The 115343-nt window shown below is 52.1% G+C and carries 95 protein-coding genes and 1 other annotated feature; of the genes, 73 read left to right on the top strand and 22 right to left on the bottom strand.

Annotated features, from left to right (window positions below; translation table 11 throughout):
* The first annotated feature begins 37 nt into the window (after window positions 1–37).
* From thpR to G477_RS0107800, 4 genes are all read left to right on the top strand, one after another.
* Window positions 38–580, top strand: a complete 543-nt coding sequence (thpR, locus tag G477_RS20500) for an RNA 2',3'-cyclic phosphodiesterase (RefSeq protein WP_026697475.1) — start codon at window positions 38–40, stop codon at window positions 578–580.
* 11 nt (window positions 581–591) lie between these two features.
* Window positions 592–1515, top strand: coding sequence for an NERD domain-containing protein (locus G477_RS0107810; protein ID WP_026697474.1), 924 nt, complete (start codon window positions 592–594; stop codon window positions 1513–1515).
* Between the two features lie 49 nt (window positions 1516–1564).
* Window positions 1565–1825, top strand: coding sequence for a hypothetical protein (locus G477_RS0107805; protein ID WP_026697473.1), 261 nt, complete (start codon window positions 1565–1567; stop codon window positions 1823–1825).
* Between the two features lie 359 nt (window positions 1826–2184).
* The gene (locus G477_RS0107800) at window positions 2185–4092 is read left to right on the top strand and encodes a putative bifunctional diguanylate cyclase/phosphodiesterase (protein WP_026697472.1); all 1908 of its coding nucleotides are present in this window, start codon (window positions 2185–2187) and stop codon (window positions 4090–4092) included.
* 607 nt (window positions 4093–4699) lie between these two features.
* Here the strand turns inward: G477_RS0107800 and G477_RS0107790 are convergent.
* The 5 genes from G477_RS0107790 to glgB form a co-directional block, all read right to left on the bottom strand.
* Window positions 4700–7144, bottom strand: a complete 2445-nt coding sequence (locus G477_RS0107790) for a glycogen/starch/alpha-glucan phosphorylase (protein ID WP_026697470.1) — start codon at window positions 7142–7144, stop codon at window positions 4700–4702.
* Between the two features lie 118 nt (window positions 7145–7262).
* On the bottom strand, window positions 7263–8693 hold the full coding sequence (locus G477_RS0107785) for a glycogen synthase (protein WP_342664181.1): 1431 nt from the start codon (window positions 8691–8693) through the stop codon (window positions 7263–7265).
* A gap of 192 nt (window positions 8694–8885) precedes the next feature.
* On the bottom strand, window positions 8886–9992 hold the full coding sequence (glgD, locus tag G477_RS0107780) for a glucose-1-phosphate adenylyltransferase subunit GlgD (protein WP_026697468.1): 1107 nt from the start codon (window positions 9990–9992) through the stop codon (window positions 8886–8888).
* A gap of 13 nt (window positions 9993–10005) precedes the next feature.
* Complete coding sequence (locus tag G477_RS0107775) at window positions 10006–11142, bottom strand: glucose-1-phosphate adenylyltransferase (RefSeq protein WP_026697467.1); 1137 nt, start codon at window positions 11140–11142, stop codon at window positions 10006–10008.
* A complete protein-coding gene (glgB, locus tag G477_RS0107770) occupies window positions 11139–13058 on the bottom strand; it encodes a 1,4-alpha-glucan branching protein GlgB (RefSeq protein WP_026697466.1) in 1920 nt (639 codons plus the stop codon). Before glgB ends, G477_RS0107775 begins: the two co-directional genes overlap by 4 nt.
* Window positions 13059–13387: 329 nt before the next feature.
* Between glgB and pulA the strand changes: the two genes are divergently transcribed.
* From pulA to G477_RS0107750, 4 genes are all read left to right on the top strand, one after another.
* A complete protein-coding gene (gene pulA, locus G477_RS19045) occupies window positions 13388–15457 on the top strand; it encodes a type I pullulanase (RefSeq protein WP_051287801.1) in 2070 nt (689 codons plus the stop codon).
* An 80-nt stretch (window positions 15458–15537) separates the two neighbouring features.
* A complete protein-coding gene (locus tag G477_RS0107760; protein ID WP_026697465.1) occupies window positions 15538–16326 on the top strand; it encodes a phosphotransferase family protein in 789 nt (262 codons plus the stop codon).
* A 201-nt stretch (window positions 16327–16527) separates the two neighbouring features.
* Complete coding sequence (trmB, locus tag G477_RS0107755; protein WP_026697464.1) at window positions 16528–17169, top strand: tRNA (guanosine(46)-N7)-methyltransferase TrmB; 642 nt, start codon at window positions 16528–16530, stop codon at window positions 17167–17169.
* A gap of 24 nt (window positions 17170–17193) precedes the next feature.
* Complete coding sequence (locus tag G477_RS0107750; RefSeq protein ID WP_026697463.1) at window positions 17194–18060, top strand: YtnP family quorum-quenching lactonase; 867 nt, start codon at window positions 17194–17196, stop codon at window positions 18058–18060.
* Between the two features lie 179 nt (window positions 18061–18239).
* Here G477_RS0107750 and G477_RS0107745 read toward each other — a convergent pair whose 3' ends face one another.
* Complete coding sequence (locus G477_RS0107745; RefSeq protein ID WP_026697462.1) at window positions 18240–18560, bottom strand: PepSY domain-containing protein; 321 nt, start codon at window positions 18558–18560, stop codon at window positions 18240–18242.
* Window positions 18561–18833: 273 nt separating this feature from the next.
* Here G477_RS0107745 and G477_RS0107740 point away from each other — a divergent pair, with 273 nt between their 5' ends.
* Window positions 18834–19901 carry a M42 family metallopeptidase gene (locus G477_RS0107740; RefSeq protein WP_026697461.1) on the top strand — a complete coding sequence of 356 codons (1068 nt, stop codon included), beginning with the start codon at window positions 18834–18836 and terminating at the stop codon, window positions 19899–19901.
* A gap of 124 nt (window positions 19902–20025) precedes the next feature.
* Here the strand turns inward: G477_RS0107740 and G477_RS0107735 are convergent, their stop codons facing one another.
* Window positions 20026–20472, bottom strand: coding sequence for a YtoQ family protein (locus tag G477_RS0107735; RefSeq protein WP_026697460.1), 447 nt, complete (start codon window positions 20470–20472; stop codon window positions 20026–20028).
* A 190-nt stretch (window positions 20473–20662) separates the two neighbouring features.
* Between G477_RS0107735 and G477_RS0107730 the strand changes: the two genes are divergently transcribed.
* The 8 genes from G477_RS0107730 (at window position 20663) to murC (ending at window position 29572) form a co-directional block, all read left to right on the top strand.
* Window positions 20663–21169, top strand: coding sequence for a hypothetical protein (locus G477_RS0107730; RefSeq protein ID WP_026697459.1), 507 nt, complete (start codon window positions 20663–20665; stop codon window positions 21167–21169).
* A gap of 438 nt (window positions 21170–21607) precedes the next feature.
* Window positions 21608–22633: a PTS sugar transporter subunit IIC gene (locus tag G477_RS0107725; RefSeq protein WP_026697458.1), complete on the top strand. Its 1026-nt coding sequence runs from the start codon at window positions 21608–21610 to the stop codon at window positions 22631–22633.
* Window positions 22634–22647: 14 nt separating this feature from the next.
* A complete protein-coding gene (locus tag G477_RS0107720; protein WP_026697457.1) occupies window positions 22648–23448 on the top strand; it encodes a DUF1444 family protein in 801 nt (266 codons plus the stop codon).
* A 213-nt stretch (window positions 23449–23661) separates the two neighbouring features.
* Window positions 23662–25776 carry a DNA translocase FtsK gene (locus tag G477_RS19040; RefSeq protein ID WP_051287799.1) on the top strand — a complete coding sequence of 705 codons (2115 nt, stop codon included), beginning with the start codon at window positions 23662–23664 and terminating at the stop codon, window positions 25774–25776.
* A gap of 134 nt (window positions 25777–25910) precedes the next feature.
* Window positions 25911–26099, top strand: a complete 189-nt coding sequence (locus G477_RS0107705; protein ID WP_026697456.1) for a hypothetical protein — start codon at window positions 25911–25913, stop codon at window positions 26097–26099.
* A 39-nt stretch (window positions 26100–26138) separates the two neighbouring features.
* The gene (locus tag G477_RS0107700; RefSeq protein WP_026697455.1) at window positions 26139–27260 is read left to right on the top strand and encodes a nicotinate phosphoribosyltransferase; all 1122 of its coding nucleotides are present in this window, start codon (window positions 26139–26141) and stop codon (window positions 27258–27260) included.
* 234 nt (window positions 27261–27494) lie between these two features.
* Window positions 27495–28163, top strand: coding sequence for a hypothetical protein (locus G477_RS0107695; RefSeq protein WP_026697454.1), 669 nt, complete (start codon window positions 27495–27497; stop codon window positions 28161–28163).
* Window positions 28164–28255: 92 nt separating this feature from the next.
* Window positions 28256–29572 carry a UDP-N-acetylmuramate--L-alanine ligase gene (murC, locus tag G477_RS0107690; protein ID WP_026697453.1) on the top strand — a complete coding sequence of 439 codons (1317 nt, stop codon included), beginning with the start codon at window positions 28256–28258 and terminating at the stop codon, window positions 29570–29572.
* 187 nt (window positions 29573–29759) lie between these two features.
* Here the strand turns inward: murC and G477_RS0107685 are convergent, their stop codons facing one another.
* The gene (locus tag G477_RS0107685; protein ID WP_026697452.1) at window positions 29760–30875 is read right to left on the bottom strand and encodes an aminopeptidase; all 1116 of its coding nucleotides are present in this window, start codon (window positions 30873–30875) and stop codon (window positions 29760–29762) included.
* A gap of 162 nt (window positions 30876–31037) precedes the next feature.
* On the opposite strand from G477_RS0107685, the gene G477_RS0107675 reads away from it, so the two are divergent.
* Both G477_RS0107675 and G477_RS0107670 read left to right on the top strand, forming a co-directional pair.
* Window positions 31038–31490, top strand: coding sequence for a DUF948 domain-containing protein (locus G477_RS0107675; protein ID WP_026697451.1), 453 nt, complete (start codon window positions 31038–31040; stop codon window positions 31488–31490).
* 15 nt (window positions 31491–31505) lie between these two features.
* Entirely contained in the window at window positions 31506–31877 is a 372-nt protein-coding gene (locus tag G477_RS0107670) for a YtxH domain-containing protein (protein WP_026697450.1), read from the top strand.
* Between the two features lie 111 nt (window positions 31878–31988).
* Here G477_RS0107670 and pilM read toward each other — a convergent pair whose 3' ends face one another.
* Window positions 31989–34133: a pilus assembly protein PilM gene (pilM, locus tag G477_RS0107665; RefSeq protein WP_026697449.1), complete on the bottom strand. Its 2145-nt coding sequence runs from the start codon at window positions 34131–34133 to the stop codon at window positions 31989–31991.
* 229 nt (window positions 34134–34362) lie between these two features.
* Between pilM and G477_RS0107660 the strand changes: the two genes are divergently transcribed.
* The 5 genes from G477_RS0107660 (at window position 34363) to G477_RS0107640 (ending at window position 39389) form a co-directional block, all read left to right on the top strand.
* Window positions 34363–35454: a bifunctional 3-deoxy-7-phosphoheptulonate synthase/chorismate mutase gene (locus tag G477_RS0107660; protein ID WP_026697448.1), complete on the top strand. Its 1092-nt coding sequence runs from the start codon at window positions 34363–34365 to the stop codon at window positions 35452–35454.
* 360 nt (window positions 35455–35814) lie between these two features.
* Window positions 35815–36831, top strand: a complete 1017-nt coding sequence (gene ccpA, locus G477_RS0107655; RefSeq protein WP_026697447.1) for a catabolite control protein A — start codon at window positions 35815–35817, stop codon at window positions 36829–36831.
* A 34-nt stretch (window positions 36832–36865) separates the two neighbouring features.
* On the top strand, window positions 36866–37669 hold the full coding sequence (gene motP / locus G477_RS0107650; RefSeq protein WP_026697446.1) for a flagellar motor protein MotP: 804 nt from the start codon (window positions 36866–36868) through the stop codon (window positions 37667–37669).
* Window positions 37669–38433: a flagellar motor protein MotS gene (gene motS / locus G477_RS0107645; protein ID WP_026697445.1), complete on the top strand. Its 765-nt coding sequence runs from the start codon at window positions 37669–37671 to the stop codon at window positions 38431–38433. Before motP ends, motS begins: the two co-directional genes overlap by 1 nt.
* Before the next feature lie 248 nt (window positions 38434–38681).
* Window positions 38682–39389, top strand: coding sequence for a 5'-methylthioadenosine/adenosylhomocysteine nucleosidase (locus G477_RS0107640; RefSeq protein ID WP_026697444.1), 708 nt, complete (start codon window positions 38682–38684; stop codon window positions 39387–39389).
* 290 nt (window positions 39390–39679) lie between these two features.
* Here the strand turns inward: G477_RS0107640 and G477_RS0107635 are convergent, their stop codons facing one another.
* The 5 genes from G477_RS0107635 to G477_RS19030 all read right to left on the bottom strand — a co-directional run bounded on the left by G477_RS0107635 (window position 39680) and on the right by G477_RS19030 (window position 46651).
* The gene (locus G477_RS0107635; RefSeq protein WP_026697443.1) at window positions 39680–40837 is read right to left on the bottom strand and encodes an acetoin utilization protein AcuC; all 1158 of its coding nucleotides are present in this window, start codon (window positions 40835–40837) and stop codon (window positions 39680–39682) included.
* Window positions 40837–41445 (bottom strand): CBS and ACT domain-containing protein, encoded by a 609-nt coding sequence (locus G477_RS0107630; RefSeq protein ID WP_026697442.1) that lies wholly within the window; start codon window positions 41443–41445, stop codon window positions 40837–40839. Before G477_RS0107630 ends, G477_RS0107635 begins: the two co-directional genes overlap by 1 nt.
* Window positions 41446–41462: 17 nt before the next feature.
* On the bottom strand, window positions 41463–42098 hold the full coding sequence (locus tag G477_RS0107625) for a GNAT family N-acetyltransferase (RefSeq protein ID WP_026697441.1): 636 nt from the start codon (window positions 42096–42098) through the stop codon (window positions 41463–41465).
* Window positions 42099–42325: 227 nt separating this feature from the next.
* Complete coding sequence (locus G477_RS21700) at window positions 42326–42868, bottom strand: IS66 family transposase (RefSeq protein WP_026697440.1); 543 nt, start codon at window positions 42866–42868, stop codon at window positions 42326–42328.
* Window positions 42869–43312: 444 nt separating this feature from the next.
* Window positions 43313–46651, bottom strand: coding sequence for a transglycosylase domain-containing protein (locus tag G477_RS19030; protein WP_245575432.1), 3339 nt, complete (start codon window positions 46649–46651; stop codon window positions 43313–43315).
* A gap of 486 nt (window positions 46652–47137) precedes the next feature.
* On the opposite strand from G477_RS19030, the gene tyrS reads away from it, so the two are divergent.
* Both tyrS and G477_RS0107600 read left to right on the top strand, forming a co-directional pair.
* Complete coding sequence (gene tyrS / locus G477_RS0107605; RefSeq protein WP_026697439.1) at window positions 47138–48418, top strand: tyrosine--tRNA ligase; 1281 nt, start codon at window positions 47138–47140, stop codon at window positions 48416–48418.
* A 25-nt stretch (window positions 48419–48443) separates the two neighbouring features.
* Entirely contained in the window at window positions 48444–49241 is a 798-nt protein-coding gene (locus G477_RS0107600; RefSeq protein ID WP_026697438.1) for an ion transporter, read from the top strand.
* Window positions 49242–49850: 609 nt separating this feature from the next.
* Here G477_RS0107600 and rpsD read toward each other — a convergent pair.
* Window positions 49851–50453: a 30S ribosomal protein S4 gene (rpsD, locus tag G477_RS0107590; protein ID WP_026697436.1), complete on the bottom strand. Its 603-nt coding sequence runs from the start codon at window positions 50451–50453 to the stop codon at window positions 49851–49853.
* A gap of 322 nt (window positions 50454–50775) precedes the next feature.
* On the opposite strand from rpsD, the gene G477_RS0107580 reads away from it, so the two are divergent.
* On the top strand, window positions 50776–52845 hold the full coding sequence (locus tag G477_RS0107580; RefSeq protein WP_026697435.1) for a GGDEF domain-containing protein: 2070 nt from the start codon (window positions 50776–50778) through the stop codon (window positions 52843–52845).
* A 174-nt stretch (window positions 52846–53019) separates the two neighbouring features.
* Here the strand turns inward: G477_RS0107580 and G477_RS0107575 are convergent, their stop codons facing one another.
* Together G477_RS0107575 and hisJ are read right to left on the bottom strand one after the other, a co-directional pair.
* The gene (locus G477_RS0107575) at window positions 53020–53505 is read right to left on the bottom strand and encodes a GAF domain-containing protein (protein WP_026697434.1); all 486 of its coding nucleotides are present in this window, start codon (window positions 53503–53505) and stop codon (window positions 53020–53022) included.
* 102 nt (window positions 53506–53607) lie between these two features.
* Complete coding sequence (hisJ, locus tag G477_RS0107570; RefSeq protein ID WP_026697433.1) at window positions 53608–54411, bottom strand: histidinol-phosphatase HisJ; 804 nt, start codon at window positions 54409–54411, stop codon at window positions 53608–53610.
* A 366-nt stretch (window positions 54412–54777) separates the two neighbouring features.
* Between hisJ and G477_RS0107565 the strand changes: the two genes are divergently transcribed.
* The 4 genes from G477_RS0107565 to G477_RS0107550 all read left to right on the top strand — a co-directional run bounded on the left by G477_RS0107565 (window position 54778) and on the right by G477_RS0107550 (window position 60745).
* Entirely contained in the window at window positions 54778–56460 is a 1683-nt protein-coding gene (locus G477_RS0107565; RefSeq protein ID WP_026697432.1) for a septation ring formation regulator EzrA, read from the top strand.
* A 213-nt stretch (window positions 56461–56673) separates the two neighbouring features.
* A complete protein-coding gene (locus tag G477_RS0107560) occupies window positions 56674–57804 on the top strand; it encodes a cysteine desulfurase family protein (RefSeq protein ID WP_026697431.1) in 1131 nt (376 codons plus the stop codon).
* A complete protein-coding gene (thiI, locus tag G477_RS0107555; RefSeq protein WP_026697430.1) occupies window positions 57801–59003 on the top strand; it encodes a tRNA uracil 4-sulfurtransferase ThiI in 1203 nt (400 codons plus the stop codon). Before G477_RS0107560 ends, thiI begins: the two co-directional genes overlap by 4 nt.
* 158 nt (window positions 59004–59161) lie before the next feature.
* Window positions 59162–60745, top strand: coding sequence for an amidohydrolase (locus tag G477_RS0107550; RefSeq protein WP_026697429.1), 1584 nt, complete (start codon window positions 59162–59164; stop codon window positions 60743–60745).
* 268 nt (window positions 60746–61013) lie between these two features.
* Here the strand turns inward: G477_RS0107550 and G477_RS0107545 are convergent, their stop codons facing one another.
* Window positions 61014–61811 (bottom strand): NAD kinase, encoded by a 798-nt coding sequence (locus G477_RS0107545; protein ID WP_026697428.1) that lies wholly within the window; start codon window positions 61809–61811, stop codon window positions 61014–61016.
* 144 nt (window positions 61812–61955) lie between these two features.
* On the opposite strand from G477_RS0107545, the gene sppA reads away from it, so the two are divergent.
* The 6 genes from sppA to G477_RS0107515 all read left to right on the top strand — a co-directional run bounded on the left by sppA (window position 61956) and on the right by G477_RS0107515 (window position 67555).
* Window positions 61956–62945, top strand: coding sequence for a signal peptide peptidase SppA (gene sppA, locus G477_RS0107540; protein WP_156897310.1), 990 nt, complete (start codon window positions 61956–61958; stop codon window positions 62943–62945).
* Window positions 62946–62956: 11 nt separating this feature from the next.
* Window positions 62957–63511, top strand: a complete 555-nt coding sequence (locus tag G477_RS19025) for an RDD family protein (RefSeq protein WP_051287797.1) — start codon at window positions 62957–62959, stop codon at window positions 63509–63511.
* Window positions 63512–63536: 25 nt separating this feature from the next.
* Window positions 63537–64037 (top strand): thiol peroxidase, encoded by a 501-nt coding sequence (gene tpx, locus G477_RS0107530; RefSeq protein WP_026697426.1) that lies wholly within the window; start codon window positions 63537–63539, stop codon window positions 64035–64037.
* 336 nt (window positions 64038–64373) lie between these two features.
* Window positions 64374–65357 carry a class I SAM-dependent methyltransferase gene (locus G477_RS0107525; protein WP_245575431.1) on the top strand — a complete coding sequence of 328 codons (984 nt, stop codon included), beginning with the start codon at window positions 64374–64376 and terminating at the stop codon, window positions 65355–65357.
* Between the two features lie 196 nt (window positions 65358–65553).
* Complete coding sequence (locus tag G477_RS0107520; RefSeq protein WP_026697424.1) at window positions 65554–66747, top strand: acetate kinase; 1194 nt, start codon at window positions 65554–65556, stop codon at window positions 66745–66747.
* A 562-nt stretch (window positions 66748–67309) separates the two neighbouring features.
* A complete protein-coding gene (locus G477_RS0107515; RefSeq protein ID WP_026697423.1) occupies window positions 67310–67555 on the top strand; it encodes an IS66 family transposase in 246 nt (81 codons plus the stop codon).
* Between the two features lie 348 nt (window positions 67556–67903).
* Here the strand turns inward: G477_RS0107515 and G477_RS0107510 are convergent, their stop codons facing one another.
* Window positions 67904–68362, bottom strand: a complete 459-nt coding sequence (locus G477_RS0107510) for a universal stress protein (protein WP_026697422.1) — start codon at window positions 68360–68362, stop codon at window positions 67904–67906.
* Between the two features lie 164 nt (window positions 68363–68526).
* Between G477_RS0107510 and G477_RS0107505 the strand changes: the two genes are divergently transcribed.
* Complete coding sequence (locus G477_RS0107505) at window positions 68527–69285, top strand: SDR family oxidoreductase (protein ID WP_026697421.1); 759 nt, start codon at window positions 68527–68529, stop codon at window positions 69283–69285.
* Here the strand turns inward: G477_RS0107505 and G477_RS0107500 are convergent, their stop codons facing one another.
* Window positions 69286–70386, bottom strand: coding sequence for a M24 family metallopeptidase (locus G477_RS0107500; protein WP_415783255.1), 1101 nt, complete (start codon window positions 70384–70386; stop codon window positions 69286–69288).
* 123 nt (window positions 70387–70509) lie between these two features.
* Between G477_RS0107500 and G477_RS0107495 the strand changes: the two genes are divergently transcribed.
* Window positions 70510–71193, top strand: coding sequence for a metal-dependent hydrolase (locus tag G477_RS0107495; RefSeq protein WP_026697419.1), 684 nt, complete (start codon window positions 70510–70512; stop codon window positions 71191–71193).
* A gap of 194 nt (window positions 71194–71387) precedes the next feature.
* Here G477_RS0107495 and G477_RS0107490 read toward each other — a convergent pair whose 3' ends face one another.
* Entirely contained in the window at window positions 71388–72065 is a 678-nt protein-coding gene (locus tag G477_RS0107490) for a hypothetical protein (RefSeq protein ID WP_156897309.1), read from the bottom strand.
* A gap of 322 nt (window positions 72066–72387) precedes the next feature.
* Between G477_RS0107490 and G477_RS0107485 the strand changes: the two genes are divergently transcribed.
* A complete protein-coding gene (locus tag G477_RS0107485) occupies window positions 72388–73695 on the top strand; it encodes a DRTGG domain-containing protein (RefSeq protein WP_026697417.1) in 1308 nt (435 codons plus the stop codon).
* A 214-nt stretch (window positions 73696–73909) separates the two neighbouring features.
* Here the strand turns inward: G477_RS0107485 and G477_RS0107480 are convergent, their stop codons facing one another.
* Window positions 73910–74212, bottom strand: a complete 303-nt coding sequence (locus G477_RS0107480) for a YtpI family protein (RefSeq protein WP_026697416.1) — start codon at window positions 74210–74212, stop codon at window positions 73910–73912.
* Between the two features lie 195 nt (window positions 74213–74407).
* Here G477_RS0107480 and G477_RS0107475 point away from each other — a divergent pair, with 195 nt between their 5' ends.
* The 33 genes from G477_RS0107475 to G477_RS0107285 all read left to right on the top strand — a co-directional run bounded on the left by G477_RS0107475 (window position 74408) and on the right by G477_RS0107285 (window position 114909).
* Complete coding sequence (locus G477_RS0107475; protein WP_026697415.1) at window positions 74408–75343, top strand: DHH family phosphoesterase; 936 nt, start codon at window positions 74408–74410, stop codon at window positions 75341–75343.
* A 433-nt stretch (window positions 75344–75776) separates the two neighbouring features.
* A complete protein-coding gene (gene dnaE, locus G477_RS0107470) occupies window positions 75777–79091 on the top strand; it encodes a DNA polymerase III subunit alpha (protein WP_026697414.1) in 3315 nt (1104 codons plus the stop codon).
* Window positions 79092–79216: 125 nt separating this feature from the next.
* Window positions 79217–80428, top strand: a complete 1212-nt coding sequence (gene ystJ, locus G477_RS0107465) for an NADP-dependent malic enzyme (protein WP_170203853.1) — start codon at window positions 79217–79219, stop codon at window positions 80426–80428.
* Between the two features lie 78 nt (window positions 80429–80506).
* Window positions 80507–81169, top strand: a complete 663-nt coding sequence (locus G477_RS0107460; protein WP_026697412.1) for a FadR/GntR family transcriptional regulator — start codon at window positions 80507–80509, stop codon at window positions 81167–81169.
* Between the two features lie 28 nt (window positions 81170–81197).
* Window positions 81198–82058, top strand: coding sequence for an acetyl-CoA carboxylase, carboxyltransferase subunit beta (accD, locus tag G477_RS0107455; protein ID WP_026697411.1), 861 nt, complete (start codon window positions 81198–81200; stop codon window positions 82056–82058).
* Window positions 82055–83032, top strand: a complete 978-nt coding sequence (locus G477_RS0107450; protein WP_026697410.1) for an acetyl-CoA carboxylase carboxyltransferase subunit alpha — start codon at window positions 82055–82057, stop codon at window positions 83030–83032. Before accD ends, G477_RS0107450 begins: the two co-directional genes overlap by 4 nt.
* Before the next feature lie 127 nt (window positions 83033–83159).
* On the top strand, window positions 83160–84119 hold the full coding sequence (gene pfkA, locus G477_RS0107445; RefSeq protein ID WP_026697409.1) for a 6-phosphofructokinase: 960 nt from the start codon (window positions 83160–83162) through the stop codon (window positions 84117–84119).
* Window positions 84120–84329: 210 nt separating this feature from the next.
* Window positions 84330–86084, top strand: coding sequence for a pyruvate kinase (pyk, locus tag G477_RS0107440; RefSeq protein WP_026697408.1), 1755 nt, complete (start codon window positions 84330–84332; stop codon window positions 86082–86084).
* A gap of 1057 nt (window positions 86085–87141) precedes the next feature.
* Window positions 87142–87552 carry an FxsA family protein gene (locus tag G477_RS0107435; protein ID WP_026697407.1) on the top strand — a complete coding sequence of 137 codons (411 nt, stop codon included), beginning with the start codon at window positions 87142–87144 and terminating at the stop codon, window positions 87550–87552.
* Window positions 87553–87782: 230 nt separating this feature from the next.
* Entirely contained in the window at window positions 87783–88253 is a 471-nt protein-coding gene (locus tag G477_RS0107430; RefSeq protein ID WP_026697406.1) for a DUF441 domain-containing protein, read from the top strand.
* 219 nt (window positions 88254–88472) lie between these two features.
* Window positions 88473–89591, top strand: a complete 1119-nt coding sequence (citZ, locus tag G477_RS0107425) for a citrate synthase (protein ID WP_026697405.1) — start codon at window positions 88473–88475, stop codon at window positions 89589–89591.
* A gap of 98 nt (window positions 89592–89689) precedes the next feature.
* Window positions 89690–90958 (top strand): NADP-dependent isocitrate dehydrogenase, encoded by a 1269-nt coding sequence (icd, locus tag G477_RS0107420; protein ID WP_026697404.1) that lies wholly within the window; start codon window positions 89690–89692, stop codon window positions 90956–90958.
* Window positions 90959–91245: 287 nt separating this feature from the next.
* Window positions 91246–92184 (top strand): malate dehydrogenase, encoded by a 939-nt coding sequence (gene mdh, locus G477_RS0107415; protein WP_026697403.1) that lies wholly within the window; start codon window positions 91246–91248, stop codon window positions 92182–92184.
* Between the two features lie 71 nt (window positions 92185–92255).
* On the top strand, window positions 92256–92735 hold the full coding sequence (locus G477_RS0107410) for a MaoC/PaaZ C-terminal domain-containing protein (protein WP_026697402.1): 480 nt from the start codon (window positions 92256–92258) through the stop codon (window positions 92733–92735).
* Between the two features lie 987 nt (window positions 92736–93722).
* Window positions 93723–94439, top strand: a complete 717-nt coding sequence (locus tag G477_RS0107400; protein ID WP_026697400.1) for a response regulator transcription factor — start codon at window positions 93723–93725, stop codon at window positions 94437–94439.
* Window positions 94432–96198: a two-component system histidine kinase PnpS gene (gene pnpS, locus G477_RS0107395; protein ID WP_026697399.1), complete on the top strand. Its 1767-nt coding sequence runs from the start codon at window positions 94432–94434 to the stop codon at window positions 96196–96198. The genes G477_RS0107400 and pnpS overlap by 8 nt, the downstream gene beginning before the upstream one ends.
* A gap of 432 nt (window positions 96199–96630) precedes the next feature.
* Entirely contained in the window at window positions 96631–99255 is a 2625-nt protein-coding gene (gene polA / locus G477_RS0107385; protein WP_026697398.1) for a DNA polymerase I, read from the top strand.
* A gap of 12 nt (window positions 99256–99267) precedes the next feature.
* On the top strand, window positions 99268–100110 hold the full coding sequence (mutM, locus tag G477_RS0107380) for a DNA-formamidopyrimidine glycosylase (RefSeq protein ID WP_026697397.1): 843 nt from the start codon (window positions 99268–99270) through the stop codon (window positions 100108–100110).
* Window positions 100107–100709: a dephospho-CoA kinase gene (gene coaE, locus G477_RS0107375; RefSeq protein ID WP_026697396.1), complete on the top strand. Its 603-nt coding sequence runs from the start codon at window positions 100107–100109 to the stop codon at window positions 100707–100709. The genes mutM and coaE overlap by 4 nt, the downstream gene beginning before the upstream one ends.
* 677 nt (window positions 100710–101386) lie before the next feature.
* The gene (locus G477_RS0107365) at window positions 101387–102415 is read left to right on the top strand and encodes a glyceraldehyde-3-phosphate dehydrogenase (RefSeq protein ID WP_026697394.1); all 1029 of its coding nucleotides are present in this window, start codon (window positions 101387–101389) and stop codon (window positions 102413–102415) included.
* Window positions 102416–103072: 657 nt separating this feature from the next.
* Window positions 103073–103465 carry an adenosylmethionine decarboxylase gene (speD, locus tag G477_RS0107355; RefSeq protein ID WP_026697393.1) on the top strand — a complete coding sequence of 131 codons (393 nt, stop codon included), beginning with the start codon at window positions 103073–103075 and terminating at the stop codon, window positions 103463–103465.
* A gap of 245 nt (window positions 103466–103710) precedes the next feature.
* On the top strand, window positions 103711–104118 hold the full coding sequence (locus G477_RS0107350; protein WP_026697392.1) for a hypothetical protein: 408 nt from the start codon (window positions 103711–103713) through the stop codon (window positions 104116–104118).
* Window positions 104119–104145: 27 nt separating this feature from the next.
* Window positions 104146–104613 carry a transcriptional regulator NrdR gene (gene nrdR, locus G477_RS0107345; protein WP_026697391.1) on the top strand — a complete coding sequence of 156 codons (468 nt, stop codon included), beginning with the start codon at window positions 104146–104148 and terminating at the stop codon, window positions 104611–104613.
* 77 nt (window positions 104614–104690) lie between these two features.
* Entirely contained in the window at window positions 104691–106085 is a 1395-nt protein-coding gene (locus G477_RS0107340; protein WP_026697390.1) for a replication initiation and membrane attachment family protein, read from the top strand.
* A 6-nt stretch (window positions 106086–106091) separates the two neighbouring features.
* On the top strand, window positions 106092–107027 hold the full coding sequence (gene dnaI / locus G477_RS0107335) for a primosomal protein DnaI (RefSeq protein ID WP_026697389.1): 936 nt from the start codon (window positions 106092–106094) through the stop codon (window positions 107025–107027).
* Between the two features lie 76 nt (window positions 107028–107103).
* Window positions 107104–108210 carry a cyclic dehypoxanthinyl futalosine synthase gene (mqnC, locus tag G477_RS0107330; RefSeq protein WP_026697388.1) on the top strand — a complete coding sequence of 369 codons (1107 nt, stop codon included), beginning with the start codon at window positions 107104–107106 and terminating at the stop codon, window positions 108208–108210.
* A gap of 663 nt (window positions 108211–108873) precedes the next feature.
* The gene (gene thrS / locus G477_RS0107320; protein ID WP_026697387.1) at window positions 108874–110811 is read left to right on the top strand and encodes a threonine--tRNA ligase; all 1938 of its coding nucleotides are present in this window, start codon (window positions 108874–108876) and stop codon (window positions 110809–110811) included.
* A gap of 16 nt (window positions 110812–110827) precedes the next feature.
* The gene (locus G477_RS0107315) at window positions 110828–112606 is read left to right on the top strand and encodes a putative bifunctional diguanylate cyclase/phosphodiesterase (protein WP_026697386.1); all 1779 of its coding nucleotides are present in this window, start codon (window positions 110828–110830) and stop codon (window positions 112604–112606) included.
* 50 nt (window positions 112607–112656) lie between these two features.
* Window positions 112657–112777: a sequence feature (ribosomal protein L20 leader region), on the top strand.
* A gap of 73 nt (window positions 112778–112850) precedes the next feature.
* Window positions 112851–113360 (top strand): translation initiation factor IF-3, encoded by a 510-nt coding sequence (gene infC, locus G477_RS0107305; protein WP_026697384.1) that lies wholly within the window; start codon window positions 112851–112853, stop codon window positions 113358–113360.
* Between the two features lie 69 nt (window positions 113361–113429).
* Window positions 113430–113621, top strand: a complete 192-nt coding sequence (gene rpmI, locus G477_RS0107300) for a 50S ribosomal protein L35 (RefSeq protein ID WP_026697383.1) — start codon at window positions 113430–113432, stop codon at window positions 113619–113621.
* Window positions 113622–113661: 40 nt separating this feature from the next.
* Complete coding sequence (gene rplT, locus G477_RS0107295; RefSeq protein ID WP_026697382.1) at window positions 113662–114018, top strand: 50S ribosomal protein L20; 357 nt, start codon at window positions 113662–113664, stop codon at window positions 114016–114018.
* Window positions 114019–114075: 57 nt separating this feature from the next.
* Entirely contained in the window at window positions 114076–114333 is a 258-nt protein-coding gene (locus tag G477_RS0107290) for a DUF1294 domain-containing protein (protein ID WP_035211524.1), read from the top strand.
* Window positions 114334–114348: 15 nt separating this feature from the next.
* Entirely contained in the window at window positions 114349–114909 is a 561-nt protein-coding gene (locus tag G477_RS0107285; protein ID WP_026697380.1) for a TVP38/TMEM64 family protein, read from the top strand.
* Window positions 114910–115343 lie beyond the last annotated feature (434 nt).

The raw sequence follows: 115343 nt of genomic DNA, 5'->3' as shown, positions 1-115343 counted from the left end.
AAGCGCAGGAGGGAAAATAAAAACGAGGAGGGATTCGATGACGCATCATTTTCTGGGCATCAGGGTGACAGAACAACTCCAGAAGAAAGGGAGAGCGCTTCAAGAATCGATGGCACTTGACCGATATTATAAACAGCTGACCTATGAGCAGGATATGCATCTGACCATTTTATTTCTGGGCGGCTGGGACATGGATAAGAAGCGGCTTCTCTGGGACCGGCTCTGCCGGCTGGAGCTGCCGGGCAGTGAGCTGTCTGTAAACGGATGGAATGGATTCGGATCTCCAGATTACCCCAGGGTGCTGTACATGGAGCCACAGGGAGACTTAAAACCCCTGTATCAGGTCGTTTTAAAGGAGGCGGAGTTCCTGGGATTTCCTTCTCCGGGCCGGCCCTTCCGTCCGCATGTTACGATTGCCAAGAAGAAGAAGGCAGCGGCCTTTCCCTATCCTTCTTCGGGCACGTTCAGTGGAGGGGGAATAAACATGAGAGCGTCAGCGCTGGAATGGATGGAAGTCCATCCCGGGAAGCAGCCGTCGTATACAACAGTGGAGGAACCGCTCAAACTCGGGCGGGAGTGAGGAGGAAGCTTGTGGCACAGTTAGTGAAACTATCCGATTACGTGTCCCGGTATGAAATCGATATGTATCGTTATCCAAGCCGGTATGTCCGCCTCAAGCGGGAGCGGTGGACGCGGTTGAAGCAGGACTGGGAAGCCGTGCAGGGTTCCCACCAGCTGCCGTTATATCAATATTATGAAGAGGACGAGGGGATCTGGAGCCGGACGAAAACCTGGATGAAAGGGCTCCGAAAAAAAACAGAAGAAGAAGTCGCCGTGCCGACCAACGAAGGGCTGCGGTCGCGGACGCTCGATGGGTTGAAGCAGCACTTCCGGGATGAGTTGTTTGATTTCCAGATCAACTGGGCGAGTTCGACCGTCTCAGAAAGGTCGCGCGTGGATCCGGCCTACTATGACGATCCACTGCTGCGGATGCTGATGGAAGAACTGCCGGACACCTGCTTCATTTTTTATCGTCCGGTTCTCTATGCCAGAAAAGCACCGGTGGACTGCGATATTATCATCCTCAGTCCGAATAACATGTGGATTCTGCACGCGCTGCCGGGATCGAAAGAGACGATTTATGGAGTGAAGGACAACAGATATTGGGAAAAACGAGAGGGCGAAAACAAGACGCCCCTGCTGAAACCTGCGCTGTCTCTGCAGCGGACGAAATCGGTAGTGCAGACCATCCTCTCGGAGCGGGAGTTGAATATTCCGGTGAAAACGGGCGTAATCTGCCTGGAGGGCTATCTTGATGTTCCTAAAGGAGGGACGTCCACGCAGATGATGGACCGGCGCGATGTGAAGGCATGGAAAGAACAGATGCAGCGGATGCAGGCCCCGATTAAGAACAACCAGCTCAAGGCAGCAGATCTGCTGCTCCGCTTCACACAAACCGTTTCTGAATACAGGGCAGCGTCAGAAAAGCAGGAAGAGGTTGAAGTAGATGAGTAGTTCCGATATGATATAGAAAGCATGCTGACAGAAGGAGCGGAAACTACTCATGACACACCACGAAGCACAAGAAGGACCGCTGCTTGTCCGCCGCTCACCAGACTGGCAGGGCGGATCCGGTATAGAGATCACGTGTCCTTCGATGGATATCGTCGTCTTTGCAGCGGCATTTACCGACGCAAAGAAAGATTTGGAACAGCTCCTGGAGAGAAACCTGGATGAAGCCGACATTCGTGTCCTCCCAGCCTGGACGCTGGAAGAAAAGCAGCAGCTGGATGCCGACGTAGCGGCACTGGCCGAACTTGGATAGCATCGAAATACACGTCAGCCTGTCGAACTCTTTTCGGCGGGCTTTTTGTGTGAAGCGGCTACTCCCGCTCTTACAAGAGGATTGGATCCGGCTGCAGCCCGGAAGGATGATCTTCTCTTCTTAAGACCCGCCGTGATCAAGGAATACGCTTCGATTCATGCTGGTGGGATGAAGGGTCGGTGTAAGCGTTCTCGAAGCCGAAGCAAAGGGAAGGAATGCTTTTTTCAGCACATCATGTAAAAAAAGAGGATTGCAGGAGTCCTTTGACCCATGACTGAATCATGATAGAATAGAAAGAAATCGTTGCACCTGATCATGTTGTCTCCTACGTCACCTAAAGAGGAGCAGGAGGGAAAACCATGCAGTCATCAGCACACGATAAAGTAGAAGCTGTCGTGGATGGGCAGGGGTTGTTTGTTCACGTCGATTATCAGCATAACCTTCCGGCCGCTGCTCCTGGAAGAGACCTGCTGAGCCTGCTGCTCACCTTTTTTTCGGAAAAAGAGGTAGAGCAGGCTGGCGAGGTTCTTTCCGGGACGAGAGAGTTCTGGCAGAGTCGCGGGGAAAGCGGGATGGAGGCGTGTCTCTTCAAAGGAGCGAATTCCCGCCATCCCGAGTTCGCTTTCTCCATGCAGCGCCACTCTCCGGACGTATCCGAAGTCGATATTCAATTCGTGACGGATCCCGTCTGTGCCGTCGACCACCTCGGACGCCTTACCTATACGAACTTCTTTTGGGAGCGGCTGTTCCTGCACCACGGAAGAGAAGCGGAAGGCAGATTCATATGGGAAGTGATGCATGCAAGCTGGGAGAATGTATTGAAAGAACATGTTGATCAGAAGGCGGACAGCCGGCGGACGTGTCTCGATCAGTATGATGGCTATGCAGAAAGCTGGTTTCACGTACGCGTCTACCCTACTCGTCATGGCGGGAGTATGCTGCTGTTTTATTCGAATCAGTCTGCCGTGGAAGCCCCGAGAGGAGAAGATGCGCTGACCTCCCTGGCGCACCGGAAAAAGATTTACAGCACGATGGAAGAATTGATTGCAAAAGGGCGTCCCTTTTCCTGCATGATGCTGGATTTGAAAAACTTCCGTGAAGTCAATAATACGTACACGTATCCTGTAGGAGATCTTTTTTTAATCAAGCTGGCTGAGCGGTTCCAGCAGGATATGCCGGATGTTTGGACTGGAAGAAGCGGGGGAGACGAATTTGTTTTTATCTCCGAGGGAACGGAAGATCAGGCCCGAATGGCGCATCGACTGCAGACGCTGTTGGAGGAGGGCATCGACGTGGAGGGGCACTGGATACGAGCTGCCGCTTCCCTTGCAGGAGCAGCGTATCCTGCCCACGGTCGTTCCCCTCATGCTTTGTTTCATGCGATGGAAGCTGCGATGAAAGAGGCTAAAACGTCCATGGCGGACAATACATATGTAGAGTACCGTCCCCAGTTCACAGAGAACGCGCAGCGGAAAAGAACGATGGAACGGGACCTGGATACAGCCCTGCTCGATGGCAGCTACTATTTGGTATTCCAGCCTCAGGTAGATACCAACCAGGACTGTATTGCGGGAGTAGAAGTCCTCTCACGATGGTGCCATCCTGAGCTGGGTCATATTCCGCCTCCGGAATTCATCGCCGCAGCGGAAAGAAAAGGGCATTTGAAAAAAATCACGGAGTGGATCATGCAGGAAGGGCTCAGCCATTATTTGAACTGGCGGGACGGGTATGATTATGATGGCACGATGTCCTTCAACATACCGCCGAAGCTGCTGGAGGACGACGGATTTCTTCATTTCCTTCTTCAACTCCCCGAACGATGGCATATAAAGCCGGGAAAAATAGAGCTGGAACTGCTGGAGTCCACCGATTTGATGAAACAGCCATCGCTGCATTCTCGTCTGAAACTGCTCCAGCAGCATGGATTCAAGCTATCGGTCGACGATTTCGGATCCGGCTACTCGAAAATCGGCTACTTGATGGAATACCCGTTTGATCAAGTAAAACTCGACAAGCTATTTGTAGACAGGATCGGCAGGGATAACAAAGGCGAAGCGGTACTGCGGGGAGTGGTGAGCATGGTGCAGTCCATCGGGATTCCGATTGTCGTCGAAGGGGTAGAGATGGAAAGGCAGCAGCACTTTTTGGAGGAGATTGGATGCTTTGTCATGCAAGGGTACTTGTTTGCTCCGCCGATGTATGCAGCTGCTGTTAAACAATCAATCCGGACGTACGGACGGCAGAAAAAGTCCGGACAGCGCTTCTGAAACCACTCAAGACGCAGGTGCTCCGCGCTTTTATTCAATGATAGGAATGTATAAGTTTTCATACAGTGTGACGGCGGCTCCATGTGCTGCTCGGGAAGAAACAAAGCACGTTTTCTTCCCTCAAAAAGCTTGCAGCGCTTCCGCACGCCGTTCCTACCAAAAGGCGCTCCGCGCTTTTGTTCTCTTACGAGAAAAGCATCGGTACCAGGGCCGCCGCCTTGTCATCTTCGCGGACGTAGCGGAGGGTGGCTTCCTCCCGTGCGCCCGTTCGTACCGATGCTGATTCTGAAGAGCAGAAAGGGAAAAGCCTCGGCTGAGGAGGCTCTTCCGCAGGGGCTCGACGACTTCTTCCACTGGGTGGAAGAACACGAACTGACTAAAAGGTGCACTTTGCTTTTGCACACGCTCATTAGGAGCAGCTGGCAGCCATTCGTATTCCATGCCGGCAATAAAAAAAGATGCCGTCAGAGGAGGCGGGCCCTGAAACAGCAGGGCCCGCCTCCTCTTACAGGCATCTCTTAATGAAAGACGCACGGATACCGTCTGAGAACAGGCGGCATCCGTGCGTGTAGTTTCATCATTTTCGCAGAGCTTCCATAAGTAAAACTTACAGGCTCGGAGTGGAAAAGCGGACGGGTGCGATATTCCATATGTCCGCAGCGTATTCGTGGATCGTCCGGTCACTGGAGAATTTGCCAGAGTACGCGATGTTGACCAACGCTTTCTGCTGCCACTTCTCTCGAATCCGGAACGTGCTGTCCACGTGTTCCTGGGTGACGATATAATCCTCGAAGTCTTTGAGAACGAAGTACGGATCGTTATGGGAGAGGATATGATAAAAGATATCCTTGAACTCTATTTCCTGCGATCCGAAATCGCCGCCGTTCAACTGATCCATGATCCGACGTACGCGGTCATCGGCATGATAGATCTCTTTGGCATTGTAGCTGCCTTCGTCTCGGTATTGTTGAATTTCACTGCTGGATAACCCGAAGATGAAAATATTATCCCTGCCAACAAGGTCGTGAATCTCCACATTAGCACCATCCATCGTGCCGACCGTCAAGGCCCCGTTCATCATCATCTTCATGTTTCCGGTACCGGATGCTTCTTTGCCGGCGGTAGAGATCTGCTCGCTCAAGTCTGCCGCTGGAATAATGCTTTCAGCCAGACTAACGTTGTAGTTTTCCATGAAGATCAACTTCAGGCGACCTTTGACATCTTTGTCGTGATTCACAACGGATGCAACGTGATGGATCAGTTTGATGATTTCTTTCGCCATATAATAGCCGGGAGCGGCTTTGGCGGCAAAAATGAAGGTTCGTGGTGTGATATCCATAGCCGGATTATCTTTGATCTCATTATATAAATAAATGACGTGAAACACGTTAAGAAGCTGCCTCTTGTATTCGTGCAGACGTTTGATCTGAACATCAAAAATAGAGTCGGGATCGACGCTTATTCCCGTTTGTTTCTGGATGATATCGGTCATTTTTGCTTTGTTATTCCGTTTCACCTGATCGAGCTTCTGAAGAAAGGCGTTGTCGTTCGTGTAGCGCAGCAGACCGGCAAGCTTGGATGGCTGCTGAATCCACTGTGGACCAATGGCATCTGAAATTGTATCAGCCAGTTCTGTGTTCACCTGCAGCAGCCAGCGTCTATGCGTAATGCCGTTGGTTTTGTTATTGAATTTACCAGGATAAAGTTCATGGAAATCTTTCATTTCGGATTTCTTCAAAATATCCGTGTGGAGCTGGGCAACACCATTGACACTGAAACTCCCGACAATCGCGAGCCTGGCCATATGGACTTGATCATCGGCAATGACGGCAAGCTCCGGAATCTTATCACGAAGCTCGGGATGATCAAACCAGAGTCCCTGGCAGAAGCGTTCATTGATTTCATTAATGATCATGAAACTTCTCGGAAGGACGTGTTTAATCATATCCACCGGCCATTTTTCCAATGCTTCGCTCAGCGTCGTATGATTGGTGTAGGCGATCGTATGGCGGGTGACATGCCACGCGTCGTCCCAGTTCAACCCTTCCTGGTCCATCAGCAGCCGCATTAATTCCGGCACCGCAAGCGATGGATGGGTATCGTTGATCTGCACGCAGATTTTTTGATGCATCTGCTTCAATGGAAGATCGTGAACGCGCTTGAAATCGCCGATAATCTGCTGCAGGGTCGCTGAAACGAGAAAATATTGCTGCTTCAGACGAAGTTCTTTTCCTTCATAATTGGAGTCATCCGGGTAAAGAAAGCCGGAAATCTGCTCAATGGAATGCATGTGATCCAGATGATGATAGTACCTGCTTTCAGAATCTCCGAGCAGATGAGAGTCTTCAGGAGGAAGTTCGGCACTCCAGAGCCTTAATGTATTCACCACATTATTGTCATAGCCGGCAACTGGCACGTCGTATGGGACGGCGCGGACTTCATCTGTATTCCTCGGACTGAATTCCAATGTTCCATCCGCTCGAGTATGCATGTCGACTTCCCCTCCGAAATGGATGGTAAGTGCCTCATCTGCTTTCCTCGTTTCCCACGGATACGTTTCTTTCAACCAGTAGTCCGGAAGCTCTACCTGATTTCCGTGAATGATACGCTGCTCAAACAAACCGTAGCGGTAGCGGATCCCGGAACCGTGCCCGGCGTACTGAAGTGATGCCATCGAGTCGAGGAAGCAGGCCGCAAGCCGTCCGAGGCCGCCGTTTCCGAGGCCTGCATCATGTTCTTCTGCATAAATGTCTTCCGGGCTTCTTCCAAGCCGGTGCAGCGCTTCGTGGCAGACGTCACGCAGACCGCAGTTTAAAAGATTACTCTCGAGCAGACGTCCAATAAGAAATTCCATGGACACATAGTACACTTGTCTCTCCTGTTGATCTTCATAGGCTTTTTTCGTTTCATGCCAATTTTCATGCATGTTCTCCTGGACGATCGCGGCTACGGCGTAATATATGTCTTTGTCAGCTGCTCCGGCGATGTCGACGCCCCGTGCCTGTTTCACTTTTTCTTTTAATTTATGCTCGAACGCTTCAATAGTAAGCAAAGCAGGAACCTCCTCTAAGGTGAATGGTCGGCCCCCTTCCTCCAGCTGCCAACGAGCGGCGCTGCTGGATCAGAAGGAGGGCCGGTAAATCATTGGATGATGCCGTCGCTCCTGCGGATTATGTGACTGCCAGCTCACGGTATAAACCATTGTAGAGTTCAGCTGAATCTTTCCAGCTGAATCTGCTGCGGTTGACGTTTTGAATCAGGGGCTTCCAGAGTTCTTCGCGGTGGTAGACCAGCAGGGAGTACCGCATCGTATACAGCAGCTCATGGGCGTTATAATTAGCGAAGCTGAACCCATTTCCTTCACCTGATGTTTCGTCATACGGCTGTACCGTATCCCGGAGGCCGCCTGTTTCACGGACGATCGGAATCGATTTGTACTGCAGCGCGATCAGCTGCGATAAGCCGCACGGTTCAAATTTCGACGGCATGATAAAGAAATCCGAAGCAGCGTATATTCGTCGGGCATCTGCCTCGCTGAATTTCAGGACAGCCGCCATTTTATTCGGGTACCGGTGAGCCAGATAGGCAAATGACTGTTCAAACTGGTAGTCGCCGGTGCCGAGAAGAATAAACTGAACGTTCTCCTGCAGAAATTCCTCCAGTATGCGCTCCAGCAGGTGGAATCCTTTTTGATCCACCAGTCTGGAGATGGCGGCATACACCGGCACTTCTGGATCGACCGGGAGACAGAGGTCTTTCTGCAGAGCCGTTTTATTCTGTTTTTTCTTTGCCCGCGAGGTTTTGAACGGGGAGTATAGATAGGGATCTTTCATCGGATTGTATTCATCTGTGTCGATCCCATTGATGATCCCTGTCAGGTCCATCGCACGTTCGTTGAGCAGCGGATCAAGCCCTTCGCCGTAGTAGGGCTGCTTGATTTCTTCTGCATAGCTCGGACTGACGGTCGTGATTTTATCCGCATGGAACACCGCAGCCTTCATGCAGTTGATCATGTTTTTCCACTCAAATCCCGGGAAATGTTCAGGTCCGAGATTCATCAGGTCCCCGAACGCGTCGTGAGTCATCCAGCCCTGATACTGAATATTATGGATAGTAAAGACTGTTTTGATGTCAGGACGAAGAATTCGGGTGAATGCCACAGCCAGACCTGTCTGCCAGTCGTGGGCGTGCAGAATATCGATGTCCCTTCCTTCTATATGCGGCAGTGCTTCGATCACCGCTCTGCTGAAGAACACGTATCGTTCGCCGTCATCAAAGTAGCCGTAGGCGGACTGCCGTCCGAAGTAAAAGGATTGATCGATAAAGTAATAGGTGACCCCGTTACGCGACATCGTGTGGAGAATAGCTTCCTGGTTCCTCCAGCCTACCGGCACAACGAGATCAGCGCAGTGGGTGAGTTCTTTCCGGTATGTCTCCGGCATTCCGTGGTACAACGGCAGAATGACACTGACCTCTGTTTCCCCTGATTGCTGAAGGGCTTCCGGGAGGGAACCGATCACATCTGCGAGGCCGCCGGTTTTAATAAAAGGAGTACATTCTGATGCAGCAAACAAAATATGTTTCATAAGTTTAGATGGCACAGAAAAGCACCATTTGTGTTTTCTGTGCCTGCCTCCTTTCTTCTGCTTTAAAATCGGGCAGGATCTGCCGGGCTGCCAGGCAGGATGCACCTGGCGATGCCGGGGATGCCGGACTGCCCCGCCATCTGCGGTGCCTTGTCTGGCAGAGGGGATGTGCACGGGAGCGTCCGGCTTCGGGTGCTCTGCTTTCTGCTAGATGGTTTTCCGCTTAGCTACGACAAACGGCTTCTCTGACGAACCGATAAATGTCTGGCCGCCGCTGATGCTGACATCTTTATCAAGCACGACGTTTTCCAGGTGGACGCCGTCTTCAATCGTACAGCGCTGCATGATGATGGAATTTTTTACGACGGCGCCCTTCTTGACTTTCACTCCGCGGAACAGGACGCTGTTTTCTACGCTGCCGTCGATGACGCAGCCGTTGGCGAGCAGGGTATCTTTGACATCGGCAGTCGTCCGGTATTTGACTGGAGGCTCGTTACTGATTTTGGTCCGGACGTATTCATTGTCAAAAAACAGCCGCTGGTATGCGTCCGGATCGAGCAGATTGATGTTATGACGATAGAAAGATTCGACAGAGTTGACGAAGAGAGAGAACCCGTCATAATTCCATGACGTCATATGCAGATCATCCATGTTTTCTTTCACTCCATGAAAGAAAAAGTGATCTTTATGAAACGCGATGCACTGATCGACTAGGCGCAGAAGCACCTCTTTTTTGATGATGTAGACGTTGGTGAACAACGTCCCGTTTGTCTGATCATTCGTCAGTGCCAGTACCTTGCCGTCTTCCCCTTTTTCGACACGGAGCTGGGACATGTGCTCCGGCAGCTGCTCGTCGACTTCGACGGTGATCAGCGTGACATCCGCATCGGTATGAAGGTGGTGGGAAAAAGCTTCATCCAGGCTCGTGTTGGCAATGAATTGGCTTCCGCTGATCAGGACATGGTCCGCTTTAGAGCGGTGGAAGTAGTCCCGGTTGTTATGAAAGTGACGGAGATCGCCACGGGAAATATCAGTCGGGTCATTCCAGTCCGGAGGCAGGATGAACAGTCCCCCGTGCCTGCGGGCCAGCTCCCAGTCTGCTCCTGTGCCGACATGGTCCATCAGCGAACGATACTTATGGTTCGTAAACACCGCTACCTCTTCAATGCCGGATTTCACCATATTGGACAGCGTAAAGTCAATCAGACGATAGCGTCCGGCGAACGGCGCCGCCGCTCCGCACCGGAAATACGTCAGTTCTTCAAGAAAATCGTGTTCGTGTTCCAGGTTGATTAAGCCCATCATAGTATTCATCGCGCTTCCTCCTTTACGTTAGCTGTGCAATATAGGCGCTGTCGATTACGACTGGTTCCGGTTCGGTGGTGCCGTCAATAACAGTCCCATCCGGGATTACCACGTTTTCCATAATAATGGCACGCGTGATCTCACAGCCGCTGCCTACTTTGACATGCGGATGGAGAATCGATTCGTTGACGTGGGAGCTGCGCCCGACGTGGATACATTCAAACAGGATCGAATTCTTCACTGTGCCGGAGATCCAGGACCCGGAGTTGATGAGGGAATTCTCGACTTCCGCCGCACTATCGATGAACTGCGGTGGAAAATTCGTATCCTGCGAGTACGTGCGCCATGATTTGTTGTTCAGTGATACTGAGAGATCCTCTTCCAGGAGGTCCATGTTTGCCTCCCAGTAGCTCTGAATCGTTCCGACATCCTTCCAGTAGCCTTCGTAACGATACGCGTACAAACGCTTTTCATCGTTGAGCATAGCCGGAATGACATCTTTACCGAAATCATGATCCGAATCGGATTTCGCCGCATCCTCCAGCAGGTATTCGCGGAGGGTGCGCCAGTTAAAGACATAGATTCCCATGGAAGCCAGGTTGCTTTTTGGTTCAGCTGGTTTCTCATCGAATTCGTAGATTTCCAGGTTGTCTTTCGTATTCAGAATACCGAACCGCGGAGCCTCTTCCCAAGGAACCTCAATGACGGAAATCGTTGCGTCAGAAGCTTTTTCTTCATGATGACGGATCATGGCGTCATAATCCATCTGATAAATGTGGTCCCCGGAAATGACGAGTACGTACTCCGGATCATACTGATCGATATAATGAATGTTGCGGTAGATGGCATCCGCCGTCCCCTGATACCAGCTTCCTCCTTCTTTCGCGGTGTAGGGGGAGAGGATGGTGACGCCATCGCTCTGACGGTCGAGATCCCACGGTTTACCGATCCCGATGTGTTTGTTTAATTCCAGTGGGGAGTACTGGGTGAGCACTCCGACCGTGTATATACCCGAGTTGGAGCAGTTGGACAAGGTGAAATCGATGATGCGGTATTTCCCCCCAAAAGGCACAGCAGGTTTCGCGAGGTTCTTGGTCAGCAGTCCGAGACGTTTCCCTTCTCCTCCAGCCAGCAGCATTCCGACGCAGCGTTTTTTCATGTTGAGGCCTCCTCTTTCGTCTTTGGCATTTTTTTCTTAAATACAGCAGCAGCATAAGGTGGAACTTTGACTTGTAAATGCTGCGGATGTCCGTGCCGTTCGCCGGGAATAGTGAAGAGTTCGTCATCATTGAGCTGATGGGATCCCCCATAGCGCTCATGATCCGAGTTGAAGGACTCTTCATAGGTTCCCGCCTCCGGTACACCGACCGTGTAGTCGTAGTGGACAGTAGGGGTGAAGTTGCACAAAATGATCAGCATTTCATCCGCCCCGCGGCTTTTTCGAAGAAAGCAGATGACACTCTGTTCGCTGTTGTGCGGATCGATCCATTCAAACCCTCGGCTGTCATGGTCGAGTTCGAACAACGCTCGTTCCTGCCGGTAAAAATGGTTCAGCTCCGCGGTGTACTGCTGCAGGGCATGGTGGAGCGGGTAGTCCAGCAGCAGCCAGTCCAGGTCATCCTGGTCTTTCCATTCTGCATACTGCCCGAATTCACTGCCCATAAAGAGCAGTTTTTTTCCGGGGTGGCTGATCTGATAGGCAAACAGCAGCCGGAGCTGCGCAAATTGCTGCCATTGGTCGCCGGGCATTTTATCGAGCATCGATTTTTTGCCGTGGACGACTTCATCGTGGGAGAACGGCAGGACAAAATTTTCACTGAACGTATACATGAAAGAAAACGTCAGATTCTGGTGATGCCATTTCCTGTGAATCGATTCGTACTCCATGTAATCGAGCATGTCGTTCATCCAGCCCATGTTCCATTTGTAGTTGAAGCCGAGACCGCCGCTGTAGACAGGGGATGTGATGAGCGGGACGTCGGAGCTGTCCTCTGCCATCATCAGCGCTTCCGGCTCATAGGCAAAAACGGTTTCATTCAGCTTCTTCAGGAAGGCGAGTGCCTCCAGGTTTTCTTCGCCGCCGTAATAATTTTTCAATGGTTCTTTACCGGCACGGTCGAAATTGAGGTAGATCATCGATGCGACAGCATCCGCCCGGATCCCGTCGACGCCGCATTCCCGCAGCCAGAACACGGCATTGGAAATAAGGAACGTCTGGATTTCCGGTCTGCCGAAATCAAATGTCAGCGTCCCCCAGGACGGTTTGTCGGCTTTTTCAGGATCCTGATACTCATATAGAGGCTCCCCGTCGAATTCACGAAGGCCGTGATCGTCCCGGCAGAAGTGGCCAGGAACCCAGTCCATGATGACACCGATTCCTTCCTGATGACACCGGTCGACGAAATGTTTGAATTCGTTCGGCGTGCCGTACCTGCTCGTGACAGCAAAATAGCCGGTAATCTGGTAGCCCCACGAGAGGTCAAATGGATGTTCTGCTAATGGCATTAGTTCAATATGGGTGTATCCCATCTCCTTCACGTAGGGAACGAGAAGGTCCGCCATTTCCTTGTAGCTGTAGAGCGTGCCGTCGCTCTTGTTTTTCCACGTACCAAAATGCACTTCGTAAATATTAAGGGGTTCGTTGTAGGAGGGCCGCTGTTTTTTTTGTGCCCGCCAGGATGAATCCGACCATTCGTATTCCTCGGCATCATATGGAGTGACGGAGGCGGTCGCCGGACGGACTTCAGCCTGGCGCGCATACGGATCGGCTTTCAGTCCGTGCCAGCCGTTGGCGTTGCTGATGGCATATTTGTACACAGTACCTGCAGGGATATCGGCAAAGAAATTTCCCCACAGTCCCTGAGTACCGATCCGCTCCAGCGGATGAGACTCCGTACTCCATGTATTAAAGTCTCCTGCAACAGAGACCGAGGATGCATGCGGAGCCCAGACGAGAAAGCGGCAGCCGGGAATTCCATCCATCTCTGTATAATGGCTGCCCATAAACCGGTATGCCTCGTAATGAGTTCCCTGGTGGAACAAGTAGACATCCTCTTCAGTGATACCGAATTTCATATCAGGAAGCCTCCTTTCTATAGTTATCCCTTTCCCGTATACTATTCGATACGAACCGGGAAAATTCCTGTAAGAATTATGAGGAAATTGCGACAAATATTGCATTTGTATCACATTTGTGTGAACACAGTGTTGTGATCTCCTCCTCCGCAGCTTACATCGGAGGGAAAGAGGGTATTTACTTTATAGCATACCGGACCCTGCCACGGCAGTGTCCGGCAGTCTTTACGTACGCTGGAAAGAATGCACGCATCTTTTTACGGAGATTGACACCGGGAGGGGACGACCGGCACCATGACCGGAGAGGGACGCAGAGAAGAGGGTGGACAATGAAACAAGTATGGTTTGATGAAAGACGCACGCTCGTGCTGGTGAACACATGGAGACCGAGAATCATTTATGCCGTCTATGAGGACGGGACAGAGATAGAGCTGCATTACAATCAACAGATAGGAGAGAAGGAAGCGGCGTATCGGGCAGAACATCCGCTCCCGCTGCAGAAACGAATGAGCGCGCGTATTGGGGAGGAGCTGCTGCCTGTTTTCTTCCGCGGCATCGTCCGCGACCCCTTGTTTGATGAAACGTTCGCTGCAGTCGATGCCGAACTCGGAGCAGTCGTGCGCAGCGGGACAACGACGTTCCGTGTCTGGACGCCGTCAGCGGAACGGGTTTCACTCATAGTGGATGGGAAAAAAAAGAAGATGGAGGAACAGCCGCACGGCGTCTGGGAACTGATTGTTCCGACAGACTGTACGGGACTTCCGTATGTTTACGAAGTGGCGATCCACGGACGGCGGGAGGAAGTGCCGGATCCCTACGCCAAGGCAGTCACGGCCAATAGCATGGAGAGTGTCGTGGTCGTGCCGGGCATCCGCGCAGAAAAAGAGCGGCCGGGTCTTGCTAACCTGCAGGACAGCATCATCTATGAACTGCACGTGAGGGACGCTACGATTCACCCGGAATCCGGAGCCTCCGCTCGAGGGAAATACATGGGTCTGACAGAACGAGGGACCACGACCTCCAATGGTTTTTCCACAGGACTTGATTATCTGGAAGAGCTCGGTATCACGCATGTCGAACTGCTTCCCATCAATGATTTTGCAAGGGTAGATGACAACCATCCGGAAAGCAGTTATAACTGGGGGTATGATCCGCTCTTTTTCCAAGTGCCGGAAGGGAGCTACGCTACCCGTCCTGCCGACCCTGAAAATCGGCTGGATGAAGTTGGCAGCATGATCGATGCCTTCCACGGCGCACGCATCGGCGTGATTTTGGACGTTGTCTTTAATCACGTATTCATTATGGAGGAGTCTCCATTTGAAAAACTTGTTCCCGGCTACTATTTCCGAAGGACGGAATCCGGAGATCTCAGTAACGGGACCGGCGTCGGCAATGATACAGCGACGGAACGGCTGATGGTTCGGAAGTTTTTTGTGGAGACCATTGACTACTGGCTCCGTACCTTCCGTGTCGACGGATTCCGATTTGATCTCATGGGCGCACTGGATGTTGAGACGATGCAGCAAATACAGGCGCGGTGCCAGGAGGAAGAAGTGCCTGTGATGCTGCTTGGCGAAGGCTGGGATCTGCCGACGGCTCTTGCACCGGAGCAGAAAACAGTCAATACCCGGGCCGGGGAAGTACCCGGTATCCGCTTTTTTAATGATTTGTTCCGTGATACGATGAAAGGCTCGGTGTTTGATTTTCTGGATCATGGTTTTGTGAACGGGCAGGGACGGTATCGGGAGAGGATGCCTCAACTCGTAAAAGGATCTGCTTCTTTGAACGAAGCAGCGGATCCTCACGTGAACGAAGTGAACCAAACAGTGAATTACGTTGAATGCCACGACAATCATACGCTGTGGGACAGGCTGGAAGAGTCCAACCGTCTGGAGAGTGAATCGGAGCGGCGCTCCCTTCATCAGCTTGCCTCAGCGCTGACGCTCGTCAGTCAGGGGGTTCCGTTTCTCCATGCCGGACAGGAGTTTTACCGGACGAAGGACGGCGAAGGGAACAGCTACATGTCTCCCGACTGGATCAATCAGCTGGACTGGACGCGCCGAGAACAGTTTGATGACGATGTGAAGGTCATTCGGGCGCTGATCCGGATCCGGAAAGAGTATCCCGCGTTTCGCCTTCGCTCAGCTGAAATGGTCGAAGAACGCCTTCATATTCTTGAAACACCGCAGCCGGTGTTCGGATTCAGCCTGCTGGAAGCAGGAGAGGACATTGTGATTTATGCGAATCCGTCGAGTAAAATGATGGAAGTTCAGCTGCCGTCCACCGGCAGCTGGGAGGTGCTTCTTTCCACGGGGGAAAAGACTGAAGCGTCGCTCATCGGCGAATTTCTGACACTGCGGCCGCGCGAATTTACGATCGCAAAAAAATGGCGCCGGTAGTTGAAGTATCCTTGAAACTTCTTTACAATGATATAAGGCTTTTTGTGCGCGATGCAATGACGGAAAATAAGGGTGAATCGATGGAACATTTTATGGGAGAAGGATGGCAGCTCCGGCCCGCCGGAGGAGCCACAGGTGAGGCATACATTGCCGAACAGGGACAACAAAAAATATTTATCAAACGTAATTCTTCTCCATTCCTTGCTGTCTTGTCCGCAGAAGGAATTGTTCCAAAACTTCTCTGGACGAAGCGCCTGGAGAATGGAGATGTGATTACGGCCCAGCAGTGGATTGATGGAAGAGAACTGCACGCTGCGGAAATGAATCAGGACCGGGTGGCAGCGCTGCTTGCCACCATCCATGATTCTGAGGAGCTGCTGGACATGTTCAAGCGGATGGGGAACCGGCCTCTGGACCCGGAGGCTATTCTTCATGCGCATGCAGAAGAACGTGCGGAGCATCACACAGCTGTCGACCGGGCGCTGGAGCTGTTGAAACAGGTTCCGGAGATCCCTTCGGAAGAATTTGTTGTCTGTCATTCGGACGTGCATCATAACAACTGGATTGAAGATGACCAGGCTGGATTGTTTTTAATAGACTGGGATGGAGCGCAGGTAGCAGACCCTGCGCTCGATTTAGCCCCGCTCCTTTACGGCTACGTCCCAAAGGATTACTGGGCCCAGTGGATGGAGGCTTACGGCCGGTCATTGACGACGTCGCTTCGTTATCGATTATGGTGGTACCGGACCGTTCAGTGTCTGGATCATGTCCGGTGGCATGCCCTCTGCGGAAGCAGGGAAGAGGAAGACTTCTGGCTGGCGAGAACAGCAGAATTAGTGGAAGAAGCCGGCAGGTTCTCTTCAGAATAAGGGCTGTTTATCCCGAACCAGGGGAGGCAGCCTTTTTTAGGTGATAGGGATGCACAAGTTTTCATACTAGAAGACGGCGGCTTCATGCGCTGCACGGGAAGAAAGAAGACTGCTTTTTTCCCTCGAAAAGCGTGCGGTACACGCCGTTCCGACCAATAGGCGCTTTGCGCTTTTGGTCTGGAAATAAAGGAGGATGACATCATGAGACTGCGTCACAAACCTTGGGCGGAGGATTATATAAACGAAAACCGGCATATCGTTCCTGAACAGCCGGAGCGTTGGCAGGGGCGGTGGTCGGAGCGCTTTGAGCAGCGCGCGCCGCTGCATGTGGAGATTGGTACGGGGAAAGGACGCTTCGTCAACGAACTTGCTGCCTCGAACCCGGAGATCAACGTGATCGGGATTGAATTAATGGAGAGTGTGCTTGTCACCGGTGTACAGCGGGCAGCAGATGCACCGAAGAAAAACCTGCAGCTGCTGCAGGCCGATGTGAAAGATATCGGCGACTTTTTTGCTCCTGGTGAAATCGACCGCCTGTATATTAATTTTACGGACCCGTGGCCGAAAAAGCGCCATGCTAAAAGAAGGCTGACGCATGAAGGATTTCTGAATCGGTATGTCGAAGTGATGAACCGAGGAGCGGAAATCCATATGAAGACGGACAATCAGGGGCTCTTTGAGTATTCCCTCTCTTCCCTGACTTCCTTCGGTTTTTATCTCCGCGATGTCAGTCTGGACCTTCATCGCAGCGGCTGGCAGGGCAATATCATGACGGAGTATGAAGAGAAATTCTTTGAAAAAGGGATGCCTATTTATCGTCTGGAAGCCGCGCTCCATCAATAACAGGAAGGTGTTGAGAGGATGGCTTTGGAACAATTTCACGTCAGTGAAGATACGGTATTGACCTGGTTGAACGGGGGAGTGACGCACATGGACGGGGGCGCCATGTTCGGTGTTGTACCGAAACCCCTCTGGTCAAAAAAATACCCTGCTAATGAGAACAACCAGATCGAACTCCGCTCCGATCCTATACTGATTCAACTTCCAGGCAGAAATATTCTGCTGGAATCCGGAATGGGAAAAGATCGTCTGTCAGAGAAAGCGAAACGAAATTTTGGCGTCACCGAAGAGAGCAGAGTGCCGGAAGACCTTGCCCGTCTTGGATTATCGGTAGAAGATATTGATACGGTGATCATGACCCACCTGCACTTCGACCACGCGTGCGGGCTTGTAGAAGAGACGAACAGCGGTCCGGTACCGGCGTTTCCGAATGCAGATATCATCGTCAGCAGAACCGAGTGGAACGAAATGAAGCATCCAACCATCCGGTCCCGTAACACGTATTTCGAGGAAAATTGGAAACCGGCAGCGCATCAGGTGAAGCCCTTCGATGAAGAAATAGAAGTCGCCCCGGGAATCCGGATGATTCATACCGGTGGACACAGCGCAGGCCATGCCATCATTCACATTTCCAGAGGCGAGCGGGATATCTGGCACTTCGCGGATATTCTCCCCACTCATGCGCACCAGAACGTGCTCTGGGTGCTTGCCTATGATGACTACCCAATGGACTCCATCGCCAAAAAGCAGCAGTATGCCGTGCCCGCGGTGCAGCGCAGCGACTGGGTGTTGTTCTATCATGATTACAAATACCGCATGATCCGCTGGACGAGTGACGGCAGAGCGGTGGAAGAGGCGTTGTTCCGAGAGGGGGAGACGCCCGGGAAGCCGTAGCGCCGCTGCTGCTCTTATCAGAGGATGACGTGCGTGCCCTGCGGTCCTCCAGCGATCCTCCAGCGATCCCCCCGTGGTTTTCGGCCCCCGGCATGCGGATCCATCGCCTGACAGCGCCTGAACAGCAGGACGATCAAAAAACCCGGGAAACAGCAGCGCTGTCTTCCCGGGTTCTTCTTCTATTCCTGCTTTTGAAAAGACACGATCGTGCCGGTCGGGGCATCAACAAAAAATTCGTATGCTGCGGCACTCCCGTCTTCTTCTGTGATCGTAATCCCGCCTCGGTATACGTCATACTCAAGCTGTTCCTGCTCCAGTTTTTCCGTCGTCATGTGGACCCAGGATCCTTCGATCGTTCCCAGTTCAGAAGCTTTCTTTTTGACCAATTTCAGCGCTTTTTCCGGAGCGACCGGCGCTTCCCGCTGATCCATCGTGGATTTGGCGAGCATCGTTACAGCGACACCGGCTCCTACACCTGCTGCAAAACGTTTCCAACTCATGACTAACAACTCCTCTATCTGACTTTTCTCCAGTATAGCGGAGATTGCAGAAGATGCCAATACAACAGCTTAAAATTGGAAGGGCTTTCGAGGAAAGGACTGTGGGTCGCTTTTCTCAGCTGCATTTGCTGCGCATGCCAGGTGCCGATTCGAGACGATCAGGCTGGCGATATCTTTCGTATGTCGAAAAACACTGGCATTCCGATCCCTATTTCGATAAAATGTAACCAGCTGCAAGGCAGTCTACTGCCTATTACAAGGAGGTAATCAAGGATGAATCAGGATACATACCAGATGTTTGAAACGTTGACCCAGCTCCCGGGCGCGCCGGGATTTGAACACCAAGTACGTCACTATGTACGGGGAGAACTTGAAAAATACAGTGATGAAGTGATCCAGGACCGCCTCGGCGGTGTCTTTGGTGTGAAGCACGGCAGCGGACCGAAAGTGATGGTCGCAGGTCACATGGACGAAGTCGGCTTTATGGTCACATCGATTGACGAGAAGGGGCTGCTCCGTTTTCAGACGCTCGGCGGCTGGTGGAGTCAGGTGCTGCTGGCCCAGCGCCTTCATGTTATGACAGAGAATGGACCGGTCACCGGTGTTGTTGGTTCGATCCCTCCTCACCTTCTGGATGAATCGAAGCGGAAAAAACCGATGGATATAAAAGACATGTATATTGATATTGGCGCCGACGACAAAGCAGACGCTGAACGAATCGGTGTGAAGCCGGGACAGCAGATCGTTCCGGTGTGTCCGATGGAAACGATGGCAAATGAGAAGAAGCTGTTGTCGAAAGCGTGGGACAACCGGTACGGCACAGGTCTGTCTATCGAGCTCTTGAAAGATCTGCAGGGGGAAACACTGTCGAGCACGCTTTATTCCGGAGCGACGGTACAGGAAGAAGTTGGTCTTCGCGGAGCCCAGGCTGCGGCAAATATGATTAAACCGGATCTGTTTTTTGCATTGGATGCAAGCCCGGCGAACGATGCCTCCGGCGAAAAAGATGCATTCGGCCACCTCGGGAAAGGCGCGCTGCTCCGTATTTTCGACAGAACGATGATTACGCATCGAGGAATGAGAGATTTCGTGATGGACACGGCTGAATCCAACAACATCCCTTATCAGTACTTTATTTCGCAGGGAGGAACGGATGCCGGACGGGTTCATCTTTCCAATGAAGGGGTGCCCTCAGCGGTCATCGGCGTCTGCAGCCGTTATATTCACACGGCAGCTTCGATCATGCACGTGGATGATTATGCTGCCGCAAGAGAACTGATCGTCAAGCTCGTGAAGTCTGTCGACGACACGACCCTGGCCTCAATCCGCGACCAGGTATAACGACGCCGGACAGGGCCGCAGGCGGTCCTTCGGATGCGTGGATATAAAACCGGCGCCGGAATCTATATCCGGCGCCGGTTGTCGTGAGAGAGGTCTTCTTCATGCGGAACTGCCGCCGGGAAGTCTACTCCTCAGCGAAGATGTAGGCAAGTGCCTGCAGTGCCTGTTCTGACGACTCCACCGTCACCTGCGCTTTCTGGGATAGTTCCTTTAACGGGTGATGCAGCTGCTCCGGGCGGACAAGGATCAACGGCTTGTCCATCGCAATCGCTGCTCCTGCGTCCATGGCGCTGTTCCACTGTTTATAGGATTCTCCGAAGAGGGCGATAACGACATCTGCTTTATCCATCAGCACCCTGGTGCGGAGGTTGTTCATTTCGGATGCCTTTTCGTCTTTGATGACCTTATTCGGCTGCTCGCCGAGAATCTCTTCGCCGATATCATCCGACCGGCTGTGGTTTTCCATCGGTCCGACAAAATCCACCGGCAGCTGCATGTGAGCAGCCTGTTTCTTTAGTTCACTGCGCCAGTCATCATGAATCTGGCCTGCTAGGTAGACGGTAATCCGCATGCTTGATCAGTCCTCCTGAATAAAAGTAAGGTTCCTCTCTACGTGTACCCGATTAACGGAGATGAAAACCACCAGGCAGCACTGGTGCCACGTCCATGGTTCGGGATGCTGTCATTTTTTTCGACAAAATAAGACAAAGATATGCTATGATAAGAGAAGGAAAAAAGGGAATGTTGTTTGGGGGGATTCCATGTGGTGGATGGAAGGGAAATATCTTTTTCCAATTGTCCTGCTGCTGAGTGCCTGCGCGGCGGGAGGTAATGAGTGGGACGATCGTACTGCCGATCTGCTGGATACGGAAATGGAAGAAGAGCCAGCGGAACCGGATACATATCATAACGGATTCGAGCTGTATCTGCCTGATGGTGCTGATATCGTGGAGTCGAACAGATCGATGTTGACCGTGATGCTCCATGAACAGTTGTATTTGATCCGCGCCGGGGAACAGGTCGAGGAGGGCAGAGAATCAAAGGAAGTGCTCCTTGATAAAACATATCGCACAGAAGCCGGAGAGATCACGGTCCAGGCTGCTCCGTTTCATGATGATACGTACCAGATTACAGCTGAGAAAGATAACATCTCGGTTCAGACCGTCATGACGCTTGAGGCATTGAATCGGGAAGCAGGCGTGCTGGTCCAGCTGCTTCGTACGGCAGACTGGGAAGCGCCTGAGCACAGCAGGCACTATGGAGGTTGACCTCCGTCCTGGCTGCTGCCGGCCACGGACGCAAGGAAGCGCGGTGTCTCAGAGGGAAGATAGAACGTGAGCCGCGCCCTGTGCCCTGTCTGTTCTGCGGCGTTGTCCGCATCATGACGGAAGGGTGTATCGGAGGGAGAAAACCGAAGACCTTCTCACTCGAATATGTTTTCCCTTCGTATCTTATGATAAAATGACTGCTCACAGCCATGACCATCGCTGTGAGCTTTTTTAAAGTATAAAAGGTATAAGTTTTGATACAAGGAGACGGCGGCATCGTACGCTGCGCGGGAAGAACGAATCACCTGTATTTCCCTGGAAAAGCCTGCAGCGACGAGGCACGCCGTTCCGACCAGAAGGCGCTCTGCGCTTTTGTTCTAAGATAAGAGTGGGGAAGAAGGCTACGGCCCACTATTTCCGGAGAAAGAAGGCGAAATTATGCGGGCATGGTTACAAAAAAAAGGGGTCGAACCCAGCCTCAGAGCTTACGGGATCACCGCGCTCAGCTACATGGCACTCGGGCTGTTTTCTACGCTGATCGTCGGTTTGATCATGCAGACGATGGGTGACCTCGGGACAGAAGCAGGCGTGCCTCTGGAGTGGCTGAGTGAGATCGGTACTTCTGCCATGGCACTTGCGGGACCAGCCATTGGTGCCGCTGTGGCCTATGGGCTCAAAGCACCAAGGATGGTCCTGTTCGCTGCTCTTTTTGCAGGGGCGGCAGGGTATGATGCCGCGGGGCCAGCAGGCAGCTTTGCTGCTTCCATCTTTGCTGTCGAGGCGGGGAAACTCGTATCGCAGGAAACGAAAATCGATATCCTCGTTACGCCTGCGGTTACGATTTTTGCGGGAGCCGCTGGAGCCGCAGCGGCAGGACCTCCCCTGGAAGCAGTACTGCTTCAATTCGGTCAGTTTCTCATGTGGGGCGTCGAACAGCAGCCGCTCGTGATGGGCCTCATTACGGCAGTGTTTATGGGACTTGCGCTGACAGCACCTATTTCCAGTGCTGCAGTGGCTATACTGCTTCAGCTGGAAGGCGTTGCAGCCGGTGCTGCCACCGTCGGGTGCACCGCACAGATGGTTGGATTTGCAGTAAGCAGTTATCGTGAAAATAAAGGGTCAGGTCTGGTAGCATTAGGTATTGGTACGTCCATGCTTCAAATTGCCAACATTGTCCGCAATCCAAAGATTCTCATACCGCCGACAGCAGCTGCCGCAATTGCAGGTCCTTTGGCAGTTATGCTGTTTCAAATGGAGAACAATCCGGAAGGAGCAGGCATGGGATCGAGCGGATTTGTCGGCCAGATCATGACCATCAATACGATGGGGGCTTCGGCTGATGTCTGGACCGGCATACTTCTTTTCCACTTCATCCTGCCAGCTGTCATCAGCCTGATGGTCTCCGAATGGATGCGAAGAAAAGAATGGATTCAGTTTGGTGATATGAAAATTGAACAATCCTGAGGAGGTCAGCATAGATGAAACCGATAGAAATCAAACGGGAGCTTGAAAAGCGCCTGGAAAACGACAACTGGGTTACGTCCTTTGACAAAGACCAGAATACGTTCCGAGTCGTCGACAAGCGGGTGGATCAGGGAATTACTGTGCGCCTGGCAAATTTAACAGAGAAATTCGAAACCAGTCCGGATGAGGCAGCGGAAAGTACGGTCTCGCAGATCAAAGAAGGCATGCGCCTGCTCGTCGAACGCGCGTCCATTAAAGGAAACGAGGACCGGATTTATCCGGTACTGCGGACACCGGACTTCGGTGTCGGAAAACAGCTCCTCTCCACCGAGCATACTGCAGAGACAGCAGTCTTTTATGCCGTGGACGAAGGTTCCTCCTATACGATGATTGATGAGCGCATGATCGAGGAAGCAGGAACGACGGAAGAACAGATCAAAGAGACTGCTGCATTCAATCTGCGGTCCCTGCCGGTCGAGTGGAAGAAAGATGAAACGGCCGGGAATATCTTTTACTTCCTTCACACCGGAGACGGTTACGAAGCGAGCCGGCTGCTGGATCAGCAGCTCCTGGACCGCATGGCAGACGAGGTAGAAGGTGATTTTGTCGCAGCGGTGCCCCATCATGATGTGCTGATTCTGGCTGATATTCGAAATGAATCCGGCTACGATGTCATTGCTCAGATGGCTTTCAAATTCTTCTCCGAAGGGCACATCCCTCTCACGGCTCTGCCGCTGCTATATGAGAACGGTGCGCTCGAGCCGCTGTTTATTCTGGCGAGGAAAAAGCCGAAGGATACGAAAAAAGATGGATGAATGAAGATGTCTGATGATGTATGCTGAGAATAAGAGGAGTACGCTGGGTACTCCCGGAGAAGGCGCGGTCCTGACGTTCAGTGTCAAGGCCGCGTTTTTGCGGGACGTTTCTGCTGCTCCTGCTGAAGAAGCAGGTGAAGGGAGGAAGGCGCAGCTGCTTTACAGGCAAGAACGTACCCGGTGACGAAGAGCCGGGCGCTGCGCTGCCGATAGATGACAAGACAAAAACACTGGCCGGACCTCGCTCCGGTAAAAATGCTCCATCGTTATCCGGAAGGAAAACCGAAAGAAGACAGGCCTGCTGCGCGTCAGCATACGCGAAAAGAAGAGACGAAGCAGGGGAAGCGGAAGAGCGCAGAAGGGAAGAAGAATACGTCTGAAAAGAAACATACGTCTGAGAAGAAAAGCCCCAGCGTACATAAGGAAACCCCGTCCTTCCAGAAGCGGCCGTTTCAAGTGCAGGAAATACCCAGTCCGATTCACGGACTGCGGGGCTATCCACGCATGCCTGCAGAGGAAGCAGACCCTGAAGAGCTTAGGAAACGAGAACTTCAACCAGAAGAACCCTCTCCACTGGTATTTTTTGACGAGGGTCCACCTCCGGTAATCGAAAGAGAAGAAGAACCGGTTCAAGAGGAAGAAGAGACGGCGCCGGGTGCGGAAGTAGAATGGCAGGAATCCATCGATGAGCCGATTGCAGCTCACACGGAACCAGAACCGGCGCAGCCCGATGAACAACCGGGGCAGCAGCATCATGAGAGCCGGGCCGAGCGTGCACGCCGGCGGGAGATGGACGAAAGACAGGTGACGGCACCGCGTTTTGCCGCCGGTGAAAAGAAGCAGGGTCGTGAACCGCAGCCGAAAGGGGTCCGTACCTCCTCCGAGCCGTACAACGTGCTGATGAAGCCGCAGGATTATGTGAAGCAGCGGCGGAGATCGGCGGGGCAGGCGAAAAAACCCGGTCTTCACCTCCTCCACGTGCCCAAAGAAGTACCGGAAGGCCAGCAGTCGTGGGTGGACAGGACCTCAGAGGAACTCAACAACACGCTCGCGTATTTCCGGGTGGATGCAGCGGTTGTCTCCACGACGAGCGGCCCGTCCGTCACGCGCTTCGAAGTCCAGCCGGCTCCCGGCATCAAGGTCAGCAGAATCGTCCAGCTCAGTGATGATCTGAAGCGCAGCCTCGCTGCGACGGATATCCGGATGGAAGCGCCGATTCCGGGGAAAACAACGGTCGGAATTGAAGTTCCCAACCCCGTTCCCCGTCCGGTAGGCCTCCGGGAAATACTGCACACCCCTGCGTTTCAGCAAGCCGATTCCAGGCTGACTGCAGCCCTCGGTGTGGATATCGCCGGGAATCCCGTGACAGTGGACATCGCAGGCATGCCGCACGGGCTGATCGCCGGTGCTACCGGATCCGGAAAAAGTGTCTGCATCAATTCGCTTCTGGTAAGTCTCCTTTTCAAAGCATCTCCAGAAGAAGTACGGCTGCTGCTGATTGACCCGAAAGTGGTCGAGCTCGCTCCGTTCCGAAGAATTCCGCACCTGGCAGGTCCGGTAATTACGGAACCGAAAGAAGCGTCGGCCGCCCTGAACTGGGCCGTTGCTGAAATGGAGCGCCGCTATGAACTTCTTGCTGAAGCCGGGGTCCGTGACCTTGCCCGGTACAACCAGAAGCAGGAGGAGAAGCTGCCTCAGCTGGTTATTGTCATTGATGAGCTGGCCGACTTGATGATGGCTGCACCATCCGATGTGGAGAGCGCTGTCTGCCGGCTCGCGCAGAAAGCGAGAGCCTGCGGGATTCATCTGCTTGTCGCCACCCAGCGCCCTTCTGTCGACGTGATTACCGGATTGATGAAAGCGAATATACCAACACGAATCGCCTTTTCCGTTTCCTCTCAGGCGGATTCGAGAACCATTATGGACGGTGGAGGAGCAGAGCGGCTTCTCGGCAGAGGGGACATGCTCTACCATCCGATGGGAGCCTCCAAGGCCGTCCGGCTGCAGGGAACCTTTATTACAGACGAAGAAATTGAAAAGGTAGTCGAAGCAGCTGCGCTGGCCTATCCGGAACCACCGCCCCTTTTTGAACCAATGGATATCAAGCCGGGACAGGTTTCCTCCGATGATGTCCTTTATGAAGAGGCCAAGGCGTTTGTAGAGGAAAAACAGAGCGCATCCGCATCCATGCTGCAGCGCCATTTCCAGATCGGCTATAACCGTGCAGCCAGGCTGATGGACGATATGGAAGCAGATGGTATGATTTCTGCGGCGAAGGGTTCTAAACCGAGAGACGTCTACGGCCGCACCGGTGCTGGTGAGGATTAAATGACCGGGAAAAGGGTAATAGAACAGGAAGACTACACAGTCCGTCAATTTTCGGGTACAATAGGGCTGTGTCCGTCCCGCAGGGAACCGTGATCACGGGAAACAATAGAACAAAAGCCAGGGAGGAGATGTCCATGCATCAAATTTCTTTGGGAGACCTTGTTCAGTATGTTTCACCGGAAAAGTTCCACTTATTAAAATACGTTGAACGGACAAAAGATATTGTTCTCCGCCATGGCCTGGAGACGGTAGGCGAGGATGATATCGTGGAGATCATGGAAGCAGTCATCACAGAACAGTCAGAGGAGATCCTGCTTCATTAGTAATAAAGTATGTAAATGATGACAAGGAGAACTTGATTCATGAAGGAAATAACATTAAAGCTGCAGGGAAAGATCAGCCGGCTTACCAACAAAACGTTCAAATTCGACGAACGAGTCGGAGATGGATGGTTCTCTGCTGTTTATTTTTTAAAAACGAAAAAAATTGCGGAAGAACTCGTGCCATCGAATGAAGTGACAATGCAGTTTTTTCAGAAGAACCACGCTGTGCTGTGCGGTACAGATGAAGTCCTGGCACTGCTGCAGGAATTTGCCGTCAATCCGGATCAGCTCGACGTTCATTCGCTGGAGGATGGAGATAAAATTGAGCCATTTGAAACTGTCCTGACGATCACGGGGCCCTACCAGCATTTTGGATTTCTTGAAGGTGTGATTGACGGCATTCTCGCACGGCGGTCCTCCGTCGCAACGAATGTGTACGAAGTCGTCAGTGCGGCGAAAACATCCGGTGAGGAAAAGCCCGTTATTTTCATGGGAGACCGCGATGATCACTTCACCATGCAGTCCGGAGACGGCTATGCCGCTTTTATCGGTGGATCCAAAGCGCAGGCGACCCATGCCATGAACGAATGGTGGGGGAAGAAAGGGATCGGCACGATGCCTCATGCGCTCATTCAGCTGTTTGAAGGGGATATTGTGGAGGCGACCAAGGCCTATCAGAAGACGTTCCCGGATGATGAGCTGCTTGCACTGGTAGACTATAATAACGATGTCATTGAAGATTCCCTGAAAGCTGCCCGCGCGTTCGGCCGGGAACTCAGCGGAGTCAGGGTGGATACATCCAATCAAATGGTAGACCGCTACTTTACACGGAACCCCGATATTCTCGGGAGCTTTGATCCGCGGGGAGTCAATCCAAAACTGCTGTTTGCTCTTCGTAGAGCGCTTGATGAAGAAGGATTTCATCACGTGAAAATTGTTGCTTCCGGCGGGTTTGATGCAGAGCGGATTGCTTCGTATGAGAAAAGCGGTGTGCCGGTGGATATGTACGGAGTAGGAAGCAGCCTGTTGAAAGTGAACATCGGTTTTACCGGAGACAACGTGCTTCTGAATGGCCGTCCCGAGGCAAAAGAAGGCAGGAAATACAGGGAAAACGAGCGGCTTCATCCGATACAGCTGGAGAAACGTACGTATTCCACATAATCAGGCGCAGATAAAGTGTGCAGCAGATCGTACCGGAGGGTATCTGGTCCATGCTGCACGCTTTTTTGTGAGAAGAGAAAGACAGACCGGGGCCGTCCAGAACGTTGGTCGTGTCGTCTGCAGAAGGGGAGGAACCTGCATAGGGTTGCCCACAGGCGCAGACGGCGGTTCCGTTCATTCTCAGGAACAAGAGGCGCTGCGCGCTTTTGTTCTTAAAAAGGGGAGAGTAGCAGGATGAAAAAGAAAAAGAATATTTACTCCTCGATCGATTTTGAAGCTGCTAAACAGGAGAAAGAGCGGCAGGAGCTGGAAGCAGCCCAGTCGTTCCTTTCCATGATCAGACAGGAAGCCCTCTCCGGAGTGAACCTGCGGGAGAAAGTGAGAGCAAAGCACCTTTTCCAAGACTTGACTGGCATGGATGTGGACCAGGGCACAGATGCTGTATACGAACACTTTTTGTACTGGTTGATGCTGGACTATGTGACCGTTGTAGGTTCCCGCCCGTTGGATTTGTTCGTCCGACGGGAACAGCATGCGATGACGAGTGCAGAACTCGGCGCAGCAGGACTCTTTATGCTGATGAGGCTCGAGCCTTATTTTGTGACCGAATCTCACAACGGCGTCTGCTACGCGCAGTGCTGGGAAGATAGCAGGAAATACAAATTAAGCGGCCTGAAGAAGCCGCTCACAGCATCAGAAAACAGCTGGATTCTCTGCCGTACGACGATTATCGGCACGGAACGCCGGGCAGCGGGACCTATGATACAGCTGGCGGAGGCAGAAGAAAAACGGTTTTTGGAGACGCTTGAAAATCAGTGGAATATGGGAGAAAAGTCTTATCAACGGTACATGAAAGAGGCCGGCGTTGCTTTTTTGACGATGTCTCAGGTTGATCGCCCGTAGCAGGAGCTGCCGCTCTCTGCTATAATGGAAAGCACCGCTGCCGGGAAGAGAGAGGCGGCGATTACTTATTTATGGTTCGGAGGCTCAAAGAAATGACACACTATCATTTCATCGGAATTAAAGGATCGGGCATGAGCGCCCTTGCACAAATATTGAGTGACATGAACGAACAAGTACAGGGATCAGATGTAGACAAACGTTTTTTTACACAGCGGCCTCTTGAAAAACGCGGCATACCACTGCTGCCGTTTCAGGCATCCAACATTCAGCCGGAGCAGACGATCATTGCTTCACCGGCCTATAACAGCACAAATGTCGAAGTGAAGCAGGCGGAAGACAGCGGCATGACCGTTCATTCCTATCCGGACTTTCTTGGAACATTTCTGACGAAGTTCAAAAGCATTGCGGTCACTGGTGCGCACGGCAAAACGTCGACCACTGGTCTGCTTTCTCATGTTCTCAGAGGAGCAGGGCCGATCACGTATTTGATTGGTGACGGGACCGGGGAAGGACATAAAGACAGCCGTTACTTTGCTTTTGAAGCGTGCGAATACCGACGTCACTTCCTGCATTATCATCCCGATTACGCGATCATGACGAACATTGATTTCGACCATCCGGATTATTTTGAAGACGTGTGGGATGTATTCGATGCATTTCAGTCGATGGCTTTACAAGTGAAAAAAGCGGTGTTTGCCTGCGGGGACGATGAGTACCTGCCTCAACTGAAGGCAGATGTCCCTGTGATTTACTACGGCTTTCATGAGAATAATGATATAAGGGCATACGAGGTGACAACCGACAGCAGTGGTACACATTTCAACGCAGCCGCGGGAGACGAGCAGCTCGGGTCGTTTGTGATACCTGGATACGGTTCTCATCAAGTATTGAATGCACTCAGCGTGATTGCCCTCTGCCGGCATGAAGGCATCGACCTTGCTATTGTGCAGCAGCAGTTGAAAACATTTACCGGCGTCAAGCGCCGTTTCTCCGAAAAGCCGTTTTACAATCAGATTCTCGTGGACGACTATGCGCATCACCCAACGGAAATCCGGGCGACGATCGATTCTGCGAGAAATAAATACAGCGACCGGGAAATAGCCGCGGTGTTCCAGCCGCACACGTTTTCTCGTACAGAAGCGTTTCTGCAGGAGTTTGCGGATACGCTGAAGGAAGCCGATCATGTCTATTTGTGCGATATCTTCGCTTCTGCCCGTGAGAAGGAAGCGGCGCTGTCGATTGATGATCTGAAAGAACGCATCCCCGGTGCGTCGTTGATCACCGAAGCGGAGATGAAACGACTTCATCAGCATGACAGTGCCGTCCTGCTGTTCATGGGAGCAGGGGATGTGCAGAAATACCAGGCGGCCTATGAAAAAACGGAACCGGAGCAGGTTCAGGAAAAGTAGAGGATGCCGCTGCTATGCAGCCGTCATTAGAAGATGGTGCGCAGGCGCGCCGTCCTCCAACTGCAGACGAGCGGGAACCTGCGCGCCGAAGTCGTCGGGAGCTGCGGTGTATAGAAACGATTCAGGGGCGTCTCCATGGTGAATAGAGACGCCCCTGTGTTTCGCTCAGCATGCAAGCTTCTGCTGTTTACTTGAGGTTTTCCGGATTCAAGCCTTTGAGGTCCTCCGTGACAAACCGTCCGTTTTCCCGGATGAGTTCGTCGTCGAAATAGATCCGGCCTCCGCCGTATTCGGCCCGCTGGATCTGCACAATATCCCAGTGGACAGCGGAATCATTGCCGTTATAGGCATTGTCGTACGCCTGCCCCGGAGTGAAGTGGAAACTGCCGTCGATTTTCTCATCAAAGAGAATATCCTGCATCGGGTCCTGAATATACGGATTCACGCCGATGGCGAATTCACCGATGTAGCGTGCCCCTTCATCCGTGTCGAGAATCTCATTGATCTTCTTCGTGTCGCTGGAAGAAGCGGACACGATTCTGCCATTCTCAAACGTAAACTGAATCTGCTCGAACGTCGTTCCCTGATATGGGGATGCCGTGTTGTACGTGATGGTGCCGTTGACGGAATCTCTCACCGGCGCGGTATAAACTTCGCCGTCAGGAATATTCAGGCGGCCGGCGCATTTGATCGCGGGAATATCTTGGATGGAGAAGCGGAGGTCGGTGCCTTCACCGGTGATACGTACGTGATCAGCCGCTTCCATACGGCGGACAAGGGCATCCATTTCCCGATCCATATGAGCGTAGTCGAGGTTGCATACATTGAAGTAAAAGTCCTCGAAGGCATCCGTACTCATTCCTGCAAGCTGGGCCATCGATTCGGTTGGATACCGGAGAACCACCCATTTCGTATCCGGTACGCGGATACGCCGGTGGACTTCCGTGAACACTTTTTTCTGATGCAGGCTCATTTTGTCTGAAGGCACGTCTGAAAGTTCGCTGATGTTGCTGCCTGCACGCAGGCCGATATAGGCATCCATGTTTTTCATGACTTCGGCTTCGAAATGTGCAGTCCAGTCCTGCTGTGCTTCCGTGGCACCTTGAAGCAGGCTCCGGTTTATATCATGCTCTTTCAGGGAAACAAAGGGTAGACCCCCTGCTTCATAGGCCTGCTCCACTAACGCTTTGACCAGTTCTTTCTGGACGCCGAAATTCTCAATAAGCAGCTTTTCGCCGGGCTGGAGATCAGTAGAGTATCGAATCAGATTTCGTGCCAGGGTATTCAATCTTGCGTCACGCATGGCTATCCTCTCCTGTGAAAATATTGTCATACGGTTCATATTGTAACCGCATACCGAAAAGAATACCAGCAATGATCATTTTTCAGCAGGATTTTGACAATGAATGGCGAATCCTGTTCAATAGGGGAATAGACTACATACTTTTTGAAGGAGGACATCATCATGGAATGGCTTCTCTATATCAGCATCCTGATTATTGCACTTGCGTTCGCCATGCTCGTTATTTATTTTGTTGCTACGCTGAAAGCACTGCGAAAAACGATGGACAACGTCACGACAACGGTGGAGGAACTGCAGGAGCAGGTGAATGGCATTACGAATGAATCAACCAATCTGCTACATAAAACGAATGCCCTGGCAGACGACATTCAGCACAAGTCGGACACGCTCAATTCGATTTTTCTGGCTGCGCAGGATCTCGGCGTTACCTTCCAGAACATGAACACATCGGTCAAACGGGTATCCGATACTGTATCCAAGCAGGCGGATGAACGGTCAGAGCAGGCGGCTAAAGCCGTTCAGTGGGGCAATGTTGCCCTGGAACTCTGGACACGCTGGAAAAAGAAAAAAGCGGAACAGGAGAGAAAAGAAACAGCTGGCAGTGGAACTCAATAAGGAGGCTGGTTTGACATGAGTGAAGAGCAGGGTATGAACACAAAGGATTTTTTCATTGGTGCACTATGCGGCGTGATCGCCGGAGCGGGCGCAGCGTTTCTCATCGCCCCTTCTTCCGGAAGAGAGCTGCGCGAAGGAATTAACGAACAGGCGAGAGAAGGCACGACGAGCCTGGTCACTAAAGTAAAGCGCATTTCAAGAAACCTGAAGCGTGACATGCGCGAACTGACCGATTCCGCGGATTATCTGATTGATGATTTTGACGACATGTCCGAAGATATTGCGTCTTCGGTCCGGCAGGAAGTAGAAGATCTGCAGCGGTCGGTGGAACAGCTGATTAAAGAAGTAGAAGAGCGTGAGAAACACAACAAAGACCGGCAGGATTAATTTCCTGCCGGTCTTTGTGTTGAGGCACGTTCTTGTTTTTCTTGCGGGGCAGCAAGCATGCATTTCAGCCGCCCGGCAGATGCCTGCCACAATGGTGCTTGTGCTGCCGCATCAGGAGGAAGCATTCCGGCTGCTCGCGATCCACTTCAGTTCGAGTTCATCTCCGTGCCGGATGAGGCTGGAAAACTGTGCATGTTCTCCGTTACGCAGAATGACGGGCTGCTTCGTCTGGTCCGCTGGCTGCTCGATATCCACCTGGGCGAAAACGTCCTGGAAGATGAAAGCACCGGGGTCCCGTTTTTCGGTCTCGATGGTCCAGCCGTCCGAGACAGGGGTCTCCAGAGGAACAGGCTCTCCCTCCACGAGGCAGGAGCGGGCAGCGCGCTCCAGATACAGAGGCTTCCCCTGAAAGGACACGTGGATGTCTTTAACGGCCTCCTCGTCGTATTGAAGAAGCAGGTCTTTGATGGTCGGGGTCTCTGTTTCTCTCGTTTCCACATGGAGTACATCGCCGGAATAGATCTTGGTGTCATGCTCAGCCGGCCGGCCGTTTTTCGTAAGATGACTCTCTCTCCCCCAGGAAAAAGGTTCTTCGTTTACCCAGGCCGTCCCTTGAGGGGATGTTTGTTCGCCTGTCCACGATAGAACGTCTCCGCACGTTTTGGGGTACGAGATGGAAATGTTGTCCTTATCCGACACCGGATGTTCGGATGTCACGGGAATGCCGTTTAAGGCGATGTCCGCTTCGATGGTAACCGGCTCGTGATTGATTGTCACCTGCAGGTGGAGCTGGTCGTCCAGCAGGTCAGCGATAACGGCGCTTCCAGGACTGCCATCGTCTCCTCTGCTGATGACGACGGCATCGCCGTCCTGCACGGACGTTTCCACCCCGGCATTTTCCCCGTTGACTGTAAGCCGGGGAGGATATCCATGGGTGCCGGGAATGGTGGTGGACCTTTCATTGATTTTCACGATGGAAGCCAGACCGGGGCGTCCGTGCAGATCGGAGAGCTGGACGCCTGAAGCAATCAATGCATCGCCGACCGTGACGTTCTTCATATCAAAGAGCCGCACAGAGGAGCCGTTCACGGTTACGCTCAAGTACTCGATTGGATGTTCCCGGGCTGCAGCAGCGATCCCAACGGGCGTCACGAGTTCTGGTGTCGGTTGAATATGATCCGGAAACGACAAGTTTTTGACCGCGTCCGTGCCGCGCACCGCTACTCTGTCGGCCGGAAGTTCGAGGTTCTGTGCTACCAGTTCCGGCAGGTTGGGGGTCAGCGCACCGCCGCCGACAAGCATTACCGCTTTCGGCGGACGTCCGTTCAGGCGGAGTATTTCTCTGGAGATATTCGAAGCTATATCCCGGACAACTGGCTGCAGTTCCTCGATCACAGCTGCAGCAGGCCGGGAAGAGACCATGCCGAGAACATCCTGCATCTCGACTTCCTCATTTGCATGAAGCTGTCTTTTCAGTATCTCGGCATCCGGAAAGTCCAGCAGATACTGGTCGCTGACGGCTTCGGTTACCGCATCTCCAGCCATTGGCACCATGCCGTAGGCGGTCACGGTGCCTTGATCGGTGATAGCAATGTCGGAAGTCCCCGCGCCAATATCCACCAGGGCGATGTTCAGCCTCCGCATCGAAGCGGGGACGAGGACCTGGATAGCAGCGATGGGTTCCAGCGTCAGTGCTTCGAGCGTCAGACCCGCGCGTTGGAGCGCTGCAATCAGCGATTCGACGACGACTTTTGGCAGAAAGGTTGCTATGACCTCCACCGAGGCGGTATGGCCCTGCTGATCGATGAGGCTGCCAATCAGTTCGCCATCGAGCTTATAGTTCAGAACGGAATATCCGACGCAATACACCTCGCTGCCGGTGCTGCTTTGAGCAAGCTCGTGCTGACCCTGCTGGACTGCAGCGAGTTCCATGTGAAGGAGGGATTCCCGGTTAATAATAGGGCTTCCTTGAATCGCTATCTCTTTTTCCGCCCGCTGCGTCTGCAGCGACCTGCCTGCGGCGGCTGCGCAGACGCGGGGCAGGGGGCCGTGCTTGTTCTCCAGCTTCTCTTTCACCCAGCTGATCGTTTCGGCCGTCTCCATGACGTTATGAATCTGTCCATCAAGCATCGACCGCTCCTGGTGTTCGCGGCTGACAAGATCAATGACATGGTACCCTTCTTCCCGCTTCTCCAGCAGGAGGCCGACCACCGAACGGGTGCCGATATCGATTCCAAATATGTAGGAAGAACTCATGCAAGCATCTCCTTTATCCCGATTAAAAAAATAATTTTGATCTTTTTCTTTATTATACATGATTTCAAACCCCTTGTCAGAGAAGGGTTCCAGCAGTGTTGTATCACTTTAACGCTTAAAAGCGTTTAAGAATTAAAGAAAAAGGGCTGACATTTGTCATTGTATCGTTTATAATGACAATTAAATCTTACACGGGCATGGGCCCGGCAGCATGAGAGGAGTTTTTATGATGGGCAACGAACAACTGGAAGAGCTGAGAAAGCAATTAGACGAGGTGAATGACCAGCTGCTGGAGCTGATTACGAAGCGTGCAGAAATTGCACAGGAAGTCGGACGGGTAAAAGCAGCGCAGGGATTGAATCGTTTCGATCCGGTTCGGGAACGTACGATGCTGGATAAGCTGACCGAGAAAAATGCAGGGCCTTTTGAGACGTCGACCGTTCAACATATTTTCAAAGAAATCTTCAAAGCAAGCCTGGAACTCCAAGAAGATGACCACAGCAAAGCACTTCTCGTTTCACGGAAGAAGAAGCAGGAAGATACGATCGTTGAAGTGCGCGGCGAACGAATCGGGGATGGACAGCAGCGCATCATTGCCGGTCCATGTTCGGTAGAAAGTCAGGAGCAGGTCGATGAAGTTGCCGCAGCTCTTAAAAAGCAGGGAATTAAACTGATGCGGGGTGGAGCGTTCAAACCGAGAACATCTCCTTACGACTTCCAGGGTCTCGGCATGGAAGGCCTTGAAATTCTGAAGCGTGCAGCGGACAAGTACGATCTTGCTGTCATCAGCGAAATTGTGACACCGCACGACGTCGAAAAAGCCGTCGACTACCTTGATGTTATTCAGATCGGTGCACGGAACATGCAGAACTTCGAGCTGCTGAAGGCTGCAGGAAAAGTGAACAAGCCAATCCTGCTGAAGCGCGGCCTCTCTGCTACCATTAAAGAATTCATCAATGCTGCCGAGTACATTCATTCGCAGGGCAACGGCCAGGTCATTCTATGTGAGCGCGGTATCCGCACGTACGAAACTGCGACACGCAACACGCTCGACATTTCCGCTGTACCAATTCTCAAGCAGGAAACACATCTCCCTGTACTGGTCGATGTGACGCACTCAACCGGTCGGAGAGATCTGCTGCTGCCAACAGCCAAAGCAGCATTTGCTGTTGGAGCGGATGGCGTCATGACAGAAGTTCATCCGGATCCAGCGGTAGCACTGTCCGATTCTGCGCAGCAGATGGACATTCCGCAGTTTGCTGAATTCCTTGAAAACTTGAAGCAGTCCGGTCTTTACAAGCAGGGCGAACCTGTAAAGTAAGCCGGCTGGACCATGTTCCAGATGCTTGATTGGAAGCACGGAGGGCCGTCTCAAAAACGTATTGAGACGGTCCTTTTCTATGTTTCTGCGGAATCAGGATAAAAAGAGGAGATTCGGAAGCGCAAATGCTGCGGCAGGAATGAGCTGACTGCTATCTGCTTCTCATTATGAGTCTCTCTAGTACTATCCTATTGATGTATGATTTCTGTTTGAAAACAAGTACTGAAAGCTTGAATTCAAAGGAAAAGATGCCGATATGAAATATAGTTTGCGTGCCTCCACTAAGTGTCGTATCATGAAAATGACTATGAAAACATGAAAGTAATAAATTGTATGTACTGCAAGGAGGAGCGCACAATGATGAATAATATTACCATTTATGATGTTGCAAGAGAAGCCGGGGTTTCGATGGCGACAGTATCCCGGGTAGTTAACGGCAATCCGAACGTCAAACCGACGACGAGAAAAAAGGTCATGGAGGCGATCGACCGTCTCGGATACCGTCCGAATGCTGTCGCGAGAGGCCTCGCCAGCAAGAGAACGACGACGGTGGGAGTAATTATACCAGACATTTCCAGCATCTTCTTCTCAGAACTTGCCAGAGGGATTGAAGACATTGCGACAATGTACAAATACAATATCATCCTGAGCAATTCTGACCAGAACAAAGACAAAGAAATTCACCTTATTAACACAATGCTGGAGAAACAGGTGGACGGAATTGTCTTCATGGGAGGCGAAATCACACCGGAGCACGAAGAGACGTTCCAGAAGTCTCCAGTACCGGTTGTGCTCTCGGCGACGATCGATGAGAAGAAGGAGTTACCTTCAGTAAATATTGATTACAGCAGTGCAGCCTACGACGCGGTGACGGCGCTGATAAATCATGGGCACAAACGTATTGGTATGCTTTCCGGCACGCTGGAGGATCCAATCAATGGCTACCAGAAGTTCGCTGGATATAAAAAGGCATTGAATGATGCGGGGCTCGAACTCGATGACAGCCTGGTCTCTATCGGAGACTACACGTATGACTCTGGACTGGAAGCGATGAACCAGTTCCTGAAGCTGGATCCGAAGCCGACCGCCTTGTTCGCTTCAACGGATGAAATGGCCCTCGGGCTGATCCACGGTGCACAGGATGCCGGCTGGAGTGTTCCGGACGACTTCGATATCATTGGCTTTGACAACACTCGTCTGGCAAATATGGTCCGTCCGACACTGACAACCGTCGTACAGCCGATGTACGACATTGGAGCAGTGTCCATGCGTCTGCTGACAAAGCTGATGGACCAGGAAACGGTGCAGGAAAATGCCGTGGTACTCCCGCATCGGATTGAGTATCGTCAATCGACATCGTTTAAGGGAGATGAATAGAACGCGTCGAATCTAGGTTGATGGGGAGAGTTTTATGAAGAGGACAGACTTACTGACACCATTGGGGATTTTCATTGGGATGACAGCGATGATAGCGGCTGTATACCTGAACGCAGCCGGCCAGGGAGAGCTGACAGACTTCCTGCAGGTAACATCCGTGCTGATTGTACTTGGAGGACTCAGCGCAGCGCTCTTTATAAATTTTTCGCTCGAAGATATGAAGATGCTGCCAAGGGTGATGAAGGAAGCCTTTCAGACAAGAACTCACAATCTTCAGGGTTTGATTGACACATTTGTGGACCTGTCCACCAAGGCAAGAAGAGAAGGGCTTCTTGCTTTGGAAGCAGGTCTCGAGGATGTGGAAGACCCCTTTATTGAAAAAGGAGTACTGCTGGCTGTCGATGGGATTGAACCAGATATCATAAAAGATATTATGATGGCGGAAGTAGTTGCGATGGAAGAACGTCATCGTAAAGGCAGAGTGATTCTTGAAAAGTCCGCTGAATATGCACCTGCCTGGGGGATGATTGGTACTCTCGTCGGGCTGGTGCTGATGCTTCAGAACCTGGAGGATCCGTCCACGCTTGGTCCCAACATGGCGATTGCTCTGCTGACGACGTTATACGGAACGCTGCTGGCGAACTTGGTATTCACGCCGATGGCCCATAAATTGATGCTCAGCACGGAAGAAGAAGTGTTCGTCAAGCAGATTATCATTGAAGGGGTGATCGGGGTCCAGTCAGGGCAGAACCCGAAAGTGCTGGAGGAAAAATTGAGTGCTTTCCTTCCGGATAGAATGAAAGTGGAGGAAGAGGAGCAGGAGGAGCAGGTCGAATAATGGAGAGGAAAAACCGGGGAAACAGTGAAAGTGGCGCACCAAAGTGGATGGTTACATATGCCGATATGATGACGCTGATTCTCGTTTTCTTCATTCTGCTTTTTTCGATGTCCGTCGTGGATGCACAGCGGTTTGAAGCGATAGCGGATTCATTCCAGGACCGGGCTGTCTTTGATAACTTCCCTTCCGTCGTTCCGTTCGAGAATCCTGCAGAAGACCGGGAAGTTCAGGATGATCCTTTCAGTGACCAGATTGATCCCTTTGAAGAAGTAGAAGAGATGGATCCACAGCAGCTCGACAACCAGATGGATGAAGTGCTCGAAGAGGTCAATGAGTATCTGGAAGAACATGAAATCGCCGAAGAAGTCACGGCTTCCAGAGACGACCGGGGAGTAGTGCTCGTACTGCAGGAACAGGCGCTGTTTGAAACGGCCAGTGCGGACCTTCTCACCGATGCACAGCCGTTTCTCGATCAGGTCGGTGAAATCATCGAACAAATTCCGAACCAGGTAGAAGTCGAAGGCCATACCGACAGCCGTCCAATCAGCACAGCTCAGTTTCCGTCGAACTGGGAACTGTCAGGAGCCCGGGCGAGCAGTGTCGTGCGCTATTTGACGTCAACGGAAGACTTGGATCCTCAGCGGTTTACCGCCGTTGGCTACGGGGATACCCGGCCGGTGGCACCGAATACGACCGAAGATAACCTGCAGCAGAACCGACGGGTCGTGATTGTGATTGCAGATCCAGTTCAGAACGAAGGGTAGCCGAAGACAAGCAGTATCGTCCGACGGATACCGGCTGAATCAAAAGAAATAGAGAAACACCGCACTAGAGCTCTTCTCTGGTGCGGTTTTCTGTCGGTAGAAAGCGGATGGGTGTTGATGAAGCTGTTATCCCTGCCGTCATGTCTGCTGATAAGAGATATAGGAAAGTCCTGAGGACCCGTGTTATTATGATAATAGATGCATCTATAAATAGAAAATAAAGGAAATGATGAAAGGGGGGGACGCACATGAAATTTGGTATTATCGGTGCAATGGAAGAAGAAATCGCACACTTTTCTCATGTGTTCGATCTGGCAGAAAGGCATCATGTCGGTATTCACCGCTATGCGGAAGGCAGGTGCGGTGTGCATGAAGTGGTGTTGACAAGAGCTGGCATCGGCAAGGTGAATGCTGCGGCAGCAGCGCAGACGATGATACAATTATTTGATGTGGATGTGATCTTTTTTACTGGAGCAGCCGGAGCCGCGAATCCGGAATATGAGATCGGCGATATCGTCTTCAGCACGAGCTGTCAGCAGCATGATATGAACGCCGCTCCGCTCGGTTTTGAGCCGGGGGAAATTCCGATGTTTGAAGGTCCTTCCGATTTTCCTTCGGACGCCGCGTGGATTGCGAGGTTCAGAAAAGCGGCATCCGAGCGGGAGGATATTACCTGGCATGCAGGGAAAATTGTCAGTGGGGATCAGTTTATTGCGGATAAGGAAACGGCAGCCTTGCTGCGGGATCAGTTTGGTGCAGACTGCATAGAAATGGAAGGGGCGGCCGCCGCACAGATTGCCTGGATGTACAGCATTCCCTATGTGGTGCTGCGGGCGGTGTCGGATAAAGCGAATGGAGAAGCACCCGAGTCCTTTCAGCAGTGGCTGTACGAAGCAGCAGAAAAATCCTCTTCTCTCGTGGCGGAAGTCATTCTTCAGTACAGCAGCGAACATTAATTTCAAAAGCACCCAGCAGCACGAAGCGGAGCCGCATAAAATGCCGGCTCCGCTGATCGTTCCCGGGCCGTCTCTAAAACAACCGAGACGGCCCGTTCTTTTTTGGTTCTCCATCACATGTTGAACATGCTCAGACATGATCGGGCGCTTCTCAAAATGGCACCGATAGGGCGGCCCGCCTGAAACGGAAGAAAAGGTGCCACGGTAATGAGCCCTTCCCCCAACATTTATGATAGAACCTCTTTTTTGCGTTTAAAATCCTCCGCGCCTTCAGAAACGAGGGCGGTTTATCAAAGCTGAGATAGCTGTTTGAGTGCCTGTTGCACCGTGCGTTCATTCTTTCGATTGATTTCTTCCCGGCGGGGAACTTGGGGATAGAGCCCTTTCGGGTCCTGCCATGACTCCGGCAGTGCAACGGGCGCATGCTCCTGCCAGCGCTGAAGCCATATTTCCGGGATCGGATTGGTCATGATCTCCGTCTGCTCACTCATCTCGAGCCAGAGGCCGCCCCAGGCTCGAGGCACGACGCGCCAGATGTCGTAACCGCCGCCGCCGACGGCAATCCAGCGTCCGCCGCAGAATTCATGTGCCAGCTCATGCGCAATCCGCGGCACTTCATAATAAAACGCCACGGTTCCGCACAGATGGGTGAGCGGGTCGAAGTAATGGGCATCTGCGCCGTTCTGCGTGAGGATCACGTCCGGCTTGAAAGTGGAGACGACTTCACGCATTACCTTTCTGCACGCTTCCAGCATGGAGTCGTCTTCCGAGAAGGCCTCAAACGGGACGTTGTACGACGTTCCATAGCCGTCACCGTGTCCGCGTTCCGATACATGCCCGGTACCCGGGAACAGAAATCGTCCGCTTTCATGAAAAGAAAGCGTACATACATCTGGATCATCGTAAAAGGCCCACTGGACACCATCTCCATGATGAGCGTCGGTATCGATGTAAAGAACTCGGGCTCCGTATTTCCGTTTCATGTATTCAATGGCGATAGAACTGTCGTTGTAGATACAGAAGCCGCTCGCTTTGCCGCGGAAGCCATGGTGCAGTCCGCCTCCGAGGTTTAACGCATGATCCACGCTTCCGGTCATCACCTGGTCGGCAGCTTCCAAGGTCCCGCCGACCAGCCAAGCGGCAGCATCATGCATCATTGGAAAAACCGGGGTGTCCTCCGTACCTATCCCGTACTTTGTTTTATAAGAGGACTTCAACTGCCCCTCGGTAGCGCTCATCACCGCAGAAACAAAATCCTCATCATGCACCATCAGCAGCTCTTCGATTGTTGCCATTCTCGCCGGATGGATATCTTTATCTGATAAAGCACCTGCTTCTTTCAGCAGGTCATTGGTCAACGTCAGCCGCTGCTGGTTAAAGGGGTGGTCATCGTGAAACTTATACTGCAGCTGCTCAGGTGAAAAAATGAAAGAGGTTCTTCCGCTCATCAGGACATCCCCAGCGGGACGGGCCACAACACGTGATAGCCGCGCTCCAGCAGTTTTTTTACAAATGTGTCCGGACGCATCGTCTGCAGTCGGATGACCACCCTCATCCCGTTGTCGTCATCCGGAAGGATAAACATGCTCCGCGTGTCCAGACCGAGTTCAGCTGCGATACCGGTCACTTCGTGAAGCTCTCCTGTTTTGTCGGGAATGAGTACTTCTACGCGGGAAGACGGAGCGTTGGATCCTGTCAGATGAACGAGGGTCTGCAGGAGGTCGGAATCTGTGAGCATCCCTACCACTTGATCCGTGCCGAGTACGGGAAGGCAGTGAATCTTGTTTTCCAGCATCCGATTGGCCGCTTCTTCGACAAAATCGCCGGTAAAAGCTGTATGGACAGGTGCCGTCATTCTGTCCGTCACCGTTTTCGCGCCTTCTGGTGCTGATGTAATGTCTCGATCCGAGAGAATACCGAGCAGCGCCCCGGATTCTTCTTCAATTACAGGAAGGTGACGGATGTGGTGCGTTTCCATTGCTGCTGCTGCTTCATGCAGCGTGGTTCCCGGCGTCACCGAGTGAATCTCTGTGTTCATCACTTCTTCTACTTTCATGTCATCAGCCTCCTTTATCAGATCATATACCGGTTGCGGAACCGGACACGGTCAAACTCATGAATTGATTCTGTCGGCACGCGCTTGCCTATACGTGCCATCAGACAGTTGGCCGGGTGAGAGGAGATCTCCGGATCGTCCGTAGCGTACCATTGAAGGCCGCCGGTATTCATTACTTTTTCCATCACGTCGCGGTATTCCCAGATCGACAGTTTGGTCCGTCGTAAATCCCAGTGCCAGTAATACTCTGTCGTAATAATAATATAATCTTCTACCGAATCATCCATCATGGATACTTTGAGGATGGTTTTTGCAAGGTTATGGCCGCGGTAGTCGTTAGATACTTCAATCGCTCCAAGCTCAAGAAGGTCTTCGAATCGGTATTGAGACCACCTTTCCATCTCATCCGGATACAGATACACGGCATAGCCGACTACTGTATCATCGTCAAAAGCGGCGATGATGCGGCTTTCCTCAAGGCCTGCCACATCAATGAGCGCTTTGTGCTGCTGCTCCGGCTTTCGGAAAGACTGGAGCCCTTCATCAAATGATTTTTCTTTTAATACATCCGCTGAAATCGGTCCGGCCACTGTGAACATTTTTCTGTCACGACCGGTATGTTCGATGGAATGAAAGTTTTTTCGATGCTTCAACAGGATCCCTACTTTCCAAGAGAGATACATAAAATATACCATACTTTGGAACCGCTTTCGACTATCTTTCCGCATTAGAATTCGAGTGGATCTTCAAGACCGTGTACGTTGAAACAGGGGAAGCAGTCATGCAGCAGAAGAGGTACGTAAGCGTCAAAGAATACGTACGGAAATCAGGCTCTGCTCCTGCGATTACTCGTCGCATGGAAGCCCGTTTGCTCCTGCGATTACTCGTCGCATGGAAGCCCGTTTGCTCCTGCGATTACTCGTCGCAAGAAAACCGCTCGCTGATCCTGAGCCGCGCCTTCTGCTCGGACACGCCAAAAAGCCGTATACCCTTCTCTTTTTGAAGAATGGTATACGGCCCATCGGCCGCTGGTAACGCTTATTCCGGCTTGTACACAAAGGCTTCCTGCATGGCCGGCGCCCACGGCAGGTACTCCTTTAGAACATCGGGACTCAGGGACGGCAGGTTCGGCAGGGTTTCCAACAGACAGCGCAGGTACGCATGGATGTTCAGCCTGTTCGCCTGCGCCGTATGAACGAGGGAATAGAGGAGAGCTCTTACGTCCGCGCCACGAGGAGTGTTCGCAAAAAGCCAGTTTTTTTCTCCCGACGGCAGCCAAATTGTTCGCGAGTGTCTGTCGTTCCAGTTTCACCCCACGGGCGGACATGCTCTGCGCCTGGCGGTACAGAGGAATGGCCATCTGGAATTTCTGAGTTATGCTCCACGCAATCGTCGAAGCAGAAAGGAAGAAAAGATGCAGCATCCTCCTTTATTATAACGAAAGGCTCGTTTTTCCTAAGAGAGAAAAAGCATTGCAGCCTTTAAAAAAAAGAGCTGCGCGCAGCCGGCGGCAGACTAGCGGAGAGAGTCCCCTCCGGAAAGCGCCCGGCGGAAGCAGAGCGTCCCTCCGTATGCCAAATAATATCTGTTGTTTTTATAGAAAAAACAACAGATATTATTTGGATGATATTGGTTAATCAACAGACCTGACCTTATGCCTTCTTCTCTACTGGCTTGCTTTCAGTATAGATGAAGCGCACGTGTCTAAACAGGTACATATTCTTTGACGCTTACAGAGATAAACGAGGAGGCGCCGAAAAGATTCATAAAACGAGAGCCGGCGATCGATTGGACGATCGCCGGCTCTCTTGCTTCTTCATGGGTAGGGCACTGTGGGCAGGGCCCCCTCTCTATTCATTCTTGTCTGCTATTCAGTATTGTTCGAGGTCTCTTCTTCATTATTGACAGAGCTGTTATTTGTTTCTGTCTCACTGTCAACATCGTTCGTTGCTGCTTCTGCATCGTTATTGCCAGCATCATTCGTGTTGGCATTTGAATCATTCGCTCCGCCATTGTCAGCACCGTTGTTCCCGCCGCCGGCGTTGTTGGCGCCATTGTCAGCACCGTTGTTCCCGCCGCCGGCGTTGTTGGCGCCATTGTCGGCCCCGTTGTTCCCGCCGCCGGCGTTGTTAGGGCTGTTGTCAGCCCCGTTGTTCCCGCCGCCGGCGTTGTTGGCGCCATTGTCGGCCCCGTTGTTCCCGCCGCCGGTGTTGTTGGCGCCATTGTCAGCCCCGTTGTTCCCGCCGCCGGCGTCGTTAGGGCTGTTGTCAGCACCGTTATTCCCGCCGCCGGCGTTGTTGGCGCCGCTGTCAGCCCCGTTGTTCCCGCCGCCGGAGGTGTTGTTGGCGCCACCGCCGGTATTCGTACCGCTGTCGGTTCCGCCGCCGCCAGTGTCGCCAGTGGAGCCGGTGCCGCCTCCGTCGTTGGTACTGGAAGTGGATGCACCAGGATTACCGATGGTTACTACGCTGCTTCGCGAAGATTCCCGGCCGGACGCATCGACTGCGGTAACATAGTATGCGGCTGTACCACCGCTGTACGTGTAGTCCTCATCCCAGCGGAGACTGTCCACATGTGTAAAGGAACTATTTTCATCCGGAGCCTGATACACACGGTATCCGACGACATCGCCTTCCGGATGGGCTCCCCATCCCATGGAGGAAGTCCCTCCGAAGACATTGCTGGGAGCGCCAGGTGTGCGGCCGTTATCCGGTGCTTCTTCTTCTGTGCTTATCAAGTTATCCCAGTCATCCGGAATATACTCAGATAGATCTTCGTCGTCTTCTAAATTGAAGAATTCATCGCTGATCGACACACCGGATCTGGTGAATTCGGAAGGAGTCGAATCAAGAGCGAGATAGAAATCACCGTTCACTCGTACATAATCGACGCGCTCAAGCGTATCATCTGTTTCCGTCGGCACGTGTTCTTCATTAAACAAGTCAGTGGTCACCATGCCGGCTTCTTCGCATAGGTCGGAAGGGAGCTGTCCGGAGATCCCGCAGACGGTTGCTTCTACGATGCCGTCCGGTTGTTCAAAGCTGTCTTCCGGTTCCATGAATGAAGGATCGACCGAGTGGGCAGCGTTCGCAAGGTCGGCCCATAACTGCTGTGTTCTTGGACCGTAGTTCATGCCGTTCACCGATTGTTCGACGCTGACTTCCTGTGTGCCGTAACCGACCCAGATTCCCTGGGTGAAGTTCGGATTCAGACCTACGAACCAGGAATCGACGATATCATTTGTCGTTCCTGTTTTACCGGCCAGGTCGCTGTCAAAATTCATGCGGCCGGGCAGGGAGCCTGCGGTTCCCATGTCCGAATCAAGCACGTCGCGCATCATATCGATCATCAGATAGTTGGTCTGTGTACTTAAAATGTCGGTCTCCACGTCGTGATCCTGTTCAAAAATCACGTCCCCATCAGCTGTTTCAATTCGTTCGATCATATAGGATTCTTTTTTGGATCCTTCGTTACCGAATGAGGAGAACGCGCTCGTATTGGCTTCCACGGTCATGCCGATCGTACCAAGAGCCGTGGATTCAAAAGGGAAGCTGCTATCATCCGGAAAGAATCGTTCAAAGCCGTAGTCGCGTAGTCCGTCCAGGATGTATTCCTGATCCATTCTGGACATTTCCCGTACTGCCGGAACGTTTCGGGAAGAAGCATGCGCTTCTCTTGCTGTCATCATACCCTGGTTGTTCAAGTCAAAGTTGGTGACCTCCCGCGGCTCATCATCGTCTCGTGTAGATTCATAGATATACGGAATATCGGGCGTCAAGTAAGCGGGCTGCAGCTCGCCGCTTTCAAAACCAAGTCCGTACGTGAGCAGAGACTTCATGGTAGAGCCAGTGTTACGTCGGAAACCACCAGCGTAGGAGAGTGTCATCGCATGGTTCACTTCGCTGATTTCAAAGTCACGGCTGGCTACAAAACTTTTGACTGCACCGGTGCGGTTGTCGATCAGCACCGATCCTGTCTGCTCTTCGTATTCTACATCGACCCATTCGCCATCCTCTGTCTCCTGGGAGACCGTCTTATTCGGACCGAAGTGTTCGAAATTCTCTACTGCCTCCTGCTGCGCATCGTAAATGTCTTTGTCGATGGACGTATGAATGCGGTAGCCATTTCGCTGCAGGGCTTCTTCCGCATCTTCACGGTAGCGGTTAAGAAGTAGAAGTTCCTGCTCCGGATCATCAATTTCGTCGAGAAATACATCGTCTTCTTCCATCAAATACTCAGCTACTTTATCTCTTGAACGATTTTCTACTGTTCTCAAAATAAACGGATAGTCATCGTAAGAAGTAGTTTCCGGCTCCGCAAAACTGGCCTCGAGGTCATAGTTCTCAGCCGCTTCCAGTTCTTCATCATCAATATAATCCATGCGGTGCATCCGGTCGAGCACGGTAGCCATTCGGTTGATGCCGGAGTCAAAGGATTCTTTGACACTTCCATCTACTTCAAAAGGCGTGTGGCCGAACGGCGACTGCGGCAGACCAGCAATGAATGCGGCCTGGGGAATGTTCAGTTCAGAAGCATCCACCCCGAAAATCCCCTGAGCAGCTGCCTGAGCACCGGCTACCTGCTGACCTGACGCATTGCGGCCGAAGGGAACAACATTTAAGTAGGCTTCCAGAATATCTTCTTTATCAAAAAATTGTTCTACGCGCATCGCCAGCAGAATTTCTGCAGCTTTCCGGTCATGAGTGACTTCACTCGAAAGCAGCTGGTTTTTCACAAGCTGCTGGGTCAGCGTACTTCCGCCGGTCTGTGTATCCCCGCCGGAAAAATCCTGCATTACTGCCCGCATCAATGCTTTCGGGACAATCCCTTCATGCTCGAAGAAATATTCATCTTCGGTTGCAATGACCGCATTGATCAAGTTCTCTGACATATCGTCAAGAGGGATCTCACGTCTTTCCAGAGGGGAGGGAAGGTCTCCTAGGTATTCTTCATCATCAAAATAAATTTCCGTCGCTTCTTCGTAGTCATATATAGCTAGCTCGAGCTCGTCCGGCTCGTGCACTTCCTCTTCCTGGACGAGGGAAGCAAAGTAGCCGGCTCCTGCTCCTCCAGCGAAAGCAGCCATAACCAGAAGGAGTATAAAAAAGATTAAAAGTACATTCCAGACAACCGCAGAAGTAATGCGGAAACTCCTGGTCAGGGCAGCGACCCCGCCGGCAATTCCGGCTTTTTTCTGTTCAGCCACAGTGTTTCCTCCTTTTACAAACATAGGTGAATTCATTATATCATATGACTATCTGTGCCCAATAGGTTGATGGTCTTAATCCCTATCGGTGAAAAGCTTGACTGAACCAGTTCGCCTGTGATAAAAAATAGAGTGGTATGCATATCATGATCGACGTTGAACAGAAAAAGTAGTCTGCTGTTTCCCTGTACAGAAAACTGGTGGCCGATGCGAACCAGGCATAAACAGACAGATGAATTACGTTCTGGGAGTCCGCCGCTGGAAACAGCGCCGCCGCTGCACGTTACGCAGTTGAGATCAGATCACAGCGGTCTGAGAGAAGGGTGGCACCGTGCTGGACGACCAGCGCCCCTTGCTGCAGAAGCAGCAGGGGGCGTTTTTTTCTTGGCTGGAATGGATAAGTTTTCATTACAGAAGCAGCCGTCGGATGCCGGCTCTCGTCGCAACGACGCTGTCTGATTACACTAAAATCAAGGGGGAAGACACATGACACACATTTTAGAGGACCTGAAGAACCGGGGACTCGTAAATCAGGTGACCGATGAGCATGGATTAAAGGAGCTGTTGAATCAAGAACAGGTAAAGCTCTACTGCGGATTCGATCCGACAGGGGACAGCCTGCACATCGGACATCTCCTGACGATCATCACGCTCCGGCGCTTTCAGCTCTCCGGGCATCAGCCCTACCCGCTCGTAGGAGGAGCCACCGGACTCATTGGGGACCCGAGCGGCAAAAGCGCAGAGCGAAGCCTCAATGAAGAAGAAGTAGTGAAAGGCTTCAGCAGGAAAATTCAGCATCAGCTGGAGAAGTACCTCGATTTTGAAGGGGAAAACAAAGCGGTCCTCGTCAACAACTATGACTGGATCGGCAGCATGACCATCATTGACTTTTTGAGGGATACCGGCAAACATTTCGGTGTTAACTACATGCTTGCAAAAGAATCTGTCGAAGCCCGGATCAAAAGCGGCATTTCCTTTACGGAGTTCAGCTACCAGATTCTGCAGTCGCTCGATTTTCAGTATCTGCATGACCATCACGGTGTCAAGCTGCAGATCGGCGGCAGTGATCAGTGGGGGAATATTACGGCAGGGCTCGAATTGATCCGCCGCACATATGGCATGGAAGAAAGCGGCCGTGAGCCAGTTTATGGATTTACGATTCCGCTCGTGACGAAAGCCGACGGGCAGAAGTTCGGCAAAACGGAGGGAGGAGCCGTCTGGCTTGACCCGGAAAAAACCTCCCCTTATGAGTTCTACCAGTTTCTGCTGAACACTGACGATCAGGACGTCATCAAGTTTCTCCGGTATTTCACGTTTCTGGAGGAAGAGGAGATCCGCTCGCTCGAAAAGGAAGTCCAGGAACGACCTCATGAGCGTGCAGCCCAGAGAAGGCTGGCAGAAGAGCTTACGGCCTTTGTCCATGATAAAGAAAATCTGCACCAGGCACAGAATATCACACAGGCGTTTTTCGGCGGTGGTGACCTTACCTCCCTGACGACAGCTGAAATCAGTCAAGGTTTTAAAGATGTGCCGTCCTACCGCATGGAGGAAGCGCAGATGCCGCTGGTAGAACTGCTCATCGAAGCTGGAATCGTAACATCGAAGAGGCAGGCGAGAGAGGACATAACGAATGGCGCCGTTTATGTGAACGGCACCCGCTGCCAGGACCTGGATTATCAGGTCGAAGAGAAAGATCAAATAGATAAAGCCTTTACCATCATCCGCCGCGGGAAGAAGAAGTTTTTCCTGATTCGATGGAGCGGTTGAATGCAGTAGGGAAAGGAGCCCGAACATGAGTGACACGTCATCTTTCCGGGCGTTAATGGCCAGCATCGCCAACCATCCGTGGTTTCAGCCAATCATCATCAGCATCATCATTTTTAACGGCCTGATCATCATTGCAGAGTCGTATCAGCCCGGCAATGATCTGCTGCTCGTCCTTGATACGGTTATTGTGTGGATTTTTGTTATCGAGCTGATGATTAAACTGACGGGGCTGGGGATCCGCGGCTATTTTAAAAATCCGTGGAACCATTTTGATTTCGCCATTGTAGCTCTCAGTCTCATCTTTTATAACACACCACTGGTCAGTGTTCTTCGTCTGATCCGCGTGCTGCGTCTGATCCGGATGATTCCGGCTATACCGGCACTGAAGAAAATTATCGATTCGCTCGTCCGTTCCATTCCTGCGCTGACCGGGATTCTCGGCTTGACGATACTCATTTTCTCTATTTATGCGATTATCGGCACGACGTTTTTCCGGGGAGTGCTGCCGGCCGAATTTTTCGACAGCTTTCATATGAGCCTGTTTACGCTGCTTCAGGTAGTTACCTTTGAATCCTGGGCAAGCCAGGTGGCAAGGCCGGTTATTGCGGAAATTCCGCTGGCCTGGATTTACTTCGTCTCCTTCATCGTCATCGGAGCCCTCGTCATTCTCAACCTTGTCGTAGCGGTCATTCTTGATTATCTTGGACATGAAGATGAAGAGGTGAATAAGCAGGAAATGGCGAGACTGCATGAAGACAACGAGGAACTGAAGTCGGAAATCCGCGAAATCAAGGACATGCTGCAGGACCGGAACCGACCTTAAGAGCAGCGCTTCTCGTAATGCAGCAGAAAGCGTCAAAGCACCTGTACCGGAGGGCCGAAGCACCTTTTCTCTAAACGGAAAAAAGCTTCGTGAACAGAGCAGGGTGATCAACCATCATCTGCTGGAAACGGACTTGCTCAAATCTGCCTGCCGTCGTCTCCGGCGATGCAGGACCAAGCCCTCTGAGGCGTGCATAGCCGTATGCCACTCTTGAAACAAGAGCATGGTATACGGCTGTTTGACGTTCCCGGACAGAAAGCGACAGCTCAGAAACAGCGAGAAGGCTTCCTGCGGCGAGGAGCCGGGTCCCTCTCTCCTTCATGATTTTGGATACATGCATAAAAAAGGATGGTGCCGGCACTTGCAAGGTGCCCGCGGAACAAGGGAGAAAAACAGGTCCTCATTCACAAATTGAACAGGCTCAGGAGTGCTCAGACGTTTTTCAAATGGCGCACTTAGGATTCTCATTGAAAAGAAAAAACAAACCGAACCCTTTTCAGAAGTGAAGGGCGGCGACGACAGAGGGATCAAGCGCCGTCCGAACATCCTGCAGATGTGAACAACAAAAAAAGCAGGACCCGGATTTGGGTCCTGCTTTTCTGCGGCATATTAACGGCTGTACCACTCAACGATGAGCTGTTCGTTAATTTCTGCCGGAAGTTCAGAACGTTCAGGCAGACGCACGTAAGTGCCGACTTTGTTGTCTTCGTCAAATTCAAGGTAGGAAGGAACGAAGTCGTTGACTTCCAGTGCATCCTTGATTGCATCCATGTTCATGGATCGTTCGCGAAGAGAAATTTTCTGACCTGGAACCACGCGGTAAGATGGTACATCCACGCGGCCGCCGTCGACTGTCACGTGTCCGTGGTTAACCAGCTGACGGGACTGACGACGCGTACGTGCAAATCCTAGTCGGTAAACAATGTTATCGAGACGGGATTCCAGCAGTGCCATGAAGTTCTCACCGTGAATACCTTCACGCTTGCCTGCAATCTCAAACAGCTTGTGGAACTGACGCTCTGTCATACCGTACATGTGACGCAGCTTCTGCTTTTCCTGAAGCTGAAGTCCGTATTCTGTCATCTTCTTACGGGAGTTCGGGCCGTGCTGGCCTGGTCCGTAAGGTCGTTTCTGGAGTTCTTTCCCTGTTCCGCTTAGAGAAATACCGAGGCGGCGGGAAATCTTCCAGCTTGGTCCTGTGTATCGAGCCATGTGATAGCTCCTCCTTCATCATAAAAAAATTACGTGAAATAAACAGGTCGTAATCCCGGATCCCTGTCATTTCATGGTCTGGTACCTTCGCCTCGACAGCTGGAGGTTACGCAGTACCCCTCGACGGTGCGGGCATGAAATGATACAGAAAAACGTTTACGCAGGCTGTCCTATTTGCACAAAAGCTATTGTAACGAAAACAGGGCCGGGAGTCAACCTGTTTATCTCGCTAATCGACGGGGTACATGATACTATAGTAATAGATGAAGAGAAGACAATACGGAAAGAATGATGAAATGATGTCATTCTGCGGGGGAGGGACATGATTGTGCGCATCGACAGCAGGAACTACATACCTGAAGCATCTCAGTTTCATTTAATAGCCGGGGCGGCAGAAAAGCTGGACATACCGCTGCTGGTGCAGGCTGCTGATACGAGCGGGAAGGTACGTCTGTACGCCGATTACCGGAACGATGCGGCGTGCTGCACCCGGATGGAGGCCCCTCTCGTTCCCGGGAATGTTTTCATCGAAGCTCCGGAATCAGAGCACAGCCGTATTGCGGCGCTGCTCCAGCTGGAAGAGAGAGATGTGTCCGACTGGGTCTACACACTGCTCGAAGACCTGGAAGTGTACGAGACGGTCGAAGAGTTTTCCAAACGTTTTTTCTCCGCCCTTTTTATCGACCCGACTGCAGCCGTTCTTTACATGCAGGAAGCAGAAGAATATTGCCTGCTCCCTGTGACGGCAGGACTTGAACGGGTACGTCCCGATACGTGCAGCCATGAGGTCATCGGACAGCTGCATGACGCTGCGGCTCAGCAGACGGCGGTCACGATACCGACCGGCGACAGCGAAAGCAGAGGATATCCCGTGTCGGTCAGGGGGGCGGCTGCAGGCATGATCCTTGCCGGGAATGAGGCCGGCTGCCGGCTTCATGAGAAAGACATGACACGTATGATTCGATTGTTTTCTCCAGTCCTGGTGAAATTGCATAAAACAGAAATGCTGAAAAAAGATAAGAGTAAAAAAGACCTGCTTCTCCGTTTTTCCCGAACGTTTCACTCTTCTAACGAAACATCGGATATTCTAGAAAGCTTCCTTAGTGCGGTAGACTCTTTCTATCCAAGTGCGGGAGCAGAAATTCACCTTGCTGGAGAGTGGAGTTCGATCAGCAATCACAGAATCAGCCAGCTGTCTTTTTATAATCCTACCGATATCGTCGTCGAGGCGTATCAGCAGGCGGAATACAAACGCGACGCCAGCACACTCTATATTCCTTTGAAAGGACGTCAGGGAGTATATGGAATATGTACCCTGCAGACTAAGGGGGAGACGTACGCTCCCTATGACGACTCGTTCCTCCAGCTGCTCGCAGACTCGTGTGGGGATTCACTTGAAAATGCCCATTTGTACCAGCAGACGAAACGGCACGCAGAAGACATGACGGCCATCAATGACTTCACGAAGCTGTTAAATAAAAAGCGTTCCACTGCCGTCATGACGAATGTCCTCGCGGCCTCTATTCAGGAAAGTACGGGTGTGGACCAGGTCGTGTGCATGTTAAAGGACGTGCGCTACCATCACGCTTCTGTTCTTCCTGATAGGTGGAACGAGGCGTCCATGGAGCCATACAGGCGATTAATGCAGCGGGATCTGCTGGAAAAAGGCGAGCACATTTTTCTCGGGACGATGGGGAAAGAGGCGTTGTTCCAGACCGCAGCCGGGATCCCGATGGTGCAGGATAATACCATTATCGGCGGTGTGCTGCTTCTGTCCAGCAAAAAAATGGCACTCAGCTTCGAAGCATTTAAAGTGCTTCAGTCTATGACGCAGCATGCCGCGCTGGCAGTAACCAACGCTGTTCTGCAGGAAGAACTCCGCTACCTGCTGGAGACGGATGCGCTCACTTCGCTTTATACGAGAGATTACATGGAGAATAAGGTACGAACTTCTATCGATCAGCATCGCGGCGGTTCGCTTCTGCTCTTTGATCTCGATAATTTCAAATCGGTCAACGATACGTACGGCCACCAGACTGGCGACAAGGTTCTCGCTGACAGCGCTGCGGTTCTGCTGCAGGCAGCCGACCGTTTCGGCGGGACGGCCTGTCGATGGGGTGGGGAAGAAATGGCTCTCTATCTCCCGGAACATGGAAAACGGACGGCGCTGGAAGCAGCGGAATGGATTCGTGTCCGCGTTCCGGAAACAACAGAACCTTCTGTAACGCTATCCTGCGGAATCAGCCTGTGGAAAGAAGACGAAACGATCAAGCTGGAGCGACTGTTTGCCGAGGCAGACCAGCGTCTCTACCGAGCAAAACGGAACGGCAGAAATCAGACAGCAGCCCCCGATGAACAAGAGGTTGAAACAGAAGGGACAGGCTCCGCCTGAGCGGCTCTGTCAGAAAAGAAAATCCGGTTCTGAGTACCTTCCAGCGATAAAAACGAGCCGCATAGAAACGGTAGAAACGAAAAAGGCCCTCACCTTGTTTTTGGTGAGGGCCTTTGTTTGAGAACGTAAATCACGGGTCTGCGCCTATATGAAACGGGAGGCCAGGACCGGCTTTCAGCGGTTCAGGTGGTTTTGGAGCGTATCGGCGAAGGCTTCGAGCCCTTCCTGGTCTTCTTCCGTGAAACGGGAATGGACAGGACTGTCAATATCGAGCACGCCGAACACCTCGCCATTGTGAAAAAGCGGGATAACAATTTCGGAGTTGGACGCTGCGTCACAGGCAATGTGGCCGGGAAACGCATGCACATCGTCTACCCGCTGTGTACGTTTTTCCGCAGCCGCTGTGCCGCAGACCCCTTTTCCAAAAGCAATTCTGACACAGGCAGGCAGGCCTTGAAAGGGGCCGAGAACAAGCCCGCCCTCCTGTTCGAGGTAAAAACCTGTCCAGTTCACATCGTCAAGAAAATCATGAAGCAGTGCTGCTGCATTGCTCAGATTGGCCGTAGTATTGGTTTCTCCCTCCAATAGCGCATCCAGCTGACGGTTCAGCATGCGATACTTTTCCGGGAGTGTTCCTTGATCTGCTGCTGTATTGACCATAGGTATCACCTTTCCATTCATGTAGTATGCCCAGGAGTATATCACAGACCTCGGTGGATGAACATGCATCAGCTCCGGCTCTGGATGTCCGTGGAGCAGCCGCTAGTCCAGGAGGGATGCGACGCTTTGAATGTCGGCACCTGTGTGGTCCGAGCGGTGGGCATCCGACCCGTATACAACGGGGATGTCCATCCCGGCTGCTTCCTGAACAAAGGTTTCAGGAGGATACATCTCGCGGCATTCCGGTTTATACCTGCCTGCCGTATTGGCGTCGAGCTGCATGCCGGCAGCTGCCAGATGATGGAGTACTTCCCTGATCCGCGGCGTGTCATCGACCTGCTGGTCAAAAGCATGCTGAAACTTGCGGATCAAAGTGATATGGCCGAGGCGGGCCGGTTTATACGGCCCCAGATCAGCCTGAATGGCCTGTAGCAGGGTCTCGTAGTAGAGGTGATATAATGGCCCGCGTCCGCCTGCGTCCAGCGCCGCCGCTTCAAAGGCTTCCCTGCTGAAATCAATGCAGTGCCAGCGGCTGTCTGTCTGAAGAAAATGTACGGACAGGATGCTGTCGTCCAGGTAAGGACCTGCTTCCTGAAGAAGGGCCTTCGTTTCCTTTTCCCATCCGTGAATGTAATCCACCTCCAGGCCGGACAAGATCGTCAGGCTGCCCCGGTACTCTTGTTTGATGCGCTCTACAGCCTCCAGGTATGGAAACAGCTCATCCGGGTGCATGGCGCTGTCCCCGCCCGGGACCGGATCTTGAAATGAGGCCGGCAGCGGTGCGTGCTCTGTAAACGTTAGACCGCTCAGCCCTTTTTTTCGTGCTTCTTCTGCATAGGCAGCGAGTGTATCCGCGGTGCCGTGCGGGCAGAACGGGGTGTGTACGTGACCATCATGGCTCAGCATAAGAATGTCCTCCTTAAATACAGTGAAGTCGAACGGTGTCCAGTATCCGTTATCCTTCTATCATCTGCAGAAAACGGAGAGAAAACAATAGAAAATTACTGAATTTAAGAGAAAATTTTCAGATAAGACGTCTGCTCATCGCCTGTGAAGCAGTAACAGGCGATGAGCAGGCAGTGCCGGGTGGAAACATAGAGGAAAAATGAGTCGAAAGAATCAATTGTTGAAATTCAAATAACTGGTCGTCCAGAAGCAGGGCTAAATGGTAAGATAGGAGTTGATAAAAAATATGATGAACGTCTAGTAATTGTTCGGACAGCTGGATGACCGGCTGATAAAGAACAGTCCGGCTGTGAGGGAGGCAGGCGCATGGCATATGTGATTTACATAACAGCAGCATTACTTGCTGCGGGTATTGTATTCAGCATCTGGATGAGGAAGAAAATATCATCGAGAATCGATCAGCTTGGTTTGAAAAAAGCAGAGTTGATGAATCGTCCGGTGACACAGTCTCTTTCCAAACTGAAAGAACTGAGGCTCTCCGGTGAAACAGAAGCTCATTTTAATACGTGGCGCGAAACGTGGGATGACATCGTCACCAGGCAGCTTCCGGAAATCGAGGACCGATTGATGGAAATCGAGGAATTCTCAGACCGCTACCGTTTCCCGCGTGCCTTTGAGCTGTGCAGGCAGACGGAGGAAGAACTGCAGCTTATCGAAAAACAGATTGACCATCTCATTGCCGAAGTGGAAGAGCTGGTGGACAGTGAAGAACAGAACCGCGGCGATGTGGAGTATATGGCAGATGAATATGAAGACACGAAGAAAAAGATGTGGGTGCAGAAAGGCGCGCTCTCGACAGCTGGTGCGCAGCTGGAGAGCAGGCTTTACCAAGTGTATGAACAATTCGCAGAGTTTCATGAGCGTACGAGAGAAGGGGATTACTTTCAGGCATCGGAGATCCTCTCGGGTATCCGAAGTGAGCTGACCTTCCTCAATGACGCGGTGGACATGGTTCCCGGTTTGTTCCTGCGCCTCCGCAGGGAGATTCCTGCCCAGCTCACGCAGCTGCAGGAAGGCCTTGAAGAAATGGAACAAGGCGGCTATCCGGTTCATCTTTTTGAGATGCAGGAACAAATCGACACCTGGCGGGAGGCCTGCCGAGAAGGAGAAAGTGCCGTGGAAGAGCTTCGTCTGCAGGAAGCTGCAGAAAAAGCGGACGCAGCCGAGGCGGCATTGACCTCCATGTACGATACGCTGGAAGAGGAAGCCCTGGCACGCTCCCGCGCCGAGAGCCTCGCTGCTGAAGGAGCCGTTCTGATTGAAGAGAGCAGAGATTCGCTGGAAGCGTTACGTGCGGAAGTCGAAACGGTGAAAGCCGGCTACCAGCTGCGGGAAGAGGAAGAACGGAACATCCAGCGTTTTGAAGAGCGACGGCGGCAGCTCGCAGCTGATTTCGCAGTGCTTGAAGATGGCATGGAAAACAGCATTCAAACCTATACGACAACGAAAGACCAGCTGGAAGTTTGGAAAGCGGATGTCGAGAAGCTTCATGCGGATATGGCGGAAGTGCAGGACAGTTTTCAGCATCTGCGCCAGGGAGAACTGCATGCAAGAGATCAGCTTCAGGAGCACCGCGGAAGCCTGCGGGGACTTCAGAAGCGGCTGCGGCGTTCTTCGCTGCCAGTTGTACCGGATCACGTGAAGGAGATCATTCACCGGGCGGAGGAGAGCGTAACGGCGGCAGAAGAAGAACTCCATCAAGAACCGCTTGCGATGGAGATGGTCGAGAAAAAAAGTGCCGAAGCCGATCAGGCCGTTCAGTACGCCGGAGAAGCTGTGGAAAAGACCATGCAGGATGCAGCAGCGGCAGAGAAGGTCATCCAGTACGGAAACCGCTACCGCTCTTCTCATGATCAAGTACACATTCTGCTTCTGCAGGCAGAGGACCAGTTCCGTCATGGGAAGTATGGAGAGGCGCTGGAACTTGCTGTCCAGGGTGTGGAAAAAGTCGAAAAAGATGTGCTTGAAAAATTGACACTCGGCAGATGATGCCGGTGTCAATTTCTTTTGGTTTACGCTGTATGCCCCTTCCCGGAGAAGAGCGTGTATGCGGCATCAGCCCTTCCCGCATGGAAGGGCTGCTTCCGGCCAGAGTTTCAGCACTACCTGCATCCGGAACGTCCTGCATCAAAGAAACAGAGGAAACAATCGTATCTCATTTTCAGATATGATAGGATAACGGATTGAAAGGAGAGAGTCCGGATGATTTATCTTGATAACAGTGCATCCACCAGACCGGATCCTGCGGTACTGGCATCCTACCAGGCAGCTGCGGATGCGTATTTTGCAAATCCTGCTTCCCTCCATCCGGAAGGAACGAGAGCCGAAAACCTACTGGAGAAAGCCAGAAAACAGGTGGCTGCACAGCTTCGTGCAGAGCCGTTTGAGGTCATCTTCACCTCCGGGGCAACGGAAGCAAACAACACGGCCATTCAGGGAACAGCTAAGAACAAAACAGGCAGGGTGCATATGGTCGTCACCACCGTGGAACATCCTTCTGTTCATGAGACATGCCTTCACCTTGAATCGCAGGGTGTCGACATCACATGGCTTCACCCGGACCAGGACGGGAGAATCACGGTCCCGCAGGTCGAGTCCGCCCTGAAGGATCATACCTGCCTCGTATCGATGATGCATGTGAACAATGAGACGGGCGTCGTATTTCCAATAGAAGAGGTCGGTGGCATGCTGCAGCACTACCCGAACGTCGCATTTCACGTCGACCATGTACAGGGAGCCGGGCGCGTCCCGTTGGATTTCTCTGAAGCAGGGGTTGATCTATTGACGATCTCCGGTCATAAAATACACGGACTGAAAGGAACGGGAGCACTGCTTGTGCGGAAGGCGTCTCTGCTGAAGCCGCTACTCCATGGGGGCGGGCAGGAAGCAGGACTCCGCTCCGGTACTGCCGATGCAGCGGGGGCGGTATCCTTAGCAAAGGCGCTCCGACTCACGATGGAAGCGGCGGGGGATAAACAGCAGCACATGCGGCGCTTGAGTCTGGACATACAGCAGTTTCTGCTGGAAAGGCCTGACGTATTCGTGCTGCAGCCGGGAGAGAGTGCGCCTCACATTACGGCTGCCGCCTTAACAACCCGGAATCCGGAACCCTTCATTCAGGCGATGGCAGAGCAGGATGTCATTATATCCACCACCTCCGCCTGCAGCTCCAAAGCAGCAGGCAGCCGGGTATGGAAGGGCATGGGGCTTGATGGCAGCGGTGCGGTCCGTATTTCACTGACATCATCAACCACGGAGGAGGATGTCGAAGGATTTAAGCAGGCGTGGCTGCAGGCAGAGGAGAAAATCATAAAGGCAGGTGCAGCGCTATGAAGGCAGATTCTCTGCTCATACGATATGCGGAGCTATCCGTAAAGGGGAAAAACCGTAAAAAATTCGAAAGTCGACTTGAAAAGAACGTCCGGAAAAAACTAGCCGTGTGGCCCGAAGTGACAACAAGCCGGTCATTCGGACGTCTGTATGTCCACCTGAACGGGGCTCCGCGGCTGGAAGTGGAGTCGGCTCTGCAGGACGTTTTCGGCATTGCTTCGTTCAGTCCGGTCATGCGGACGGAGCTGGATGAAGAAGCCGTCTTCAGCGCAGCTGATTTGATGACGAAAGAGATGCTCCCCGGCGGAGGTACGATCAAGGTCTCGGTACGGCGGATAGAAAAACAGTTTCCTGTCGGTTCACAGGAGATGAATCAACGGATCGGCAGTGCCGTCTTAAGGAACAATCCGTCCTGCACCGTGGACGTGCATCAGCCGGACCTTGAGCTGAAAGTAGAAATACGAACAGATGGCATCTACGTCTCCGGCGGACAGAAGCCGGGTCTCGGAGGACTGCCAGTCGGTACGAGTGGACGGGGCATGCTTCTTCTTTCCGGCGGGATTGACAGCCCGGTGGCCGGCTACTATGCCATGAAACGGGGGCTCACGCTGGACGCGGTTCACTTTCACAGTCCGCCGTATACGAACGACCGGGCTCTGCAGAAGGTGAAGGATCTGGCGCGCCGGCTTGCGGCATACGGCGTCGGAGTGCGCCTGCACATCGTGCCGTTTACAGCCTGTCAGCTCGCCATCCATCAGCAGGTGCCCGATAACTGTGAGATTACCGTCATGAGAAGGTTCATGCTGCGGATGGCAGAAGCGATTGCAGCACAACAGGATATTAAAGCACTCCTGACAGGGGAGAGCCTTGGTCAAGTAGCAAGCCAGACGATCGACAGCATGTATGCGATCAATCAGGTGACAACAATGCCGCTGCTCCGGCCGTTGATTACGATGGACAAAATGGAGGTAATTGCACAGGCAGAGCGGATCGGCACATACGCCACGTCGATTCTTCCTTTTGAAGACTGCTGTACTCTGTTTCTGGCATCAGACGTAAAAACACGTCCGAACGCGGAGAAAGTCGCCTACTACGAAAGTTTTCTTCCGATTCAAGAGCTTGTGGACGAAGCGGTTGAGAATGCAGAGACGATGTATATTCAGGCAGAACAGCCGGCTGATGAGGCAGATGACCTGCTCTAAAAAGGCTTCCGCTTCGTTTCTGCCGTGTGCAAGCTGTCAGCAAGGCGCCCGTTTCTTTTCAGCGTGGGGGTGCTGGAGACCAGTCCCGGCCACCTTCTGCCTTGCAGAAGACAGGGGAAAAACAGCATAATGGATAAGAGGAAGGAGGCGTTTCTGAATTGTATACACTTTGGTATGGCGGAAAAATCAGAACAATGGTACAGGAAGCCGATTCAGCGGAAGCGGTTGTCACAAATCAAGGATACATTGAGGCAGTTGGCCGGGAGTCGGAACTCCGCAGCCGATACGGGGATCACGTATCAGAAGAGATACATATAAACGGCGTCCTCTATCCTGGATTTGTCGATAGTCATCTGCATGTTGTCGGTCATGGGGAAAAGCTGCTGCAACTGGATGTCTCGGGCGTGAAGAGCCTGGATGAGCTTAAGGTGCTCCTTCAACAAAAAGCGAATGAAACGCCGCCCGGCAGCTGGATTACAGCAGAAGGCTTCAACGAAAACCTGTATGAAGGCAGCCGTGTGCCGGATAAGTATTTTCTGGATCAGATCACAACCAGCCATCCGGTAATGGTGACCAGAGTATGCAGGCATGCGATGACCGTCAATTCGTATGCGCTGGAAGCGGCCGGGGTGGATGCGTCGACCGTTTCACCTGAAGGGGGAAGGATTGAGAGATCAGAGGAAGGTGAGCCGACCGGCTATATTCATGATCAGGCACAGGAGCTGATCCGGGGCATACTTCCCGAAAAGAGCCGGGATGATGTCAAGCTGGCGATGCAGACTGCGTTGACAGACCTTCACCGGAATGGTTTTACTGGAGGACATACGGAGGATTTATTCTATTACCGGTCACCGAAGGAAACCCTGGAGCTGTTCTATGAACTGATTCACGATGAGCAGCGGTTCCGGGCCGATCTACTTGTGCATCACGAGGCACTGGACGAAGTGCTGGCGTATGAAGCGGAGCATCCGTACGTCAAGCTGAATACGGTGAAAATTTTTGCCGACGGTGCCCTGGGAGGAAGGACCGCTCTCCTCTCCTCCCCTTATGACGATGCTCCCGGCGTGCAGGGCGTAGCGATCCATTCCCAGGAGGAAATGGATGCCCTCGTGAAACGGGCGAGGAAAGCCGGCATGGGGGCCGCGGTCCATGTGATCGGGGATGCAGCGCTGGAGATGGCACTGCACGCAGTGGAAACCTATCCGGCGCCTCCGGGAACGAGAGACAGATTTATTCATCTTCAGGTGACACGTCCGGATTTACGGAAGCGCATGCAGCGCCTCCCGCTTGTGCTGGATATCCAGCCTCAGTTTACTGCGTCAGATTTCCCGTGGGTGATTGAGCGGCTCGGGCGTGCAAGGATGAAAGATGCCTTCGCCTGGAAAACTCTTCTGCGGGAAGGGCTGCTTTGCGCTGGCGGATCGGATGCTCCGATCGAGCCTGTTAATCCACTGCTCGGCCTGCACGCTGCGGTCACTAGACGGAAGCCGGAAGAACGCCATCAAGGGTGGTATCCGGAAGAAGCATTGACCCCGTTTGAAGCGGTGCAGCTCTTTACGCATGGCAGTGCTCAAGCTGTAGTGAAAGAAGAAAGGGCCGGCATTATTGCGCCGGGTTATGAGGCGGATTTTACGGTGCTGTCGGGAGATCTTTTCACTCTTGACCCTGATCGGTGGCTGGAGCTGCATGTCGAACAAACGGTGGTAGCCGGCGCCGTGATGTACAGCCGAAGAGAGAACTGAAACCGAAGAACCCTTCTTCCCGTACAAGTAGGGGGAGATTCCCTCCTGAGAACAAAAGCGCAAAGCGCTGCAAGCTTTTTGAGGGAAGATAACGTTTTTGTTTCTTCCCGTGGAGCGCATGAAGCTGCCATCCCCCTGTATGAAAACTTATACTTCCTAAACTACAAAAAAGCCCCCGGGAAGAAGCATCCCGGGCGCTCTGCCATTGCTGACGCAGGCTGCAGCCTGCTGCGGTTCCCATGCGCACGGCACGGTGGAACGGCGGTAGTTATAGGAAGCTGCGCTTCAATTTGTTGTGAAATAAGTTGTCTTTCATGCGGAGGGTTTTGACTGTGCGGTCGGAAACCCTGACCGAGATGTCATGACTGTGGCGGATTCCGAGTGCCTCATTGTCAATGCCGATAATTGGATGGTCATTCCCGTCCTGCACAATCTTCAGCTTCAGCTCCCGTTGTTTGCTCAGAACCATAGGAGAACCGAGCGTACGGTATTGATTATTGTTCACTGAAGCCATTTCAGTCAGCTGCATGGAAGGAAGTTTCGGATCGACAATGGCACCGCCAAGGGATTTGTTGTAGGCCGTACTTCCCGTCGGTGTGGAGACGAGCAGGCCGTCCCCCCGGAACGTTTCAAAGTAAAGATCATCGACGAATACATCAATGACGAACGTTTTGATGATATTCGAACGAAGAGAGACTTCATTTAGAACGTGGAAGGTTTTTTCGCCGTCGATGGTCACTTCGAGTGTCGGATAGCGTAGGACTTCCACAAGGTCCGACTGCATCGCCAGCTCCAGTCTCTCGGTATTTTCCGTAGAGAAGTCCGTGTAAAAGCCGAATTCTCCGTCGTTGATGCCAATGTACAGCGCATCTTCACGGAAGCGGGTTTTCTGAAGCGCCTGCAGAAAAGTGCCGTCCCCGCCGAAACTGGCAATGATGTTGGCCTCTTCCGGCCGCTCGGTCAGTGTGAAGCCGTACTTTTTGCCGAGTTCTCTGATTTTCTGCACTTTCGGTTCAAGTTCATCCGTTTTTTTGTAGAATAAATAGACTTTTTTGCGGTCTGTCATACCATCAGAGCTCCTTTGCTGTCGGGATGATCAAATTCAGGTTCTCTATTATCATATCAAATCCGTGCGGTGCGCGCAGTAATAGGTTTTTGAGCAGGGTGGAAAGTGAATAGAAAGAAGAAAGCAACTTAAGGAGGCGGACATATGATGAATGGAAAGCGCTGGGCTGCTCTCGCAGCGGCCGCAGCAGTCGTGCTCGTAAGCGGGATTATCAATCTCGCAACGACGGCACTCCAGACCGATTTTACAGAAGTATTCGAAGGTGGAACAGATCCTGTCAATGAGCGTGTCGTGGAAGAGGGCACGGACGCCGGGAAAATCGCCGTGATTCCAATTGAAGGAACGATCATGGCCGGTGGAGCCGGGCTGCTCGGTGGAGGATACGACCATCAGCTGCTGCTTCGCCAGCTCGAACAGGCTGCAGAAGATCCAGAAGTGTCCGGTGTTGTCCTGCGGGTGAATACTCCCGGCGGAGGCGTCGTGGAGAGTGATGAGATACATAACAGTATCCAGAACCTGCAGGAAGAATACAGCAAAGATGTGTACGTATCGATGGGAAATCAGGCAGCAAGCGGAGGCTACTATGTTTCTGCGCCGGCTGACCGGATTTTTGCCAATGGACAGACCATCACAGGCTCACTCGGGGTCATCATGCAGTCCATTAATGTGGCGGAGCTTGCCGACGACCTGGGAATCAGTGACAACACGATCCAGTCCGGCGAGTTTAAAGATATCATGTCCCCGACGCGGGAGATGACCGACGAAGATGAAGAGGTGCTGCAGTCGATCGTCGACGATGCGTATGAACAGTTTGTTGACGTGATTGACGAAGGCAGAGAGAACTTAAGCCGGGAAGAAATACTCGAACTTGCAGACGGGCGGATTTATACCGGGTCCCAGGCAGTGGATAACGGACTGGTTGATGACACGGGCAATCTTGACGATGCGGTCGATGCGATGAAAGAAGACCTTGGCCAGGATTACTCTGTTGTGGAATATGAAGCCGGCTTCGGTATCGGTTCCCTGATGGGCGCAGCTGCTGAAACGTTCGCTTCCCAATCGCAAAAAGATCAGCTTCTCGACTGGGTGACCAGTAATCAGGGACGCGAGCTGATGTATCTCTATACGGACTGAGGTGAACAACTATGACTGAAAACCAGTATGAACCCGGCACTACCGAAGAACCTGTATATGCAGAGAACACGTCAGCACCGGCAGCAGTAGAAGCTGCTCCGGCAGGATTCTGGATCCGCCTCTGGGCGTATGCAGCCGATTTACTCGTTACCGGCTCGCTGAGCGGAGCGGTCCTCGGCTTGTATCAAATGATCACAGGCGGACTGGAGCTCAACCTGCTGGTGTTTTCTCTGACCGCCCTGCTGAGCGGCGTCGTCACGTACGGCTACTTCATCCTGCTCACCGGCTTCTGGGGGAAGACGCTCGGTAAAATGATCTTCGGCCTGCGCGTCGTATCCCGTGAACAGGAACTGCTGTCATGGGGGGACATTTTGTTCCGGGAACTGATCGGCAGATTCCTTCACCGCACGCTCGTCATCACGAATATTTTGTATCTTTTTGTCGCTTTTCATCCAGAAAAGCGGGGGATTCATGATATCATCGGCAGTACGGTTGTGATTCACGAACCGCAGCGGACGATCCGTCTGCCGCGCCGCACGGAACAGAACGTTCCCGCGGCCGACTAATCTACGTTTAGAGGAGGAAGCAGCCATGGCAAACATTACGTTTAAAGAGAATCCCGTTACCTTACAGGGACAGCAGAAGCAGGAAGGGGATCAGGCACCGGATTTCACGGTACTGGACCGGCAGCTTCAGGAAGTCTCTTTCTCCGAAGCGAAAGGAAAGAAGGTGCTGATCAGTGCCGTACCGTCTGTCGATACGAGTACATGTGATCAGCAGACCCGTCGTTTTAACGAAGAAGTGGAACAAGTGGCGGGTGCGGAAATATGGACGATCAGTCTGGACCTCCCTTTTGCTCAGCGGCGATGGTGCGCAGACAGTGGACTGGAGCAGGCAAAACTGTATTCGGACCACCGTTCCCTGGATTTTGCGATGAACTACGGGGTGCTGATGGAAGAACTGCGCCTGCTCGCAAGGGCTGTGTTCGTTGTCGATTCCAAAGGGACGATCACGTACACAGAGTACGTACCGGAAGTCAGCGGCCACCCAGATTACGATGCTGCACTGGAAGCATTGAAGAAAGCGGAATAACGGGCAGTCTCAGGGAAAAGTAATGATAGGTGCACGCTGGAAAGGTTCTCTTTTCCAGCGTGCTTTTTTACATGATAGGAATGTATACGTTCACGTCTGTTGATTAACTAATACCATCCAAATAATATCTGTTGTTTTTTCTATAAAAAGCAACAGAAAGAGCTTCTTATTTGGAATATGGAGAGACGCTCTGCTTCCGCCTCCGACGGAAAGGGACGTATCTGACGGCTTCACGCAGGAGGTCTTTTTCTGCATACAACGCTTGTGCTTTCACTGGAATCAAAAAACTGTTATGCTCGTATGTTGAAAAGCTACGCTGAGAAAGAGGGATGTATTGTGGAGGAAACGAAGACAGAACAGTATCACCGGATTTTACATGAAGGTGCGCAGCTGATCCAAAAACAGGAAGAAGAAACGTTATTTCTGGAGGCGCTGGGTGATTTCGGAAGCATCATTCGCACTGGCGACGTTCCCGCGGCGTATTCAGAAGAGGTCCAACAAGAGCTTCTCGCCCTTCGTGATGCGAGGCCGGCAGCCGAAAAGGAAGAAATTAGAAGGGCCCTGCAGCTGGCCGTGCTGCAGGGAATGAAGGAAGCTGTCCAGCCGCATCACGCCATGACGCCTGATGCCGTCTCGCTGTTTGCAGGCTATCTCCTGAACCTGCTCACGGCGAAAGAAGACAAAGAAAAACTCGTCGTGTGGGACCCGGCCGTCGGCTCCGGTAATCTTATGACGGCAGTGATCAACCAGATGGACAGTGCTGTTCATTTCGTGGGAGCGGAGCCGGATGAAACGCTGCTCAAACTCGCCTGGATGAATGCCGAACTGCAGGAGCACGAGGCGGATCTGTTTCATCAGGAGAGCGTCGGTTCTCCTGCACTGAAAAATGTAGATGCTGTCGTCTCGGATCTTCCACAGGGGTATTACCCGGATGATGACACCGCGGCTTCCTTCCGGACAGGAGTAGAAGAAGGCCATTCCTATGTCCACCACCTGCTGATGGAGCAGGGAATCCGCCATGTAAAAGAAGGAGGCTTTGCTGTCTTCCTCGTACCAAACAACCTGTTTCAGTCGGAGCAGGCAGCCATGCTGGATCCCGTTTTGAAAGAAGAGGCCGTGGTCTATGCACTGCTGCAGCTGCCGCAGACGATGTTTAAAACGAAAGAAGCCGGGAAAAGCATCCTTGTACTGCGAAAGCGTACGCCGGGAATGGCTGTGCCAGAGCAGGCGCTGCTGGCAGAACTTCCGTCGTTCACGAAAGAAGCCGCCCTTGCTGACATGATGAAGCAGATCAAGGAATGGGTGGAAGCGCACATTTAACTGTTGTAATGGCTGGTTGAAAAACAGTGTAAAAGATCAGATGAACATGCTGCAACCTTTTTGTGCCAGGAGAATTCTGTTTACTCTGTGTTCTAGTGTGAAGCGTTTTCTTAGTGATACAGGTGTTGCACGTGCAGCTTATCGATGATTTAATATAAGGAGCAGTTTTTGTATCATCATGAAGGAGCGATTAACCATGTCTAAAATAATGGCCATTAACGCCGGCAGTTCATCGTTGAAGTTTCAACTTTTAACCATGCCGGAAGAAGACATTCTTACCAAGGGAATTGTAGAACGGATCGGGATGAATGATGCTCAGTTCACCATCGAAGTGCATGGGGAGAAGAACAAGGAAACGCTGGACATCCCTGATCATGAACAGGCAGTAAAAATACTGCTGGATAAGCTTACAGGATCCGGTATCATCCAGTCATTGAATGAAATCGACGGCATTGGTCACCGGGTTGTTCACGGTGGGGAGAAGTTCAATGATTCTGTCTTGATCAACGAAGACGTTATTCGTGGGATCGAAGATGTTTCGGAATTGGCTCCGCTGCATAATCCGGCCAACCTGACTGGAATTCGAGCTTTTCAGGAAGTACTGCCGAACGTTCCGGCTGTTGCCGTCTTTGACACGGCGTTTCATCAAACCATGCCGGAAGAGTCGTATCTGTACAGCCTTCCTTATGAGTACTATGAGAAATACGGCATCAGAAAATATGGTTTCCACGGGACGTCCCACAAATACGTATCCGAACGAGCGGCTGAGCTGCTGAACCGGCCGGTGGAAAACCTCCGCTTGATCTCCTGCCATCTCGGTAACGGAGCATCCATTGCAGCCATTGAGGGTGGACAGTCCATCGACACATCCATGGGCTTCACACCGCTGGCAGGTGTTACGATGGGAACGCGTTCCGGTAATATCGACCCGGCCCTGATCCCTTATATTATGGAAAAAGCGGATCTGTCTGCAGAAGAAGTGATGGACGTACTCAACAAAAAATCGGGAATGCTTGCCTTGTCCGGCTTCTCCAGCGACCTCCGCGATATTGAGAAGCATGCTTCCGACGGAAATGAGCGTGCCAGACTGGCACTGGAAGTGTTCACCTCCCGTATCCACAAATATATCGGCTCCTATGCTGCACGGATGCACGGACTCGATGCGGTAATCTTCACCGCTGGTATCGGGGAAAACAGTGATGTCATCCGCGCGCAGGTCTTGAAAGGCCTGGAGTTCATGGGTATTTACTGGGACCCGGCGCTGAACAAAATCCGCGGACAGGAAGCATTTATCAACTACCCTCATTCTCCGGTAAAAGTCATTGTCATTCCGACGGATGAAGAAGTCGTGATTGCCAGAGATACGGTCCGGCTCAGTCCGGAAGCGTAACCGCCACACACCAGTTTCTTTCCTGAAAGAAACTGGTGCCGGTTTTAAGAGGAGAACACTTGTTGATCTGGAGAAACGCCGCCGCAGGCGAGAGCGGCATGACATCCACAACAATACTCAGCTTTGAGCGGGGACAAAAAGACGATGTTCCAGGGCGAACCCCGGGCATCGTCTTTTTTTTAGTATAGGAATGTATAAGTTTTCATAAAAGAAGACGACGGCTTGTCTGCTGCGTAAGCGTCAAAGAACATGTACCTGTTTAGACACGTGCGCTTTATCTATACTGAAAGCAAGCCAGTAGGTAAGAAGACATGAGTTCAGGCCTTTTCATTAACCAATATCATCCAAACAACAGATATTATTTGGCATACGGAGGGACGCTCTGCTTCCGCCGGACGCTTTCCGGAGGGGACTCTCTCCGCTAGTCTGCCGCCGGCAGCCGGATCTTCGAATCGTCCTGATCCTCCCGGAGTCGCCGGCTGCGCGCCGCTCTTTTTTTTAAAAAGGCTGCAATGCTTTTTCTCTCTTAGGAAAAACGAGCCTTTCGTTATAAGAAATGAGGATGCTGCATCCTTTCTTCCTTCCTGCTTCGACCATTGCTTGGAGCACAACTCAGAAATTCCAGGTGGCCATTCCTCTGTACCGCCAGGCGCAGAGCATGTCCGCCCGTGGGGTGAAACTGGAACGACAGACACTCGCGAACAACTTGGCTCCCGTCACGGAGCAGTGGATCCGGCCGATGGTCAACCTCCTTCAGGCCCACCTGTTGGAACAGGACGTTCTTCATGCCGATGGAACGCGTATCTAAGTCCTGCGGGAGAAGGATCTGAAGCCGACATCCCATTCCTATATGTGGGCCTGTACTTCGGCAGTGGAAGAGGTGCCATGCGTCGTCTTTGACTGCCACGCTTCCCGAGGATACGAGGCGCCGCAGGCACAGCGCCCGATTTTCGTACGTATTCTTTGACGCTTATTCTGCTGCGCGCGAAGAACGTAGAACTTGTTCCTTCCATTAAACCCATGCGGCGACGACGCGCGTGCGCTCGGTTCCGGCCTAAAGAATCCCGGACTTCTCTGGAAATGAGAGCGAAAGAAGCCCCATCAGCATTCTCTGCCGATGGGGCTTCTTCATGATGTCGTGATAACGGAAGGCCGCTTATTCCACTTCCTGTTTGTTCTCCGTACGGACGATGAGGACGTCGCATTTCGCGTGGCGTACGATATGCTCAGAGACGCTTCCGATGAGGAAACGTTCCACAGCGTTCAGCCCGGTCGCCCCGGTTACGATGAGGTCGACTTCATGCTTTTTCGCCACATCTTTTGGGATCTTGATTTTTGGAGATCCTTGATCCACGATGAGCGTAATGTCTTTGACCCCTTGTTCTTCTGCCTGCTCCCGGTACCCGTCAAGAAGGTCTCTCGCATACTGTTCTGCTTCTGTGAAGATATTCCGGTCATAGTGTTCAATAGAAGCGAACGTGCGGGTATCCACAATGTGAGCCAGTATCAACCGTGCGTCGTTGTCCTTAGCCATAAAAGCAGCCTTTTTAAAAGCACGCTTCGCTTCGTCTGATCCATCTACTGCTACGAGAATGTTGTTGTAACGTACACTCATTGTAACTCCTCCCCTTCCTTTATTCGGGATGCGGTTCATGATGTAATGTCTCTATTATTCCTATTCCCTGGGCAGAAGAAATCAAACACAACGAAGTGGATGATTGGCATCTCTCTGCTTTTTCGTTCACAATATAGACAGAAAAACATCAGGAGGGACATAAGATGAGACATGCACTCGTAACCGCAGGAACAAAAGGACTTGGAAAACAAGTGGCATCGTCCTTGATTGAGAAAGGCTACTCCGTAACGGCTACATACCGCTCCGACCATGAAGCAGCGGAATCGTGCAGGCGCGAATGGGAAGCGCAGGGAGCGGACGTCCAGCTGATTCAAGCGGACGTCCAGAAGAAAGAGGAGCTGGAAAGCATGATGGACCAGGTCCTCGATACGTACCGACGGCTGGATGTGCTTGTGCTGAATGCCGGCCCGTATATTTTCGAGCGGAAGGCACTCGCAGATTACAACGACGAGGAATGGCTTTCCATGATGCATGGGAATCTTCACTCGGCTTTTTATCTATTGCGGAGGGCCGTTCCGGTGATGAGAGAACAGCGGTTCGGCAGGATCGTCACATACGGCTTTCAAGAAGCGGGCCACGCGCCCGGATGGCTTTACCGGGCTGCCTTTGCCAGTGCGAAATCAGGACTTGTATCGCTGACCCGATCCGTCGCTCTGGAAGAAGCAGCGTACGGGATTACAGCAAATATGGTTTGTCCCGGCGAGATCCTGGGAGAGTGGAAAGAAGCCCCGATTTCTGCAGCGATTGGCGAAAAGGATGAAAACACGCCGATTGGTCGTCCAGGTACTGGAGGGGACATCGCGCGGGCCGTCACGTTCTTCGCAGACGATCAGGCCGATATGGTGACCGGGAGCGTGCTCGAAGTCACCGGAGCAGTGGATGTGATCCACAAAAATCTTTAATCAGACGATCTGCAGTGTTTTCGGGTACGCCGTTAACAGCACCGGACCCGCTTCCTCCATGATGATATCATCTTCGATCCGCACCCCGAGCGTGTCAGGCAGGTAGATGCCTGGTTCAATCGTGAAGGCGAGTCCTGCTTCAAGTTTGTCGTTGTTATTCGAGCTCATGGAAGGAGCTTCGTGGACATCGATGCCGATGCCGTGCCCAATCCGGTGCGGGAAGTAATCGCCCCAGCCGGCCTGCTCAATGACGTTCCTGGCTGCCGTATCGATGTCGCCGAGTCTCGTTCCTGTCCGGCAGGCTCGGACCGCAGCTTCCTGCGCCTTCTGGACAGTTTCATAAATACGGCGCTGTTGTTCATCCGCATGCCGGAAGAACACCGTGCGCGTGATGTCTGATGTGTAGCCTTTCCAGCGGACGCCGAGGTCGAATAGGACGCCGTCCCCTGCTGCCAGTTTTCTGTTTCCGGGATTTCCGTGGGGATCGCCAGCTCCGCCTCCAAACAAGACCATGGTGCTGAAGGACATCTCGCGGACGCCTTCTTTTTTGAGTGCGAACTCTACAGCGGCGATCACTTCCATCTCCGTGACCCCTTCTTTCAGAGCAGAGATGCCCGTCTCGACACCGAAATCTGCCAGGGCGGCTGCTTCTTCCATCGCTTTTCTTTCGTCAGCGGTCTTCTTTCCCCTCGCTTCCAGCAGGATAGGATCAGCAGATACGAGTGCCGCTCCTGGAGCGAGCTGCTCCCACTGCTGGACTCTGGCCCAGGCCATCGTTTCCTCCAGTGCAATCGTCTCGTGGGGGAGTTTTTTTTCCTGAATGATCTGCATAAGCAGCGTCCACGGATCGGTGCTGTCATCATAGCCGTAAACAGCTCCATCAAACAAAGCGCTAATCTGCTTCTTCTCCATACCGGGGCATACGGTAAACGGGTCACCGTCAGCGGGCAGAAGCACGGCGATCAGTCGTTCATGCGGGTCGGCATCAAAGCCGGAAGCATAGAATACATTCGAACGAGACTGGAGCATCATCAGATCGATACCTTTCTTAGTCATTTCCTGCTGCAAGTGGTTGATCCGGTTGAGATTCATCATGTTCATGTCCACTCCTCTTCTGTCAATTCCGTTTCAGTGTAGCACAACAAAAAAATCAGGGGAATAAATACCAGGAAGCAAGGGTATAGGCATTGATGAATCCACTATACCAAGGAGGCGTTCAGATCGATGAAAGTATCCTACCACGGCCATTCAGTTGTAAAAATCGAAACGAACGGAACCAACATTTTTATTGATCCTTTTATCAGCGGTAATGAGCTGACAGATCTCCGGGCAGATGACACGAAAGCGGATGTCATTCTTCTTACCCACGGTCACAATGATCATGTCGGTGACACCGTTGATATGGCGAAACGCAATGATGCTCTTGTCGTGGCTCCTTTTGAGCTGGCTACGTATCTTGGGTTTCAAGGCGTTAATGCGCATCCGATGCACATCGGCGGAAAACATGAATTTGCGTTTGGAACTGTGAAATTCACGCAGGCGTTTCATGGGTCAGCCTATACCGAGGAAGAAAATCAGCGTATTGTTTACACAGGCATGCCAGCCGGCATTCTGTTTACAGCCGAAGGGAAGACAGTGTACCACGCCGGCGATACTGGCCTCTTCTCCGATTTGAAACTAATCGGGGAGCAGCATGAGATCGATCTTGCTTTCCTGCCGATCGGCGATAACTTTACGATGGGGCCGGACGATGCAGTACTGGCTGCGGATTGGGTACAGGCAGACAAAGTAGTTCCTGTTCACTATGATACGTTCCCTGTGATTAAACAGGATCCGCATGCATTTGCTTCTAAATTAAAGAATGCAGAAGGAATCGTGATGAAAGCGGGCGATGAGCTCGACCTGTAACGCTGTCAAGGACGAGCAGCGGAATAAGATCCGGCTCTGACATGTTGAAGTAACTGGATAGAATCAATATAAACCGCGCCGGCAGGCGCGGTTTATATGTGTCAAGATTGTCTTTTATGGTCTATACGCACAGGTTGTGCACGATAGGGAAGATTTCCTCATTGATGGATGCAGAGACCTGGCGGCCGGCGGCGTTACGGGAGGGAAGGCAGAGTGGGGACTGCTTCCTCCTGCTGCATCGACGTTAACACGTCTTCGGTATAGCGCTGGGCCAGTGACACGGTATTGTTCTCTTCGTCGGAGGCGTATTCTTCCTGCAGCACCGGGTAGAGGCGTTCCCATAAGACTGTTCTTTCCGCATGGTCGCGGTCGAATTCGTGAAAAAACTCTTCGATCGTCATGCCGCGTCCTTCAGCAATACCGCTGACGGAGGCAGGCGTGTTCGTCTCAAACAGTTCGACGTTGTAATCAGCCTGCTCCTCGACATCCTCTTCATCGACTTCGATATCATACCGGCTGGAAGCCAAGCTCCGCCATTCCTCTTCAAAACGGACTCTTTCTTCCGCAAGCTGCATCAGCTCGTTGACAGACCAGTTTTCGTTGTACTCATGCATCTGAATATAATAACGGATAAACCACCGTTCGAGATCGGTATCATCTACATCACCAGAACCGGGATAGTACGTTCTCGATTCAAATATATCGAGTGCTTCTTCTGTCATTTCAGCATAATAGGAAGCCGAAAAACTTTCTTCCTGATCGCCGAAAATCAATTCGACGGTGTTGTTTTCGGAATCCGCTGCCTCTTGACTTTCCGGGCTGCAGCCAGCTGCTGTCAGCAGGAAGAGCAGAAGCATCCACCATATCTTCACCGGAGTCCCTCCTTTTACGTGCATTAGTACTACTCCTATACCCGAACCATGAACAGATTATCTAATAATCTCAAAAAATGTGAAATTAGTTTGCGGGCCCACCTCATTTTACCATTATGTACCCTGGTGTGGGAGAAGTAGAAGGACATTCTTTACTATCCCGTGGGGGGACCCGCTGAGACAGTTTCGATACGACAGGCAGAAAGATATAGTACAGCAGCACAAATCTGCTTGAACTGGGTGGCTGTTCCTATTATACTTGTAATAGTACAGACAGGAGAATGGACGTGAACAGATTCTCCAAGAAGGATGTGTGCCTGCTATGACAAAGCACGAACAAATACTACAGCATATCAGATCCCTGGACGTCGGCAGTAAAATTTCCGTGCGGAACATTGCCAAGGATCTTCACGTGAGTGAAGGGACGGCTTACAGAGCGATTAAGGATGCGGAAAATCAAGGTCTCGTCAGTACGATTGAGCGGGTAGGGACCATCAGAATTGAGAAGAAGCAGAAAGAAAATATTGAAAAACTCACATATGCAGAAGTGGTCAATGTCGTGGAAGGGACCGTGCTCGGCGGGAGGAACGGGCTCTACAAAACGTTGAACAAATTTGTCATCGGGGCCATGAAATCCGAAGCGATGATGCGCTATGTCGAGGCGGGCAATCTGCTGATTGTCGGAAACCGGGAAAAAGTCCACCGGATGGCTTTGGAAGAAGGGTCTGCGGTGCTGATCACCGGCGGCTTCGATACGACTGAAGAAGCCAAACAGCTGGCTGACGAACTGGAGCTCCCGATTATTTCCACCTCGTATGATACGTTCACGGTAGCAACGATGATCAACCGGGCCATCTACGATCAGCTGATCAAAAAGGAAATTATCTCTGTTGAAGATATTCTCATTCCACTCGAAGAAACCGATCATCTGACGCTTCATAACACAGTGGAAAAATACCAGACCCTCAATCAGCAGACCGGTCACAGCCGCTATCCCGTCATCGATGATCATCTCCGGCTGCATGGGATCGTCACAGCGAAAGACGTGATGGGCGCGGGAGCTTTCACAGAGATCGAGAAAGTGATGACGAAGCAGCCGATTACGGTGACGAGACAAACCTCTGTCGCTTCAGCGGCCCACATGATGGTCTGGGAAGGGATCGAACTGCTGCCGGTCATTTCCTCTTCCCGTGAACTTCTCGGGGTCATCAGCAGACAGGATGTACTGAAAGCCCTGCAGATGATTCAGCGGCAGCCCCACGTCGGGGATACCATTGAGGACCTTGTCACGCGTCATCTGGAAGATGTATCCGAAGGCCGTCACGCCAGGTATCAATTGGAAGTGACGCCGCAGATGACGAATCATCTCGGAACGATTTCATACGGAGTGATTACGACCATCGTGACGGAATCCGCGAGCCGGGTGCTGCGCCGCTACAAAAAAGGAGATCTCGTAGTCGAAAATCTGACTGTCTTCTTCATGAAGCCGGTGCAGATTGATGCCAGAATGATTGTAGAACCGAAAGTACTCGAAGTCGGCCGGAAATTCGGGAAAGTGGATGTTGAGCTGTATTACGAAGATCAAGTGGTTGGGAAAGCGATGCTCATGGCACAGCTGATTGACCGATAAATACGATAACAGCCAGAACAAAAGCGCGGAGCGCCTTTTGGTCGGAACGGCATGCGGAAGCGCTGCAAGCTTTTTGAGGGAAGAAAACGTGCTTTGTTTCTTCCCGAGCAGCGCATGGAGCCGCCGTCACACTGTATGAAAACTTATACATTCCTATATTCCAAAAAAGGCCGCCTCCGATCGAATCGGAGGCGGCCAGGGGAGACGGCTTCTGTCAGGAAGCGTCCTTCTTTTTCTCTTCTTTTGCAAGCGGCTGAAAGTGCTTGTGCCGTTTGACTCCATGATAAATATTGAACACACCGAGAGCGGTAAAAATCAGCCCGATGACAGCGGCTGTGGTCGTCTGGAAGTTGATGTAGCTGTTAATACCAAAAGTCGTGACGAAGATACCGAGCGACATCGTTGCTCTCGCTCCGAGCACTTCGTATTGAGCTCCTCCACGGGCTCTTGACTGGAAGACTTTAAAATACACGAACAGTACGAGGGAAACAATAATAACAATAGGAAATAGGATCATGATGCTGGACTCCTTTAGCTTTATTCATTTCTGCACGAAGCAGGCTTGACGCAATTCATTATATCAGACACGCAAAGGAAAACACACCCTTTCACACTGAGGGCATCCACCCGCTGGACAACCACATGAAAAAAGCGGTCAGTGTGTATTAAATCGAGAGCCGGAAAAAGAGATTTCCGGATGTAGGAGGATTGTATGAGGCAGGTAATGTTTGATATTTGGGATACGATTACACGCACCGACAACATTGTGATATTTCGTCACGTCCGGCCCGATCCGGACGCGGTAGGCTCCCAGGCGGCATTGAAAGAGTTGATCCTGACAGCGTTCCCCGATAAACAAGTACTGCTGGCGGGGGAGGAAGAGGCGTCCCTGACGTTCCTTGCACATATGGATACGATGGATAGCGGCAATGCGCTGGCTGTCATCTGTGATACAGCAAATCAGGCCAGGATCGACGGCAGGACAGCAGATGCTGATTTCATCGTGAAGATCGATCATCATCCGGAAGTGGACATCTACGGAGATCTGCAGCTCGTCAACCCACAGGCCAGCTCGACGGCGGAAATGATCTATCAGCTGGCAGAGGTGAATGGACTCGAAATCAGTCCCGCCTGTGCGCGGCTTTTGTACGCAGGGATCAGTGCGGATACAGGACGATTCCGCTTCCCGAATGCAACAGCAGAAACGTTCCGCGTCGTCAGCAGGCTTGTCGCGATTGATTTCGACCGGACAGCTCTGCACCAGAAGATGGAAGAAACGAGCTGGAAAATCATGCGGCTGCAGGGACACATCCTCAGCACGATGGAAATGACATCATCCGGAGCTGTGCAGGTACCCTTGACGGAAGCATCCCTCCGTGAATACGACGTGACCGTGCAGGAATCCTCCGCGCTCGTCAACTGCTTCTCGAATATTGAAGGGCTGACGGCATGGGTGTTCTTTGTCGAGGAAGGAGATGAGATCCGGGTTCGCCTTCGTTCGAAGGGTCCTGAGATTCATCATCTGGCGGAAGCCTATAACGGCGGAGGTCATCCGATGGCATCCGGAGCTGCCGTATCAGACTGGGCGGAGGCAGAAGCGTTATTCACGGAGCTGGATCAACTCTGCCGCAGCTATCGATCATCTTGAATGCAAGCGCCTGAGCAGGCGGAGACAGATCACCTTCAAACACGAAACGTCCGCCTCCGTCACGCATGAAGTGCTCCATTTGTTCCTTCGAAGGTACGTGTTCCCCTTCTTCCCAGACGGGAAGGAGGGGATTTTTTGGATGATACGAATGGAGACGTTCTCACTGGTGGGAGACGGCGGCTCCGTACACTGCGAGGGGCGACGAAAGAAGAACCCTCCCATCCCTCATCAATCCTGAGGCACACGCGGTTCCAACCAAAAGGTGCTCCGCGCTTTGGATCCTTGGGATGAACAGAAGAAGAGGGGGCGGTTCGGAAAGACCAGTGCACCTGTGCTCGTTGAAACAGAAGGCGGCAGAGGCAGGCGATGCTGGATTTGGAACGCATGTTCTGATACATTGAATACAAGGCATCAGAAGAGAGAGGGATCTGTCATGAGTTTCGTTCATCTGCACGTACATAGTGCTTTCAGCATGCTTGAAAGCTGCGCTCGTATCGAGGCGCTGACGGCGGCAGCGGCGGCAGAACAAATGCCTGCGCTGGCACTTACCGACAAGGGGAATATGCACGCGGCTGTCCCGTTTTATGAATCGTGTCTGAAACACGGGATCAAGCCGATCATCGGGGTCGAGATGCCGTTCATCTGGGAAGAGGAACGCTATTCTCTCGTTCTTCTGGCTGCTTCGACGGACGGGTATCATGAGCTTCTGCAGCTGCTTACCGAAGTGCAGCTCCATCAGCAGGAACAAGCCCTGGAGCTCCGTCACCTGAAAGAACTGAATGAGGTATTCATCATTCAGCCGATGAACGGAGGTCCTCTGCAGACGCTGCTGCTTCATGAACAGCGGGAACGTGCCGCACTGTGGGAAACGACGTTAAAGGACGAAGCGGGTGTGCAGATCTGGACGGAAGTACAATTCCACCAGACGGCCTGGGAACGGAGTGTGCTTCTTTCACTGAGGGATTGGGAGAAGCAGTTTCCTCAGCGTTTTACTGCCTCCGTACACCTTCACGCTGCATCAAAAGAGGACACGGAGGTGCTTCCCGTATTGGAGGCGGTCCGCTCCGGAGGACAGGTAGAACTGGCACCGGAGGAGATGTCCTATTGGCATTTTATGCGTGAGGAGGAGGTCCGCTCCCTGCTTCCAGGCTGGGAGGAAGCAGTAGACGAAGCCGGACGGATAGCAGCAGCATGCAGCTGGGAACTTCCGCTCGGCCAGCAGCTGCTGCCTTCTTACCCTGGAGACGTGCCATCTGCTCAATTGCTGGAGCAGTGGTGCAGGGATGGCTTGAAACGGCGTTATGAGACTGTGACAGCAGAAGTAGAGGCGCGCCTGAAGCGGGAACTGGATGTAATTTTATCCATGCAGTTCGAGGATTATTTTCTGATTGTTGCAGATTTCATGGCCTATGCAGCGGCACACGGGCTGAAGACGGGTCCTGGACGTGGCTCGGCCGCAGGCTCACTTGCCGCTTATGTTCTCGGTATCACCGAAGTAGATCCAGTAAAATATGATCTTCTGTTTGAGCGGTTCTTGAATCCTGGTCGAGTAAGCATGCCCGATATTGATATTGATTTTGCCGATCAGGACCGGGAGCAGGTCATCCGCTACGTCGCGGAAACATATGGGCACGACCGCGTCGCTCAAATTATTACATTTGGGACCTTTGCAGCGAAAGCCGCTCTCCGGGATACCGGGAGAGCCCTTGGATTTGACCAGCGGAGGCTGGACGAGCTGGCAAAAATGATCCCATCCAGACCCGGGATCACCCTCAGGCAGGCGCTTGAAGAGAACAGCGCCCTGCAGGAGGCAGCAGAGGAGGAGGCTGCCGGACAGCTGCTGCAGATGTCTGAACGAATAGAAGGACTCCCGAGGCACGCGTCGATTCATGCAGCAGGCATCGTTGTCAGCGATCAGCCGCTTGCAGCGGAAGTTCCGCTGCAGCGCGGGCAGGAGGGATTATCCCTTACCGGCTTTCCGATGGGGGATGTGGAAAAGCTCGGTCTGCTGAAAATGGATTTTCTCGGGCTGCGCAACCTTACGCTGATTCAGCAGATGGAGAAAGATACCGGCACTGCGGCTCCTTCTGAACCGGAGCCGGATCCGGCTGTGTTCGCCCTCCTCAGTGAGGGGAGGACGGCGGGCGTCTTCCAGCTGGAGTCTGCCGGCATGCAGCGGGTATTAAAGAAACTGAAACCGGCGGACTTTGAAGACATTGTCGCCGTCAACGCCCTGTACAGACCGGGTCCGATGGAATTCATTCCGGAATACATCGACCGCCGGCACGGAAAGAAGCCGGTCAGCTACATTCACCCGGCGCTGGAGCCGATCCTCAAACAGACGTACGGGATTTTGATTTACCAGGAGCAGATTATGCAGACGGCGGTTACGATGGCTGGTTTTTCGCTGTCGGAAGCAGACCTGCTCCGCCGGGCTGTGAGCAAGAAGCAGCCGGATGAGCTCGAAGAAATGGAACAGCGGTTTAAAGAGGGCGGCAGGAGCAATGGATTCGGTACCGAGGAGACGGCGGAGGTATTCAGCCAGATTCTTCGTTTTGCGAACTACGGTTTTAACCGGAGCCATGCGGTGGCGTACAGTCTCATCTCGTATCAGCTTGCCTACTTCAAAGCCAGGTTCCCGGAAGCCTTCTATGCAGCACTGCTCGATTTCGCGGTGCATGATGACGAACGGCGTTCGATGTTTATGCAGGAAGCTGCTGCCGCCGGCATTCAAATCCTCGGTCCATGTGTCCAGCGGGGCGGAGCCCGGTTTCGTTCCGGTGAGGACGGGCTGAGGACCGGTCTCACCGCAGTGAAGCAGGTGGGAGGGGGGCTCGCGCGCGCGGTCGAAGCAGAGAGGGCGAACGGTCCATACCAGGACTTGTTCGATTTCGCCGCGAGACTACCACGACAGCAGATTAACACGCGTTCTCTGGAAGCATTGATTCTCAGCGGCGCCCTTGATGTATTCGGCGTCCATCGTGCGGGCCTTCTTAAGAGTATAGACACGGCACTCGAATACGCAGAGCAGGAGCGCAGAAAAAAAGAGACCGGCGAAGCGCTGTTCCCGGATGAAGAGAAAGAAGCACGGTACACAGAGGCTCCCCCTATGTCCCGGGAAGCCCTGCTGAAGCAGGAGAAAGCGTTTCTCGGCTTTTACGCCAGCGGCCATCCTCTGGAAGAAGCAGCGGAGCTGCTGAAGAAATACGACCGCATGCCAGTGGTGGACATCCTTGCTTCTTCCGGGAATGTCCGGGCAGCTGGCATTGTGCTCCAGGTCAGGCAGGTGCAGACGAAAAAGGGAGATATGATGGCGTTTGTTGAACTGGAAGATGAGACCGGCACGATTTCCGTAACCGTCTTTCCGGAAGCGTACCGCCGGTATCAGCTGCAGCTGCAGAAAGGGGCTAAAATTTTTCTCGATGGAAAAATCGATGAATACAAAGGAGAGAAGAAGCTGCTCCTGGAGAAAATGGTCCCTATAGAAGAGCTCGTGAAACAGTCGGAACAGCACGACGTTCTGTACTTATACATCACGTACTCGATTGAAAAAACGAAGATGGAAGCATTGAAGACGATGCTGGAAAACGAACCCGGCAGTACGCCGGTCGTGCTGAAATATGCGTCGTCCGGAAACGTGGTCAGGCTGTCCGAAATGTGGAATGTGCGGGTAACGGACGCATTTCTTGCAAAGCTGGAGGCACTTCTTGGGAAAAAACATGCCATTGTCAGACAGTCGAGGGTGTAAGATGCGTCCGTTTTTGTTATAATGAATCCGGTGAGAGGTGGTCAGACCACCCAGGAGCGTGAACATATTAATGACTGCAGAGGAGCGTGGCCGAATTGGCAACATTACGAGAAGAAGCACTGCACATGCACCGGGTAAAGAAGGGGAAGCTGGAAACAACTCCTAAAGTTCCAGTACGAAACAAAAACGACTTATCCCTCGCGTATTCTCCCGGCGTAGCAGAACCGTGTAAAGCGATTTTCGAAGATCCGCAGACGGTTTATGACTATACAATCAAGGGGAATATGGTCGGTGTCGTTTCCGATGGTTCAGCAGTACTCGGACTCGGAAACATCGGACCTGAAGCTTCGATGCCGGTTATGGAAGGGAAAGCAGTCCTCTTTAAATCTTTTGCGGGCGTCGATGCATTTCCTATCTGCCTCAATACCAATGATGTCGATACAATCGTGAACACGGTGAAATTAATGGAGCCGACCTTCGGCGGGATCAACCTCGAAGATATCGCTGCGCCCCGCTGCTTTGAGATTGAAGAACGTCTGAAACGGGAAATGAACATACCGGTCTTCCACGATGATCAGCACGGCACCGCTATTGTTACTGCAGCCGGCCTCGTTAACGCGCTCAAACTGAGCGGGAAGGCGATGAAAGATATCCGCGTCGTCATCAACGGGGCGGGTGCAGCAGGCATTGCCATTATGAAGCTGCTGCAGAGCATGGGATGCAAGAGCATCATTCTATGTGACTCCAAAGGAGCTATTTTCGAAGGGCGTTCCTACGGCATGAACAAACTGAAAAACGATATTGCCCAAGTGACGAATGCGGAACACCTGGAAGGATCTCTTTCTGAGGTGATCGCTGATTCCGACGTCTTTATCGGAGTGTCGGTGGAAGGTGCACTCAATGAAGAGATGGTTGCTTCCATGAACGAAAATCCGATTATTTTCGCCATGGCCAACCCGGTTCCGGAGATCATGCCGGAAGATGCCAAACGAGCCGGAGCAAGCGTTATCGGGACGGGACGGTCGGATTTTCCAAACCAGGTCAATAACGTACTGGCTTTCCCAGGAATCTTCCGCGGCGCCCTCGATGTCTACGCTACGCACATCAATGAAGAGATGAAAGTGGCTGCAGTGAAAGCTATTGCAGAGCTCGTCTCCGGTCCGGAGCTGCACGAAGATTACGTGATTCCCGCTCCGTTTGATAAGCGGGTAGCCCCTGCAGTTGCCAAAGCGGTAGCGAAAGCAGCAATGGAGACCGGCGTAGCCCGGAGAAAAGTAGATGCGGAAGAAGTGGCGGAACGAACGCGTCAGATGACAATGATTGAACACGATGCCTGATAAAGCAGCAGAATGCTGTCCGGAGTGACGTCCGGACAGCATTTTCGCTGAAGGTTTCCTGAAGATGAAGGAGTTACTATGGAACACACATCGAAGAAAGTGTATGTGAGGATTCTCCAGCATATTGAGTTCCTCATGATCAACGGTGGACTGGAAGCTGGCAGCAGGCTGCCGTCCGAACGCGAACTTGCAGAGACCCTGCATTGCGGACGTTCCTCTGTAAGAGAAGCGCTGCGCGCCCTCGAACTGCTTGATTTGATTGAAACGAGAAAGGGCGAAGGGACGTTTTTACGGAAGGCCGGAAGTCATCGGCTTGCAGAAATTCTCACCGGGTTCTTCCTGAAAGATGAGCGTGCCAGATCCGATCTCGGGGAAACCCGGACGCTGATTGAAGTGGAAGCTGTTCGTCTGGCACGGGGCAGAATGAAGGAAGCACAGTTGAACGATCTGGGCCGCCTTGTAGCAGAGGTGCAGCAGAGCAGAGAGAACAGCTGCTTTGTGGAACAGGATATGCAGTTCCACCGGATGCTCGTCGAGCTGAGCGGAAACAGGCTGCTCCTGAATATATGGCGGCCGCTCGTGGAATACAGCCGCACAGCACTGGAAGAAAGCCTCAGCAGGCCGGGAAGAACCGCTGCAGCATGGGAAGAACATGAAACGATCCTTTCCCTGCTGCAGCTGAATGATGTTGATCATGCAGCAGACAAGCTCAGGGATCATCTCGATAACAGTACGTTTTGACCATCAGGTTTAAAGGAGGAACAGATCTATGCTGAAAGATCTCTTTTCAAAAAAACGCAAAAAGCATCCCGATCAGTCAAAGAAGAAAGAAGTGCCGGAAGGGTTGATGGCGAAGTGCCCGGACTGCGGCACGATTTTTTACATAAAAGAGCTGCGTAAAAATGACATGGTATGCGAAAACTGCGGGTACCATCACCGCATCACAGCCGGAGAGCGCCTGCATTGTACTATTGATGAAGGCAGCTTCGAAGAATTTGATCAAGGCATGATTGCAGAGGATCCGCTTCAATTCCCTGAATATAAAGAGAAGTCTGCAGCAGACCGCGAAAAATCAAACTTAAATGAAGCCATTGTCACGGGAAAGGCCAGCGTGGAAGGTGTACCTGTTGTCATTGGTGTGATGGATGCCCGGTTTCGTATGGGAAGCATGGGGTCCGTTGTCGGGGAGAAAATAGCACGCGCCGTAGACCGTGCCATCGAAGCGCGTCTGCCGGTCATTCTGTTTTCCGCTTCCGGAGGGGCGAGAATGCAGGAGGGCGTCGTCAGTCTCATGCAGATGGCAAAAACGAGTGCGGCGCTGAAACGACTGGATGAAGCAGGCCTGCTCTTCATCAGCGTCATGACGCATCCGACTACAGGCGGCGTCTCCGCAAGTTTCGCCTCATTAGGAGACGTGAACCTGGCTGAGCCAAGAGCGCTGATCGGCTTTGCCGGCCGACGGATTATTGAACAGACCATCCGGGAAAAGCTGCCGGACGACTTCCAGACGTCTGAATTTCTGATGGAACATGGACAGCTGGACCAGGTCGTCCACCGACATGATATGCGCCGTACGATCGCCATTCTGCTGGCTGTGCACCACCCTGCGGCAAAGGAGGAGACAACATGACTGAACAACTGCCATTCGAAAAACCAGTAGTCGAGCTGAGAAATAAAATCGCGGAATTGAAATCCTTTACAGAAGAAAAAGAGATCGATCTTACCGGTGAAATTGAAAAGCTGGAGCAGCGCCTGCAGCAGCTGGAAGAAGATATTTACGGAAACATGAATCCATGGGACCGGGTCCAGCTCGCACGTCATTCGCAGCGCCCGACGACAGATGAATACATGAAGCGCCTGATCGACGACTTTGTCGAGCTGCATGGCGACCGCCTGTACGGCGATGATGCGGCTATTATCGGCGGTGTTGGATTCTTTGAAGGACAGCCGGTCACAGTCATAGGGCATCAGCGGGGCAGAGACACGAAAGAAAATGTGCGCCGGAACTTCGGCATGCCGCATCCGGAAGGATACCGCAAAGCACTGCGCCTGATGCGGCAGGCGGAGAAATTCCAACGGCCTGTCATCTGTTTCATCGACACGAAGGGGGCATTCCCGGGCAAAGCGGCCGAAGAACGAGGGCAGAGTGAGGCCATTGCCAGAAATCTGCTGGAGATGGCAGGGCTGCGTGTACCCGTGATCTGTATCGTCATCGGAGAAGGCGGAAGCGGCGGCGCACTGGCCCTCGGGATCGGAGACCGGCTGTTCATGCTCGAGAATGCAACGTACTCTGTCATTTCGCCGGAAGGGGCAGCAGCACTCCTCTGGAAAGATGCCGGAGAAGCAAAACGTGCGGCGGAAACGATGAAAATCACCGCTCCGGATTTGTACGACCTGGGCATCATCGATCATATTATCCGGGAAGCACGCGGCGGGGCCCATCGGGATGTGGAATCCCAGGCGGAAGCGATCCGCACTGTTCTGTCAACCTCGCTGGACGAGCTCCGTGCGCTGGATACCGACGAACTGGTCTCGCAGCGGCATGAAAAATTTAATAAAATCGGATCCTATACGTTTGTAAACGATGCCAATGCCGAGGAATAGGGATTTTTGTCGAATATCCTTCCATGTATGAAAAGCCTGCCATGCCGGGCGTCTATTGTGTTTGAAAAAGGAAAGTGTTATTTTTAACACATGTGAAAAAGAAGCCATAATCCGAGGTGAACAAATCATGAAACGCATTGGTGTACTAACAAGCGGAGGCGACTCTCCGGGCATGAATGCAGCCATCCGGGCTGTTGTACGGAAAGCGATTTATCATAACCTGGAGGTATTTGGTATTTATTACGGATTCCAGGGATTGATTGACGGGAATATTGAAAAAATGGAACTTGGATCCGTCGGTGACATTATTCACCGTGGAGGAACCAAGTTGTATACAGCAAGATGTGAAGAGTTCAAAACGCCGGAAGGCCAGCAGAAGGGCATTGAACAGCTGAAAAAATTCGGCATCGAAGCCCTTGTCGTCATCGGCGGAGATGGTTCCTTCATGGGAGCGAAAAAGCTGGCGGAACAAGGTTTTCCAACCATCGGAGTTCCAGGTACCATCGACAACGATATTCCAGGGACCGATTTTACCATCGGCTTTGATACAGCATTGAATACAGCGATCGACGCAGTCGATAAAATCAGAGACACTGCCACGTCGCATGAACGGACGTACATCGTCGAAGTCATGGGACGGGACGCAGGAGATCTCGCTCTATGGACAGGACTGGCCGCCGGGGCGGAAACCATCATGATCCCAGAAGCCGGAGAAGACATCGATGAGATCATCAATCGGTTGAAGCGCGGCCACAAGCGTGGGAAGAAACACAGCATCATACTCGTCGCAGAAGGTGTCAGCTCCGGAAGCGAAGTTGCGCAGCAGATTGAAGACCGAACCGAACTGGAAACACGTGTCACGGTTCTCGGTCATATTCAGCGCGGCGGTTCACCGACAGGACGGGACCGGGTTCTCGCAAGCCGTCTCGGAGCAAAGGCAGTGGAGCTGCTGCTTGCAGGAGAAGCCGGCCTGATGGTCGGAATTGAAAACAATAAGCTTGTCTACCATGCTATAGAAGATGCACTGGAGAAAAAAGCGTCTCTCGATCAGGAGATGTATCAGCTTTCCAAGGAGCTGTCTATTTAACGGCAGTAGATATGAAGCTGGGACGCCGGCACGGCGGTCCTGGCTTTTGTACGGAATGATACCGCTGCAGGCAGCGCACAGCTGCATCCAGTTTTCATGCCGTCGATGCTTTTGACATGCCTCGACTGTCAGTCACTTCTTTCCGGATCGAGAAAGCGGGATGTGGAACAGACCCAGCAGGGCATATTTATTTAAGGAGGAAACAACACTATGAGAAAAACGAAAATTGTTTGTACGATCGGCCCGGCCAGCGAATCAGAGGAGAAAGTAGAACAGCTGATTGAAGCCGGCATGAACGTAGCACGATTGAATTTCTCCCACGGAGATTTTGAAGAGCACGGAGCAAGAATCAAATCCGTTCGGGAAGCGGCGAAAAAAGCAGGCCAGAACACGGCGATTCTGCTGGACACGAAAGGGCCGGAAATCCGGACGCAGGAACTGGCTGCCGGAGCAGTAGACCTGCAGAAAGGCCAGACGCTTCGGGTGTCGATGAACGAAGTGAGCGGGAATGAAGAAGTGATCTCCATCACGTATCCCGGACTGGTCAACGATGTTCACGAAGGCTCCAAGCTGCTGCTGGACGATGGCCTGATTGAACTGCTCGTGACCGAGGTGCGCGCGGACGAGCTCGTGACCGAAGTACTGAATAACGGAACGCTGAAAAATAAAAAAGGGGTAAACGTTCCCAATGTGAGCGTCAGCCTGCCGGGAATCACAGAGAAAGACGCTGCGGATATCCTTTTTGGTATTGAGCAGGACGTTGATTTTATCGCGGCATCTTTTGTCCGTCGTGCGTCCGATGTACTGGAAATCCGTGAACTGCTGGAAAAGCACGGAGCCGAACACATTCAGATCATTCCAAAAATTGAAAACCAGGAAGGTGTCGACAACATCGAAGAAATTCTTGAAGTGTCCGACGGCCTGATGGTAGCTCGAGGCGATCTCGGCGTAGAAATCCCTTCGGAAGAAGTACCGCTCGTACAGAAAGAACTGATCAAACAGTGCAACCGTCTCGGCAAGCCGGTCATTACGGCTACGCAGATGCTCGACTCTATGCAGCGGAATCCACGTCCGACCCGGGCAGAAGCTTCTGACGTCGCCAACGCGATCCTCGACGGCACGGACGCTATCATGCTCTCCGGAGAAACTGCAGCAGGGGATTACCCTGTGGAATCGGTTCAGACAATGAAGAATATTGCCCTTCGTGCAGAAACAGCCATGAAGCACGAGGATGTCCTGCGCCGCATTTCCCGTGAGAGTGATAACACCATCACAGAAGCAATCAGTCAATCTGTAACGCATACCGCACTGAACCTGCACGCGTCTGCTATTCTCACGGCAACACAGTCTGGCCATACCGCAAAAATGATTGCGAAATACCGTCCGGAATCAGACATCGTCGCCGTTACGAGCAGCGAAAAAGTCAGCCGCTCTCTGTCTCTCGTCTGGGGCGTTCATGCCCAGCTCGGCACGGACGTGACATCCACGGATGAAATGCTCCAGCTTTCAGTAGATGAAGCGCTGAAGTCCGGCCTCGTGAAAAATGGCGACCTTGTTGTGATTACCGCTGGTGTACCGGTTGGTGAAACGGGAACTACCAACCTGATGAAAGTGCATGTCATCGGAGAGGTCATTGCCAAAGGGCAGGGCATCGGCCGCAAAGTGACGAAAGGCCAAGTGAAAACAGCTTCGTCCGCAGCAGAAGCAATTGAAAAAATGAAGCATGGGGATGTGCTTGTCACGAACAACACGGACCGTGACATGATGGAAGCCTTTGAAAAAGCGGCAGCTGTCATCACAGAACAGGGAGGACTGACATCCCATGCAGCGGTTGTGGGACTGGACCTCGGTATCCCAGTTGTTGTCGGCGTAGAAGACGCTCGAAGCATCCTGAAAGATGGGGACGAAGTAACCGTCGATGGCACACAAGGTAAGGTTTATAAAGGGTCGGCGAGCATTCTTTAATCGATAAGCAGTGGAAACCACTGTACCAGAGCCGTTGGAAGGTTCTTCTTCCGACGGCTTTTACTATTTACTGGAAAATTAAAGGTTCGACTTCCGGTAGGTTCTAAAATACATGTTGGGGTAGAGGTTCATTTCTGTGGCATCTTTTCTGCCGTTTCAGGCGGACGCCTGCCAAGGGGCTTGCCCTTCACTCTCCCCGCGTTGCGAGGAGGATGTTCGGACGGCGCTTGATCCCTCTGGCGTCGCCGCCCTTCACGGCTGAAAAGGTTTCGTTTTTCTTTTTAGCTCTGTTATCGTTTATTGTTGATAATGACAGAAAACTCCGCTGCAGCTCGGCAGGCTTGCCGTGGAGGAAATCTCCAGCTTCCTCGGTCTAACGCCCTGCGGGATCTTCCCATCTCCTTCTTCCACAGGCGTCCGCCGGTCTTCGCTGCGTCCTTCTGAAAGAAGAGAAACTTTTATGAAACGGATCAGGCCCAGGCTATTTTTCGAGACGCCTGCGGATAAAGAAAGCGTGAGATTCTCCCGGATGTAAGGGAGGGAGAGCGGAAGGATGTCTCCGCGGCAAGCGAAGAAAAAAGAGCCGCAGGCGTACTTTTGTTATAACAACACTAGGCTTTAACAAAGCCTTCTTTTTAAAGAGAATCCTAGGTGCGCGATTTGAAAAACGTCTGCGCATGCCTGAGGCTGTTCAACATGTAAATGAGAATCTTCCGGTGACTGTCTCACGCATGCAGCCTTCTGTTCCGCTGAAGCCGGGCTGACAACACATGGTGATCTATACCGATGACACCATTTGGTGCTCTTTCGAAGCGCGGCTGCTCCTGAACGTGGTCCAAACATGAGCATGCCGTTGATCGGTTGGTTCGAAGCGGCCCCCCGTTCGCCGGAAGATGTTTCGCTGCCGCATTCTTCTCGGCAGCCGAGTGAAAAGACTGCAGTTCGGCTGCCGGCTGTAGTGGCTGGAGACTCTTTTTGAACAAGACGGCAGGGAGACAGAAACCACGCATCCGTGGTAAAATAAAACAGAACCAGAGAAAGCAGGGGAGAGATAGCGATGAAAAAATTGTTGTTACTGCTGCTGATTATTGTTCCTGCTGCTGAAATCGGCGTTCTGCTGATATCAGCCAACCTAATCGGTATTTTATGGACGTTGTTCTTTATAATCCTGACCGGCATTGTAGGTGCCGCTCTCGCCAGGCGGGAAGGGCTTCAGGCGATAAGAAAGGCGCAGCTGAAAACGTCGCAGGGCATGGTGCCCGGAGATGAGCTGCTTGATGGCATCTGTATCCTGATCGGAGGAGCCGTCCTCCTGACACCCGGTTTCATCACCGACGCAGCTGGCTTTTTGCTGCTGCTGCCGCCAACGAGACAAGCCTTCAAGCGCGTCCTGCGGTCCGTATATGAAAAAATGATTCAAAGCGGAAATGTCTATGTCATCAACAATCAGTCCGGACGCCGCTACTGATATCCGGGCGAATCAGGTGCTCGCCGGGGTGCTCCTGACCGCTGACTCGTGAGCGGAGGAAAGCGCTGCCGGCCGGCCTTCAATACGCTCGTTTGGAACGTCGTATGAACGGCGTTCCATTTTTATGTTGTGCTTGTAGACATGAGCTCTTAAAGCCGCATCCTTCTTCAAACCAAAAGGCACTCTGCTCCGCCGGTCGTAAGTGATATTAATAGAAAGGAAAAACAACGATGAATCAACCTCTTCTTTTTATGATCATTCTTTTCGTGATCGGACTTGCAGCCAAAAATACAACGCTCATGATCGCCGTAGGCATACTCGTGGCTCTCCACTATTCCGGTTTCGGAAGCACGGCACTGCCGTTTCTTCAGTCCAAAGGTATTCAGATCGGTGTCATTATCATTACCGTTGCTGTACTTGTGCCCATTATGACTGGGGACATCGGCTTCGGAGATTTGAGGGAAGCTCTCGGATCCTCTTATGCCTGGGTAGCGCTCTTATCCGGTGTCTTTGTCGCTGTGATTGCAGCAAATGGCATTGAACTGCTGCAGAATGACCCTCATATTACCACTGCTCTTGTCTTCGGAACCATCCTCGCCGTGGCTTTATTCGGAGGTGTTGCTGTAGGTCCTGTGATCGGTGCCGGCATTGCCTACCTCGTCATGAGAATCGTTGAAGCGTTCAGCTCTATGGGGGGCTGAACGCTTCTATAAAAATGCCGGGATATTCTGAGGATTTCTAAATTTTACATTCACAAAAATACGAAAAATGGTATAATAGGAAGCGTGACAAAAGAGACTACATACGAATAGATGGTTTGGTTGATACATCCTTGCCTTTTTCGTAACCGCTTTCTGACAGGCGGGGGCAGCGCAGAGCGTTGTTTTCGTTTTCAATTCTGTTCGTAAAGGAGAGATAGCATGAGCACAACTAAAGGATTGGAAGGTATTGTTGCAACAACATCCAGTGTGAGTTCCATCATCGACGGTGTATTGACCTACCACGGTTACAACATCGATGATCTTGCTGATAACGCTACGTTTGAAGAGGTTGTCTACCTGCTCTGGAATAATAAACTTCCAAATAAGGAAGAGCTGGAAACGTTCACGAAGGAACTCGCCCAGGCTTCCACTGTACCGCAGGAAGTATTGGATCAGCTCCGTTCTTTCCCGATCGATCAGGTGCACCCAATGGCAGCGCTGCGCACAGCAGTCTCCAATCTTGCCCTTTTTGATGAAGAAGCAGATGAAATGACGGAAGAAGCCAACCGCCGCAAGGCCGTTCGCCTCCAGGCGCAGCTGCCAACGATCGTGACGGCTTTTGCACGTATCCGTCAAGGGAAAGAGCCGGTTGCGCCGAAGCAGGAACTCAGCTTTGCTGCCAACTTCCTCTATATGCTCAACGGAGAAGAGCCGGACGAAATTTCCGAGAAGGCCTTCAATAAAGCACTTGTTCTTCATGCAGACCATGAACTGAATGCTTCCACCTTCACGGCGCGCGTCTGTGTTGCGACGCTGTCTGACGTCTACTCGGGCGTTACTGCCGCGATCGGTGCCCTGAAAGGTCCACTTCACGGCGGTGCCAACGAACGTGTCATGGCGATGCTTAACGATATCGGCGATGCGGATAAGGCAGAATCTTATATCAAAGAAGCGCTGGAGAACAAAACGAAGATTATGGGATTCGGCCACCGTGTTTACAAGGACGGCGATCCGCGTGCGAAGCATCTGCGGGAAATGTCCCGTCAGCTGACCGACATCACAGGGGAATCCAAATGGTATGATATGAGTGTGAAAATTGATGAGATTGTGACCAACGAAAAGGGTCTGCTCCCGAACGTAGATTTCTATTCTGCGTCTGTTTACCACAGCCTCGGTATCGAGCATGACATCTTTACACCTATCTTCGCTGTCAGCCGGGTTTCCGGATGGCTAGCGCACATCCTCGAACAGTATGAAAACAACCGCCTCATCCGTCCTCGTGCAGAATATACAGGACCGGACAAGCAGGAATGGATCCCACTGAAAGACCGCAAGTAAAAGCTGGTAGAGCGCGGAACTGCATATACTGCAGTTCTGCCTTTCACCATATATCTATTTGTGAACCAACGAACTATATTCAGGAGGTTGATTGAATCATGGCAGGAGAAAAAATCACAGTAACGAATGGAAATCTGCATGTACCCGATACACCGATTATTCCTTATATTGAGGGAGACGGGATCGGACCGGATATTTGGAAAGCATCTTCAAAGGTCATTGAAGCTGCTGTAGATAAAGCCTACGATGGGAAGAAATCGATCGAGTGGAAAGAAGTGCTCGCTGGACAAAAAGCGCACGATACAACAGGAGAATGGCTTCCGGACGAGACGTTGAAAACCATTGAGGAATACATGATTGCCATCAAGGGTCCTTTGACGACGCCGATCGGTGGAGGCTTCCGTTCTTTGAACGTGGCTCTGCGTCAGGAACTCGATCTTTTTGCCTGTGTCCGCCCGGTACGCTGGTACAAAGGCGTTCCATCTCCAGTGAAACATCCGGAGGATACGGATATGGTCATCTTCCGCGAGAACTCTGAAGACATCTACGCCGGTATCGAATTTCAGGAAGGCACGGAAGAAGCGAAAAAAGTAGTCGACTTCCTGCAGAATGAAATGGGACAGACGAAAATCCGTTTCCCTGAAACGTCCAGTATCGGAATCAAGCCGGTATCCAAAGAAGGAACAGAGCGTCTGGTCCGCTCTGCTATTCAGTATGCTCTCGATGAAGGCCGAAAGAACGTTACACTCGTTCATAAAGGCAACATCATGAAGTTCACTGAAGGTGCGTTTAAGACTTGGGGATATGAACTGGCTGAACGTGAATTCGGCGACCGCGTATTCACATGGGCGGAGTACGACCGTATTGTAGATGAGAAAGGCAAAGAGGAAGCGAACAAAGTGCAGGATGAAGCAGAGGCAGCAGGGAAAATCATCGTGAAAGACGCGATTGCTGATATCTTCCTGCAGCAGATTCTGACTCGTCCGAAGGAATTCGACGTTGTAGCTACGATGAACCTGAACGGCGACTATGTTTCTGATGCGCTTGCTGCGCAGGTCGGCGGCATTGGTATTGCTCCAGGTGCGAACATCAACTACGATTCCGGGCATGCTATCTTTGAAGCGACGCACGGCACAGCACCGAAGTATGCAGGCCAGGATAAAGTAAACCCATCTTCTGTACTTCTCTCCGGCGTACTGATGCTCCGTCACCTCGGCTGGGCTGAAGCAGCGGATATGATTGAGAATGCCATGGATAAAACGATTGCTGAAAAGACCGTTACGTACGATTTTGCCCGCCTGATGGACGGCGCAACAGAAGTGAAGTGCTCCGAGTTCGGTGATGCACTCATCCGTAACCTCGGATAAGCGTTTCCGGCCTTCCGGCTTACAGCAGGGATAGGCTTGAACAGGCGTCATGATAGTTCGCATATCATGGCGCCTTTTTTCAGAGCAGGACGTGGCTTGATGTGGAGGAAATGGGCGTTATACGAATGTCTCCGTTCTCCTGAAGCAATACGGCGCCTTTATCCGCCGCTTGAAAAGTACCATGCACGTCCATCCAGAACTGCGGATCCCTGATCCTGGAGCCGGAACCTCCGGCCGATGCTTGGAAGCGAATAGATGTGCCAATTTCTCAAAGGAGTGTGTTTAGCATGGGTACAGTCCACCGAAGAAAAATTACTGTTGTAGGAAGCGGATTTACCGGAACGACCACAGCACTGATGGCTGCGCAGAAAGAACTCGGCGATGTCGTCCTGGTGGATATTCCGGATAATGAGGATCCTACCAAAGGAAAAGCGCTCGATATGCTTGAATCTGCTCCTGTGCAGGGGTTTGATTCCCACATTAAAGGAACATCCGATTATAAGGATACGGCCGATTCCGATATTGTGGTCATCACTGCAGGTATTCCGCGGAAACCGGGCATGAGCCGGGATGATCTGATCAGCACCAACGCAGGCATCATGCGCAGCGTAACGAAGGAGATCGTCAAGCATTCTCCGGACTGCTTTATCGTCGTGCTCACCAATCCTGTCGATGCGATGACCTATGCGGTTTATCAGGAATCCGGATTTCCGAAGAACCGCGTGATCGGTCAGTCGGGTGTGCTGGATACAGCCCGCTTCTGTACGTTTATTGCGGAAGAACTGGAAGTATCTGTGGAAGACGTACGCGGCTTTGTTCTCGGAGGACACGGAGACGATATGGTGCCGATGCTCCGCTACAGTTCTGTCGGAGGCATCCCGGTCCAGACCCTGATCGGGAAGGAACGGCTGGATGCTATCGTCGAGCGTACGAGAAAAGGCGGTGGAGAAATCGTCGGACTGCTCGGAAACGGGAGTGCCTATTATGCTCCGGCTGCTGCCATTGTCCAGATGGTGGAGGCCGTTCTCAAAGATAAGAAGAGGGTTCTTCCGGCCATTGCATATTTAGACGGCGAATACGGATACAGCGATATGTATCTTGGCGTTCCGGCCATTCTTGGCGGGAACGGTATTGAGAAAATATTCGAGCTTGATTTAAACGAAGAAGAGCGCCGTCAGCTGGATCAGTCGGCCGATTCGGTTAAAGAGGTTATGAAAGCATTATAGACAGCAGGCTCCGGGAAACCGGAGCCGATGCTTCACGTCGAGTGTAAGCGCTGTCTTTTGGAGGAGCGTATATGTTTACAAAAAATAGAAAGCCGGGTCGTCCGCTCAAAGACTTGCGGATTGGCGACCGGTTCGAAGACAAATACCAAGTGAAGGACCGGGATATCCTGTTGTATCTTGGACTCAGTGATGATGCGAATCCCGCCTATATTCAGCATGATTACGCTGCGAGAACACCGCAGAAAAAACCGATTGTTCCGCATTTAATGCTGAACGGATTTATTCATGCTGCGATTTCGATGCAACTCCCGGGACCGGGATCACTGATCAAAGAGCAGCAGGTCCGCTATGAGAAACCGCTGTATCATTACGATGAACTGACGCTCAAAATGGTGATCACCGATATTGACCGGGAAAAACGGGAGGTCACGATTGATGCAGAAGGCAAAAACAGCCGAGGCGTAACGGTTTTGACGGCGAAACTGCTGGTAGAACCACCGCCGCCGGGAAAACCGATGACAGAACAAGAAGAAACATTCGAGAACTTCTAGCAGCAGGATGTTTCACTACTATGCCGGTAAGAGGCAGGGTAACGGTAAAAAAGAAATGGGCTCGGCACTCACGACAGGGAACGTGTGAACGTTCCCTGTTATAGGCAGGGGACGCTGCTTTTATGCACCAACATAACGCTTCCGACGATCCTATCAGGATCATCGGAAGCGTTATGTATTTTCTTAGCTCAGTTAAAGGCTGGTGTTGATATAAAAAGGACGCCTGAGGCTCCTTTTTCTTCGCTTGCCGCGGAGACATCCTTCCGCTCTCCCTCCCTTACTTCCGGGAGGATCTTCACGCTTTCTTTATCTGCAGGCGTCTCGAAAAATAGCCTGGGCCTGCTCCGTTTCATAAACGTTTCTTTTCTTTCAGAAGGACGCAGCGAAGACCGGCGGACGCCTGTGGAAGAAGGAGATCGGAAGATCCCGCAGGGCGTTAGACCGAGGAAGCTGGAGATTTCCTCCACGGCAAGCCTGCCGAGTTGCAGCGGAGTTTCCTGTCATTATCAACAATAAACGATAACAGAGCTATTTTCTTAAAAATATTTTATAGCAGGGTAAAAGCGGTGCTGCAGGCTGCGTCTTTTCGGATGGACCGCTCCCGCGGGCTGGTCGATCCGGTCATGGGAAGGGCTGCCTGCCTGCCCAACATGTTGAGCAGGCGTCGGCATTGCAGGCAGAAGCGGCGCAAACGTGCTGCGAAGTGGCTCAAAAATTCTGGCAGTAGACCCGCATGCGTCGGGAAAGCGCACGTTTCCAGAGGCGAAGCAGCGCAAAAAGGCAGCGGACCGACCTGCTTCAGCTCCCGGATAAGAAGTACAAGCGTCGGGAAAGGAAGCCGGGATCGTCACTATGGTAACTACGTCCTTTTCTCGTATTTCCCTCTGCAGCTGTTGCGGGCTGGGCGAAATGTAGTAAGATAATGGTACGGGGAAGGTTCGCAAATACAGTCTCTCAACAGGGGGAGAGACCTCAGGAGGAAATGACATGCCGCAGAAGCTGCTGATCGTAGACGATGAAGAATCCATTTTGACGCTGCTTCAATTCAATCTGGAGCAGGGCGGATTTGATGTGACTACCGCAATAGACGGGGAGGAAGCATTGGATAAAGCCGGAACCGGTGAATTTGATCTGATCGTACTCGACCTCATGCTGCCCAAAATGGACGGACTGGAAGTGTGTAAAGGACTGCGCCAGCAGAAAGTGATGACTCCCATCCTGATGCTGACGGCAAAGGATGATGAATTTGATAAAGTGCTCGGGCTCGAGCTCGGTGCTGATGATTATTTAACAAAGCCATTCAGCCCAAGAGAAGTGACAGCAAGGGTCAAAGCGATTCTGCGCCGTTCTGCACAGACACGGCAGGAGGCGCCAGCGGCACCGGAGCCGCAGAAGCTGACAATCGGGGACGTGGATGTTTATCCAGAGAATTATGAAGCCTTTGTAAAAAAAGAGCCCCTGGAGCTGACGCCGAAAGAATTCGAACTGCTCGTCTACCTGGCAACGAACAAAGGAAGGGTCATGACGAGAGATCAGCTGTTGAATTCCGTCTGGAACTACGATTTTATCGGGGATACACGCATCGTCGATGTCCATATCAGCCACCTTCGTGAAAAAATTGAACCGACGACGAAAAAACCGGTCTATATCAAGACAGTGAGAGGACTGGGCTACAAAATGGAGGATCCGTATAAAGATGAATAGCTACCGCTATCGTCTCATCGTCCCCCTGTCGTTGATCATCCTCGTGGTCCTTGCCGGACTGGGGGCGCTGCTGGGCCCGTTTCTTCAAGATTTTTACCAGAACCAGATGTTCGACCGGATCGAAAAAGAAGCGGACGCCGCAGTATACGTGCTGGAAACGGTTGACCCGGAGGATGACGCAGCATTTGCCGAGGCTGTACAGGAAACAGGGAACCGATTGGATGCAAGGCTCACGATTATGCTGGAAGACGGGACAGTGACCGCAGACAGTGATGCCGATGTAGAGGAGATGGACAATCATCTTGACAGGCCGGAGATTCAAGGGGTGGACGACGGCAGTCCATTTGAAATCCGCGTCAGTGACACAGTCAATCAGGAATTGATGTATTATGCCCGCCCGTTTACGATGCAGAACGGAGAGGACGGTTTCCTCCGTCTCGGACTCGACATGACAGAGTTGAACAGTGTCTATCAGAACGTATGGCTGCTCCTCGTCGTGTCGTTTTTTGCAGCGTTTCTCGTCATTGTCATTTTTATCACCAAACTTACCAACCAGCTCGTTCGTCCGATTGAAGACGCCAGACGTGTAGCGAATGAGCTCGCCGAAGGCAATTTTAAAGCAAGGACGGAAGAGGGCCTTCATCTGGAGACGGGGGAACTGAACCGATCCATCAACGTGCTGGCCGAAAACCTGCAGCAGATTACCAATACGTATGAAAATCAGCAGGAACGGCTGGAAACGTTGATTGAAAACATGGGCAGTGGATTGATCCTCATCAATGATAAAGGGGACATCACGCTGATGAACCGCTCGAGCAAAGATATTTTCGGGGAAGACACGAAAAGCTGGCGCAATCAGCTTTATTATCACGTCATCGAACATAAAAAAATTGTTCAGTTTATCCAGGAATTGTTCCTGACGGAGGAAGCCGGCCGAAGACATATGAAATGGCCGAGCGGGATTTACATCCGTCACTTTGATGTACACGGAGCTCCCATTATCGGCGCCGATGCCAAGCTCAAAGGCATTGTTCTCGTCTTTCATGACATCACCGAGCTGAAAAAGCTCGAGCAGGCGAGAAAAGATTTCGTCGCCAATGTCTCCCACGAGCTGAAAACGCCGGTCACCTCCTTGAAGGGCTTTACCGAAACGTTGTTGGATGGGGCTATGCACGAGGAAGCCCTGCGGGAAAAATTCCTCACGATTATTGCAAAAGAATCGGAGAGGCTGGAAGGGCTGATTACCGATCTGCTCGAGCTCTCCAGAATTGAAGATGAACACTTCCAGCTGAACATCAAGCAGGTCGATGTGAACACGCTCATTTACGAAGTAACGACGATGCTGCAGGAAAAAGCAGCAGCGAAAGACATGACGCTGCAGGTGGAAGCAGAAGCGTCGATCGCGATCGACGCAGATGAACAGCGGTTGAAGCAGGTGCTCATCAACCTGATCAACAATGCCGTTGTCTACACCTCTGCGGGAGGAACCATTTTTGTGCGGGCCTTTTATGAAGACCATCAAGCGGTCATTGAAGTGCAGGACACGGGAATCGGGATTGCGGAAAAAGAAATTCCGAGAATTTTTGAACGGTTCTACCGCGTCGATCGGGCCAGAAGTCGAAACTCAGGCGGAACGGGACTCGGGCTTGCGATCGTAAAACACTTGGCAGAAGCGCACGATGCTTCTCTTTCCGTAGATAGTATCCCAGGTGAAGGGACAACGTTTCAGCTTCGTTTTGATCTAGAGGAAGAAGCATGAGCATATCTTTACACATCTTTTACATGGGGTTAACACAACGGAAGTACTGACCTGCTATACTGCAGTTGTGAACCGTTCCTCCGTACTTCAGTACTTCAGTACGCTGGGAACATTCCCCTCTTGAACGGGTGCCTCCCCCTGGGCATCCGTTCTTTTTTTACTTCACAGGAAAGATGTCTTACCGGGAGAAAGGCGGCTCGCGCACTGCGCGGAACGAAGCACTGGTTCTTCCTTTCAACAACCTGCAGCTCCGCATCAAAGAGATCTTTCGCCTGCCTTTCGTTCAAGCGCCGCAGCCACTGGGCATGCTGTTCCGACGCTTTTGGTCGGCCATCGTATAGTGAGGGGAGCGGATGCCCGTCCTTTCATGGTAAAATAACAGTGGCGTTTTCACCTTGAACGGTGGACGATTGAACTGAACGGAGGGATTGGATGTCTGAGAAATTAGTGTTGATAGACGGCAATAGTATTGCCTACCGCGCCTTTTTTGCACTGCCGCTCCTGAATAACGATAAAGGAGTCTACACGAATGCGGTGTACGGATTCACGACCATGCTGCTCAAGGTACTGGAAGAAGAGCAGCCGACCCACATGCTCGTCGCGTTTGATGCCGGGAAGACAACGTTCCGCCATGAAACGTATAAAGAATATAAAGGGACGCGGGAGAAAACACCTCCCGAGCTGTCTGAACAGCTTCCCGTCATAAGGGATCTGCTGAAAGCGTTCCGGATTCCCTATGAAGAAAAAGAAAATGTGGAAGCTGATGACATCATCGGCACGCTCGCAGCCCGAGCCTCTCAGGATGGATGGAAAACGAAAGTGTTTACCGGAGACCGGGACCTGCTGCAGCTCATCGACAGCAATACCGAAGTGGCTCTGACGAAGAAGGGGATTACGAATGTCGACGTCTACACGCCGGAGGCCCTCCATGAAAAATACGGGCTCCGTCCGCTGCAGATTATTGATATGAAAGGCCTGATGGGGGATTCGAGTGATAACATCCCCGGTGTACCCGGTGTCGGAGAGAAAACGGCGCTGAAACTGTTGGCTGCACACGACTCACTGGAAGGTGTTTACGAGCATCTGGAAGAAGTGAACGGAAAGAAAATGAAAGAAAAGCTCGCCGATAACGAAGAGCAGGCCCGAATGAGTAAAGCGCTCGCGACAATCCATACCGATATCGACCTCGTCACGACACCAGAGCAGCTGAAAAGGCAGGAACCGGATCAAGAGGCGGTACGAACCCTCTTTCAGGAACTCGAGTTTCAATCCCTGCTTGCCCGTGTCGGTGGAGAACCGGCGGAAGCAGAAGCGATGGAAGAGCTGGATGTCACCGTCGTATCTTCCTGGTCAGAAGCACTGGAGGCATCACCGGCTGCGATCGTGATCGAATCCCTGGAAGAGAACTATCATCATGCAGCTATTGTCGGCATCGGGCTTGCAAATGAAAACGGGATCTTTGTGCTTCCGGAAAGCGTCCGGCGCGGAGAAGGCTTCCAGGACTGGGCGGCAGACGAGAACAAGGAGAAGTTCGTCTTTGATGCCAAGCGTGCCGTCGTCTCCCTTGCATGGGAAGGCATTGATCTCAACGGGGTCCGGTTTGACGTGCAGATGGCGTCGTATCTGCTCGACCCCGGTGTTTCCTCCCATGAGCTCGCTGACATTGCAGCCCGTAAAAACGGAATGCAGGTCCACGGGGAAGAACATGTGTATGGAAAAGGAAAAAAGATGGCAGTTCCGGAAGAGGCCGTCCTGAATCAGCATCTTGGAAGGAAAGCAGCGGCGGTACTGGAGCTGGTGCCGGAAGTGAGAAAAGAACTCGAAGACCATCAGCAGCTGGAGCTTCTGGAAGAACTGGAGATGCCGCTGTCGGTCATTCTCGGACGTATGGAGACACACGGGGTGGCCGTGGATGAATCCGAATTGAGAACACTCGGAGAAAGCTTGACATCGAGGCTCGATGAGATGGAGAAACGTATTCATGAGCTGGCGGGGATGTCGTTTAACATCAATTCACCGAAACAGCTCGGGGAAGTTCTCTTTGAAAACCTCGGCCTCCCTGTGATGAAAAAGACGAAAACCGGGTATTCCACGTCCGCCGATGTGCTGGAAAAGCTGCAGACCGAGCATGATATCATTCCGGAGATTCTGCATTACCGGCAGCTCGGCAAGTTGAATTCCACTTATATCGAAGGGCTTCTGAAAGCTGTTCATCCAAGAACCGGGCGCATACACACCCGCTTCAACCAGGCATTGACGCAGACCGGGAGATTGAGCTCAACGGAACCGAACCTGCAGAACATTCCGATCCGTCTGGAAGAGGGGAGAAAAATACGTCGTGCGTTTATCCCGTCGGAACCGGGGAGAAAAATACTCGCTGCCGACTACTCGCAGATTGAACTGCGGGTTCTCGCCCACATTTCGCAGGATAACAGCCTGCTGGAAGCCTTTCAGCAGAATTTGGATATTCACACGAAAACAGCGATGGATGTTTTTGAAGTGGACCGGGATGAAGTGGACGGCGGCATGCGCCGTACTGCCAAAGCGGTGAACTTCGGAATCGTCTACGGCATCAGTGATTACGGGTTATCCCAGAACCTCGGAATCACTAGAAAAGAAGCGAAAACGTTCATCGAAAAATATTTCGCCAGCTATCCGGGCGTCCAGGAGTACATGGATTCCATCGTGGAAGAAGCACGAGAACACGGCTATGTGACGACCATGCGCCAGAGAAGAAGGTACCTGCCGGATATTACAAGCAGAAACTTCAATCAGCGCAGCTTCGCAGAACGGACCGCTATGAACACCCCGATCCAGGGAAGTGCCGCCGATATTATTAAACAGGCAATGGTCGATATGGAGCAGGCACTACAGGAGAGCGGTCTGCATGCGGTCATGCTGCTGCAGGTCCACGACGAACTCATCTTTGAAGTTCCAGAGGAGGAAGAAGAAGCACTTGCGGACCTCGTGAAAAACGTCATGGAACAAACCGTCGCGCTGGACGTACCACTGCAGGTCGACGTAGAATCAGGATCAACATGGTATGATGCAAAGTAAGGAGTGGAGGTCATGCCGGAGCTTCCGGAAGTAGAAACAGTCAGACAGACGCTGCAGGAGTTAATCGTCGGCCGGACGATTGAAGATGTCGTTGTCACCCTGCCGAGAATCATACAGAGGCCCGATGATATTGAGGTGTTCCGGACGGAGCTGTCCGGCCAGCAGATTCATGGCGTGGAGCGGAGAGGCAAGTTTCTCCGCATCCACCTTGATGACTGGACGCTCGTCTCGCATCTGCGGATGGAGGGCCGCTACGGTCTTTTCCATGCAGAAGATCCGGTCGATAAACACACCCATGTCCGGTTCGTGTTTCAGGACGGGCGGGATCTCCGCTATACCGATGTCCGTCAGTTCGGGACGATGCACTTATTTGCCGCCGGTGAAGACCTTGCTCATCTGCCTCTTTCCCAGCTGGGGCCCGAACCGCTGGAGGAAGACTTCACACCCGAGGTACTTCAGGGCAGACTCCGGTCGAGCAGAGCAGTTAAAACGCTGCTGCTCGACCAGACGAGACTCGTCGGACTAGGCAATATTTATGTGGACGAAGCGCTGCACCGGGCAGGTCTCCATCCGGAAGTTCCTGCAGAAGCGCTGCGTCCTGCAGAAGTGGACCGGCTGCATGAAGCAGTCGTCCACGTCCTGCGTGGCGCGGTGCAGGCAGGAGGATCTTCTGTTAAATCGTATGTGAACGGTCAGGGCGATATGGGAAGGTTCCAGCAGCAGCTCCAGGTATACGGCCGAAAAGGCGAGCCATGCAATACCTGTGCAGCGCTCATCGAAAAATCTGTTGTCGGCGGCAGAGGTACCCACCACTGTCCAGATTGCCAGCCAGAGAAACGGAGGAAAACATCATGAGAATTGGACTGACCGGCAGTATTGCCACAGGGAAAAGCACGGTCGCTGACATGATCAGAGGCGCGGGCTATCCGGTTATTGATGCAGATGTGATTGCCAGAGAAGTTGTGGAACCTGGAACCCCGGCACTGGAAGAGATCAAATCCCACTTTGGAGACAGCGTCCTGTATGAGGACGGCAGCCTGAACAGGGTGGCGTTAGGCGATATCATTTTTCACTCCAAGCAGGAACGAGAAACGCTGAACAGCATCGTGCACCCTGCTGTTCGTGCCGAGATGAAGCGTCAGGCAGAAGATCATGAAGAAGCCGGCGCAGAGGACGTTTTCATGGATATTCCCCTGTTGTTTGAAAGTGGGCTGGAGCATATGGTCTATCGGACCATGGTGGTCTATGTGCAGCCGGAGATTCAGCTCCGTCGCCTGATGAAGCGGGACCAGCTGGACATGCAGCGGGCGGTGGAAAGGATGCAGGCGCAGTGGTCCATCGAAGAAAAACGAGAACGCGCCGATGTTGTCATCGATAATGGACGCAGCCAGGAAGAGACGAGAATCCAGCTGATGGACTGGCTGAACAGCAAATACCGGACACGCCAGCTGTAAAAGCAGGAATGAGCACAAATGCTTCTTTCACTTCGATAGAAATGCATCGCGATCCTGCAGAGAGACGGCGGCTGTTTACCTGCTCAGGAAGAAGGAAGCACACCTTCTTACCTCGAAACACCTGCGGAACACGCCGCTTCCTTCCCTGCATGCGAGGATGGGATAAAATCGTTCTCCACCAGCAGGTAAAAAACGCTTTCGATGACCCATGCGGGATCGCCGAAAGCGTTTTGTTTGTACATAACAATCACGAACCTGTGGTTTTCATTCACATGTTGAAAGGTTCAGGAATAGACGCTTTTCAAATGGCACGGATGATTCTCTTTGAAAAGAAAAAAACAAAAACGAGCCCTTTCCGGGAGGGAAGGACGGCACCACGCGGCAGGCGTCCGCCTGAAACAGAAGAAGAGATGCCACGGAAATGAACCTCTACTCTACATTTATTTTAGAACCGTTTTTTGAGACGCTCTGCTGAAGCCTTGCACGCGGCAGGCGATTGTCATTGGAAGAAGGATCAATCCCTCATACAGAAAGCCCTCACCGAAAAGGGAAGGGCTTTTTTCTGCTTCACGGTTGTCACAAATCCTCCAAAAAATAAATGGTCATAATTAAATCTAATGTGTTATACTATTTCTATGAAAGCGGCATGAATATGATAACACTTGGAGGGGTTTTGTATGACTCGAGTAGCAATTAATGGTTTCGGTCGGATTGGAAGAATGGTATTTCGGAAAGCAGTGCTTGATAATAAAGTAGAGATCACCGCTGTAAACGCCAGTTATCCGGCAGAAACCCTTGCTCACCTCATCAATTATGACACAGTGCACGGACCGTTCGAAAAGCGCGTGGAAGCGGATGGAGATGCCCTCGTTGTAGACGGGAAGCGCATTGCCCTTGTCCACTCGCGCCAGCCGGAGGACCTTCCTTGGAAGGAACTCGGTATTGATGTCGTACTCGAAGCAACGGGCAAATTCCGGGAACGCGAAGAGGCGGCCCGGCATATACAGGCCGGCGCTAAAAAAGTTATTATTACCGCTCCAGGAAAAAACGAGGATGTCACCATCGTTTACGGCGTCAACGAGCTGGATTATGATCATGAGCAGCATCATGTCGTCTCGAACGCCTCCTGCACGACCAACTGCCTTGCCCCGGTCGTGAAAGTACTCGACGAGCGCCTAGGCATTGAATCCGGCATGATGACGACGGTCCATTCCTACACAGGAGATCAGCAGAACATTGACAACCCACATAAAGACCTCCGCCGGGCGCGTGCCTGCGGACAGTCGATTATACCGACGACGACGGGCGCGGCGAAAGCGATTTCTGCTGTACTTCCGGCCATGGAAGGACGCCTGCATGGGCTTGCGCTGCGCGTACCGACGCCAAACGTTTCTCTTATAGATCTAGTTATTGATGTGAAACAAACGACTACGCGGGAAGAGGTCAATCAAATACTTCAACAGGCGGGCGAAGCAGAGATGAAGGGGATTATCGGCTACACAGAAGATCCCCTCGTTTCCATCGATTATAATGGAGATGACCGTTCCGCGATTATCGACGGGGATTCCACCATGGTCATCAATGATCATCAAGTGAAAGTACTGGCGTGGTACGACAACGAATGGGGATATTCCTGCCGGCTGCTTGACCTCGTATACCATGTCGGCAGTTTCATTCATAAAGAAGAACATACTCACGCCTCGTAAAACGATGATTCACAGAAGGTCACTGAGCCGGTTCTTCTCTTATCCACCCAATTCGCCCCCCCTCTTCTTCCTTTTTGGGAGGCGATTTACAACGTCTCTACTTCAGAAACCTTCTTCCGAGGGTTTCTTTTTTCTTTGCAGGGAGGATAAGGTGGCACAGCAGGAGGGAATCGGCTTTTCGCACTGCAGCTGCCGTCATCATCGTGGACAATGTAAGCGGATGGCCCCTTTTTGTCGTGAAGGGAAGCCGCAGGTTTTTTCAAAGTATAAGAATGGATAAGGTTTCATACAAGGTGACGGCGGCTTCGTGCGCTGCCGGGGAAGAAGGAAGATTCCTTTCTTCTCTTCAAAACCTGCAGTGACGACGCGCTGGCGCTGCAGCAGACCGAGCCGACGTCTCCCTTCTCTTTTGAACCATCGGGGTCGTTCTCTCCGCCTGCAGCCTCCACACGGAACTTCCAGCTTTCTGCTTTTTTTTCGACAGGAATATACATAACGGTCGGAAGAAGGTATAATGATAACAGTAAAAAGGGATTGCACTGCTGGTGTAAAAAACTTATACTGTTTTCCGGAATGTGTGATGAGGTAGAGGCCTGCCCTTACTGGCTGCCACCCCCAAAATCATACAGACAAGCTGAAGAACAAGGGGGAATAACGATGGATACAATGGGCCGACATGTCATTGCAGAGCTTTGGCAGTGCGATATTGATAAGCTCAACGACCGACCGTATCTGGAACAAACATTTGTTAATGCTGCGCTGGAGGCTGGCGCCGAAGTAAGAGAGGTTGCCTTTCATAAATTTGCCCCTCAGGGAATCAGCGGCGTGGTGATTATCAGTGAATCACACTTGACGATACACAGTTTTCCAGAGCACGGCTATGCAAGCATTGATGTATATACATGCGGAGACCGGATTGATCCGAATACCGCATCCGATTATATTGCAAAGCAGCTAGGAGCAGGAAAAGCGGAAGTCGTGGAAGTTCCAAGAGGGATCGGTCCGATTGAAGTGACACCGAAGCGGACGGAAGGCACGTACACGAAATAGAAACCGAAGGCCCGCAGTGTCGAAAGGCCGAAGGAGACTTCTGAAAAGCGAGGCGCTGCATGAAGTCTTTTCCATCCCGTCAGAATTGTTCTGACGGGATTTTCCGTCCTGGTCGAAGGAGCACAGGGGGATGCCATGCGGCTGTGCGTTCGTCCGGGTGGGGGAAAAGAACGTACGGAATGGGAGCCGAGATTGAACCACGGTCCGATTCTTGCTATTCTTAAAGGAAGATGAGGAGGATGACGATGGGAGCAAAAGAAACGATCCAGCGTATGTTTAGTTCCAGAATTGAAACGGGTGAACATCATCCAGATGAAAGCCTGCAGACGCATTATTATAAAGCGATGAAGGATAAAGTATTTGATGAGCTTCAGGCGATGTTCGACCAGAAGCAGGGCTACGAAGTGAAATCCATTTCACCAGAACACGGCGAGATGATCGTCGACGTGAAGCACGGGAAAAAAGCGTTTATGGTCATCACGGTGATCATGGTCCGTCCGTACCGGACAGCGGTTGATTTTTCCATTAATACAGATACGATCCTCTTCAGCGATTTCGGGTACAGTGCGAAGCTGGCGCGGACGCTGTACAAAGAGTTGAATGAAAGACTGACATTTATCGGAACTGCGCTCGGCAGCGAACTTGGTACATAGGCCGGCCAGCAGAGAGGGGGAGAGGCATTGAAGTGTCCCAGCTGTGCTTCCAACGGTACAAGAGTAATGGACTCCCGGCCGAGTGATGAGGGGCGTGCCATTCGAAGACGCCGGGAATGTGAAGTGTGTGGGTATCGATTCACCACGTTTGAGAAAGTTGAAAAAACACCGCTGATCGTCGTGAAAAAAGACGGCAACAGGGAAGAATTCAGCCGGGAGAAGCTGCTGCGCGGATTGATCCGGGCCTGCGAGAAGCGGCCGGTACCCGTGGAGCAGCTGGAGGGCCTGACGACGGAAGTGGAAAAAGAGATGCGCAGCCGCGGCGTCTCGGAAGTGAGCAGCAACGACATCGGTGAATATGTGATGAAGCACCTCGCTCAGATCGACGATGTCGCCTACGTCCGCTTTGCGTCGGTATACCGGCAGTTTAAAGATATCAATGTCTTCGTAGAAGAATTAAAAGAGTTAATCGACCGGGAGAACAAGGACTCCTAGTGCAGCAGAGGCCGTTTTCGATGCAGGACTGCAGAGGAAGCGGCCTTTAGGCTGTGCCTTTTAAAGGAGGGAAGTACATGCACTGGAAAGAAATGCAGCCGGCTCTGCCATATACTCTGTTCATGCGTCATACGCCGACGCCGGAGCAGCTTCAGACGATCCAGCTGCTGTATCAGCCGCTGATCGGCATCGGCGCAGCCGGCCTCTACACGATGCTCGCCGCTGAAATCGCCTTACAGCCGCGCCGTCAGACGGAGGGCATTCATCAATACTGGATGACCCAGACCGGGAGCGGCCTGGATACGTTATTTGAAGAGCGCAAAAAGCTGGAAGGGCTCGGCCTTCTCAAAGTGTATGAACCGCAGGAACAGTCCAGGCTCCTGTATGAACTGAAGGCGCCGCTGAGCCCTCATGCTTTCTTTGACGACGAAATGCTCAGCGTCTTTTTGTATAACCGGCTCGGCAGCAAGGAACGTTACCGGCAGCTGCGGGGACTTTTTGCCGGTTCTTCGGAAGACACAGCAGGAATGAAGGAGAAAACGCGGACGTTTGTTGACGTGTTTACATCGGTTCATCCGTCCGAAGTGGAAAGCCGCTCGGACGAAATGAAAGAGATCACGGCGGCGTCGATTCCGCTTGTCGGTCCTGCAGCTTCAGCCTCGATGGACCTTGGCAGCAGCAGTACCGCTTCTGACGCCCTCGCCCTCCTGCCGCCATTCATTGAGCAGAAAGACCTGCAGCGGCCAGGACAGCTGGAGCAGCTCGAGGCGACCGCGTTTCTGTACGGCTTTGATGCAGAGGAACTCGCTTCGCTTATTCAGGATGCGATGCTGCACGAAGATACTCTGGACACAGAGAAACTCCGGGTGGCTGCCAAGCGCCGGTACCGGCTGAAAGAAGAGGGACAGCCGCCGATGCTCGGCATGAGAAAGCAGCCGCCGCAGCTGAGAACAGTAGAGCAGCCGAAATCGAAAGAGGAAGAGCAGATCCAGTATTTCGAGACGACTTCTCCTGTTGAATATCTGCATTATCTGCATGACGGGGCGAAAATTTATGAAGGGGATGTCCAGATCCTGGAGTCTCTTATCCACGAATACAAGCTCTCTCCAGGGGTCGTCAACGTTCTGATTGATTATTTGTTCATGACCAACAACGGGAACCTCGTCAAAAATCTGGCATTCAAAATTGCGAATCACTGGAAGCGACAGGGGGTGGAGACGGTTCCCGGGGCGATGCGGCTGGCAAAAGAGGAACACACGAAGCGGGCTCAATCCAAACAGAAACAGGCGCCGAAAAAGCAGGAGGAACCGCTGCCGAAGTGGATGAAACAGCAGGCGGAAGCCGCGGAACCGAACAGCAGTCCGGCTCAGAAAACCGGAGACGGGCTGAGCGACACGGAGAAAGCACAAGCAGATGCAGAAGAAGAGAAATTCCTGCAGCAGCTGCGTAAAAAGCGTCATCAGAAAGGATGATCGACGATGGACCCGATAAAAAAACCGCTGGACCGGTTCCAGGATAACCGCCTGCAGGAGAGGCTCAGCAGGTTGAGGCAGGAAGTACTGGAACATCCTTATGTGCAGCGGTTCCTGGAAGAAGAGAAGATCGACGAAGAGACGGCGGAAGCCTCCTTGAATGAACTGTATGAATACAAGCAGCAGTGGGAAAACTGCAGCCGCTGTCCCGGGTTGGACGCCTGTCCGAATTTGATGCGCGGCTATCAGCCGGTCCTGGAGGTCCACCGCGGCAGCATCCACACCGTGTATCAGTCCTGTCCACTGAAAAAACGAGAAGATGAACAGCGCCGGCATCAGTCCTTCATGAAAAGCCTGTATCTGCCGAAAGAGATGCTGAAAGTCCGCTTCGAGGATGTCGAGAAAGACAACACGACCCGCACGAAGGCGAAGCTGGCGGCTCTTGCGTTCTGTGCTGAAATCGCCCCGGGCGAAAAAGCAGACGGGCTGTATATCCACGGTCCGTTCGGCGTCGGGAAAACGTTTCTTGTCAGTGCTATAGCGAACGAGCTGGCCGATAACGAAATGGAGACGATGCTGGTGTATACGCCGGATTTTATCCGCGAACTGAAGGCAGGAATTTCAGACGGCTCCTACCAGGAAAAGCTGGATAACGTCAAAAGAGCACCAGTGCTCATCCTCGATGACATCGGGGCGGAGACGATGTCTGCCTGGGTCCGGGATGAAGTTTTCGGCGCGCTCCTGCAATTCCGCATGATGGAAAAGCTCCCTACCGTCTTTACTTCCAACTTTGATCTGGAAGAACTGGAGATGCATTTATCGTCGACGACGAAAGGCGGCGTTGAAAAGGTGGAACAGCTGAAAGCAGGCCGAATCATGGAGCGGATTCGACATCTGACAGAAGAAGTGGCGATGGAAGGGAAGAACCGACGCCGGCAATAATGGAGTGCTACGTTTTTAAAGAAGCACAGAATTATGGTAGGATGGAGTTACTTTGGAAGAATGGGGGATGTAAGCGATGAGTATAGATGATATTCTGACCCGCGCCCGTAACGGAGAACGCATCACCACAGAGGATGCGATCCGTCTGTATGAGAGTGATGAAGTAGAGAAGATGGGCGAAGTCGCCAACGAGAAGATGAAAGCATGGCATCCGGAACCGGAAACGACCTTTGTCATCGGCAGAAATGTGAACTACACCAGTTTTTGTGATACGTACTGCAGATTCTGTGCGTTTTATCGTCCGCCGAATTCAAAAGACGGCTACACACTGGAAAACGAACAGATTTTTGACAAAATCCAGGAAACAAAAGATGTAAACGGGACAGAGATTCTGATGCAGGGGGGAACGAACCCGAACCTGCCATTCGAGTACTATACAAACCTGCTTCGTGAAATCAAAGAACGTTTTGACATTACGATGCACGCCTTTTCCCCAGCTGAAATTTACAAAATGGTCGAAGTATCCGGCTTGTCGCTGGATGAAGTCCTTGCAGAGCTGAAAGATGCCGGACTCGATTCGGTACCCGGCGGCGGCGCGGAGATTCTTGATAACAGAACCCGCCGTAAAATCAGCCGTCTCAAAGGAACGTGGGAAGAGTGGATCGACTGCATGAAGGCCGTCAAGCGCGCAGGGCTGCACGGAACGGCGACGATGGTTATCGGTTTTGGTGAATCCGTTGAAGAGCGAGCTCTCCACCTGCAGCGCGTCCGGGATGCGCAGGATGATTCCGACTGCTTCCTCGCATTCATTTCGTGGACGTTCCAGCCGGAGAACACGAATATGAAGGGAGAGAAAGTAACGCCGCGGGAGTACTTGAAAAACCTCGCCATCTCCCGAATTTTCCTTGATAATATTCCGAACTTCCAGTCTTCCTGGGTAACGATGGGGCCGGAAGTCGGCAAGAAATCGCTCTCTTACGGGTGTAACGATTTCGGGAGTACCATGATCGAAGAGAATGTGGTCTCTGCAGCAGGAGCAACCTACAAGGTGGATACGAACCTGATTCTGCGCCTGATTCGTGAAGCAGGAAAGACACCGATCCAGCGCAACACGAAATACCAGCACCTGCACGTATTCGGAGAAGATGAAGTCGTAGAAAATGACTTTGTCATGCAGAACTAAGCGTATTGACTTTCTCCACCCTGGAAGCCTATAATACTGTCTAGATGTTATACGGAAAGTGATGACGGAGACACGATGATTCGCAGCGGACACGTTAGAGAGGGAAGCCTTGGCTGAAAGCTTTCTGTGTACCGGCGGATGATTACCACTCCTGAGCCTGCGCTGGAAATCGAGTACAACGCAGCGGCTGCCGCCGTTATCGGCTGAATGAAGCAGGCGTCATGCCTGGAACAAGGGTGGAACCACGACAAGACATTCGTCCCTTCTCGATAAGAGAGGGGCGGGTGTCTTTTTTTAATGATAAGAATGTGTAAGGGTTCATTAAGGGGGGACGGCGGCTGTGACCGCTGCTCGGGAAGCAGGAAGCACCTATGCTTCCCTCAAAGAGCCTGCAGCGACGCCGCACGCCGTTCCGATCAAAAGGCGCTCCGCGCTTTTGCTCAATGATAAGAATGTGTAAGGGTTCATTAAGGGGGGCGGCGGCTGTGACCGCTGTCCGGGAAGCAGGCAGGATCGGTTGCAGCGCGAGCAGCCTGGGCCATAGCACCAGGACAGAAAGAAATAGTTCTTCACGGGCAGAGAGCGGGGCTCCGGCTTCTGCTTCGACCACCCTGCGCTCTCGAACATACAGAATGCAATTTTACTATTGGAGGAGGAATCATCATGGCAGACGTCGCATTGACTTTTCCGGACGGAGCAGTAAAATCATTTCCGGCCGGTGTAACGATGGAGGAAGTCGCAGCATCTATTTCCCCGGGGCTCAAGAAAAACGCCCTCGCAGGGAAGGTGAACGGGACGGAAATTGATTTGCGGGAGCCGATTCATACAGATGGCGACATTGAAATCATTACGTATCAGTCGGAGGAAGGGCTCCACATTCTGCGTCACTCGACTGCACACTTGATGGCTCAGGCGGTCAAGCGGCTCTACAGCGATGTGAAGCTCGGAGTTGGACCAGTGATCGAAGAAGGTTTCTATTACGACATCGATGTAGAGGAAACGATCACGCAGGATGATCTGGAAAAAATCGAAAAAGAAATGAAGAAGATCATCGATGAAAATCATGACATTGTACGGGAGGACGTCACCCGAGAGGAAGCGGTCGCACGCTATAAAGAGATCGGGGATGAGCTGAAACTTGAGCTGCTGGAGGATATTCCGGAAGGCGAGTCCATCTCTATCTACAAGCAAGGGGAGTTTTTTGATCTCTGCCGCGGGGTGCATGTGCCGCAGACGAGCAAACTGAAAAAATTCAAGCTCATGACTGTGAACGGGGCCTACTGGCGTGGAGATTCGGACAACAAAATGCTGCAGCGCATCTATGGCACAGCCTTCCCTAAACAGCAGGAGCTCGAGGATCATCTACAGCTTTTGGAAGAGCGGAAGGAACGGGACCACCGCCGCCTCGGAAAAGAGCTCGGTATTTTTGCTCTCAACCAGCAGGTCGGGCAGGGGCTTCCACTCTGGCTGCCGAACGGAGCTACGATCCGGCGCATCGTCGAGCGCTATATTGTCGATATTGAAGAACGACTCGGCTACAACCACGTATATACTCCTGTTCTCGGCACGGTGGATCTCTACAAAACATCCGGTCACTGGGACCACTACCAGGATGATATGTTTCCGGTGATGGAGATGGACAATGAAGATTTTGTTCTGCGCCCGATGAACTGTCCCCACCATATGATGGTGTACAAAAACGAGAAGCACAGCTACCGGAATCTGCCGCTGCGGATTGCTGAACTCGGCACGATGCACCGAAACGAAATGTCAGGAGCGCTGGCGGGTCTGCAGCGGGTCCGTGCGATGACGCTCAATGACGCGCATATTTTCTGCCGGCCCGATCAGCTGAAAGAGGAGTTCATTCGCGTCGTTGAACTGATTCAGGCGGTGTACGAGGACTTCGGCATTGACGACTACTACTTCCGCCTGTCTTACCGGGATAAAGACAACAAGGAAAAGTATGTAGATAATGATGACATGTGGGAGCAGGCACAGGAGATGTTGAAAGAAGCCGTTGATGACATGGGGGTATCCTATATAGAAGCGGAAGGGGAAGCCGCATTCTACGGTCCCAAGCTCGACGTGCAGGTGAAAACAGCCCTCGGCAAAGACGAGACGCTTTCGACCGTCCAGCTCGACTTCCATCTGCCGAATCGGTTTGATCTGACCTATACCGGCGAAGACGGAAAAGATCACCGGCCGGTAGTCATCCACCGCGGTGTCGTATCTACGATGGAACGATTCATTGCCTTTCTGATTGAAGAATACAAAGGCGCTTTCCCAACCTGGCTCGCCCCTGTACAGATTAAAGCTATTCCGGTCAGTGAGGTGCACCAGGACTACGTGAAAAAAGTGGAAGACCGGCTCCGCAGATCCGGATTCCGCGTAGAGTCCGACTTCCGCGGGGAAAAGCTGGGCTACAAAATCCGGGAAGCACAGACAAGCAAGATCCCGTACCTTCTTGTCCTCGGCGATAAAGAAATCGAAGCAGAAGGGGTGAACGTGCGCCGCTACGGTCAGCAGGAAACAGACGAAATGAGTCTGGATGATTTCATTGCTATGCTGAGGAAAGAAGTAGAAGTCAACACCTCGCTGTAGAGAGGAGTGGATGGCGATGTGGCAGTCACCTGATATTATCAGCAGCTGGATCGAGGACTTCCGCTCCAGACTGGAGCAGGAGACGGACGGTTTGACTGCTGAATTATCGGTCAAACTGAGCACGATGGAATCGATCTGGCACGCAGTAGATGAAGCAACGATGATTGCCATGACAGATGAATACGGGCGTATCCAGCACGTAAATGACACGTTTATGCAGGTGAGCGGTTATACGCACACAGAATTATACGGGGAAACGTTTCAAAAAATGAACTCCTCCTACCATGACGAAGCGTTTTATCAAGATCTGTGGCATACGCTGAAGCGGGGAGAAAACTGGAGCGGGGAAATCCGGAATCAGGCGAAAGACGGCACGCTGTACTGGGTGAAAACAACGATCTTTCCGATTGAACCTGCTCCCGGAGAAGCCGTTGTCTTCGTCGCGGTCCAGAGTGATATTACCCAGGGGAAGCGGCGGGAAGAAAGGGAAGCACAGGCTCGGAAGACAGCGGAAGCAGCTGCAGAAAAATCCATCTGGCAGGAGCCCCTGACCGGCCTTCCCAATCGGAGGGCACTGGAAGAAGAACTGCCACGATGGATGGAGCACCACAGCGCGTGCGGCCTGCTGATTCTCGATATGGACCGGTTTGCTCAGGTGAATGATGTTTACGGGCACCGAACAGGCGATCAGCTGATTATGGCTGCAGCTGAGCGCCTGCAGCTGCTGCAGATGCGGGAGAAGCATACGACTGCACTCTACCATCTCGGCGGTGATGAATTTGCGCTTGTATATGCTGGAAACCGGGAGGCGGGAGCTGCTGCTGTCTATGGAGTAATGGAGCAGCTTGAGTCCCCCGTTTTTCTTCATGACGGCGCTTTCCGTCAGGCTGCGAGCATCGGGATCGCCGAAGCCGAACCTGAAGATTCAGAAGCAGAGGTACTGCAGAAAGCAGGAGCAGCGCTGATGAGCGCCAAACGGAGCGGCGGCCGGCAGTGGAAGTGGTATGATCCCGGTCTGCAGCGGAAGCAGGAGCGTAGAATGTGGCTGGAACGTGCTCTGCCAGAGGCAGTTTCGGCGTTTGATGATCATTTCCATGTTTTCTATCAGCCGATTGTGGAGGCATCCACCTCCCGCGTCATGAAATGGGAAGCGCTCCTCCGCTGGGAGCATCCGGAAGAGTGGATATCCCCCGCGGAATTCATTGAGACCGCGGAATATACCGGTCTGATCAAGGAACTGGGGATGCGGACGCTGAAACGGGTGCTCGACGACCGACGTTCTGACCCAGGAGGAGCTGCTGCAGCCGTGAATGTATCCAGCATCCAGCTGCAGGATCCTGCGTTCCCCCGCATGGTCCTGACGATGCTGGAAGCCGCCGGGGTGGAGCCGGCATCCCTGGAGTTCGAACTGACGGAATCGGTGTTTATGCAGATGCAGGGACAGATTGGGGATTCGATCCGCCGGCTGAAGGAAGCCGGGATCCGTCTGTCGCTTGACGATTTCGGCACCGGTTTTTCCTCTCTCGCCTATATAAAGGATTTTCCGGTCGATACGATCAAACTGGACAAGTCCTTCGTCCAGGAGCTCCCGGACAATACCGGAGATAAAGCAGTGACGCTCGCCGTACTGCAGCTGGCAGACACACTCGGCATGATGGTGACCGCGGAAGGAATTGAAACAGACAGGCAGGCCGCCTTCTTCCGCGGATTCCCAGGGGTCCTCCTGCAGGGATATTATTTTTCACGGCCGATGAGCGTAGAAGAAAAGAAAGATTGGGTTGTTTCCGGCCGTTGACATGAGTGGCCGCCTCTGTTACATTATATTGGTGAACATTATACGGATACCAACGCAAGAAGAAGCGCCCGCTTCTCACCTGGTTCGTCATCAGTACGTTCAGGTCATGGATTTCATCAGCAATGACGACGGAAGTGTGGGCGGATTTATCTCCCACGCTTTTTTTATGGCTTAAAACGCCTTACGTGGAATATCTTGCTTGGCTCCGCAATAATCATGGAGGTGGCTCAACATTAGTAAGGATATGTTCGTAAACGAAAATATTCGAGCTCGGGAAGTTCGTCTGATCGGCGCGAACGGAGATCAGATCGGCGTCAAGCCGAAGCAGGAAGCCCTCGACATGGCCCGGAATGCCGACCTGGATCTGGTGCTTGTTGCACCAAATGCCAAGCCGCCGGTAGCCCGGATCATGGACTACGGGAAATACCGCTTTGAACAGCAGAAGAAGGAAAAAGAGCAGCGGAAAAATCAAAAAGTCATCAATACTAAAGAAGTTCGACTCAGCCCGAACATCGAGGAACATGACTTTAACACGAAGCTCCGCAATGCCCGAAAGTTCCTGCAGAAGGGTGATAAAGTAAAAGCAGCGATCCGTTTCCGCGGACGTGCGATTACCCACTCTGAGCTCGGACGCGATGTGCTTATGCGCCTCGCAGAGGAATGCGAAGATGTCTCCACCATCGAGGCGAAGCCGAAGATGGAAGGGCGAAGCATGTTCCTCATTCTTGCACCAAACGCAGAGAACGAAAAATAATCAAGACCGTATCGACCTTTCCTGCCCAGGACAACAACATGAATTCTATAGAAGATGGAGGATGTTACTATGCCTAAAATGAAATCGCACAGCGGCGCATCAAAACGTTTTAAGCGTACTGGTTCCGGACGACTGAAGCGCAGCCACGGCTTTACCAGCCACCTTGCTGCAAACAAGTCCCAGAAGCAGAAGCGTAAGCTGCGTAAGTCCTCACTCGTTTCCAAGAGTGACCAGAAGCGCATCGATAAGTTGGTTCAGTAAACGTTATACCAAAATAAATGAAGATTGAGGAGGGATTACGATGGCTCGAGTGAAAGGCGGATATACTACCCGTCGTCGTCGTAAAAAGATATTAAAACTAGCGAAAGGTTATACAGGTTCTAAACACCGCTTGTTCCGTGTGGCTCAGGATCAGGTAATGAAGTCGCACCTGTACGCATACCGTGACCGTCGTCAGAAGAAGCGTGACTTCCGCAAGCTGTGGATCACACGAATCAACGCGGCAGCACGAATCAACGGCCTTTCCTACAGCCGTCTCATGCACGGTCTGAAAACAGCAGGCATCGACATGAACCGTAAAATGCTCGCTGATCTTGCAGTAAACGACGAAAAAGCGTTTGCGGATCTTGCTGAAAAAGCGAAAGCAAACCTGAAATAAAAGAAAAAAAGGGGCTGCCTGCTGTGTAGGCGCCCTTTTTTTGTGCAGAGGAGAACTATGTGGATTTTATATTGGCTTGCGGTGGTGAACGGCACGGCCGGGATATTCTTTTTCCTGGATAAGAAGCGTGCTGTCTCCGGAGGAAGAAGAGTCAGGGAACGCACGCTCCTGCTTTTAGCAGCAGCAGGCGGAGCCCCGGCAGAATGGATACTTGCAAACATGATCCGGCACAAAACGAAAAAAGCCTCGTTCCGTCTGCTGCTCCCGCTTTTGACACTGGTGTGGGCAGCCGCAGTATGGTACATATGGCAATAGAGAGGAGGGAAAGGCATGGAAGGATGGCAGGATTCAGTGATGAGAGCAATTGAATACACAGGCTGGGCCGCACCTTTATTATTTATCCTGCTGCACCTGCTCCGTCCTTTGCTTTTTCTTCCGGTCGTTGTTGTTTGTATGGCAGGGGGGTATTTTTTCGGGTTTGTCCAGGGGACGCTTTATTCGATTGCCGGGCTGAGCTTGATGAGTGCCGTGTTCTATGGCGTGGTGAATCACTTTCCTTCGTTTCGGAGACGGATCCGAAAGCTCAAGAAGAACGTGTTTCAGGATAAATCAATGTCGATCGGACAGGTCATGATTTTACGAATGCTTCCATTTATTCATTTCCATCTCCTTTCTCTCTATATCATGGAAATGACACCGAACTTTTACCGGTATATGATCGTCTCCACGGCGGGCATCGTGCTGCCTTCCATGATGTTTACGGGACTCGGGCACATGATTGTGGATCTGAGCTGGCCGGTATCTGCGGCTATTCTCGCTGTGCTTGGTGTGGTTTTCTATCTGCTCGGCAGAAGCGAGCAGCGGGGTCGGACGATGCAGCGTCAAGCTTAAGAAGCATCTGAAAGCGGCAGCAGAAAGAGGACGACATGAGCCTCTCCGAGAGAGCGGGAGCAGCCCTGACACAGGCTGCCGCCCGTCCGTGCAGGAGAACAGGCAGGCACGACAAAGCGTATCCTTTTTTCCTGACTTTTGCAGTTTTATCGAAATAAATAAGCGGTAACCCTTGAGACAGTAAGGGTTACCGCTTATTTATTATTTTTATTATTGTATTATGAATGTATATATGTTATGGTTGTTATAAGGAGGCGAGCATCTTATGAACATGCAGGTTTATCAATCAAGAGGCAAAGAATACGTCCGGATTATTGAATCCTTTCGTGATCCTCAGACGAAGAAACCGAAGGTGCGCGTCCTCGAAAATTTCGGTAATAAAGAGGAACTGCTTGCCTCCAACCCTCATGCACTTGAAGAGATTGAAGCAAAAG

The organism is Alkalicoccus chagannorensis DSM 18086 (assembly GCF_000429725.1).
Lineage (GTDB): Bacteria > Bacillota > Bacilli > Bacillales > Salisediminibacteriaceae > Alkalicoccus > Alkalicoccus chagannorensis.
This window is presented reverse-complemented; position numbering and strand designations above follow the sequence as displayed.

What these genes read in the sequence shown, in the direction of transcription:
- thpR (WP_026697475.1), top strand. Translation starts at nt 38, where the DNA reads ATGACGCATCATTTTCTGGGCATCAGGGTGACAGAACAACTCCAGAAG.
- G477_RS0107805 (WP_026697473.1), top strand. Translation starts at nt 1,565, where the DNA reads ATGACACACCACGAAGCACAAGAAGGACCGCTGCTTGTCCGCCGCTCA.
- G477_RS0107800 (WP_026697472.1), top strand. Translation starts at nt 2,185, where the DNA reads ATGCAGTCATCAGCACACGATAAAGTAGAAGCTGTCGTGGATGGGCAG.
- glgD (WP_026697468.1), bottom strand. Translation starts at nt 9,992, where the DNA reads ATGAATACTATGATGGGCTTAATCAACCTGGAACACGAACACGATTTT.
- G477_RS0107775 (WP_026697467.1), bottom strand. Translation starts at nt 11,142, where the DNA reads ATGAAAAAACGCTGCGTCGGAATGCTGCTGGCTGGAGGAGAAGGGAAA.
- glgB (WP_026697466.1), bottom strand. Translation starts at nt 13,058, where the DNA reads ATGAAATTCGGTATCACTGAAGAGGATGTCTACTTGTTCCACCAGGGA.
- pulA (WP_051287801.1), top strand. Translation starts at nt 13,388, where the DNA reads ATGAAACAAGTATGGTTTGATGAAAGACGCACGCTCGTGCTGGTGAAC.
- G477_RS0107760 (WP_026697465.1), top strand. Translation starts at nt 15,538, where the DNA reads ATGGAACATTTTATGGGAGAAGGATGGCAGCTCCGGCCCGCCGGAGGA.
- trmB (WP_026697464.1), top strand. Translation starts at nt 16,528, where the DNA reads ATGAGACTGCGTCACAAACCTTGGGCGGAGGATTATATAAACGAAAAC.
- G477_RS0107745 (WP_026697462.1), bottom strand. Translation starts at nt 18,560, where the DNA reads ATGAGTTGGAAACGTTTTGCAGCAGGTGTAGGAGCCGGTGTCGCTGTA.
- G477_RS0107740 (WP_026697461.1), top strand. Translation starts at nt 18,834, where the DNA reads ATGAATCAGGATACATACCAGATGTTTGAAACGTTGACCCAGCTCCCG.
- G477_RS0107735 (WP_026697460.1), bottom strand. Translation starts at nt 20,472, where the DNA reads ATGCGGATTACCGTCTACCTAGCAGGCCAGATTCATGATGACTGGCGC.
- G477_RS0107730 (WP_026697459.1), top strand. Translation starts at nt 20,663, where the DNA reads ATGTGGTGGATGGAAGGGAAATATCTTTTTCCAATTGTCCTGCTGCTG.
- G477_RS0107725 (WP_026697458.1), top strand. Translation starts at nt 21,608, where the DNA reads ATGCGGGCATGGTTACAAAAAAAAGGGGTCGAACCCAGCCTCAGAGCT.
- G477_RS0107720 (WP_026697457.1), top strand. Translation starts at nt 22,648, where the DNA reads ATGAAACCGATAGAAATCAAACGGGAGCTTGAAAAGCGCCTGGAAAAC.
- G477_RS19040 (WP_051287799.1), top strand. Translation starts at nt 23,662, where the DNA reads ATGACAAGACAAAAACACTGGCCGGACCTCGCTCCGGTAAAAATGCTC.
- G477_RS0107705 (WP_026697456.1), top strand. Translation starts at nt 25,911, where the DNA reads ATGCATCAAATTTCTTTGGGAGACCTTGTTCAGTATGTTTCACCGGAA.
- G477_RS0107700 (WP_026697455.1), top strand. Translation starts at nt 26,139, where the DNA reads ATGAAGGAAATAACATTAAAGCTGCAGGGAAAGATCAGCCGGCTTACC.
- G477_RS0107695 (WP_026697454.1), top strand. Translation starts at nt 27,495, where the DNA reads ATGAAAAAGAAAAAGAATATTTACTCCTCGATCGATTTTGAAGCTGCT.
- murC (WP_026697453.1), top strand. Translation starts at nt 28,256, where the DNA reads ATGACACACTATCATTTCATCGGAATTAAAGGATCGGGCATGAGCGCC.
- G477_RS0107685 (WP_026697452.1), bottom strand. Translation starts at nt 30,875, where the DNA reads ATGCGTGACGCAAGATTGAATACCCTGGCACGAAATCTGATTCGATAC.
- G477_RS0107675 (WP_026697451.1), top strand. Translation starts at nt 31,038, where the DNA reads ATGGAATGGCTTCTCTATATCAGCATCCTGATTATTGCACTTGCGTTC.
- G477_RS0107670 (WP_026697450.1), top strand. Translation starts at nt 31,506, where the DNA reads ATGAGTGAAGAGCAGGGTATGAACACAAAGGATTTTTTCATTGGTGCA.
- pilM (WP_026697449.1), bottom strand. Translation starts at nt 34,133, where the DNA reads ATGAGTTCTTCCTACATATTTGGAATCGATATCGGCACCCGTTCGGTG.
- G477_RS0107660 (WP_026697448.1), top strand. Translation starts at nt 34,363, where the DNA reads ATGGGCAACGAACAACTGGAAGAGCTGAGAAAGCAATTAGACGAGGTG.
- ccpA (WP_026697447.1), top strand. Translation starts at nt 35,815, where the DNA reads ATGAATAATATTACCATTTATGATGTTGCAAGAGAAGCCGGGGTTTCG.
- motP (WP_026697446.1), top strand. Translation starts at nt 36,866, where the DNA reads ATGAAGAGGACAGACTTACTGACACCATTGGGGATTTTCATTGGGATG.
- motS (WP_026697445.1), top strand. Translation starts at nt 37,669, where the DNA reads ATGGAGAGGAAAAACCGGGGAAACAGTGAAAGTGGCGCACCAAAGTGG.
- G477_RS0107640 (WP_026697444.1), top strand. Translation starts at nt 38,682, where the DNA reads ATGAAATTTGGTATTATCGGTGCAATGGAAGAAGAAATCGCACACTTT.
- G477_RS0107635 (WP_026697443.1), bottom strand. Translation starts at nt 40,837, where the DNA reads ATGAGCGGAAGAACCTCTTTCATTTTTTCACCTGAGCAGCTGCAGTAT.
- G477_RS0107630 (WP_026697442.1), bottom strand. Translation starts at nt 41,445, where the DNA reads ATGAAAGTAGAAGAAGTGATGAACACAGAGATTCACTCGGTGACGCCG.
- G477_RS21700 (WP_026697440.1), bottom strand. Translation starts at nt 42,868, where the DNA reads ATGCTGCATCTTTTCTTCCTTTCTGCTTCGACGATTGCGTGGAGCATA.
- tyrS (WP_026697439.1), top strand. Translation starts at nt 47,138, where the DNA reads ATGACACACATTTTAGAGGACCTGAAGAACCGGGGACTCGTAAATCAG.
- G477_RS0107600 (WP_026697438.1), top strand. Translation starts at nt 48,444, where the DNA reads ATGAGTGACACGTCATCTTTCCGGGCGTTAATGGCCAGCATCGCCAAC.
- rpsD (WP_026697436.1), bottom strand. Translation starts at nt 50,453, where the DNA reads ATGGCTCGATACACAGGACCAAGCTGGAAGATTTCCCGCCGCCTCGGT.
- G477_RS0107580 (WP_026697435.1), top strand. Translation starts at nt 50,776, where the DNA reads ATGATTGTGCGCATCGACAGCAGGAACTACATACCTGAAGCATCTCAG.
- G477_RS0107575 (WP_026697434.1), bottom strand. Translation starts at nt 53,505, where the DNA reads ATGGTCAATACAGCAGCAGATCAAGGAACACTCCCGGAAAAGTATCGC.
- hisJ (WP_026697433.1), bottom strand. Translation starts at nt 54,411, where the DNA reads ATGCTGAGCCATGATGGTCACGTACACACCCCGTTCTGCCCGCACGGC.
- G477_RS0107565 (WP_026697432.1), top strand. Translation starts at nt 54,778, where the DNA reads ATGGCATATGTGATTTACATAACAGCAGCATTACTTGCTGCGGGTATT.
- G477_RS0107560 (WP_026697431.1), top strand. Translation starts at nt 56,674, where the DNA reads ATGATTTATCTTGATAACAGTGCATCCACCAGACCGGATCCTGCGGTA.
- thiI (WP_026697430.1), top strand. Translation starts at nt 57,801, where the DNA reads ATGAAGGCAGATTCTCTGCTCATACGATATGCGGAGCTATCCGTAAAG.
- G477_RS0107545 (WP_026697428.1), bottom strand. Translation starts at nt 61,811, where the DNA reads ATGACAGACCGCAAAAAAGTCTATTTATTCTACAAAAAAACGGATGAA.
- sppA (WP_156897310.1), top strand. Translation starts at nt 61,956, where the DNA reads ATGATGAATGGAAAGCGCTGGGCTGCTCTCGCAGCGGCCGCAGCAGTC.
- G477_RS19025 (WP_051287797.1), top strand. Translation starts at nt 62,957, where the DNA reads ATGACTGAAAACCAGTATGAACCCGGCACTACCGAAGAACCTGTATAT.
- tpx (WP_026697426.1), top strand. Translation starts at nt 63,537, where the DNA reads ATGGCAAACATTACGTTTAAAGAGAATCCCGTTACCTTACAGGGACAG.
- G477_RS0107520 (WP_026697424.1), top strand. Translation starts at nt 65,554, where the DNA reads ATGTCTAAAATAATGGCCATTAACGCCGGCAGTTCATCGTTGAAGTTT.
- G477_RS0107515 (WP_026697423.1), top strand. Translation starts at nt 67,310, where the DNA reads ATGCTGCATCCTTTCTTCCTTCCTGCTTCGACCATTGCTTGGAGCACA.
- G477_RS0107510 (WP_026697422.1), bottom strand. Translation starts at nt 68,362, where the DNA reads ATGAGTGTACGTTACAACAACATTCTCGTAGCAGTAGATGGATCAGAC.
- G477_RS0107505 (WP_026697421.1), top strand. Translation starts at nt 68,527, where the DNA reads ATGAGACATGCACTCGTAACCGCAGGAACAAAAGGACTTGGAAAACAA.
- G477_RS0107500 (WP_415783255.1), bottom strand. Translation starts at nt 70,386, where the DNA reads ATGAACATGATGAATCTCAACCGGATCAACCACTTGCAGCAGGAAATG.
- G477_RS0107495 (WP_026697419.1), top strand. Translation starts at nt 70,510, where the DNA reads ATGAAAGTATCCTACCACGGCCATTCAGTTGTAAAAATCGAAACGAAC.
- G477_RS0107485 (WP_026697417.1), top strand. Translation starts at nt 72,388, where the DNA reads ATGACAAAGCACGAACAAATACTACAGCATATCAGATCCCTGGACGTC.
- G477_RS0107480 (WP_026697416.1), bottom strand. Translation starts at nt 74,212, where the DNA reads ATGATCCTATTTCCTATTGTTATTATTGTTTCCCTCGTACTGTTCGTG.
- G477_RS0107475 (WP_026697415.1), top strand. Translation starts at nt 74,408, where the DNA reads ATGAGGCAGGTAATGTTTGATATTTGGGATACGATTACACGCACCGAC.
- dnaE (WP_026697414.1), top strand. Translation starts at nt 75,777, where the DNA reads ATGAGTTTCGTTCATCTGCACGTACATAGTGCTTTCAGCATGCTTGAA.
- ystJ (WP_170203853.1), top strand. Translation starts at nt 79,217, where the DNA reads ATGCACCGGGTAAAGAAGGGGAAGCTGGAAACAACTCCTAAAGTTCCA.
- G477_RS0107460 (WP_026697412.1), top strand. Translation starts at nt 80,507, where the DNA reads ATGGAACACACATCGAAGAAAGTGTATGTGAGGATTCTCCAGCATATT.
- accD (WP_026697411.1), top strand. Translation starts at nt 81,198, where the DNA reads ATGCTGAAAGATCTCTTTTCAAAAAAACGCAAAAAGCATCCCGATCAG.
- G477_RS0107450 (WP_026697410.1), top strand. Translation starts at nt 82,055, where the DNA reads ATGACTGAACAACTGCCATTCGAAAAACCAGTAGTCGAGCTGAGAAAT.
- pfkA (WP_026697409.1), top strand. Translation starts at nt 83,160, where the DNA reads ATGAAACGCATTGGTGTACTAACAAGCGGAGGCGACTCTCCGGGCATG.
- pyk (WP_026697408.1), top strand. Translation starts at nt 84,330, where the DNA reads ATGAGAAAAACGAAAATTGTTTGTACGATCGGCCCGGCCAGCGAATCA.
- G477_RS0107435 (WP_026697407.1), top strand. Translation starts at nt 87,142, where the DNA reads ATGAAAAAATTGTTGTTACTGCTGCTGATTATTGTTCCTGCTGCTGAA.
- G477_RS0107430 (WP_026697406.1), top strand. Translation starts at nt 87,783, where the DNA reads ATGAATCAACCTCTTCTTTTTATGATCATTCTTTTCGTGATCGGACTT.
- citZ (WP_026697405.1), top strand. Translation starts at nt 88,473, where the DNA reads ATGAGCACAACTAAAGGATTGGAAGGTATTGTTGCAACAACATCCAGT.
- icd (WP_026697404.1), top strand. Translation starts at nt 89,690, where the DNA reads ATGGCAGGAGAAAAAATCACAGTAACGAATGGAAATCTGCATGTACCC.
- mdh (WP_026697403.1), top strand. Translation starts at nt 91,246, where the DNA reads ATGGGTACAGTCCACCGAAGAAAAATTACTGTTGTAGGAAGCGGATTT.
- G477_RS0107410 (WP_026697402.1), top strand. Translation starts at nt 92,256, where the DNA reads ATGTTTACAAAAAATAGAAAGCCGGGTCGTCCGCTCAAAGACTTGCGG.
- G477_RS0107400 (WP_026697400.1), top strand. Translation starts at nt 93,723, where the DNA reads ATGCCGCAGAAGCTGCTGATCGTAGACGATGAAGAATCCATTTTGACG.
- pnpS (WP_026697399.1), top strand. Translation starts at nt 94,432, where the DNA reads ATGAATAGCTACCGCTATCGTCTCATCGTCCCCCTGTCGTTGATCATC.
- polA (WP_026697398.1), top strand. Translation starts at nt 96,631, where the DNA reads ATGTCTGAGAAATTAGTGTTGATAGACGGCAATAGTATTGCCTACCGC.
- mutM (WP_026697397.1), top strand. Translation starts at nt 99,268, where the DNA reads ATGCCGGAGCTTCCGGAAGTAGAAACAGTCAGACAGACGCTGCAGGAG.
- coaE (WP_026697396.1), top strand. Translation starts at nt 100,107, where the DNA reads ATGAGAATTGGACTGACCGGCAGTATTGCCACAGGGAAAAGCACGGTC.
- G477_RS0107365 (WP_026697394.1), top strand. Translation starts at nt 101,387, where the DNA reads ATGACTCGAGTAGCAATTAATGGTTTCGGTCGGATTGGAAGAATGGTA.
- speD (WP_026697393.1), top strand. Translation starts at nt 103,073, where the DNA reads ATGGATACAATGGGCCGACATGTCATTGCAGAGCTTTGGCAGTGCGAT.
- G477_RS0107350 (WP_026697392.1), top strand. Translation starts at nt 103,711, where the DNA reads ATGGGAGCAAAAGAAACGATCCAGCGTATGTTTAGTTCCAGAATTGAA.
- G477_RS0107340 (WP_026697390.1), top strand. Translation starts at nt 104,691, where the DNA reads ATGCACTGGAAAGAAATGCAGCCGGCTCTGCCATATACTCTGTTCATG.
- dnaI (WP_026697389.1), top strand. Translation starts at nt 106,092, where the DNA reads ATGGACCCGATAAAAAAACCGCTGGACCGGTTCCAGGATAACCGCCTG.
- mqnC (WP_026697388.1), top strand. Translation starts at nt 107,104, where the DNA reads ATGAGTATAGATGATATTCTGACCCGCGCCCGTAACGGAGAACGCATC.
- thrS (WP_026697387.1), top strand. Translation starts at nt 108,874, where the DNA reads ATGGCAGACGTCGCATTGACTTTTCCGGACGGAGCAGTAAAATCATTT.
- G477_RS0107315 (WP_026697386.1), top strand. Translation starts at nt 110,828, where the DNA reads ATGTGGCAGTCACCTGATATTATCAGCAGCTGGATCGAGGACTTCCGC.
- infC (WP_026697384.1), top strand. Translation starts at nt 112,851, where the DNA reads ATGTTCGTAAACGAAAATATTCGAGCTCGGGAAGTTCGTCTGATCGGC.
- rpmI (WP_026697383.1), top strand. Translation starts at nt 113,430, where the DNA reads ATGCCTAAAATGAAATCGCACAGCGGCGCATCAAAACGTTTTAAGCGT.
- rplT (WP_026697382.1), top strand. Translation starts at nt 113,662, where the DNA reads ATGGCTCGAGTGAAAGGCGGATATACTACCCGTCGTCGTCGTAAAAAG.
- G477_RS0107290 (WP_035211524.1), top strand. Translation starts at nt 114,076, where the DNA reads ATGTGGATTTTATATTGGCTTGCGGTGGTGAACGGCACGGCCGGGATA.
- G477_RS0107285 (WP_026697380.1), top strand. Translation starts at nt 114,349, where the DNA reads ATGGAAGGATGGCAGGATTCAGTGATGAGAGCAATTGAATACACAGGC.